General features: G+C 41.9%; 105 protein-coding genes, 4 tRNA genes, 1 other RNA gene and 1 riboswitch (1 of these 111 running past the window's edge). Of the genes, 13 read left to right on the top strand and 97 right to left on the bottom strand.

Annotation, left to right across the window (positions count from 1 at the left end; genetic code table 11):
• The 7 genes from nusA to gpr all read right to left on the bottom strand — a co-directional run.
• Nucleotides 1–237 carry the beginning of a transcription termination factor NusA gene (nusA, locus tag H8S07_RS05360; protein WP_118660474.1) on the bottom strand. 957 nt of this gene lie to the left of the window's left edge, so 237 of the gene's 1194 nt are visible here — the first part of the coding sequence; its start codon is at nt 235–237; the stop codon falls past the left edge of the window.
• An 18-nt stretch (nt 238–255) separates the two neighbouring features.
• The gene (locus H8S07_RS05355; protein WP_021860004.1) at nt 256–723 is read right to left on the bottom strand and encodes a ribosome maturation factor RimP; all 468 of its coding nucleotides are present in this window, start codon (nt 721–723) and stop codon (nt 256–258) included.
• 463 nt (nt 724–1186) lie between these two features.
• Nucleotides 1187–2068 (bottom strand): NAD(+) diphosphatase, encoded by an 882-nt coding sequence (nudC, locus tag H8S07_RS05350; protein WP_021860005.1) that lies wholly within the window; start codon nt 2066–2068, stop codon nt 1187–1189.
• 16 nt (nt 2069–2084) lie between these two features.
• Nucleotides 2085–4325: a DNA gyrase/topoisomerase IV subunit A gene (locus H8S07_RS05345; RefSeq protein ID WP_186855596.1), complete on the bottom strand. Its 2241-nt coding sequence runs from the start codon at nt 4323–4325 to the stop codon at nt 2085–2087.
• Between the two features lie 12 nt (nt 4326–4337).
• Nucleotides 4338–6260, bottom strand: a complete 1923-nt coding sequence (locus tag H8S07_RS05340) for a DNA gyrase/topoisomerase IV subunit B (protein ID WP_186855595.1) — start codon at nt 6258–6260, stop codon at nt 4338–4340.
• Between the two features lie 102 nt (nt 6261–6362).
• Nucleotides 6363–7517, bottom strand: coding sequence for a stage II sporulation protein P (gene spoIIP / locus H8S07_RS05335; RefSeq protein WP_243175969.1), 1155 nt, complete (start codon nt 7515–7517; stop codon nt 6363–6365).
• Between the two features lie 97 nt (nt 7518–7614).
• Nucleotides 7615–8535, bottom strand: a complete 921-nt coding sequence (gpr, locus tag H8S07_RS05330) for a GPR endopeptidase (RefSeq protein WP_186855594.1) — start codon at nt 8533–8535, stop codon at nt 7615–7617.
• 194 nt (nt 8536–8729) lie between these two features.
• Here gpr and rpsT point away from each other — a divergent pair, with 194 nt between their 5' ends.
• Nucleotides 8730–8993 carry a 30S ribosomal protein S20 gene (rpsT, locus tag H8S07_RS05325; RefSeq protein ID WP_021860010.1) on the top strand — a complete coding sequence of 88 codons (264 nt, stop codon included), beginning with the start codon at nt 8730–8732 and terminating at the stop codon, nt 8991–8993.
• Between the two features lie 122 nt (nt 8994–9115).
• On the opposite strand, the gene H8S07_RS05320 is transcribed toward rpsT, so the two are convergent.
• The 13 genes from H8S07_RS05320 to H8S07_RS05265 form a co-directional block, all read right to left on the bottom strand.
• Nucleotides 9116–9760 carry an orotate phosphoribosyltransferase gene (locus tag H8S07_RS05320; protein WP_186855593.1) on the bottom strand — a complete coding sequence of 215 codons (645 nt, stop codon included), beginning with the start codon at nt 9758–9760 and terminating at the stop codon, nt 9116–9118.
• Nucleotides 9761–9884: 124 nt separating this feature from the next.
• Nucleotides 9885–10904, bottom strand: a complete 1020-nt coding sequence (ilvC, locus tag H8S07_RS05315; protein ID WP_117537301.1) for a ketol-acid reductoisomerase — start codon at nt 10902–10904, stop codon at nt 9885–9887.
• Nucleotides 10905–10996: 92 nt separating this feature from the next.
• Nucleotides 10997–11527 (bottom strand): acetolactate synthase small subunit, encoded by a 531-nt coding sequence (gene ilvN, locus H8S07_RS05310; RefSeq protein WP_021860644.1) that lies wholly within the window; start codon nt 11525–11527, stop codon nt 10997–10999.
• Nucleotides 11528–11664: 137 nt separating this feature from the next.
• Nucleotides 11665–12546 (bottom strand): radical SAM protein, encoded by an 882-nt coding sequence (locus tag H8S07_RS05305; RefSeq protein WP_186855592.1) that lies wholly within the window; start codon nt 12544–12546, stop codon nt 11665–11667.
• Between the two features lie 50 nt (nt 12547–12596).
• On the bottom strand, nt 12597–13349 hold the full coding sequence (locus H8S07_RS05300) for an ABC transporter ATP-binding protein (protein ID WP_186855591.1): 753 nt from the start codon (nt 13347–13349) through the stop codon (nt 12597–12599).
• Nucleotides 13346–15358, bottom strand: coding sequence for an ABC transporter permease (locus H8S07_RS05295; RefSeq protein WP_186855590.1), 2013 nt, complete (start codon nt 15356–15358; stop codon nt 13346–13348). Before H8S07_RS05295 ends, H8S07_RS05300 begins: the two co-directional genes overlap by 4 nt.
• Nucleotides 15359–15445: 87 nt before the next feature.
• A complete protein-coding gene (locus tag H8S07_RS05290) occupies nt 15446–16750 on the bottom strand; it encodes a sensor histidine kinase (protein ID WP_186855589.1) in 1305 nt (434 codons plus the stop codon).
• Nucleotides 16740–17513, bottom strand: coding sequence for a LytR/AlgR family response regulator transcription factor (locus H8S07_RS05285; protein WP_186855588.1), 774 nt, complete (start codon nt 17511–17513; stop codon nt 16740–16742). The genes H8S07_RS05290 and H8S07_RS05285 overlap by 11 nt, the downstream gene beginning before the upstream one ends.
• Nucleotides 17514–17517: 4 nt before the next feature.
• Nucleotides 17518–18132 carry a coiled-coil domain-containing protein gene (locus H8S07_RS05280; RefSeq protein WP_243175968.1) on the bottom strand — a complete coding sequence of 205 codons (615 nt, stop codon included), beginning with the start codon at nt 18130–18132 and terminating at the stop codon, nt 17518–17520.
• On the bottom strand, nt 18126–18287 hold the full coding sequence (locus H8S07_RS14420) for a hypothetical protein (protein WP_243112116.1): 162 nt from the start codon (nt 18285–18287) through the stop codon (nt 18126–18128). The genes H8S07_RS05280 and H8S07_RS14420 overlap by 7 nt, the downstream gene beginning before the upstream one ends.
• 358 nt (nt 18288–18645) lie before the next feature.
• Complete coding sequence (locus tag H8S07_RS05275; protein ID WP_021860652.1) at nt 18646–20304, bottom strand: glycoside hydrolase family 43 protein; 1659 nt, start codon at nt 20302–20304, stop codon at nt 18646–18648.
• Entirely contained in the window at nt 20297–21664 is a 1368-nt protein-coding gene (locus tag H8S07_RS05270; protein ID WP_186855587.1) for an MFS transporter, read from the bottom strand. The genes H8S07_RS05275 and H8S07_RS05270 overlap by 8 nt, the downstream gene beginning before the upstream one ends.
• A 112-nt stretch (nt 21665–21776) precedes the next feature.
• Nucleotides 21777–22616, bottom strand: coding sequence for an AraC family transcriptional regulator (locus H8S07_RS05265; RefSeq protein WP_118519249.1), 840 nt, complete (start codon nt 22614–22616; stop codon nt 21777–21779).
• Nucleotides 22617–22742: 126 nt separating this feature from the next.
• Here H8S07_RS05265 and H8S07_RS14625 point away from each other — a divergent pair, with 126 nt between their 5' ends.
• The gene (locus H8S07_RS14625) at nt 22743–22877 is read left to right on the top strand and encodes a hypothetical protein (RefSeq protein ID WP_279287648.1); all 135 of its coding nucleotides are present in this window, start codon (nt 22743–22745) and stop codon (nt 22875–22877) included.
• Nucleotides 22878–23002: 125 nt separating this feature from the next.
• Here the strand turns inward: H8S07_RS14625 and H8S07_RS05255 are convergent, their stop codons facing one another.
• From H8S07_RS05255 to H8S07_RS05215, 9 genes are all read right to left on the bottom strand, one after another.
• Complete coding sequence (locus H8S07_RS05255; protein WP_117537308.1) at nt 23003–24013, bottom strand: GGGtGRT protein; 1011 nt, start codon at nt 24011–24013, stop codon at nt 23003–23005.
• A 55-nt stretch (nt 24014–24068) separates the two neighbouring features.
• The gene (locus tag H8S07_RS05250) at nt 24069–24761 is read right to left on the bottom strand and encodes an iron-sulfur cluster assembly scaffold protein (RefSeq protein ID WP_021860656.1); all 693 of its coding nucleotides are present in this window, start codon (nt 24759–24761) and stop codon (nt 24069–24071) included.
• Between the two features lie 154 nt (nt 24762–24915).
• Nucleotides 24916–26541, bottom strand: a complete 1626-nt coding sequence (locus H8S07_RS05245; protein WP_186855586.1) for a GNAT family N-acetyltransferase — start codon at nt 26539–26541, stop codon at nt 24916–24918.
• A 7-nt stretch (nt 26542–26548) separates the two neighbouring features.
• Nucleotides 26549–27796 carry a competence/damage-inducible protein A gene (locus tag H8S07_RS05240; RefSeq protein ID WP_186855585.1) on the bottom strand — a complete coding sequence of 416 codons (1248 nt, stop codon included), beginning with the start codon at nt 27794–27796 and terminating at the stop codon, nt 26549–26551.
• 1 nt (nt 27797) lies between these two features.
• Entirely contained in the window at nt 27798–28340 is a 543-nt protein-coding gene (pgsA, locus tag H8S07_RS05235) for a CDP-diacylglycerol--glycerol-3-phosphate 3-phosphatidyltransferase (RefSeq protein ID WP_021860659.1), read from the bottom strand.
• Nucleotides 28340–29662 carry a 30S ribosomal protein S12 methylthiotransferase RimO gene (rimO, locus tag H8S07_RS05230; RefSeq protein ID WP_186855584.1) on the bottom strand — a complete coding sequence of 441 codons (1323 nt, stop codon included), beginning with the start codon at nt 29660–29662 and terminating at the stop codon, nt 28340–28342. Before rimO ends, pgsA begins: the two co-directional genes overlap by 1 nt.
• 100 nt (nt 29663–29762) lie before the next feature.
• A complete protein-coding gene (gene rpoZ, locus H8S07_RS05225; protein ID WP_021860661.1) occupies nt 29763–30005 on the bottom strand; it encodes a DNA-directed RNA polymerase subunit omega in 243 nt (80 codons plus the stop codon).
• 3 nt (nt 30006–30008) lie between these two features.
• A complete protein-coding gene (gene gmk, locus H8S07_RS05220; protein ID WP_021860662.1) occupies nt 30009–30629 on the bottom strand; it encodes a guanylate kinase in 621 nt (206 codons plus the stop codon).
• A 19-nt stretch (nt 30630–30648) separates the two neighbouring features.
• The gene (locus H8S07_RS05215; RefSeq protein ID WP_118519244.1) at nt 30649–31530 is read right to left on the bottom strand and encodes a YicC/YloC family endoribonuclease; all 882 of its coding nucleotides are present in this window, start codon (nt 31528–31530) and stop codon (nt 30649–30651) included.
• Between the two features lie 144 nt (nt 31531–31674).
• Here H8S07_RS05215 and H8S07_RS05210 point away from each other — a divergent pair, with 144 nt between their 5' ends.
• Nucleotides 31675–33414, top strand: coding sequence for an Rqc2 family fibronectin-binding protein (locus tag H8S07_RS05210; protein ID WP_186855583.1), 1740 nt, complete (start codon nt 31675–31677; stop codon nt 33412–33414).
• Nucleotides 33415–33484: 70 nt separating this feature from the next.
• On the opposite strand, the gene H8S07_RS05205 is transcribed toward H8S07_RS05210, so the two are convergent.
• From H8S07_RS05205 to pheA, 3 genes are all read right to left on the bottom strand, one after another.
• Complete coding sequence (locus H8S07_RS05205; RefSeq protein WP_186855582.1) at nt 33485–34813, bottom strand: MATE family efflux transporter; 1329 nt, start codon at nt 34811–34813, stop codon at nt 33485–33487.
• 1 nt (nt 34814) lies between these two features.
• Nucleotides 34815–36104: an ATP-binding protein gene (locus H8S07_RS05200; RefSeq protein WP_186855581.1), complete on the bottom strand. Its 1290-nt coding sequence runs from the start codon at nt 36102–36104 to the stop codon at nt 34815–34817.
• Between the two features lie 86 nt (nt 36105–36190).
• Complete coding sequence (pheA, locus tag H8S07_RS05195) at nt 36191–37321, bottom strand: prephenate dehydratase (protein WP_021860667.1); 1131 nt, start codon at nt 37319–37321, stop codon at nt 36191–36193.
• A gap of 91 nt (nt 37322–37412) precedes the next feature.
• Here pheA and H8S07_RS14905 point away from each other — a divergent pair, with 91 nt between their 5' ends.
• From H8S07_RS14905 to H8S07_RS05180, 3 genes are all read left to right on the top strand, one after another.
• On the top strand, nt 37413–37796 hold the full coding sequence (locus tag H8S07_RS14905; protein WP_117537315.1) for a putative ABC transporter permease: 384 nt from the start codon (nt 37413–37415) through the stop codon (nt 37794–37796).
• Nucleotides 37797–37866: 70 nt separating this feature from the next.
• Complete coding sequence (gene pyrB / locus H8S07_RS05185) at nt 37867–38784, top strand: aspartate carbamoyltransferase (RefSeq protein ID WP_186855580.1); 918 nt, start codon at nt 37867–37869, stop codon at nt 38782–38784.
• Nucleotides 38785–38803: 19 nt separating this feature from the next.
• A complete protein-coding gene (locus H8S07_RS05180) occupies nt 38804–39247 on the top strand; it encodes an aspartate carbamoyltransferase regulatory subunit (protein WP_186855579.1) in 444 nt (147 codons plus the stop codon).
• 256 nt (nt 39248–39503) lie between these two features.
• On the opposite strand, the gene rnpB is transcribed toward H8S07_RS05180, so the two are convergent.
• From rnpB to H8S07_RS05130, 10 genes are all read right to left on the bottom strand, one after another.
• An RNA gene (gene rnpB, locus H8S07_RS05175) (RNase P RNA component class A) lies at nt 39504–39852 on the bottom strand.
• A gap of 75 nt (nt 39853–39927) precedes the next feature.
• On the bottom strand, nt 39928–40401 hold the full coding sequence (gene rnhA / locus H8S07_RS05170) for a ribonuclease HI (RefSeq protein WP_021860670.1): 474 nt from the start codon (nt 40399–40401) through the stop codon (nt 39928–39930).
• Between the two features lie 7 nt (nt 40402–40408).
• On the bottom strand, nt 40409–40879 hold the full coding sequence (locus tag H8S07_RS05165) for a MogA/MoaB family molybdenum cofactor biosynthesis protein (protein ID WP_021860671.1): 471 nt from the start codon (nt 40877–40879) through the stop codon (nt 40409–40411).
• A gap of 75 nt (nt 40880–40954) precedes the next feature.
• Nucleotides 40955–42427, bottom strand: a complete 1473-nt coding sequence (gene spoIVA, locus H8S07_RS05160; RefSeq protein WP_186855578.1) for a stage IV sporulation protein A — start codon at nt 42425–42427, stop codon at nt 40955–40957.
• Between the two features lie 83 nt (nt 42428–42510).
• Nucleotides 42511–42924, bottom strand: coding sequence for a hypothetical protein (locus H8S07_RS05155; RefSeq protein ID WP_021860673.1), 414 nt, complete (start codon nt 42922–42924; stop codon nt 42511–42513).
• Between the two features lie 86 nt (nt 42925–43010).
• Entirely contained in the window at nt 43011–43496 is a 486-nt protein-coding gene (locus H8S07_RS05150) for a sporulation initiation factor Spo0A C-terminal domain-containing protein (RefSeq protein WP_021860674.1), read from the bottom strand.
• 172 nt (nt 43497–43668) lie between these two features.
• Nucleotides 43669–44676 (bottom strand): NAD(P)H-dependent glycerol-3-phosphate dehydrogenase, encoded by a 1008-nt coding sequence (locus tag H8S07_RS05145; protein ID WP_021860675.1) that lies wholly within the window; start codon nt 44674–44676, stop codon nt 43669–43671.
• A 19-nt stretch (nt 44677–44695) separates the two neighbouring features.
• Nucleotides 44696–45340, bottom strand: a complete 645-nt coding sequence (gene plsY, locus H8S07_RS05140; RefSeq protein ID WP_021860676.1) for a glycerol-3-phosphate 1-O-acyltransferase PlsY — start codon at nt 45338–45340, stop codon at nt 44696–44698.
• Nucleotides 45341–45342: 2 nt separating this feature from the next.
• Nucleotides 45343–46671, bottom strand: coding sequence for a ribosome biogenesis GTPase Der (gene der / locus H8S07_RS05135; protein ID WP_186855577.1), 1329 nt, complete (start codon nt 46669–46671; stop codon nt 45343–45345).
• A 46-nt stretch (nt 46672–46717) separates the two neighbouring features.
• Nucleotides 46718–48037, bottom strand: coding sequence for a DUF512 domain-containing protein (locus H8S07_RS05130; RefSeq protein ID WP_118288559.1), 1320 nt, complete (start codon nt 48035–48037; stop codon nt 46718–46720).
• A gap of 166 nt (nt 48038–48203) precedes the next feature.
• Here H8S07_RS05130 and H8S07_RS05125 point away from each other — a divergent pair, with 166 nt between their 5' ends.
• Complete coding sequence (locus H8S07_RS05125) at nt 48204–49397, top strand: ribose-phosphate pyrophosphokinase (protein WP_021860679.1); 1194 nt, start codon at nt 48204–48206, stop codon at nt 49395–49397.
• 158 nt (nt 49398–49555) lie between these two features.
• Here H8S07_RS05125 and H8S07_RS05120 read toward each other — a convergent pair whose 3' ends face one another.
• The 13 genes from H8S07_RS05120 to H8S07_RS05060 form a co-directional block, all read right to left on the bottom strand.
• Entirely contained in the window at nt 49556–51046 is a 1491-nt protein-coding gene (locus H8S07_RS05120; RefSeq protein ID WP_117537321.1) for a polysaccharide deacetylase family protein, read from the bottom strand.
• 179 nt (nt 51047–51225) lie between these two features.
• Nucleotides 51226–52389 carry a phosphoglycerate dehydrogenase gene (locus H8S07_RS05115; protein ID WP_186855576.1) on the bottom strand — a complete coding sequence of 388 codons (1164 nt, stop codon included), beginning with the start codon at nt 52387–52389 and terminating at the stop codon, nt 51226–51228.
• A 1-nt stretch (nt 52390) separates the two neighbouring features.
• Nucleotides 52391–53473, bottom strand: coding sequence for a 3-phosphoserine/phosphohydroxythreonine transaminase (serC, locus tag H8S07_RS05110; RefSeq protein ID WP_021860683.1), 1083 nt, complete (start codon nt 53471–53473; stop codon nt 52391–52393).
• Between the two features lie 30 nt (nt 53474–53503).
• Nucleotides 53504–55180: a biosynthetic-type acetolactate synthase large subunit gene (ilvB, locus tag H8S07_RS05105; RefSeq protein WP_186855575.1), complete on the bottom strand. Its 1677-nt coding sequence runs from the start codon at nt 55178–55180 to the stop codon at nt 53504–53506.
• Nucleotides 55181–55226: 46 nt separating this feature from the next.
• Nucleotides 55227–56900, bottom strand: coding sequence for a dihydroxy-acid dehydratase (gene ilvD, locus H8S07_RS05100; RefSeq protein WP_021860685.1), 1674 nt, complete (start codon nt 56898–56900; stop codon nt 55227–55229).
• A 33-nt stretch (nt 56901–56933) separates the two neighbouring features.
• Nucleotides 56934–58019 (bottom strand): 3-isopropylmalate dehydrogenase, encoded by a 1086-nt coding sequence (leuB, locus tag H8S07_RS05095; RefSeq protein WP_021860686.1) that lies wholly within the window; start codon nt 58017–58019, stop codon nt 56934–56936.
• A 184-nt stretch (nt 58020–58203) separates the two neighbouring features.
• Nucleotides 58204–58614 carry a cytidine deaminase gene (gene cdd, locus H8S07_RS05090; RefSeq protein WP_117537324.1) on the bottom strand — a complete coding sequence of 137 codons (411 nt, stop codon included), beginning with the start codon at nt 58612–58614 and terminating at the stop codon, nt 58204–58206.
• A gap of 14 nt (nt 58615–58628) precedes the next feature.
• On the bottom strand, nt 58629–59417 hold the full coding sequence (udp, locus tag H8S07_RS05085; RefSeq protein WP_117537325.1) for a uridine phosphorylase: 789 nt from the start codon (nt 59415–59417) through the stop codon (nt 58629–58631).
• 139 nt (nt 59418–59556) lie between these two features.
• Nucleotides 59557–60294 (bottom strand): pyruvate formate-lyase-activating protein, encoded by a 738-nt coding sequence (pflA, locus tag H8S07_RS05080; RefSeq protein ID WP_021860689.1) that lies wholly within the window; start codon nt 60292–60294, stop codon nt 59557–59559.
• A 40-nt stretch (nt 60295–60334) separates the two neighbouring features.
• Nucleotides 60335–62587 carry a formate C-acetyltransferase gene (pflB, locus tag H8S07_RS05075; RefSeq protein WP_118660524.1) on the bottom strand — a complete coding sequence of 751 codons (2253 nt, stop codon included), beginning with the start codon at nt 62585–62587 and terminating at the stop codon, nt 60335–60337.
• A 297-nt stretch (nt 62588–62884) separates the two neighbouring features.
• Entirely contained in the window at nt 62885–63190 is a 306-nt protein-coding gene (gene yajC / locus H8S07_RS05070) for a preprotein translocase subunit YajC (protein WP_021860691.1), read from the bottom strand.
• A 91-nt stretch (nt 63191–63281) separates the two neighbouring features.
• Nucleotides 63282–64415 carry a tRNA guanosine(34) transglycosylase Tgt gene (gene tgt / locus H8S07_RS05065; RefSeq protein WP_117537419.1) on the bottom strand — a complete coding sequence of 378 codons (1134 nt, stop codon included), beginning with the start codon at nt 64413–64415 and terminating at the stop codon, nt 63282–63284.
• An 85-nt stretch (nt 64416–64500) separates the two neighbouring features.
• Nucleotides 64501–66192 carry a L,D-transpeptidase family protein gene (locus H8S07_RS05060; protein ID WP_021860693.1) on the bottom strand — a complete coding sequence of 564 codons (1692 nt, stop codon included), beginning with the start codon at nt 66190–66192 and terminating at the stop codon, nt 64501–64503.
• 214 nt (nt 66193–66406) lie between these two features.
• On the opposite strand from H8S07_RS05060, the gene aroC reads away from it, so the two are divergent.
• Nucleotides 66407–67519, top strand: coding sequence for a chorismate synthase (gene aroC, locus H8S07_RS05055; RefSeq protein ID WP_118660526.1), 1113 nt, complete (start codon nt 66407–66409; stop codon nt 67517–67519).
• Between the two features lie 38 nt (nt 67520–67557).
• Here the strand turns inward: aroC and H8S07_RS05050 are convergent, their stop codons facing one another.
• From H8S07_RS05050 to H8S07_RS05005, 10 genes are all read right to left on the bottom strand, one after another.
• On the bottom strand, nt 67558–69213 hold the full coding sequence (locus H8S07_RS05050) for a nucleoside kinase (RefSeq protein WP_186855574.1): 1656 nt from the start codon (nt 69211–69213) through the stop codon (nt 67558–67560).
• A 57-nt stretch (nt 69214–69270) separates the two neighbouring features.
• Nucleotides 69271–70071 (bottom strand): Nif3-like dinuclear metal center hexameric protein, encoded by an 801-nt coding sequence (locus H8S07_RS05045; RefSeq protein WP_021860696.1) that lies wholly within the window; start codon nt 70069–70071, stop codon nt 69271–69273.
• Between the two features lie 102 nt (nt 70072–70173).
• Nucleotides 70174–70887 (bottom strand): tRNA (adenine(22)-N(1))-methyltransferase, encoded by a 714-nt coding sequence (locus H8S07_RS05040; RefSeq protein WP_186855573.1) that lies wholly within the window; start codon nt 70885–70887, stop codon nt 70174–70176.
• Between the two features lie 13 nt (nt 70888–70900).
• Nucleotides 70901–72013, bottom strand: a complete 1113-nt coding sequence (gene rpoD, locus H8S07_RS05035) for an RNA polymerase sigma factor RpoD (RefSeq protein ID WP_021860698.1) — start codon at nt 72011–72013, stop codon at nt 70901–70903.
• Between the two features lie 38 nt (nt 72014–72051).
• The gene (gene dnaG / locus H8S07_RS05030) at nt 72052–73821 is read right to left on the bottom strand and encodes a DNA primase (protein ID WP_021860699.1); all 1770 of its coding nucleotides are present in this window, start codon (nt 73819–73821) and stop codon (nt 72052–72054) included.
• A 72-nt stretch (nt 73822–73893) separates the two neighbouring features.
• Nucleotides 73894–74901, bottom strand: a complete 1008-nt coding sequence (locus tag H8S07_RS05025) for a deoxyguanosinetriphosphate triphosphohydrolase (protein WP_186855572.1) — start codon at nt 74899–74901, stop codon at nt 73894–73896.
• A gap of 207 nt (nt 74902–75108) precedes the next feature.
• Nucleotides 75109–75193, bottom strand: a tRNA-Leu gene (locus H8S07_RS05020).
• Between the two features lie 133 nt (nt 75194–75326).
• Nucleotides 75327–75881 (bottom strand): DUF5662 family protein, encoded by a 555-nt coding sequence (locus tag H8S07_RS05015; protein WP_118288495.1) that lies wholly within the window; start codon nt 75879–75881, stop codon nt 75327–75329.
• A 101-nt stretch (nt 75882–75982) separates the two neighbouring features.
• Entirely contained in the window at nt 75983–77635 is a 1653-nt protein-coding gene (locus tag H8S07_RS05010) for an alpha-amylase family glycosyl hydrolase (protein ID WP_186855571.1), read from the bottom strand.
• Between the two features lie 29 nt (nt 77636–77664).
• Nucleotides 77665–78666, bottom strand: a complete 1002-nt coding sequence (locus H8S07_RS05005) for a sugar ABC transporter substrate-binding protein (RefSeq protein WP_021860703.1) — start codon at nt 78664–78666, stop codon at nt 77665–77667.
• 128 nt (nt 78667–78794) lie between these two features.
• Between H8S07_RS05005 and H8S07_RS05000 the strand changes: the two genes are divergently transcribed.
• Nucleotides 78795–79094 carry a DUF1292 domain-containing protein gene (locus tag H8S07_RS05000; protein WP_021860704.1) on the top strand — a complete coding sequence of 100 codons (300 nt, stop codon included), beginning with the start codon at nt 78795–78797 and terminating at the stop codon, nt 79092–79094.
• Here H8S07_RS05000 and H8S07_RS04995 read toward each other — a convergent pair.
• The 22 genes from H8S07_RS04995 to H8S07_RS04890 form a co-directional block, all read right to left on the bottom strand.
• Nucleotides 79089–80921 (bottom strand): ATP-dependent helicase, encoded by a 1833-nt coding sequence (locus H8S07_RS04995; RefSeq protein WP_186855570.1) that lies wholly within the window; start codon nt 80919–80921, stop codon nt 79089–79091. The two genes, H8S07_RS05000 and H8S07_RS04995, sit on opposite strands and share 6 nt — an antisense overlap.
• A gap of 8 nt (nt 80922–80929) precedes the next feature.
• On the bottom strand, nt 80930–82390 hold the full coding sequence (gene gltX / locus H8S07_RS04990; protein ID WP_021860706.1) for a glutamate--tRNA ligase: 1461 nt from the start codon (nt 82388–82390) through the stop codon (nt 80930–80932).
• A 23-nt stretch (nt 82391–82413) separates the two neighbouring features.
• The gene (locus H8S07_RS04985; RefSeq protein ID WP_021860707.1) at nt 82414–82899 is read right to left on the bottom strand and encodes a threonine/serine exporter family protein; all 486 of its coding nucleotides are present in this window, start codon (nt 82897–82899) and stop codon (nt 82414–82416) included.
• Nucleotides 82896–84125, bottom strand: a complete 1230-nt coding sequence (locus H8S07_RS04980) for a GNAT family N-acetyltransferase (RefSeq protein ID WP_021860708.1) — start codon at nt 84123–84125, stop codon at nt 82896–82898. Before H8S07_RS04980 ends, H8S07_RS04985 begins: the two co-directional genes overlap by 4 nt.
• A 54-nt stretch (nt 84126–84179) precedes the next feature.
• Nucleotides 84180–85325: an InlB B-repeat-containing protein gene (locus H8S07_RS04975; protein ID WP_118519222.1), complete on the bottom strand. Its 1146-nt coding sequence runs from the start codon at nt 85323–85325 to the stop codon at nt 84180–84182.
• Between the two features lie 130 nt (nt 85326–85455).
• Nucleotides 85456–86610 (bottom strand): glycine/sarcosine/betaine reductase complex component C subunit alpha, encoded by a 1155-nt coding sequence (grdD, locus tag H8S07_RS04970; RefSeq protein ID WP_021860710.1) that lies wholly within the window; start codon nt 86608–86610, stop codon nt 85456–85458.
• Nucleotides 86611–86624: 14 nt separating this feature from the next.
• Nucleotides 86625–88163: a glycine/sarcosine/betaine reductase complex component C subunit beta gene (grdC, locus tag H8S07_RS04965; RefSeq protein WP_021860711.1), complete on the bottom strand. Its 1539-nt coding sequence runs from the start codon at nt 88161–88163 to the stop codon at nt 86625–86627.
• Between the two features lie 133 nt (nt 88164–88296).
• Nucleotides 88297–88767: a glycine/sarcosine/betaine reductase complex selenoprotein A gene (gene grdA / locus H8S07_RS04960; RefSeq protein WP_117537328.1), complete on the bottom strand. Its 471-nt coding sequence runs from the start codon at nt 88765–88767 to the stop codon at nt 88297–88299.
• Nucleotides 88768–88844: 77 nt separating this feature from the next.
• Complete coding sequence (gene trxA / locus H8S07_RS04955; RefSeq protein WP_021860714.1) at nt 88845–89162, bottom strand: thioredoxin TrxA; 318 nt, start codon at nt 89160–89162, stop codon at nt 88845–88847.
• Between the two features lie 48 nt (nt 89163–89210).
• Nucleotides 89211–90155 carry a thioredoxin-disulfide reductase gene (trxB, locus tag H8S07_RS04950; protein WP_021860715.1) on the bottom strand — a complete coding sequence of 315 codons (945 nt, stop codon included), beginning with the start codon at nt 90153–90155 and terminating at the stop codon, nt 89211–89213.
• 40 nt (nt 90156–90195) lie between these two features.
• Nucleotides 90196–91506: a glycine reductase complex selenoprotein B gene (grdB, locus tag H8S07_RS04945; RefSeq protein ID WP_117537329.1), complete on the bottom strand. Its 1311-nt coding sequence runs from the start codon at nt 91504–91506 to the stop codon at nt 90196–90198.
• 20 nt (nt 91507–91526) lie between these two features.
• Nucleotides 91527–92807: a glycine/sarcosine/betaine reductase component B subunit gene (locus H8S07_RS04940; RefSeq protein WP_021860718.1), complete on the bottom strand. Its 1281-nt coding sequence runs from the start codon at nt 92805–92807 to the stop codon at nt 91527–91529.
• Between the two features lie 67 nt (nt 92808–92874).
• The gene (locus H8S07_RS04935) at nt 92875–93261 is read right to left on the bottom strand and encodes a GrdX family protein (protein WP_021860719.1); all 387 of its coding nucleotides are present in this window, start codon (nt 93259–93261) and stop codon (nt 92875–92877) included.
• Nucleotides 93262–93449: 188 nt separating this feature from the next.
• Nucleotides 93450–93562, bottom strand: a riboswitch (glycine riboswitch).
• Between the two features lie 263 nt (nt 93563–93825).
• Nucleotides 93826–95190, bottom strand: coding sequence for an alanine/glycine:cation symporter family protein (locus H8S07_RS04930; protein ID WP_118660542.1), 1365 nt, complete (start codon nt 95188–95190; stop codon nt 93826–93828).
• Between the two features lie 317 nt (nt 95191–95507).
• Nucleotides 95508–96941 (bottom strand): adenylosuccinate lyase, encoded by a 1434-nt coding sequence (gene purB, locus H8S07_RS04925; RefSeq protein WP_186855569.1) that lies wholly within the window; start codon nt 96939–96941, stop codon nt 95508–95510.
• Nucleotides 96942–96988: 47 nt separating this feature from the next.
• Nucleotides 96989–98416, bottom strand: coding sequence for an amidophosphoribosyltransferase (gene purF / locus H8S07_RS04920; RefSeq protein WP_186855568.1), 1428 nt, complete (start codon nt 98414–98416; stop codon nt 96989–96991).
• Nucleotides 98417–98497: 81 nt separating this feature from the next.
• Nucleotides 98498–99184: an amino acid ABC transporter ATP-binding protein gene (locus tag H8S07_RS04915; RefSeq protein WP_021860723.1), complete on the bottom strand. Its 687-nt coding sequence runs from the start codon at nt 99182–99184 to the stop codon at nt 98498–98500.
• 11 nt (nt 99185–99195) lie between these two features.
• A complete protein-coding gene (locus tag H8S07_RS04910) occupies nt 99196–99846 on the bottom strand; it encodes an amino acid ABC transporter permease (RefSeq protein ID WP_117537331.1) in 651 nt (216 codons plus the stop codon).
• Between the two features lie 75 nt (nt 99847–99921).
• Nucleotides 99922–100743, bottom strand: coding sequence for an amino acid ABC transporter substrate-binding protein (locus H8S07_RS04905; RefSeq protein ID WP_186855567.1), 822 nt, complete (start codon nt 100741–100743; stop codon nt 99922–99924).
• 113 nt (nt 100744–100856) lie between these two features.
• Nucleotides 100857–101627 carry a hypothetical protein gene (locus H8S07_RS04900; RefSeq protein ID WP_117537333.1) on the bottom strand — a complete coding sequence of 257 codons (771 nt, stop codon included), beginning with the start codon at nt 101625–101627 and terminating at the stop codon, nt 100857–100859.
• Nucleotides 101602–102885: a DUF5716 family protein gene (locus H8S07_RS04895; protein WP_186855566.1), complete on the bottom strand. Its 1284-nt coding sequence runs from the start codon at nt 102883–102885 to the stop codon at nt 101602–101604. The genes H8S07_RS04900 and H8S07_RS04895 overlap by 26 nt, the downstream gene beginning before the upstream one ends.
• An 18-nt stretch (nt 102886–102903) precedes the next feature.
• A complete protein-coding gene (locus H8S07_RS04890) occupies nt 102904–106194 on the bottom strand; it encodes a DUF5717 family protein (RefSeq protein WP_117537334.1) in 3291 nt (1096 codons plus the stop codon).
• Nucleotides 106195–106322: 128 nt separating this feature from the next.
• On the opposite strand from H8S07_RS04890, the gene H8S07_RS04885 reads away from it, so the two are divergent.
• Nucleotides 106323–107411 carry a pyridoxal phosphate-dependent aminotransferase gene (locus H8S07_RS04885; RefSeq protein WP_186855565.1) on the top strand — a complete coding sequence of 363 codons (1089 nt, stop codon included), beginning with the start codon at nt 106323–106325 and terminating at the stop codon, nt 107409–107411.
• 29 nt (nt 107412–107440) lie between these two features.
• Here H8S07_RS04885 and H8S07_RS04880 read toward each other — a convergent pair whose 3' ends face one another.
• The 3 genes from H8S07_RS04880 to H8S07_RS04870 form a co-directional block, all read right to left on the bottom strand.
• A complete protein-coding gene (locus H8S07_RS04880) occupies nt 107441–108451 on the bottom strand; it encodes a GNAT family N-acetyltransferase (protein WP_186855564.1) in 1011 nt (336 codons plus the stop codon).
• A gap of 85 nt (nt 108452–108536) precedes the next feature.
• The gene (gene ispF / locus H8S07_RS04875) at nt 108537–109085 is read right to left on the bottom strand and encodes a 2-C-methyl-D-erythritol 2,4-cyclodiphosphate synthase (protein ID WP_186855563.1); all 549 of its coding nucleotides are present in this window, start codon (nt 109083–109085) and stop codon (nt 108537–108539) included.
• A 30-nt stretch (nt 109086–109115) separates the two neighbouring features.
• Nucleotides 109116–109502 (bottom strand): hypothetical protein, encoded by a 387-nt coding sequence (locus H8S07_RS04870; RefSeq protein WP_021860732.1) that lies wholly within the window; start codon nt 109500–109502, stop codon nt 109116–109118.
• A 206-nt stretch (nt 109503–109708) separates the two neighbouring features.
• Between H8S07_RS04870 and H8S07_RS04865 the strand changes: the two genes are divergently transcribed.
• The 3 genes from H8S07_RS04865 to H8S07_RS04855 all read left to right on the top strand — a co-directional run bounded on the left by H8S07_RS04865 (nt 109709) and on the right by H8S07_RS04855 (nt 110025).
• A tRNA-Val gene (locus H8S07_RS04865) sits at nt 109709–109781 on the top strand.
• Nucleotides 109782–109804: 23 nt separating this feature from the next.
• Nucleotides 109805–109878: transfer RNA gene (locus tag H8S07_RS04860), tRNA-Met, on the top strand.
• A gap of 73 nt (nt 109879–109951) precedes the next feature.
• Nucleotides 109952–110025: transfer RNA gene (locus H8S07_RS04855), tRNA-Met, on the top strand.
• Between the two features lie 324 nt (nt 110026–110349).
• Here the strand turns inward: H8S07_RS04855 and H8S07_RS04850 are convergent.
• From H8S07_RS04850 to H8S07_RS04820, 7 genes are all read right to left on the bottom strand, one after another.
• Nucleotides 110350–110757 (bottom strand): hypothetical protein, encoded by a 408-nt coding sequence (locus H8S07_RS04850; protein WP_118660556.1) that lies wholly within the window; start codon nt 110755–110757, stop codon nt 110350–110352.
• A gap of 106 nt (nt 110758–110863) precedes the next feature.
• A complete protein-coding gene (locus tag H8S07_RS04845; protein WP_186855562.1) occupies nt 110864–112195 on the bottom strand; it encodes a hypothetical protein in 1332 nt (443 codons plus the stop codon).
• A 33-nt stretch (nt 112196–112228) separates the two neighbouring features.
• Nucleotides 112229–112480: an ankyrin repeat domain-containing protein gene (locus tag H8S07_RS04840; RefSeq protein ID WP_158580453.1), complete on the bottom strand. Its 252-nt coding sequence runs from the start codon at nt 112478–112480 to the stop codon at nt 112229–112231.
• Nucleotides 112481–112614: 134 nt separating this feature from the next.
• Nucleotides 112615–113142, bottom strand: a complete 528-nt coding sequence (locus H8S07_RS04835; RefSeq protein ID WP_186855561.1) for a hypothetical protein — start codon at nt 113140–113142, stop codon at nt 112615–112617.
• A 38-nt stretch (nt 113143–113180) separates the two neighbouring features.
• The gene (locus H8S07_RS04830) at nt 113181–113945 is read right to left on the bottom strand and encodes an ankyrin repeat domain-containing protein (protein ID WP_186855560.1); all 765 of its coding nucleotides are present in this window, start codon (nt 113943–113945) and stop codon (nt 113181–113183) included.
• Entirely contained in the window at nt 113923–114114 is a 192-nt protein-coding gene (locus tag H8S07_RS04825; protein ID WP_186855559.1) for a hypothetical protein, read from the bottom strand. The genes H8S07_RS04830 and H8S07_RS04825 overlap by 23 nt, the downstream gene beginning before the upstream one ends.
• Nucleotides 114115–114390: 276 nt before the next feature.
• Nucleotides 114391–115343, bottom strand: a 953-nt coding sequence (locus H8S07_RS04820) for a hypothetical protein (RefSeq protein WP_186855558.1), incomplete at its 5' end; no start/stop codon positions are given.

Here is a 115343-nt window from a genome sequence, read left to right as displayed (position 1 = left end):
ATCTTCCAGACTGATCTGTTCCAACGTATCTTCTACATCTTCCACAACTTCTTTCTCAGCATAGAGCTGGTAATCACAAGATTCACGATCCATGATCACTTTAATGTTATCAGCCTTGCCAAAATGACTCTTGCAGGCATTCAGCAGCGAATTTTCGATTGCATCTAACAGACTCTCTTTGCTGATATCCTTTTCTTTCTCTAAAATATTCAACGCTTCTAATAATTCTGTGTTCATGATTATCCTCCTCCTAAACTAAAAATCGAACGCCTGGCGAATCAGCGCTATCTCGCCTTTTTCAAATGTTTTCAATGTTTCATCATCAAGCTCAATTGTTACCGTGTCTGCATCGTATGCTTTCAGGATTCCGGTAAATTCTTTGCGCTTATCTATCATACGGTAAGTACGGATCTCAACTTCCTTATTCAGATTACGTTTGTAATCCTTCTCCTTCTTAAGCGGTCTTCCCAGTCCCGGAGAGCTGATCTCCATAATATAGCTGTCTTCAATATAATCTTTCTCATCCAGAATGTCTGACAGTCTGCGGCTTACTTTCTCACAGTCATCCACACTGATTCCGCCCGGTTTGTCAATGTAAGCACGTAAATACCAGTTGCTTCCTTCTTTCACGTATTCTACATCGACCAGTTCAAATCCATATTCTTCTACGATCGGTGTCAGATATTCTTCTGTCTTCTGTTCGTAAATTTCTCTTTTTGACAACGCTAAACTTCCTTTCTCTGATTTAAAGTAAGATACTGTAGCAACAAAGAAGAGTGAACTTTCGTCCACTCTTCTGTCATCGGGTTGCTTATGTTACTATGTGTCAGTATAACACTGTTTCCTTTTAAAATCAAGGAATTATTTATATTTTGCCTATTTTATATACATAATTTGCACGCATATGTTTTTTCTGTCTCAACTTTACTGTTTTTAGATTGTCCGGAAATCCGATAACTGTACTTCACATTATAAATCCAGAAAACTTCAGGATGATCATAGCTGAAGGCATCTACTGCATTTTATGCAATTTCTGAAATCTCTTCTTCCAAATGCATAAAATCTTCATCCTCTTCCAGATTCTCCCAGGCGCTGTTCGAATCTAATTGGAATTTGTCCAGCCGGTGATAATAACATCACAGCCAGAGCAATAATAAGTATTCCTGCAATTCATTTTTTCATTCTGCTATACTCTTCCTTCTTTAAATGCCATCATCATGTCATTTGTAAGGCTTAAATCTTCACGCTCTACCGGCATCTTCTCCCGGTCAAACCATTCTGCCATTGCCAGTTCTTCTCTGTCGAGATTAATTTCTTCCTCTCCATCCAGATCACAGAAAAATCCCATCAGCAGTGTATCGGAGAAAGACCATGGCTGACTTTTGTAATAACGAATATTTTTAACCTTCAGGCCTACTTCTTCCATGACTTCTCTTGATACGGTTTCCTCTATCGATTCTCCGATTTCGTTAAATCCTGCAAGCAGTGCATAATTTTTATAACTTCTGCCTGTGTATTTGGACATCAGGATTCTGTCTCCATGAGTCACACCGATGATCACAGCCGGGCAGATTTTGGGAAATTCCATCAATCCGCACTTCGGACATTTTAGCATTCTCTCTTTTCCATCTGCTTTCATACGCGTTCCGCAATAACCGCAGAAACGTCTCGTATCATACCAGCGCTGTAACTGCCATCCGGTAATCGCTGCAAACGCCTGATATTTTGGCTTTGCACTGCGGAAATATTCTACAGCCTTCCACACATATCCGGCTACTTGCAGGCGTTCCACACTCACAGATGTATTCACATCATCTACAACTTCCATCTTATCTGTCGTCTTATGATTCAGAAGATAGTACACTTTTTCATCAATCGTGAACAGATAAATAAGTTTCTCCCCGGCAGTCTCTGACGCTTTGCAGATCTCTGCGACTTTCGGAAATGCAATCTCTCCTTCTGTCACAAGCACTGCTCTTCCATCATAGTAAAGCACATAATCCTCTGCTTCCGGTTTCTGTGGTCTGTATGTATTATCATACTGATGTGGTGCAATTTCCTGTATCATTTGTCCATCCCCTTATTTATGCCCTTGTCTTTGTTCCTGTTCCGTCACGTTTTGCCATTTTCAGTCGATTTAATGTCACTTCTTTTTCTTTGTACATGACCTTTGTCTCGGTTCCTTCTTCAAACAGATAAACATGTTCCAGCTCGTCTTCTTTCCGGAGTTTGATTCCACGCACACCAATTGCACCTTTCTTCTTCTCCGAAACTTCATCTGCCGCAAAACGCAGAAAATATCCATCTTTTGTCTGTAAGACGACCTGCTGGTTATCGATGATCACCTGAATGCTTACTACTGCATCATCTGCCTGTAATTTCGTAGCTGCGATCGTACGCTTTGCCACCTGGAATTCCTGTCCGTCTACCTTTTTGATCATGCCCTGTTTCGTTGCAAATAATAATTTTGCATAACGGGTTTGTTCTGCATCACAGATATAAACAATTTCCTCTGCGGTGCTATCATAATTACTTACATTGTCGATTGGCAGACCTTTGTCACGGAATTTTCCGTGCGGCAGATCTAACACTTTGATCTGATGCATCTTACCTCCCGCTGTAAATACACACAGTTTTCCGGTATTCATCGCATGCAGGACATATTTATTCTCACTGTCCGCCGCTTCTTTATTTCTCTCATATGTTGCGGCATCTACCGTTCTGGCATAACCGAAACGATCCATCAGGAAGACAACTTCCTGTTCTTCGATCTTATTCTCTTCAAAGACAGCCTCTTCTGCATTTTCAATAACAGTCCGTCTCTTTCTGCCGAATTCTTTCTTGATCTGATCTAAATCTTCCATGATCACTGCTGCCATGGAATCATAATTATTCAGAATATCTTCGTATTTTGCAATATTTGCAAGCGTCGTCTCATGCTCTTTCATAAGCGCTGCGATTTCCAGACCAATCAGCTTATAGAGCCGCATCTCCAGAATGGCATTTGCCTGACGTTCTGTAAAACGGAGCATTGCCGCCATTTTTCTGGAAATATTAGATTTAAACTTAATATTTTCCGTAATTCCTTTTGTCAGACATGCTCTGGCGTCTTTTACAGACTGGCTCCCGCGCAGGATCTCAATGATCAGGTCAATGACGTCACACGCCTTGATAAGACCCTCCTGGATCTCTTTTTTATCCTGCTCTTTCGCAAGCAGGTTTTTATATTTTCTCGTTGTCAGCTCAAACTGAAAATCCACATGATGCTCAATGATCCTTTTGAGTCCCATCGTCTCCGGACGCCCATTTGCAACAGCAAGCATATTTACGCCAAAGGTATCTTCCAGACGTGTTTTCTTATATAACATGTTTGTCAGATTGGTTACATCTGCACCTTTTTTCAGTTCAATAACAATCCGGATTCCTTCCTTAGATGACTGATTGGAAATATCTACAATATCACTTGTCTTCTTTGTCTCTACAAGATTGCAGACATCGTTTAAGAATTTTCCAATTCCGGCTCCGATCATCGTATATGGAATCTCGGAAATGACAAGACGTTTCTTGCCACCCTTCATCTCTTCGACATCCACTTTTCCACGAAGTTTGATCTTACCGGTTCCACTTTCATAAATACTCACAAGATCGTCTTTATTTACAACGATTCCTCCTGTCGGAAAATCCGGTCCTTTGATATATTTCATCAGCTGTCTCGTACTGATATCATCATTTTTCATATATGCTTTGACAGCATCTACAACCTCGGCAAGATTGTGTGTCGGGATACTGGTTGCCATCCCGACCGCGATACCTTCCGCACCGTTTACAAGAAGGTTCGGGATACGGACCGGCAGAACTTCCGGCTCTTTCTCTGTCTCATCAAAATTCGGCACGAAATCAATGACATCTTTATCCAGGTCAGCCAGATACACTTCCTGCGTAATCTTCGCAAGCCTTGCTTCTGTATAACGCATGGCGGCCGCTCCGTCTCCTTCGATGGAGCCAAAATTTCCATGTCCGTCTACAAGTATCATTCCTTTTTTAAAATCCTGTGCCATCACGACAAGTGCATCATAAATCGAGCTGTCACCGTGCGGATGATATTTACCCATCGTATCCCCAACGATACGGGCGCATTTCCGGTATGGCTTGTCATAGCGGATACCCAGTTCGTGCATATCGTAAAGCGTACGTCTCTGTACCGGCTTTAATCCGTCACGTGCATCCGGCAGCGCTCTGGCAACAATAACACTCATCGCATAGTCAATATATGATTTTTTCATCACTTCCGAATACTCGGTTCTTATGATCTGTGAATCCTGCATCTTTCTTCTCCTTTATACGTCCAGTTCTGCCTCTGCAGCATTTTCATAAATAAATTCTCTTCGTGGCGGTACTTCCGTTCCCATCAACATCTCTGTCACTGCAGAAGCCATTCTCGCATCTTCAATCTCAACTCTTTTTAAAATACGGGTTTCCGGATTCAGTGTTGTCTCCCAGAGCTGCTCTGCATCCATCTCGCCCAGACCTTTGTACCGCTGCAATGTAAACGGACCTTCGTGTGTCTTCCGGTAACACTCCAGTGCTTTGTCATCGTACAGATATTCTTCTTCGCCTTTTTTCGGCATCGCTTTATAAAGTGGCGGCATCGCAATGTAGACATGTCCTTCATCGATCAGCTCTTTCATAAAACGATAGAACAATGTAAGAAGCAGTGTCGAAATGTGTGCACCATCCACGTCCGCATCTGCCATGATAATGATCTTATCATAACGGAGTTTGCTGATATCAAAATCATTTCCATAACCTTCCGAAAAGCCACAGCCGAATGCATTGATCATCGTCTTGATCTCCGCATTTGCAAGCACCTTGTCGATCGTTGCTTTTTCTACATTCAGGATCTTACCACGGATCGGCAGGATTGCCTGATACATACGGTCACGCGCTGTTTTTGCAGATCCTCCGGCGGAATCTCCCTCGACAATAAAAATCTCACATTTTGATGCATCACGGCTTTCACAGTTTGCAAGCTTTCCGTTGCTGTCAAAGGAATATTTCTGCTTTGTCAGAAGATTGGTCTTCGCTTTTTCTTCTGTCTTACGGATCTTTGCCGCTTTCTCTGCACAGCCGATCACTTTCTTAAGCGTTTCCAGATTACGATCAAAATAACGCACGATTTCATCGCCGGTCACCTTACTTGTCGCTTTTGCCGCATCCGGGTTATCCAGTTTTGTCTTCGTCTGTCCTTCAAAGCGGGGATCCGGATGTTTGATGGATACGATTGCAGTCATTCCATTTCGGATATCTGCTCCGGTAAAGTTCGCATCTTTATCTTTCAGAATTCCAAGTTCTCTTGCATATTGGTTGATCACGGTCGTAAATGTCGTTTTAAATCCGGTCAGATGCATTCCGCCTTCACTGTTGTAAATATTATTACAGAAGCCAAGAATGTTTTCATGGAACTCATTGACATACTGGAATGCCACTTCCACTTCAATTCCGTCCGCAGTTCCTTTAAAATAAACCGGCTCATGGATCTTCTCTTTCTTTCCATTCAGATCCTGGATAAATCCGATGATTCCTTCCGGTTCGTGGTAGGTGATCTTCTCTTTTTTTCCGTCTCTTAAATCTTCAAAAACGATCGTCAGCTCTGGATTCAGATATGCCGTTTCATGCATACGGCTTTTTACATCTTCAGCCTTGAATCTTGTTTTCTCAAAAATTGTTCCATCCGGCAGGAAATTTACTTTTGTTCCGGTTTTTCTTGTTTTTCCAAGTTTTGGAAGAAGACCATCTACCAGCTCTACGACCGGATTTCCCCTTTCATATCTGTCATGGTGGATATAGCCGTCACGGCTGATCTCCACATCCATATATACGGACAGTGCATTTACAACAGAAGAACCTACACCGTGCAGACCTCCGCTTGTCTTATATGCCGAGTCATCGAACTTACCACCGGCATGAAGCGTTGTATAGACAAGACGCTCTGCCGGCACACCTTTGGCATGCATATCGACCGGCACACCACGTCCATTATCTGCAATCGTGGCAGAACCGTCTTTTTCCAGTGTGACATGGATCTCGCTGCAGTATCCTGCCAGATGTTCATCTACCGCATTATCTACAATCTCATAAATCAGATGGTTCAGACCTTTTGTAGATACGCTTCCGATATACATTCCCGGTCTTTTTCTTACCGCTTCCAGACCTTCTAATACTGAAATACTCTCCGCATCATATGTGTTTTTCTTCGCCATTCCTTCTATATCCTCTCTCTTTTTTCCACATGTTTCCGTTTTTTCTATACTTTTCCATACTTTGTATATATTAGCATAAAATCCGGCACGAAGTAAATACTTTTATGGATCCACCACCGCATCTAAAAGGTCTGCGAGGACTTTCATCGATCTTTGCATTTCTTTTACCGTATTCGTCTGTGCACCTGCCTCGATCAGCAGATATTTGGGCATCAGATGCATATTATAGCGATAACTTTTCAGATAAATCCTTCTTGCGAAACCAGGGTATTTTTTTGTGGCAGCAAGCTGCATCTGCATGGAAAATGCAAGATTATCCTGTATGTATGGATTCTTAAGATAAGCAATATCTCCATTCTTCTTCGTCCGGCTTAGTCCATTAAAGAACATGATCTGTCCGGTTTTCTTTCCATCTATAGATGTCACCAGATGTGTGTTGTTTCCGACGCCGTCTCTGTGCAGATCGATCACAACTTCAATCGACGGATATTTTTTCAGGGTTTTCCTCACCTTTACTTCTGCAAGCTGGTATGCACGGCTACGATCCATTTTCCCGCCAATCAGATCATACACTCCTTCGTGGTGCATTGTCGGGATTCGGTAAGTATCATTTAACTCTTTCGTCAGAATATCTCCCATACCGACAATCGATGTTTTTTTATCTCCCGCTTTGGAATCTTTAAATGCCTCCTGGGAATGGGTATGATAAATTAGAATCTTCGGTTTGCTTCCATCTTTTCTGATCTTCATATTCTTTTTCAGAAGTTTTCCGGCATCCAGCTCCTTTGCATCCGTCTTTGTTGTCTGATCTACGGTATAAAAATGGCTGCGCAGATATGCATAATTTTTCAGCTTCTTTTCGGATATCTTTGCAGTCTGTGTTTTTTCTATTTTCTCTTTGTTGCTTTTTACAGTTCCGTCCTCCAGCACTTCATTTTCATCTTCTGCCTGTTTCTTTAAAATCAGACGGTAAGTATCTTCATCCTCAACCGCCAGCGTCTTTTCTTCTTCCCCATTTGCCATATATCCGATTGGAAATAATAGCTCCATCTGATTGATAAGCCATTTTTCAAAGGATTCTTTTCCTGTTTCTTCTATATACATAAATTCCGGCATATGCAGCTTCCAGGCACATTTTAAAATTTCCCGGTTCACATATTCTCTTCCTTGATATGGATACTTTGTTTTTCCGGCAAGCATAGTTCCTGCCCATGCAGCAGCAAGCAGGCATATTGCCATCAGGACCATTACTGCCATGCTTTTTCGCTGCCTCTTTCCGGAAGTTCTTCTGCACCAATTTTTCATCTCTTCTCTTTTCTCATATCTTTTCTTAACACTATATGATGTGCAATTTTTAAATATGTGCCTGTCCGGCGGCAAGAGCATTTAACGCTTCCGAGATTGTATAGCTTGTCCGCTCCATCGTTTCATCGATATCTTTCGGTGTGACAAACATCCCATACAGATACGGCGGAATCAGATGTTCTTTATTTTCTCTCATTCCTTCGTCCCGGCATTTTGCAACATATTCTTCGATAGAATCACCTACAATCGTCGCGGCATCAACAACAGTCGGGACACCAATGGCGATTACCGGAACCCCCACCGTCTCCTCTGTAATCGCGTTTCTGTGATTTCCAACGCCGGAGCCCGGCGCGATTCCGGTATCTGCAATCTGAATTGTCCGGTTCAGCCTTCTCACACTTCTTGCAGCAAGCGCATCGATCGCAATTACAAAATCCGGTTCTGTCTCTTCCACAATTCCCCGCACGATCTCTACTGTCTCCATCCCGGTCTGTCCCATGACACCCGGTACAACTGCACTTACGAGCCGGTCCGCCTCCCCGTCAAGTGCATATTTTCCATATTCCTTCACCAGATGTCTTGTAATATCCAGATGCTCAACAACAAGCGGTCCCAGTGCGTCTGGCGTGACGTTCCGGTTACCCAGTCCAATAATCAGAATACTCTGTCCATCTTCCTTCTCTGGCAGGCACCCCTCAAGTACTTCCATTAATTTCCCTGAAATCTCTCTGTGATAGCTCTCATCTGCTTCTGCCATTTTCGGTGCTTCCAACGTGATATAATTTCCTACTGGTTTTCCCATCACTGCAGCACCGTTTTCTGTCTCAATCCGTACTGTCGTCACACGCACTTCACACATGTCATCATAGGTTTCTTCCACAGCAACTCCAGGAATCTCAATCTGATCCGAGACAAATCGTTCTCTCTGCTCCAGCGCAAGATCCGTCCGCACATTATATCGATCCATCATTTTTGTTTCCGCCTTTCTTCTACATTTTTTCACCTGTATTTCCTAGTTTTTACAAATAATTGATAAATATGTATTGACAGAAAAGCTTTCGTGACATAAAATAAGTTCGTATGTTTCGTTAGAACGTCCGTGTCCGGATCTAACGAACTGGAAAATCGACAACAGATCGAAATATTTAATCGGAGGTGGACAGATTGGCTAACATCAAATCTGCAAAGAAAAGAATTTTAGTAAACGAAACAAAGGCTGCTAGAAATAAAGCAATCAAATCTAAAGTTAAAACTTATGTAAAGAAAGTTGAGACTGCAGTAGCAAAGAAAGATGCTGAAACAGCTAAAGCTGCTTTAAAAGATGCCATTGTTGAAATCAACAAAGCTGGAAGCAAAGGTGTTTATCACAAAAATACATGCTCCAGAAAGATTTCCCGTTTAACAAAAGCTGTTAACGGAATTGCTTAATTATAGAATGACATATTAAAAAAACAGCCATACCGTCATGTGGCTGTTTTTTTGTTGCTGTTTTCTCCGTCAGGAACTGTCAGCGACAGTTCCGCCGAGATTGTTTTTAATGAATATAACTTCTATTCTAACTTAGAATATCCAAAGCTGTTCACGAGCGCTTCTACCCTCTCGCCCTTCTGGCACATTGGACAATTCAGCGAATCATAAGCATGATATGCCGGTACGTCTGCACTTGTGAAGATTGTCTTAATCTCCATTCCAGCAACCTTTGTAACAGCACTGAAGATCGAACATACTCCACATACAGTTCCACCATAATAAAGAACAGACTCAATGGCACGCATGATTGTCTTTCCGGTTGTAACAGATGCAGCAAGGATCAATACCTGTTGATTTCTAATCATACGTAGTTTGTTATCACGGAACATGATCTGTCCCTGCATATTGTACTCCGGTGTGATCACAGAAATATTATTTCCCGCACTCAGAGACATCTGGCTCGAATCCGCAAGATGCTCTGCCATAAATGTTCCGATCACTTCTGTCTCATCCAGACATACAATCGTATCGATCGTTGCATTCGTCATATATGCATTGGCTAATTCCTTCGCTGTCTCTTTTGCATTGTTATGGCGAGTCTTGACTGTTGACATATCGATATATGTATTCAGATGCGAGTTACTCGTCGCAAAATGTCCTTTCATAATTTTAATACGTGCTTTTGGATTTCTGGTGGATCTTAAGTCTTCTAATCTGCTATCCATGATGCTCACCACTCCTTTCTAAATCTATATCCAGATTACCACGAAAAAAGGACGGCGTAAAGATGAACTTTACACCGTCCGTTATTTCTTTTACAGTCAGATTTTAAACGCTTCGACTTACTAATTAATTGTTGATCAGTTTGTCTTCTCCGTTCCAGCTGTACAGTTTTCTGATCTCTTCTCCGACTTTCTCTGATGGATGCTCGGAAGCAAGTTTTCTCATTGCTTTGAAGTGTACCTGACGTCCTGCTGGTGACATATCTACTAAGAATTCTTTTGCAAATGTTCCGTCCTGGATGTCTGTCAGGATCTGTTTCATAGCTTTCTTTGTATCTTCTGTGATGATCTTCGGTCCTGTAATGTAATCACCATACTCAGCTGTGTTAGAGATAGAATATCTCATTCCTGCGAAACCGCTCTGGTAGATCAGGTCTACGATCAGTTTCATCTCGTGAATACACTCGAAGTAAGCATTTCTCGGATCATATCCAGCTTCGCAAAGTGTCTCGAAACCAGCCTGCATAAGTGCACAAACACCACCGCAAAGTACTGCCTGCTCACCAAAGAGGTCTGTCTCTGTCTCTGTTCTGTATGTAGTCTCAAGAAGACCAGCTCTTGCCCCACCAATTGCAAGACCATAAGCAAGTGCACGATCCCATGCTTTTCCTGTAGCATCCTGCTCTACAGCGATCAGACAAGGAGTTCCTTTACCAGCCTGATACTCACTTCTTACAGTATGTCCCGGTGCTTTTGGTGCGATCATTGTTACATCGACATTCTTCGGTGGTTTGATACATCCAAAGTGAATGTTGAAACCATGAGCGAACATTAACATGTTACCTTCCTCAAGGTTTGGCTCGATGTCTTTTTTGTACATATCAGCCTGTAACTCATCGTTGATCAGGATCATGATGATATCAGCCTGTTTTGCTGCTTCTGCTGCTGTGTATACTTTGAATCCCTGAGCTTCAGCTTTTGCCCATGATTTACTTCCTTCATAAAGTCCTACGATAACATCACATCCTGACTCTTTTAAGTTCAGTGCATGTGCATGTCCCTGGCTACCATAACCAATGATAGCGATCTTCTGTCCGTCTAATACAGATAAATTACAATCTTCCTGATAAAAAATTCTTGCTGCCATTTTAGCATTCCTCCTAAATAATATAATAAATTTTTATTGTGTTATAAATATATCGTTAAACGAAAGTATCTTTCGTTTAATACCATAAAGTATCACTCCTGTGTGAGTGTCTCTACATTGCCGTCCTGATCGATGAGTGTTACATCTTTCATACCACGGTTCAGACCTGTAATTCCGGTTCTTGCAAGTTCCAGAATATCATACCCTCCCAGAAGATTTAAGAAAGCATCCAGCTTGGACTGTGTACCGGTAAGCTCAACCATCAGGGAATCCTTCTCCACATCAACGATCTTCGCACGGAAAATATCGGCTACTGAGATGATCTCTGAACGCTCCGACTTGTTTGCCTTTACCTTAACCATAATCAGTTCACGGTAAACGGAATCTGACGGCTCCAAAACCTTAATCTCAATAATGTCTTCCAGCTTTCTGACCTGCTTTTCAATCTGGGATAAAATCAGTTCATCACCACTTGATACGATTGTTATCCTTGTAAACCTTGGATCAGCGGTAACGCCTGCTGTAATGCTGTCAATACTGTATCCCCTTCTACTGAACAATCCTGAAATCCGACTTAAAACTCCTGGATTGTTGTCAACTAATAATGAAAAAACTCTCTGCATGACTGCACCTCTCTTTCGTTATATTTAAAAAACAGAGTGCGTTCTGTTTTTATATAATAGCAATACCTGTCACTTTTGTCAAGCGTATACGAATATCTTTTTGTTTTCTTTTTTATTTCTCTCTTATTTACCTGCTCCTACGACCACGATTCCGAAATATAAGCGATTACTTCTTCCTTTTTCTCCTGCCTGATAATCTCATCCACAATCTTTTTTATCATCTTTTCTTTGTCTTTTTTTAAGTTCCCGCGCACACGGAATTCAATAAAATCATGAAACCCGTCATAAGCAAGATCCATTGGTTCCAACTCTTCCAGCAACAGCTTTTCTTCTTTCAGATTCTCCAATTCTGTTGCCGGTTTGAAATTGCCGTTCCGAATCTCCTGATATAACGGTGCATCTGTATGTAAAAACATAGAGAAATTAATCACTCTTTCCGGCTTTGTCTCATTTAAGAATGCCGCTAATGCCCTGGCATTTTCCATGCCTTTTCCATGTCCTGCAACTCCTGTCATAATATGTGCGTCAAATACAATACCTGCGTCCTGTATTCTTGCAATTGCCTTTCCCGCCTGAGAAATCGTATGATCTTTTTTCATAAAAGCAAGCACCTCTTCCAGACCACTCTCAATGCCCAGATACAGATGCTCCACTCCCAAACTATGTAATTGTTCCAACTCTTCCGGTGACTTTGCAAGGATTCCTGTAACGGTTGCATCCATGCGTACAGATGGCCCTTCCGGAAAATATTTTCTGACAAGCTTAAGGATCTCTGCCAGTTCTTCCGTCGGGAGATCAAATGCATTGCCATCGCCTAAAAATACGGCTTTGGGCTTTCCTCCGGCTTCTTTCACACGGATCAGATCATGTTCTACCTGGGCAAGTGGAAGTTTACGGAATTTTAAATGTTTGAATAATGTGCAAAACCTGCACCGGTTATAAGAACATCCTACCATCACCGGCAGCATATAAGATGAACGCTCCATCGGTGCGCGGCAGATCTGACCTTCGTATTCCATATGCATCCCTCTCTTTCTTTTGTGGATGCATTCTATTATATCATGTTTTTCTATAAATCTGCCATCTTTCCGAGAATCCTGAAATAAAATCTTTCCTGTTCTTTAACTCTTTTCATTTCTTCCAGGATCTTTCCATCTTTCAAAAGGAGAATCCTGTCACAGTAGCTTGCCATTTTCGGATCATGTGTCACCATAATAATCGTTTTTTTATACTCCGTATGAATCCGGTTTAATGTGTCAATAACAAGTTGTCCGGAATGGGAATCGAGATTTCCCGTCGGCTCATCTGCCAGTATCAGTTCCGGATCGTTGGTCAGTGCCCTGCAGATTGCCACTCTCTGACGTTCTCCACCGGATAATTCATATGGATTTTTCTGAAGCAGTTTTCCAATTTCAAATTGTTCTGCCAGATTTTTTGCTTTTTTTTGCATCTCTTTCACCGGACTTTTCTTCAGAATCATTGGGAGCATAATATTTTCTTCCACAGACAGGCTGTCCATCAAATAAAAGTCCTGAAATACAAATCCGATCTTCTGATTCCTTATTTCTGCCAGTTTGTCACCATATAGAGAATCCGTATCTTCTCCCGCAAACTGTATTTTTCCATTTGTCGGCTTATCAATCATACCCAGATTTTTTAAAAGTGTTGTTTTTCCACAACCGGATTTTCCCATAATTCCGACAAATTCACCCTGCTCTGCCTGAAACGAAATTCCTTTTAACACTTTTACATCTTCTTCACTTTCTTTCCATGTCGATTTTTTGTAATTCTTTATAAGATTTTCTACTTTTATAACGCTCATCTTCTATTTTCTTCCTCCACTCTCTTTGCAACCCATTTTTTTAATAGTTCAAGCATGACTTCTGTAAGCAATATATATCCTGCTGACAGACAGCCCCAGTAAATCCATACTTCTTTTCCATGCACAACTCCAAGATAAGATTCCCGTATTTTCTCCATCTCTACATAACCGGCAGAGAGCAATAACACAGCAGCCGTCGTAATTTCCGGAAGAAGTTTTACTTCCCAGGCAAGCGTTCTTTTCTTCATTTTCTTAGTAATTCCCATACAGGACAGAAACTCATAACGTTTCCTGTAATCCGGCAGTTCAGATGCCGTCTTTACAAATAACGCAAAGTTTCCACTTACAAGCAATGCAAGAAAAAAGAACGCTTTATTTGATAATTGAAAGAGCAGGCTTTTTTCCAGCTCTGTTACAAACGTTGCAGTTACATAAAGTGTTTTCTGTACTTCATCTGTCAGTCCATAGTCCTGATTTCCATATTTATTTACATATTTCTGTAATTCTTTCGTTCCCTGTTTTTCTGTACGATCCGGAAATGAAAATAAATATAACAGATCCGGTTCTTCTTTTTCTTTTTTTAATTTCTCATGCCATTTATTAAAATAATTTTCAGAAAATACTACAACATTCTCTGCCTCTACACCGATCCTGTATTTTCCGAACCAGTTTCCTGCTTCGATTCTTTTCATTCTGTACAGATGATCCCAGTCTTTACTTGCAATCGGATGATTGGACTCCGGACTGACATATTCATCTTTTTCCTTATCAAAGCTGCCAGGCATCAGCCATGTGTATCCTTTGCGTCCATAATCCATCGCTCCCATGGTTACTTTTTTCCCATTGTAGGTTTTGTATTCATTTTGAATATATACAATTTCTTTATTCTTAAGATGAACCTGTTTTCCGGATAACTGCTCATATGTTTTCTCTGAAATTCCAACCAATTCAACACTATATCCACTCACCCGGATCATTGGAAATTTTTTTACACTTCCTTTGTATTCCTTTACACACTGATTTACAAAGTTTTGATTTTCTCCTGTATCTTTTCCCATCCATACTGCATCGTACGGAAAATATTTTTCCTGCCCTGAAATTGGAAGAATCTCTGCAATCTGTACACCGCAATAACCAACCGCTGCAAACTGTACGGTAAATATCATTAAGAAAAACAACATATTACTTTGATATCGGCTGTACAATCCATTTAATCCGAGAAGATGTTTCAGATAAAATTTTCTTCTTTTATGTAGTATCTCCAGCAAGATCCCTCCACCAAATAAAACTACAAAAAATGTTCCAAAAATCAAAAATAAATGAGAATACAGATATCCATAATTCAATGAATATCTGGCATAGATCCAATATCCTGCCGCTATAAGCAAAACTCCTGCTACTGTAAATACCAGCCACTTTCTGCTCTGTGGTTTTTTCTCTTTCTTCTTTCCATCATTCATCAGATCCTGCAGTCCATGATTATCTGCCCACACAAGCAGGGAAAATGCTACCGCAAGGAATACTGCCACACTTAATTTACATGTATCCATGTAGACAGAGACTGTAATCGGAACACGACGTATATATTCCGGGAAAAAATAATGCCATGCTTTCAAAACACCTCCAAGCATAAGCCGTCCTGCAAACATTCCGGCAAATAAAGTTCCCAGGCAGCCTGAAAAATACTCAAAAAGAATCATTCCATACATTTTACGCCGCTTCATTCCAAGTACATAAAACAACTGATACTCTCTGAGTCTTAACCGCATAAATTTCTGCATAGAATATGTCATAATCGCCACACTGAAAATGCAGACCAGAATACATGCAAGCATAATATCCTGTATCGTTCCAAAATCTGCAGATGCATCCTTCATAATTACTTTCGATACAGAATACAAGCCTAAAAACACAAAAAATTCTGCGACTCCTATAATATTCCCTGTAAAATAGACAAAATAATTTTTCCAACTGCTTTTGAAATTTTTTAAAATAATCTGATATAACAAAAACCCACCTCCATCAGTTACTTATCCTTTTCTAAGAATAAGCACACTGACAGAAGTGGGCAATACCCTCGCCATAAACGGTATTTTTCAGGACATGAAAAAGGAAACCTGTACTTCGAATCTGTCCTTTGTGACCAGATATCTGATTGTTCCTTCATATTTTTCAACAATGCGTTCTACACTTATAAGACCGTAGCCATGGAATTTTTGATTCTCTTTCTGGGAAATCCATCTTTTTCCTTCCCTCACCGGCTGTTTTTCCATACTGTTAGCAATGTTTATAAAAAGCATATTTCCCGGATTCTGTATTTCTGTTTTTATCCATTTTTCTCCTTTTTCAACTTTTTCACTTGCTTCCAGCGCATTATCCAGCAGATTGCCAAATAAAATACAGATTTCATTTTCTTCCAATACGAATTTTTCAAGTGAACAGGCGGTTATCTTCCATACAATTTTCTTTTTTTCTGCCATATGCATCTTCAGATTCAGCAGAAGATCCAGTGGCTGACAAGTCGTCCATGGATAGAACTTCACAGATTCATACTCCGGTGTAATCTTATCCAGATAACTCCGAAGTTCTTTCCAGTCCTGCCTCTTCTCATATTCTTTTAATAAGAGCAGATGATTTTTCATATCATGATTGATTCTCCGGTTCTCTTCCAGTGCTTCTTTCAGATTTGCATAATTATTTTCCATCATCGTATTTTGAAATTCAATCATCTGATTCTCTCTTTGCAGGCTTTCATAGCGGAAAATAAATTTACTGAACTGCCATAACAGCCAGATCAGCAGGAGCGCTATTACATTTGCAGTCACAATATTCTGAAAATACCATTTGGTTCCTTCACCCATCAACATCAACTGATAGATCAGAATTACAATATGTAAACCTGCTCCAAATGTTACAATCAGTCCTTTATATTCCTCTGCGATTCTCTTTATGGTTTTCTTTTTGCAAATAAAACAGACATAACCAAGAAATATTACACCCGCGATCAGGCAGCTTACTGTTTTTGGCAGCATGTCCAATTTCCACATCTTGGATGGATTCTGGCTTGTTCCCTGCATCAGAACTGCCCATGATGCAATAAATACTTCCAAAAAACTTAAACCACCATAGCAAACAGCAGGTACTCCAAATGCAAATGTGTACGCCTCTGTGCCAAGTGCAACACAGATAAAACCGCACAGTGTGAGTAAGAACACTGTCAGATACATTCCAATCGGATACTCTTTACCTGCCACAAGTAAAACCACAGTTCCCACACTTCCGGCATATATAAATCTGTCTGCTTTTCTTCCTGCCGTTGTTGGCATTCCCTGTTTCATCAAATATGCAGACATTAGTGCCTCCAGAACTGCAAGTATAATAATAATGCTTCTATATCCCATGATATCTTTTCTTCCTCTCCCAGTACTGTCTGACACATTCTTTTAATTCCATCAGATGCCTTCTTGCAATTCTTACTCTCACACCGCCGGAAAGTTCAAGTTCCATTCCGTGTATCTGTATGACTTTCTCTATATTGACAAGGCAGCTACGGTCTGCATATACAAAATCTCTGTGCTGTAATTCCTCCCACAACGTTTTCATATTGATCTGTTCTCTGTAAACCTTATCCTGTGTGTAATACTCTACATATTTCTTTCCTTTTGCTTTCTGAATATAAAGAATATCTCCATATCGGATTTTCTGCATACCTTCTATCGTTTCAAGCACGCGGTATGAGTCTTCTTCCTCTCTCCGCTGCTGCAATATATTTCTTAAAACTTCTGGTATCCGAACTTTCATCTCTTCTTTCAGAATATACTGATATGCATCCAAACGGTAACTTTCAATCGCAAACTCTTCATGTGATGTAATAAAAATGAGGGGAATTGCTTCCCCCTTTTCCTGTGCATGTTTCTTGTTCAGCCACTTTCCGAGTTCAATTCCATTCATCGTATCCATCTCGATATCAGAAAATACGGCAAGATATTTTTCATCCTTTTTCACAGATTCCAGAAATTCTTCTGCCATACAAAACAACCGCACATTAATCTTATCTGTCATATTCTTTTGTTTCAGCGTCTCTGTTACATATCTTCCGATAACCTTTAACATCTGCACTTCATCATCTATGACTGCTATACTTTTCTTTTCTGTTTTTCTCATAAATTTATCTGTTGCCTTCTAATTCTGCCAGCTTTCTTCGAAGCAATTCCACCTCATTTCTGGCTTCATCCAGCTGCCCTTTCGTTTCATCCAGCCGTCCTTTCGTTTCATCCAGCTGTCCTTTCGTTTCATCCAGCTGTCCTTTCGTTTCATCCAGCTGTCCTTTCGTTTCATCCAGCTGTCCTTTCGTTTCATCCAGCTCATCCTTCGTTTCATCTAATTCCTTCTGCATGTCATCAATCATTAACTGCACTGTATTACGATCCATCTCCAGTAATTCCTTTGAAAACATAGCCATCACCTCTTCTATATTCCGGCACATATCATAGATCTGACTGTACAGATCTTTAAAATCCGGATACTTCTCAATGATTGCGATGATCTCTTCCGGTCTATCCATACATAGGAATGCAAGCCACGCTTCCAGACGATTCGCAATCTTTATTTCTCCATTTTTATTGTGCTGAATCTTCTGAAAAATGTCAAGCGGAACAAATAAATATTTTTGAAGCAGGTTCATTTCCAGACCAGTATCTGACTCCTGCTCAAACCGATGTATATATGTATCTGGAAAGTGTTTAAATTCTTCCAGATGCACTACCATATCCATGATCAGCAAACTATTTTCATCTGCAAGTCTTCAAGAAATTCCTTCCTTCTTTCTTCTCTCCAGCTATAAAACATATCCTTCAACTGTTTGTCCTTCTCAATATCCTTCATTACTTCTTCCCGTGAACGGATCACCGGAAAATACTGACGTAATTTGTTTGTCATGGCAAACACTCCTCTTCCTGATGCAGTCATAAAACTTTCCTGCATTTTTCATCGTTACTTTTTACATCTTGTTACAAACTAATTTTTTACTAAAAATCAAATTAAGTATTTAAACAAATATTACATATCAAAGGCAAACTGACGTCGTAACATCTTCACATGACACTCAGCAATCGTTTCCCTCTAAAATTAAAGTTTCTGGATTTTGCTCCAAACCGGAGCATTTAAATATTCGTATTTTCTAATACAAATAGAATCTCTTTAGAACTATAAGATATAACTTGTGTTTACTTTACCAGAAAAGCCCACAAAACACAAGTTGTATTTTGCAGGCTTTCTCTCCTAAAATTATTTTCATTTATTTTTCTTCCGGTGCCGGCACTCCTTTTTCTTCATCTGCCTCATAAGAGAAGAAATCAAAATCGGCATAATGCTTATGCAATACACGGTCTGCACATGTAAGACCTACAAATGTTCCTGTGAACTCACCATATTTACAATACTCATCAGAGAACTTCGTTGTGTCAAATGTCCTTCCGATTCTTGTATAATTCTCACCGTCATAACTCCACTCGAACCAAAGCTCTCTTCCCTCAATCCGAAGTCTCAGATAAATCGGAACATCCTCCACTGCAATTCTCGTATCCAGATATTCTGTCTTTTCTCCATTTTCAAGCTGGATGATCGACAGTGCACTTCCACCCAGTGTCTGACTGTAATATTTACGCAGATTAATATAATTCATATTATCGTAATAAATGATCAGTCCGGCACTGTGCTGGTATACTTCCGGCTTGTATTCCATCTTTGTTGTAACCGTTGCATAGACACTGGTCAGTTTTCTTGCAAGGATACTGACCTTATTCAGCGATGTTCTGGACTCCTGTCCGCGGATTCTCACATAACCCGGACGGGCTTTTACATCAGCAAAACTCTGTGGCATAATACGTGGTGCATAATACCAGTTTCCAAGCTCCTCACCGTCAAAATCATCAAAATCCGGAATCTGTGGAACCGGATATTCCGGCAGTTTGCTTTCTTCTACATATTCTTTCGCCAGATTATCTCCATCCGCCATGCGAAGCCATCCGTCTTCGGTCCACTCCATTTTCTGTATTGCCGTCTCTCTTCCAAGCGTGCAGCGAAGCTCCGGTGCAAACGGTCTGGAACAGAGATGTACCAGATAAACCTCGCCAAGAGAAGTTTCTACATAACTTCCGTGACCGGATTTCTGCAGAACGCTGTCCGGATTGAAATATTTCGGTTTCAGATGATCCGGATCATGTCTTTCATTCGACTCGCCCGGAACACTTGTTACGATCGGATTCTTCGGATCCCCTTCATATGGTCCCCATACATTTTTGGATCTTCCCATCGTCACGCAGTGATTGTATCCGGTTCCGCCTTCCGCACACATAATATAATAATAACCATTTCTCTTTGTAAGATGCGGTGCTTCGATACATCCTCTGTCTGTACCGCCGCGCCAGATTCGTTTTGGATATCCGACTACTGCCTTTTCTTTCGGAGAATACTCAACCAGACAGATCACACCCGGTTTTTCATATCCTTCTCTTGTCTCCCATTCCAGAGAAACAATCCATTTTCTTCCGTCATCGTCGTGAAGAATAGAAGCATCAAATCCTGCGGAATGTAAATAAACCGGCTCACTCCACGGTCCACGAATGTCTTTTGCTGTTACAAGATAATTGTCTACATCAAAATATCTTGCATTCATGGAATTCATCACACCATATACGACATAGAACAGATCTTCCTCTTCACAGTAAGTAAGGCACGGCGCCCAGATTCCTTTTGCTGATGGAAGTTTTTTCAGATCTACCTGTTCATCTGTCAGCACATGTGTATACAGCTCCCAGTTTTTCATATCCTTTGAATGATAAATCGGGATTCCCGGCATCCACTCAAACGTGGATACCGCAATATAATAATCGTCTCCTTTTCTGCAAATACAAGGATCCGGATTAAAACCTTTGAAAATCGGATTCTTAATCATTGTCCGCGACACCTCTTCCTTCTTTTAAGTCTGTTACGATTCCATCGTATTCTTTATCCAGTTTGTAGAAGCACATGATCACTACGATCAATACTGCTGATAACACCGGAATGTAGATAAATAACGCATTGATCGCTGTCAGTGCAGATGCACTCTGTGCTACCACTTTTTCTGCATATCCTCCAAGTGCCAAAATCCATCCGAGCATAGCGGATCCAAGACCATTTCCGACTTTGAATCCAAAGCTTGAAGCACTGTTGATCAGTCCTTCTGTACGATATCCGGTCTTCCACTCTCCATATTCGATCGTATCCGATACAATCGCAAACATGCAGGAAGAAATTCCGGCATTACCGACACCTTTTAATCCAGATGCGATCATGATTCCGATATAACTTGTTCCGACAAATGCAAACATTGCAAATCCGAGTCCATAGATGATTGCTCCGAGAATCAGCATATTTCTCTTACCGATCTTCTTAATGATAAATGCGGTAAAGAACATTGCCACGATCTGTACGATACTTGCTACAAGATTCATCGGTCCGACCAGATTTGGATTTTTCAGTACAACTTTTGCATAATAAACAGCAGCTCCGCCGTTCAGAGAATAAATGATGAAAATAAATACCAGTGTCAGTGTGATCATGATCCAGTATTTATTCTGGAATAGTAAGCGAATTCCTTTGAAGAACGGGATCTTCTCCTGCTTTGTATGTTCAGAAGGTTTTACTCTCTCTTTCGTTCCTGTAAATGTAATTAAAAATATGATAACTGCAAGTACTCCGAACACTGCAAATGCTTTCGTCCATGCAGATGCGTTATTTCCAAATGCCTGTACAAGCGGAAGTGTCAGGTTTGTGATGATCAGCGTTCCGGTTGTTGCAAGGATCATACGGAAAATACTTAAAACAGATCTCTCGTACTGATCCTGTGTGATCAGAGCATTCAGGGTTGCATATGGTACATTGATCGCTGTATAGATCACAGACGATACTAAGTTATATGTAATGAAAATGTATGCGATCTTCGCTGTCTGCCCCAGTCCTGACGGTACACTGAATAAGAGGATTCCGGCAATTGCAAACGGAATTGCCATCCGTAAAATCCACGGTCTGCATTTACCCATTTTGGATTTGGTGCGGTCTACGATCACTCCCATAATCAGATCCGTAACACCGTCAAAAATACGTGAAACGAGCATGATCGTTCCTACGATACCGGCACTGATATGCACATAATCTGTGTAGTAAAACAGCAGAAATGCTGACATTGCGGAATAAATGATGTTACATCCCAGGTCTCCGCATCCATAGGAAAATCTTTCCCAGAAACTGATTTTCGTCGTTTTTTGTTCCATTTTTTCTCTCCTTCTTATGTATGCTTTTCTTTCTATCTGCATTTATCATAACAGGCATTTTTCATCTTTAGAACAAACAAAAGCGACCTAAAAATAGGACGATTCCGACTTTTTATTTTTCTTTCTCTCTCGATTTCTTTCTTGCCTCTTTGGGAGTACATCCATAATTTTCTTTGAATGTACGCATGGCAACACGGTAATTGGTACATCCGTGTGCTTCGAAAATCTCTCCGATAGAAGCATCTGTTGCAAGTAATTCTTCATGCACCTTGACAATCCGGATCGCATACAGATATTCCATCAGTGTCATACCAATCTGCTTCTTGAAAAATCTTGCCAGATAATCTTCACTGTATCCAAAATGTGCGGCAATCTCCGGGACAAGACATTTTTCTCTGTGATGCTCTTTTAAGTAGACCATGATCTCATTTACACGTTCCAGATTTTTCTGATTACGGTCTGCTTCTTTTCTTACAATTTTTTTAGAGTAAGAATGAGCCAGCGTGTACAGAAGTTCATACAGCAAACTGTTAAAACGCAGCAGATAAGCCTCCGGACGGATATCGTAGACAATATGCATATCTTCAAAGATTTTCTTCATCTTCTGAAGTCTTGTCTTATCAATCTCATTTTCCGGATGCATATCCACTTCAAACTGATACAATTCAATATCCGGAATGTACTTAGTAAGCATCTCTTTCGGGATCTGTAATACAAGAGCCCTGTTCTTCCCACTCAATACGGAATGCATCACCCTGGAATTAATAATATTAAATTCTCCTGCCTGCAGCACATTTTTCTGGTTCTCGGTCGTCACGGTAATACTTCCTTCCAGCATATACACCAGCTCCAGACTGTCATGCCAGTGCGGTGCGACATAACTTCCTTCATCTACCGATAAATAAAACCGTACTTCCACATCCGGGTTACGCGATACAATTTCGTGACGCATAATTTCAATCCTTTCCATTTTTGTAAAGTATAACACATACTGCGTAAAAACAAAAAGAAGATATTCTATGTTATATGAATCATCAGCCGCATGAATTAGCTGCTTTAATACTTTATGAAATATAATATGAAAAATCAAGAAAAAATATATGAATATGCTATAAAAGAAATGGTTGGTCAAAGCATTAAAGATGTTACAGAATCTGTTTATACAGTTCGAGATCTCGAATGGCTAAGAAACGACATGGAGAAGTTAGAATAAAGCGGCTGATTTGTGATACTAATCTCATGATACTAATATGATACTAGTACGATACTAATCAACCGCTTTTTCTTACTTTTTATTCAATTCTATTAAATCTAAAACCCTTGTAAAACAGGCGTTTCTTAGAATTTACCTGCCTTTGCAGCTTCCTCGATGGAAACGGCTACAGCTACAGTCATACCAACCATCGGGTTGTTACCTGCACCAATCAGTCCCATCATCTCAACGTGAGCCGGTACAGATGAAGATCCAGCGAACTGTGCATCAGAGTGCATACGTCCAAGTGTATCTGTCATACCGTAAGAAGCCGGTCCTGCTGCCATGTTGTCCGGGTGAAGTGTACGTCCTGTACCACCACCGGAAGCAACTGAGAAATATTTCTTACCCTGCTCGATACATTCTTTTTTGTATGTACCTGCAACCGGATGCTGGAAACGTGTCGGGTTTGTAGAGTTACCTGTGATAGATACATCTACACCTTCTTTGTGCATGATTGCAACACCCTCACGAACATCGTTGGCACCATAGCAGTTAACTTTAGAACGAAGTCCTTCAGAGTAAGCGATTCTCTGTACTTCTTTCAGTTCTCCTGTATAATAATCATACTCTGTCTGTACATATGTGAATCCGTTAATTCTGGAAATGATCTTTGCAGCATCTTTTCCAAGTCCGTTCAAGATAACACGAAGAGGTTTCTTACGAACTTTGTTTGCTTTCTCAGCGATACCGATTGCTCCTTCAGCAGCTGCGAATGATTCGTGACCTGCCAGGAATGCGAAACAATCTGTATCTTCTTCCAGAAGCATCTTTCCTAAGTTACCGTGTCCAAGACCTACTTTACGCTGATCAGCTACAGATCCCGGAATACAAAATGCCTGAAGTCCTTCTCCGATTGCTGCAGCTGCGTCTGCTGCTGTCTTACATCCTTTTTTAATTGCGATTGCTGCACCTACTGTGTATGCCCAGCATGCATTCTCGAAACAGATTGGCTGAATACCTTTTACCTGATTGTATACATCAAGTCCGGCATCCTTTGTGATTTTCTCTGCTTCTTCGATAGAAGCAATGCCATAGCTGTTTAATACTTCATTGATTTTATCAATTCTTCTCTCATATGATTCAAATAAAGCCATTTAATTGTCCTCCTGAAAATTTTACCTGATATGTAATACCTGTACGCTATCGCGATTATTCTTTACGTGGGTCGATGATCTTAACTGCATCTTCAACACGTCCGTACTGTCCTTTTGCTTTCTCCCATGCATCATTCGGTGTGTCACCTGCTTTGATGAAGTCTGTCATTTTACCAAGGTTTACAAACTGATATCCGATGATTTCATCGTGGTCATCTAAAGCGATACCTGTAACATATCCTTCAGCCATCTCAAGATAACGAGGACCTTTTGCTAATGTACCATACATAGTTCCAACCTGAGAACGAAGTCCCTTACCAAGGTCTTCCAGTCCTGCACCGATCGGAAGTCCGTCTTCAGAGAATGCACTCTGTGTTCTTCCGTATACGATCTGAAGGAATAACTCTCTCATTGCTGTATTAATCGCATCACAGACAAGGTCTGTATTCAATGCTTCCAAAATAGTCTTTCCCGGAAGGATCTCAGATGCCATAGCAGCAGAATGTGTCATACCTGAACATCCAACTGTCTCAACAAGGGCTTCCTGGATAATTCCTTCTTTAACATTCAGTGTCAGTTTGCAGGTTCCCTGCTGTGGAGCACACCATCCAATACCGTGTGTCAGACCTGAAATATCTTTAACTTCTTTTGCCTTTACCCATTTTGCCTCTTCCGGAATCGGAGCTGGTCCGTGATTTGCACCCTGAGCTACCGGACACATCATCTCTACTTCATGTGAATAAATCATTATAAAACTCCTTTCAACTATGTGTGTGTTTTCTCTTGTAGGCATTGTTATATGTTTAACGCCGTACTTGATTTTATTTTCTCATAAATTCTTTTACTCGTCAATTGTCACTTTTTATCAAATTCCGGCGCTTTCTGCGCCTTTTCTCTGCATTTTACCTGTCAAGTCCCTTCCAGAACGCTGTATCTGCAACGGAACTCTTAATTTCGTCGAATGTATACGGTGCTGTCACCCATGCATATTTTGTACTCTGCTTACCGGATGAAGCGCTTCCCATATTGAATCCGATCTCGATTCCGTCTTTGCTCACAAAAAAATTTGGAACATAAGCTCCTGTTTTGTCATTGCCTTCCAGTGCCTTTTTCATCTCAGCCGTAGTAAGGTCGGTAAGAAAACTGCTGTCACCGGTCTCTTTCTGCATGATCTTTGCCCAGTTTTCTACAAATGTGTCATCCAGCTTTACAATATCTCTGACTTCGTAAATTTTCCCGTCACGAAGACGGATATTTACAGTACGAAGATCTGTCTGATACTCGCTGTATTCACCTCTGGCACTTGTATCTTCAAATACAACACTGATAAACTCATTCGTTGCATAGGTCACTTTGCATTTTACATAACTGATCAGTGCCGGTGTGTTTGCTTCGATTACTTTCTGCTTGATCTTCTCATCCGGATGTGTATAAATCTCATCCACGGTAGACATTGCACAGTTTTTTATTGTTTTATTAATTTTATCTGCATTCTTTCCTTTCAGACCACTGATCTGTGGATAAGCAACATTAAAATCAATGATTGTAGAAGTCTTTTCCGAATCACGGAAGCTGTATGTCTCATTTTTCACCTTGTAAGAAAGATTATCTGCCTTATAGGCTTCTATCTTATCAACGCCTGACACACTGCTTTCGTCTGTCTTGTTCTGGCTGTCTGAACCACTGTTTCCATTATTCTCATCATTATCGTATATATCATCCGAATCATCCCAGCTGTCACCGTCATCCTCATACGGCTGATCTTCTGTGATTCCTACGTCATCTTTTGCTTTATAATAGATAAAACTTCCAAATAAAAATGCGCCGCCGACCGCTACGATCAAAAGTATGATAGCCGCAACAACTCCAACGATGACCGGTACTGCAGATCTCCGCTGTGGCATCTGTACCTGATGACTGTATGTTCCTGCTGGTCCCTGCCCGTTTTCTTCCGGTCCCGGGCCATAACTATAAGAGCCGCTTGAAGAACTGCCTGCACCGTAACCATAAGCATTCTGTCCCGGATTTCCGGTGCCGTAATGATAACTATACTGCCCGTATGCACTCTGCACCAGCTCCGCTTCCATCGGTACAAAACGGATTCCATCCTTTTCCTGTTCTTCTGTCACCTTGTGCATTCCAAGATGTTCATATGTCTCTACAGCCTGTGGCGCAGCATTTACTGTAATCTTAAAAGTATGCACTTCTCTTGCCGCAAATGCAACAGCTGCCAGATAAAGCATACGTCCGATACCGTGTCTTTGAAATGCCTTTCGTACAAAGAACAGACTGATGTGCCCGCTGTTTGTAACTGCGATCATTCCACAAATCTGCACACCTTCAAACGCACCAAATATAGTCACTTCCTGCCGTTCAAACATCTCGCGGAAAGAGTCATAGCTGATAAATTCATGGAAACGCCCGACGCCTTCATCAGTATATGCCGATGCAACATCTTCTGCAAATACTTCTGCCGCCAGATGCAGTGCCGGCAAAAGTTCCTGTATCTGTATTTTTCTGATATTCATTTCGGATTTAACTCCTTTCTTTTACCAGTTCCTCCCGCAGGAATGTCAGAGCACGCACAACGGCATAATCTCTGTTTTTCGCACGATTTCCGGTAAAATGAAATTCTTTTACTTCTGTATGTCCCTTTACATAGCATCCAATATAAACCAGTCCGACCGGTTTCTCTTTGGTTCCGCCCCCAGGCCCTGCAATACCGGTCACCGCCAGTGCGGCATCTGCTCCGGCTGCTTTTGCTGCACCTTCTGCCATCTCTCTGGCAGTCTGTTCGCTTACTGCGCCGTATGCTTCCAGTGTCTCTTCTTTTACACCAAGCAGTTTGCTCTTTGCACGATTGGCATAAGTAATATAGCCTTCTTCATACACTTCCGATGCGCCTGCAACATTCATGATCCGTCCTGCGAGCAGACCAGCCGTACAGGACTCTGCGGTCGTCACTGTCATCTTCTTCCCTTTCAGGAGTTCCACAACTGCATCTTCCAGCGTCACATCTTCTTCGGTTGTGTAGATTTTATCTCCGAATCTGTGGAACAGCTCATCCATCATCGGCTTCATTAAAGCATCTGCCTCTTCTTCACTCTTTGCTCTGGCTGTCACACGGAGATGTACTTCTCCTGTCTTTGCATAAGGCGCAAGTGTCGGATTGGTCTGTGTCTCCAGAAGATCCGTAATAACCGTCTCCACTCTGCTTTCTCCCATAGAGCAGATCTTCACCATTTTAGAATAAATACCTTCCGGTTGTAAGCCATTCAGATATGGAGCAATCTTTGACTCAAACATTGGTTTCAGTTCATTAGGAGGACCTGGAAGCAAAATCGCTGTCTTGTCGTTTTCTTCCAGTATCAGTCCGGGAGCCGTTCCATTGTCATTATCAACAACAACCGCGCCTTCCGGAACCATTGCCTGTTTCCAGTTATTTGCTGTAATATTGCGGTTGTGTACCCGTGCAAAATAATCTTCGATTCGGGCTCTTGTACGTGCATCTTCGTACAGTTCTTTTCCAAATACTTTTGCTGTCACTTCTTTTGTCAGGTCATCCTTTGTAGGACCAAGTCCACCGCCAAGAATCACAATATCACTTCTTGACAGTGCCAGATGAAGCGCATCCTCCAGTCTCTTCTCATTGTCCCCGACAACACTCTGGTGATAGCAGGAAAGGCCCAGACCTGCACACTTTTCAGACAGATATGCTGCATTTGTATTTACGATATTTCCAAGCAGAATCTCTGTTCCGACAGAGATAAATTCAACTGTCACTTTACATTCCTCCCTGCGTAAGAACCTCAACATTTTTCGCAATATAATCAATTAAAGAAACAATGGTCAGAATCAGTGCTGCCCACATCAGGACTGTTCCGATCACATCAAATACCCCGCCCAGATCCATGATCATCACGATCACCATAAACATCTGTGAAACGGTCTTAAACTTTCCCCAGTAACTTGCCGCAATGACAATGCCATTGTCAGAAGCTACCAGACGGAATCCGCTGATAATAAATTCTCTTGCGATAATAACGATTACAAACCATGCCGTCAACTTGCCAAGCGGAATGAGACAGATCATTGCAGAACATACAAGCAACTTATCTGCAAGAGGATCCATGAATTTTCCAAAGTTTGTAACCAGACCTCTTGCTCTAGCAATCTTACCATCCAGCATATCTGTAAGACTTGCCACACAGAAAATAACAAGCGCGATCCATTTATTGGCTGCACCGCCTGCGTCCGTCAACATAAAAAAAACAAAGAAAGGTACCATGATAATTCGTAATACTGTCAGCTTATTTGGTAAATTCATTACAACAACTCTCCCATCAAATCATATTCTACTGCACCGGTCACTTTCACTCTTGCGAAATCTCCCGACATCAGTTCTTCATCTGTATTAATAAAAATCAATCCGTCAACGCCCGGCGCATCTTTGTAAGTACGTCCGACATATGCATTCTCATCTGCAACTTTTCCCTCGATCATGACAAGCACTTCTTCACCGATCATATCTTCTGCCTGTGCAAATGCAATCTCCTGCTGCAACTCCATGATCTCAGCCTGTCTGTCTTCTTTGACTTCTTCCGGTATCTGATCCGGCATCTCTGCCGCCGGTGTGTCTTCCTCCGGCGAATATGTGAATACGCCGAGCCGGTCAAATTCCATCTCGTCTACAAACGCTTTCAGCTCTTCGTGCTGCTCTTCTGTTTCTCCCGGGAAACCAGTGATCAGTGTTGTGCGAAGTGTGATGTCCGGAATTTCCCGTTTTAATTTTCCAATGATTTCTTCTAACTGTGCTTTGGAAGTTCTTCTTCCCATGCGCTTTAAGATTTCATCGTTAGCATGCTGAATCGGCAGGTCCAGATAATGACAGAGCTTCTTTTCTTCTTTCATAACCTGGATGAGATTATCATCAATCTCTTCGGGATAACAGTACAGAATACGGATCCAGCGAATTCCATCTACCTTGCACAATTCACGTAAAAGCTTATGCAGAGATTTTTCTCCGTAAATGTCTTTTCCATATAACGTTGTCTCCTGTGCCACAAGGATCAGTTCTTTTACGCCCTGTTCAGCCAGATCTTTTGCTTCCTGTATCAGCCGCTCCATCGGAACACTGCGGTAATTTCCACGAAGCTTCGGAATGATACAGTAAGTACAGTGCTTATCACAGCCTTCTGCAATCTTCATATAAGCATAATGTCCACCGGTTGTCACCAGACGCTTTGTATCGACAAGCGGAAGTGCATTCACATTTTCAAGTTCCACATGTCCGACACCCGCCAGTGCTTCTTCCACTGCTTCTACAATCTTATCATAGGCTGTTGTTCCAAGAACCGCATCAACTTCCGGAATCTCATCAATGATCTCCTGACGATATCTCTGTGCCAGGCATCCGGTTACGATCAGTGCTTTCAGACGCCCTTCCGTCTTATATTCTGCCATCTCCAGAATCGTCTGTATACTCTCTTCTTTTGCATCGTGCACAAAACAGCATGTGTTGATCACAATGATATCTGCCTGTGTCTCATCATCTACAATCTGATATCCTTTTGCATCCAGGAGGCCCAGCATAACCTCAGAATCTACCAGATTCTTATCACAGCCCAGTGAGATAAATAATATATTCATTCTTACGTCTCCTCTTACTCTTTTATCAGAATTTATCCTTCTATCAGAAGAAAGGCAGATACCATCTGGCATCTGCCTTACATACATTACCTGTCAGACTCTATTCTTCCTCGTCTTCTGCTGCAATTGTAATCTTCGCCTGATTCAGCTCGTCAATTGCGATAGAAAGTGGCTTCTCTCCCGGCTTTGTATCTACTAACGGCATAGAACCATCGATGATCTCTCTGGCTCTTTTTGCTGTTGCCATAACGATAGAGTATCGGCTGTTGACAACCTTTGTCTCGCCTTCCTCGACGTCTTTGTTTACCACTTTCATTAAATCTGTGTAAGATGGGTGTAACATACACTATTCTCCTTTCAACTCTTCTTTCATATGTTCAATAAATGTGTGATTTCTGAAACTTCTTCTATGCTCTCCCTGAATGATCTCATGCATCTGCTGCACGCATTCCTGAAGATCGTCATTGATGATCAGATAATCGTATGCATCCATGCCTTCCGCTTCCTGTGCGGCTCTGCTTAAACGACTCTCGATCACATCCTGTGTCTCTGTGCCACGTCCTTCCAGACGTCTGCGAAGCTCTGCTGCACTCGGCGGAGTTACGAACAGTAATAATGTCTCCGGGAACTTTTCTTTCACTTTTAATGCACCCTGGATTTCTATCTCAAGAATCACATCTTTCCCTGCTTCTAACTGTTCTTCCACGTATGCACGCGGTGTACCATAGTAATTCTCCACGTATTTAGCATACTCTATCAGTTCATCTTTCGCAATCATTTTTTCAAATTCTTCGATCTCATGGAAGAAATATTCCCGTCCGTCTACCTCTCCAGGTCTCGGAGTTCTCGTCGTTGCTGATACAGATAAAGCATAATTATCATACTGCTTCAGCAGTTCTTTCATTAAAGTTCCTTTACCGGAGCCGGAAAATCCGGAAACAACAATGAGTATTCCTCTCTCTTTCATTTGCTCTTCCTCACACTTCTTATTCGATATTCTGAATCTGTTCTCTGACTTTTTCAATCTCTGTCTTCAATTCGATTCCGATATTGGAAATCTCCAGATCATTCGCCTTTGACAGGATTGTATTCGCTTCCCTGTTCATCTCCTGCGCAATGAAATCCAGCTTACGTCCGATTCCACTGTCTTCTGATTCCAGAGTCTCTTTCATATGTACAACATGACTTCTCAAGCGTACCACTTCTTCATCGGTACAAATCTTATCTGCGAAGATCACAACTTCTGCTGCGATCCTGCTCTCCTCAATCTGTGTATCTTCGAGAAGTTCTTTTACTTTATTTTCCAACTTCTCACGATACTCCGCAATAATCTTCGGGGAACGCTCTTCAATCTGTTCAACCAGTGTCAGCAGATGATCCAGTTTTTCGATCAGATCTTTCTTAAGATTCTCTCCCTCCAGCGTTCTCGTCTCAACAAACTGCTTCACAGCACCGTCCAGTGCCTTCTTAAGTCCCTTCCACAGTTCCTCTTCGTCAACAGCCTGCTCTTCCATCGTAATGACTTCCGGATAACGTGAAAGCGCAGATACACGGATGTCATTCTCCAGTGAGAATTTCTCTTCCATCTGTTTAAAATAAGACAGATACTCAGTTGCCAGTGCCTCATTATATTTCAATACAACCTGTCCCTCTGAAGAATCCTCATAATTGATAAATATATCGACTTTTCCTCTGTGCACACTTTTTTTTAAATGATTACGGATAGATGTCTCGAAAAAATTTAATTTCTTCGGCATACGGATATTGGCATCCAGATATCGATGGTTCACGCTTTTCATCTCAACTGTAAATTTACGTTCTCCGTCGGTCACCTCACAACGTCCGAATCCCGTCATACTCTTTATCATAATAGAAACCTCGTTCCTGTTTTATTAACGCTCTACATATTACAGACCGTTTTCCATCGTCCATTATAAGCCATTTGGAAAACAGAGTCAACTATGATATACTATACAAATGAGCCTGAAATCAGACAGAAAGGAGCTATTTTTATGGCATTTGACGGAACAACTGTTGCAGCAGTTACAAAAGAACTTACCGAGCAGCTCTCCGGCGGGCGGATTGCCAAGATCGCACAGCCGGAAACCGATGAGCTACTCTTTACAATAAAGACACCACAAGGGCAAAAGCGCCTATATATCTCAGCCAGTGCATCTTTACCGCTTATTTATCTGACAAATGTGAATAAGCCAAGTCCGATGAATGCGCCGAATTTCTGCATGCTTCTGCGCAAACATATCGGAAACGGACGCATTACCAGGATCACACAGCCGGGACTGGAACGGATTATACAGATCCAGATCGAGCATCTGGACGATTTAGGTGATCTCTGCCAGAAGACACTGGTTGTTGAGATTATGGGCAAACATAGCAATATTATTTTCTGCGATGCAGACGGACGGATCATCGACAGTATCAAGCACATCTCCGCACAGATGAGTTCTGTACGTGAAGTATTGCCGGGCAGACCGTATTTTATTCCGGATACAATGGGTAAAAAAAACCCTCTGACGGTAGATGCTGATACTTTTATTTTCACATTAAAAGAAAAACCATGCCCGCTGGGCAAAGCGATCTATACAAGTTTCACAGGTATCAGCCCGGTAATCGCAGAAGACATCTGCTTTCTTGCCGGCATGGATTCCGGTATAACGCCAAAAGAATACGAAGACGATCTTCTGTTCCATCTGTATCGTCAGTTTTCTTATTATATAGAAGATGTAAAAGCAGGGAATTTTCACCCGGTCATCTACACAGATGGTGAGACGCCAAAAGAATTTTCTGCACTTCTGTTATCACATTTTGATACTTTTACAAAGCAGGAATACGATTCGATCAGCGAAGTACTCCATATTTACTATGCAACGAAGAACACGCTGACAAGAATCCGACAGAAAAGTGCAGACCTGCGTCACGTTGTCCAGACTGCATTAGAACGTGCACGTAAGAAATACGACCTGCAGAAAAAGCAGTTAAAAGATACTGAAAACCGGGAAAAATACAAAGTTTACGGAGAACTGATCAATACCTATGGATACAATCTTGCACCGGGTACAAAAGAACTGACAGCACTTAACTATTACACCGGCAAAGAGATCACTATTCCGCTTGATCCGGTCAAAACACCACAGGAGAATTCCCAGAAGTATTTTGCACGTTATAATAAGCAGAAACGTACTTTTGAAGCACTGTCAAAACTTCTCACAGAAACTGGTGACGATATCCACTATCTGGAATCGATTAGCAACGCTCTGGATATTGCCCGAAGCGAAGCAGATCTGGCACAAATTAAGGAAGAACTGATCGAAAGCGGTTATGTCCGCCGAAAATATACGAAAAAGAAAGTGAAATTAAAAAACAAACCAATGCACTATATCTCTTCCGATGGTTATCACATCTACGTCGGCAAAAACAATCTGCAGAACGATGAACTGACCTTCTCTTTCGCAAATGGCGGTGACTGGTGGTTCCACGCAAAAGGTGCTCCGGGTTCCCATGTCATCGTCAAAACGAATGGGGATGAACTTCCGGATCGTACTTTTGAAGAAGCCGGAAGACTTGCTGCATACTATTCCAAGAGCCGTGGCAGCGATAAAGTTGAGATTGATTATGTAGAGAAAAAACATGTAAAAAAACCAAATGGGGCCAGACCGGGATTTGTAGTTTATTACACCAACTACTCTCTCATGATCGACTCTGATATCAGCAATATAAAAGCCGTGCAGGATTAATCCCCGCACGACTTTTTCTGTCATATCTCCCATAATGTTTTCTATATTATCCCGTCCTGTGTGAAAAAACTCATATCTTCTTTTTCTTCATATATAAAACTCCCGTTATATCAGCAAGAAACCATCCGATTATAATTGCCCACCAGATCATCCGCACTCCCAGTAATGGTGCCAGTGTATACGCAAGCAACACCCGTGTTCCAAGAGAAATCACAGTCAGCACAACCGACATTTCCGGTTTCCCAGTTCCACGGTAATAAGCATACAGAAGAAACAGAAGTCCGATTCCACAGTAAAATGCGCCTTCAATCCGCAAATACTGTACACCAATCTGCAATACTTTCACTTCGGTTGCTTTCACAAAGATCAGCATCAGCGGTCTTGCAAACAAAAAGATCAGCACAGATACAATTCCACAGAAGATAAGAGATGTTTTCACTGCTGCCCGCACGCCTTCTTTCACTCGTTTTTCATCTTTTGCGCCATAATTCTGCGATGTAAAGATAGAGAACGAATTACTGAACTCCTGTGCCGGCATGTAGGCAAAGGAATCAATCTTCACTGCCGCTGCATAAGCTGCCATTACCGCAGTTCCAAAACTGTTGATCAGTCCCTGGATCATCAGGATACCGAAATTCATCACCGACTGCTGCACACTTGCGGCTAGCGAAAACCGTACCACTTCCGGCAGTACTTCTTTTGAACATGCCTCCTTCAATGAAATGCCATTTCCTATGAAGCGTAGCTCCGGCTCCTTCTTCCAAAGATAGTAGCCGATTCCGACTCCCGATATGATCTGCGCAATCACGGTCGCCCACGCAGCTCCTCCAACTCCCATTTTCCATTTCACAACAAGCAAAAGATCAAGAATAATATTCAGCATAGATGCGATTGCCAGAAAGAGAAGCGGCGTTACCGAATTTCCAACTGCTCTCAGCAAATACGCAAAAAAATTATACAAAAATACAAAGAAGATTCCCCAGAAGATCACCCATACATATTTTTTCATATATGTATAGATATCTTCCGGTATCCGCATCAGCTTAAGAATCAGGTCCATTCCTGCAAATACAGCAATATTTAAAATCACAGAAATGATTCCGATAAAGAGAAAAGATGCAAGGATCGATTCCTGCATCTTTCTTTTATCTCCTTTTCCATAGTAAAAGGAAAAAACGCTGCCGCTCCCCATACACAGTCCGATCAAGACAGATGTCAGAAATGTCATAAGCGTATATGCCGCCCCGACTGCCGCCAGCGCTCCCGCTCCCAGAAATTGTCCGACTACCCATGTATCCGCAATGTTGTAACATTGTTGCAGAAGATTTCCGACAATCATCGGTCCTGCAAATACAAGCATCGTTCTTTGTACATTTCCATGTGTCAGATCTTTTTGCATGTTATCTTGTCCCCAGGAGATAGTCAATAAACTGCTGTGCTGTTCGTCCGGATAAGCCGCCGTGGCTTAATTCCCACTTATTTGCTTCCAGAAGCAGTTCATCTTCCGGCATATCTATGCCATTCTTTTCTGCAAGAGCAAGTACGATCTCCTGAAATTCCTTCTTCGCCGGTTTTCCAAAGTAAATCGTAACGCCAAAACGGGCAACCAACGATAATTTTTCCTGCACGGTATCATTTGTATGAAGCTCTTCGTCTCTGTCTTCTTTGTCCTTGAATGTTTCACGGATCAGATGTCTGCGGTTCGATGTTGCATAGATCAGAATATTATCCGGTTTCTTCTCCAGACCGCCTTCAATGACCGCTTTCAGATATTTGTACTCAATTTCAAATTCTTCAAAAGAAAGATCATCCATGTAAATGATAAATTTATAATTCCGGTTTTTGATCTGTGCGATCACGTCATTCAGATCCTGGAACTGATGCTTGTACACTTCGATCATACGCAGTCCCTGATCATAATACTGATTCAGGATTGCCTTGATGGATGTGGATTTACCGGTTCCTGCATCTCCGAATAACAAACAGTTATTTGCACGTTTTCCTTCTACGAATGCCTTCGTATTATCAATCAGCTTCTTCTTTGCGATCTCATATCCAACCAGATCATCCAGGTGTACATGTGCAATCTTGGTGATCGGCACGATCTGTGCACTCTCATCTGTATGCTCAATCCGGAATGCTTTGTGAAGTCCCAGTTTTCCAACGCCGAATTCCTTATAAAATCCTGTTATTTTCTCTTTGAAATCCTGTGCGTCTTCTGCTTCTGCGAGGCTCTTTGCCAGATCACAGATACGGTCACGGATACGCTTGTTAAATACATTACCGTGACTGCTGTCTCCTACATATTCTTTGATCATGGATATGCAATCCACGCCAAATGCCTCTTCCATCTTTCTAAAATCATAATCAAATAATTCTTTGAATATCTCAAAATCATGCAGCGCAACCTGGTTCAGACTTCCATCGATTGCTCCTGTAATCTCACAGGAAGTACTGTATGCATTTTCATGGCTTGCCAGAAGGTATGTAAGATATGTATGCCACAGATTTCCTTCAAATCCATGACTCGCTGACAGTTCTAAAAGGTCATTCATCTGCTCAAACAGCAGACTTTTCATATCTTCTGTATTATAATAATCGTTATCATAGTTTTCCATCAGGAACGTCATATCCGTCAGGATCTGACCGTCTTCCATATGTTTGTAAAGCATTAATTCTTTTGTTCTCATCTTCTTGCTCCTTGCTTATCTCCTGTCACTTACACTTTTATTCGCTCTTACTATCCTGTACATTGCAGAAATTATATATACTGAAACTAATAATTTCCAAGGATCCTCATATTACGGCTTTCCTCTCTCAGTCCGCGGATTGCATTTTTCACAGCCGGATCTGCCATATTTCCTTCAAAATCAATAAAGAAACGATACTCCCAGTTTTTTCCCTCAATCGGGCGGGATTCAATCCGTGTCATATTCAGATCATTGTAAATGAAATGCGACAGCAGTCTGTACAGCGAACCGCTCTCATGTGGCAGTTCCAGGCAGATGCTGATCTTCTGTGCGTGCTTTAAAAATACTTTCTGGTTTGTAACCACAATAAAGCGTGTACAGTTTGTCTGATCATCATTGATATTCTCTTCTAATATTTCTAATCCGTGTACCTCTGCCGCATAAGCACTGCATACAGCTGCCTGTGCCTGATCTTTGTCATCCCGTATCTTACGCGCCGCAATCGCTGTATTCGCCACACTGATCTGCTGCCAGTCGCTGTGGTCATCCAAAAAATGTGATGCCTGCATCAACGCAACGCCTTTGGAATACACACGTTCAATATCTGTAAGTTTTGCTCCCGGAACTCCGGACAGTGTATGAATGATCGGAATGATTGTCTCACCTACGATATAATTTTCAAACTCAACAAGCAGATCGTACATCTCATCTACGGAGCCGGCTGTTGAATTCTCAATTGGCAGCACGGCATAATCTGCTGCCCCATCTTCGATCGCTTCCATTGCTTCACGGAATGTCCGCACATAAAAACTATTGCAATTTTCACCAAAATAATCTTTTGTAGCTGCCTGACTGTATGCACCTTCTGTTCCCGGAAATACGATTCTTGCATTTTTCGCATCCAGGGATTCCATCTCAATAAACGGAAGTCTCCCAAGTGCTCCTGCCTTTACAAGCTGCTGGTACTGTAATTTACGGCTCATGGACATTAACTGCTCATACAATTCACGTACACCTTTTTTATTAAATTCAGAAGAAGCTTTCTCTGACACTGCCTGTAATTTATTCTTCTCTCTCTGGCGGTCCAGAACCTTCTTCCCATTCTTGATCTTATACTCGCCGACCTGTGCACATACTTTCATACGTTCTTCGTACAGGCGGACCATCTGATCATCTATCTCATCTAACTGCAATCTCAATTCTTCTAATGATGCCATCGTCTGTTCTCCTCGCTTTTTTACATAAACCGTCAATTATTATAATACATTTTGCGTATAAAATCTACATTTCCTCCTTATACTATCTTCCATGAAGCGAAAATTTCTCCAATGCGGAATGTTCGGCTGGTGTATCGAAATTCTCTATACCGGTCTTCGTTCCCTGAAAAAAGACAACCACACATTAACCGGACACACTTCCATCTGGATGTTCCCCATCTACGGAATGGCATGCCTGTTCTCTCCTATCTGCCGACGGATCCAGCATTTTCCTGCCTTTGTACGTGGGTGCTTTTACACCGTCTGTATTTTCTTTACAGAATATACGACCGGAAGCCTCCTCAGGCACTTCCATGCATGTCCGTGGAATTACAGCCATGCACGCTTCCAGATCCGCGGACTAATCCGGCTGGACTATGCACCATTATGGTTTTTCACCGGATTATTCTTTGAAAAAATTCTCTGCAGACATTGAAAAACCTTTTTATTTATTATATGATGTATGAAAGATTTTCAATAGATTTGAAAATAACAGGAGGTTTTTTATGAGACATTTGATTAGTCCACTGGATTTTTCTGTGGGAGAACTTGATAAACTGATGGATTTGGCGAACGATATTGAAGCCACCCCGGAGAAATACGCACATGCCTGTGCAGGCAAGACACTGGCAACTTTATTTTATGAACCTAGTACACGTACCCGTTTAAGTCATGAAGCAGCGATGTATAATCTTGGCGGTAATGTTCTAGGTTTTTCTTCTGCTAATTCAAGCTCTGCCACAAAAGGCGAAAGCGTTTCCGATACACTCCGCATGATATCTTGCTATGCAGATATCTGTGCAATGCGCCATCCAAAAGAAGGTGCCGCAACTGTTGCATGCAAACATTCCGGTATCCCGGTTATCAATGCCGGGGACGGCGGACACCAGCATCCGACCCAGACTTTAGCTGATCTTCTTACAATCCGTTCTTTAAAAGGACATCTGGATAATATGACGATCGGTCTCTGCGGCGATCTGAAATTCGGACGTACTGTACACTCTCTGATCCATGCATTAGTAAGATATCCAGGTATCCGTTTTGTACTTATTTCCCCGGAAGAATTAAAACTTCCAGGCTACATCCGTTCCGATGTATTGGATAAGAAGAATATCCCTTACGAGGAAGTAGAACGTCTGGAAGATGCACTTCCAAAACTGGATCTTCTCTACATGACACGTGTACAGAAAGAACGTTTCTTCAACGAAGAAGATTATGTACGCATGAAAGACTTTTATATTCTGGATGCCGCTAAGATGAAGCTTGCCCCGGAAGATATGTATGTCCTTCATCCTCTTCCAAGAGTAAATGAAATCTCCGTAGAAGTAGATGATGATCCGAGAGCCGCTTATTTCAAACAGGCACAGTACGGTGTTTATATCCGTATGGCTCTGATCCTTACATTGTTAGAGATTGAAGTATAAGAAGGGAGCATACATAATCATGTTAAATAATACATTAAGTGTTGGAAAAATCGAAGAAGGTTTTGTTCTGGATCATATTCAGGCAGGACGAAGCATGGATATTTATAAATATCTGCACCTGGACAAACTGGACTGTTGTGTCGCTATTATCAAAAATGCGAAAAGCAGTAAGATGGGCAAGAAAGATATTATGAAGATCGAGTGTCCGATCGACTTTATGGATCTGGATATTCTCGGATTCATCGATCATAATATTACAGTAAATATTATTAAAGACTCACAAATCGTAGACAAGAAAGCACTTCATCTTCCGAAGAAGATCACAAATGTGATCCGCTGTAAAAATCCGCGCTGCATTACTTCTATCGAGCAGGGACTGGATCATGTCTTCGTACTGACTGATCCAGAAAAAGAAGTATACCGCTGTCTCTACTGCGAAGAGAAATATCACGGACGCGGTTAATTTAACACAAGTAAAGCTGACATTAATAGCTTATTTGAATCATTCTGGCACAGCGACGAAACACGCTTTGCGAGTTTTGTTCGCTGATTAGCGGTTGTCAATGCTATCATCAAGCATGACGCGTTTTCCTCGTCGCCATAACATAAAAAGCAGCTCATATCGAGCTGCTTTTTATTATGATGACAAACTAAAATCCAAATCAGCTTGGAACGGATAGCATCATCTATAATACATTTTTCAAATCGTTTCATAAATATATGCAAGCAAAACGATAAGCCGAGTTATGTCGTTGGGTAATCATCTTTCTAGACCTGCCGTTACCGGCAGGTTCAAGCGACCTACCTAAGACGTGACGGGCCGCCACATCGTCTTTATCCGGTCTTGCTTCGGATGGGGTTTACATCTGCCTTCGCTGTTACCAGAGAAGCGGTAGTCTCTTAAACTGCCATTCCACCCTTACCTGCATGCACAGGCGGTATATTTCTGTTGCACTTGCCTTGGAGTCACCTCCACCGGACGTTATCCGGCATCCTGCCCTGTGAAGCCCGGACTTTCCTCGCCTGTCCCCTTTCGGTCCTGACAGCCGCGATTACCTGTCTTACTTGCAATTTAATAAATATAACACATATCTTTCAGAACTGCAATATCAATTTTTCTTTGTTTTACTTACACTTCTATATCTACTGGATCGTATCATCAATCAGGTCATTTCCATCTGCCGCAGTTGTGGCAAGTGTGTCGCACCGTTCATTCTGCGGGTGTCCGTCATGTCCCTTCACCCAGATAAATGTAACCTGGTGAGGTTCTTTTGCTTTCAACAGACGTTTCCAGAGATCTGCATTCTTCACCGGCTCATTCTTGCCGCGCTTCCATCCCTTCTTCAGCCAGCTGTCAATCCAATGCTGGTTAAAAGCATCTACAACATACTTGGAATCCGAATATAATTCCACCTCGCACGGTCTGTTTAACGCTTCCAGTGCCACGATCACTGCCATTAATTCCATCCGGTTATTCGTTGTCTTTTTATATCCCTGTGACAGTTCTTTCGTATGCAGTGTTCCTTTCGGATCTACATACTCAAGCACTGCTCCATATCCTCCCGGTCCGTCCGGGTTTCCCCTCGCCGCACCGTCTGTATATATCTTTACCTGCATATGATTCCTAATTCTCTTTCTGACCTAATTCTGCTGCATGAACGATTTCTGGAAGAATATATTCCAGAGACTCTTTGGCTGCACCTGCTTTTCCCGGAAGGTTCACGATCAGTGTATTACCTCTGAATCCGGCAACACCACGGTTTAACATAGAACGTTTTGTCAGATGCATCAAGTGCATACGGATTGCTTCCGGAATCCCCGGTACTGGTCTGTCAAGAATCTCTGTTGTTGCTTCCGGTGTAACATCTCCCGCTGCGCATCCGGCTCCGCCTGTTGTCAAGATAATGTCTGCCATATTACCATCTGCCATTCTCTGCATAACTGTAGATAATACCTTCTTATCTACAGGAAGTGCTTTTGCAAAGATCACATGCTGTCCTGCTTCTTCCACAATCTTGCGGATAACCTTTCCGCCTTTATCTTCTTCCTGTTCTTTATATACCTGCGTATTTGCAGTTAAAATTGCTACTTTCATATCGTACCTCCATAAAACCTCTTTCTGTTGTCCATATAGTAGAATTTTAACGCTTTTGATACAAGAATGCAATCCTTAAATTATAATACAGACCATTCCGCCATTGCTGTCATTTACGATCTTCTTCATTGTATCCTGTAGTTTTTCCTGACTCTTTTCGTTGATCGCCGCCATTTTCCCGCGCATGCCGTCCATTACGAGCTCTTCTACTGATTTTCCGAAAATATTTGTCTCCCAGATGCCTTCTTTTTCTTCAGACTGCTCTTTCAGATATTTCAGAAGATCCTGTGCCTGCTGCTCATTTCCAACGATCGGCGCGATCTCCGTCTCCACATTGGCTCGGATCAGATGGATCGATGGCGCCTGCGTGTGGATCTTTACACCGAATTTATTTCCCTGCCGGATCAGTTCCGGCTCATCCAGTTCGATTTCTTCTTTCCTTGGACTCACCATGCCATACCCACGCATCCGTACAGACGCAAGCGCATCCCGGATTCCTTCATATTCTTCTTTCAGCTTCGTAAGCTTTCGCATTGCATCGATCAGTTCATACTGACCACGGATCGGTGTTCCTGTAAGAGACGTCATCCACTCATAATAATAACTCTCGCCAACGTCGATCTGTATTTGTATGCGGCCTGTGTCTGTCTCAATATTCCGTATATGTACACGATCTATGTAACTGCTGTCCCATTCCGGCACTTTTCCTGCCACGTCCTGTATCCGACCGTACATATCAAGAATTTTTCGGACATAGCTGATTACTTCTTTCCGGATCTCATGATCCGCCGGCAACATCTCCACCCATTTCGGGACAAAAAATTCGATTTCTGAAACTGGAAATTCATAGAGAACTGTCTCCATGATTTTTGTAATATCCTCCGGTTTTAACTTTTCACAGTTCACAGTCAGCGCACGGACACCATAAGTTTCTTCCAGCCACTCGGCTGTTTCCTGCGCCTCTTTTGCATATGGTTTCTTTGAATTTACCAATACAACAAACGGCTTGCCAATGTTCTGTAATTCCATGATCGTCTTTCGTTCTGCTTCCAGATATGCCTCTCTATCTATTTCTGTGATTGTTCCATCTGTTGTTACTACAATCCCGATCGTCGCATGCTCATGGATCACTTTTCTTGTGCCCACTTCCGCTGCATGTGTAAACGGGATCTCTTCTTCAAACCAGGGAGTCTTCACCATCCGTTGTGCATTTTCTTCCAGATGCCCCGTTGCCCCGTTTACCATATAGCCTACACAGTCGATCAGCCGGAGTTTCAGGTTCAGGTCTTCCTGCAAATGAATGACTGCCGCTTCCTTTGGAACGAATTTCGGTTCGGTTGTCATAATTGTTTTTCCGGAACCGGACTGTGGCAATTCATCTCTTGTCCGTGCCTTTGCATGCTCATCCTCCATATAAGGCAGCACCAGCACATCCATAAATCTCTTGATAAATGTAGATTTTCCGGTCCGCACAGGTCCGACCACACCTATATAGATTTCTCCGTTCGTTCTTGCTTTTATATCCTCGTACATCTGAAACGTGTCCATATGAATACCCCCTTGTTATGCTGATAACAGTTTATGCCGCCAACACATCCGTTTAGAACACGTTTCTCTTTGTTTTTTTGTTTTCACAGTCCCTGATAAACAAGCTGGCTGTGTTGTTTTAATGCAAGATCGCAGATCCCGATCCATCCTTCCATCTCTTCTATAACTTCCCGTCTTGTCACCGGTACTTCCCGGTAACAGATATCCGAATCTTCCTGTATCGTCAGGCAGAAATTTTCCGGCGACGCAAGAAACAATGCCTTCCACGGTCGTATGATCTCCAGTATCCGCTCTACTTCCATTTCCGTGATTACAGCGAATCCCTCGTCCGGGAATCCTTCCAGCTCGATCTGGTCATTCCAGCTTGTATGAATCCATCTCATACTATCCTGAATATACCGCATCAGGTGATCCGATACAAAAATATACTCTTGTTCCGACGGAATCAATAATTCTTCTTTCATTCCCCTTACTATAAATTGATGTGCTAAAGCCATAAATTTACTCCCCCATCTGTTTTTGTTTTAAACATAGCACATTCATTTCCTGAAAGTATTCGTTTTTTCCACCTGTTTATCGACCTTTATCGACCTTGCACGGATGACTCCTGCACTTTTCTTGCCAGTGTATGAATGACGGTTCCGTTTGTCGGCCGTCCTGTCTTATACTCGATCATCCCACTGCCAAAGTCATCCAGTCTCTGTAAATTTCCTCTCGTCCAGACTTTTTCAATTGTTGTCCTTATATTCCTCTCTACATTTGCTGCATTCGTGCTGTATTTTTCCGCCACAGCCGGATACAGTTCTTTTGTAATGCTGATCTGTCGTTTTTGTTTCTGGATAAAATAAAAGATCCCCTCTTCCAGATAAATCGTGCCACAGGCACTGGATGGGAATCCTAATCCTTGTAATTCTTTTCTGATACTCTGTCTGTAATCTTCCCGGATAATAAAGCCATTTTCTTTGTCCGTTCTTATTTGAAAGTTTCCTTCCAGGAAGCAATTTCTTTCTCCGTACTGCAGTTCCAGTTTCAGGTTTACATTGATACTTTTTCCTCTACTCTCGTCCATAAGTTCCCCTATGATACTTCAGCCAGCCGTTTTCAACCACTGCTATTAACTTAACTCTATTATATCGGTATTTTTCTCTGTTTTCTACAGAGTATTTACATATATTGTTGCGAAGAGCCACTTGACACATACAATCAAGTGGCTCTTCGCAACAAATGTCATATTTATATTTTTACCATTTTAATGTCATATGTTCTGTTTTGCTGTCACGTAGCATCAGTTCATCTACTGCTTCTCTCGGATCTTTTCCTTCAAACAGCACTTCATTCACTTTATTAACGATTGGAAGTGCCACATCGTATTTCTTTCCAAGCTTTGCAGCAGCTTTCGCTGAGTATACACCTTCAACTACCATCTTCACTTCATCCATCGCTTCCTGCATGGACATTCCCTGGCCCATCAGATAGCCCGCCTTACGGTTACGGCTGTGTACACTGGCACAGGTTACGATCAGATCACCGATTCCGGTAAGGCCTGTAAAACTCTCGATACTTCCGCCCATTTTTACACCAAGCCGGGCAATCTCAGCAATTCCTCTTGTAATAAGCGCAGCTTTTGTATTATCGCCATAGCCAAGTCCATCTGCAATACCTGCAGCCAGAGCGATTACATTTTTCAGAGAACCTCCCAGCTCCATACCCAGCATATCCGGACTGATATACACACGGAATACTTTATTCATAAACTTATCCTGCAGATAAGCGGCTGTCTCTTCTGTCTTTGCCCCGATTACGACTGCTGTCGGAAGTCCGCGTCCAACTTCTTCTGCATGACTCGGTCCGGATAAAACTGCCACATCCGCCTGCGGGATTTCTTCCTCGATCTGCTGTGACAGCGTCATCAGCGTATCTTCCTCAATACCCTTTGCAACATCGACAATAATCTGTCCATCTGCAACATACGGTTTCATACTCCGTGCCGTGCTTCTTGTAAATTTAGACGGAACCGCAAGAACAAGAAAATCTTTTCCTTTGATCGCAGACTCCATATCGGAAGTAAAGATCATATCCTCCGGAATCTTAACACCCGGAAGTTTTGATTCATGTTCTCTCTTTTCCGAAAGCATCTGCACTTCCTCTTCACTGATCGACCATACTGTCACTTCATGTCCGTTGGAATGAAGCAAAAGTGCCAGTGCAGTTCCCCAACTTCCGGCTCCCATAATACCTACTTTTACCATAATACCTCCTCCTAACATTTTATTTATTTTTACCGACACTGAGTTTGTTCTCTGTACCGGCTAACAGACGTTTGATATTTTCTTTGTGCTTGTAAAATGCAGACAGCATCAGAAGTGCAGCGATAATATACATTTCCATTAAATGCGCACCCTGCATTCCAAATCCGCCCATCTTCCCATATACAATAATCTCTATCAGATAAATGATAACAACTGCCAGTGATCCGAGTGATACATATCTGGTCACTCCTACGATCAAAACGAAAGACACAAGACAGATCAGTACCATCCATACATTTGTTGTACTGACAAGAAGACCTGCCGTAGCCGCAATTCCCTTGCCTCCTTTAAAATGCATGTAAAACGGATAGTTGTGTCCAAGCACCGCACCCATTCCTGCATACATAGAAAGAAGCGGAAGAATGTCTCCATAATTTTTCGCAAACAGAAGATGCACGACCACTACTGCGAATACACATTTGAAGCAGTCACCTAAAAATGTCACCGCTCCTGCTTTCCAGCCCATTGTGCGGAGTGCATTCGTTGTTCCTGCGTTGCCGCTTCCCTGTTTGCGGATATCTACATGATGTGCCTTTCCATAGAGATAACCGGTCTGGAACAGTCCAAATATATAGCCGATCACCAAACATACGATACGTTCCATAACTAACGGTCTTTCTCCTTTCGCTCACGAATAAAAAACTTCAGTGAAGTTCCCTTAAAGCCAAAAGCTTCCCTGATCTTATTCTCCAGATATCTGGTATATGAAAAATGCATTAGCTCTTTGTCATTTACAAAGATGACAAAACTCGGCGGTTTAACCGCAACCTGCGTAATATAGTAAAGCTTCAGACGTTTTCCTTTGTCTGACGGTGGCTGCTGCATGGCAACCGCCTCTGACATAATCTCATTCAGGACACCTGTAGCAACACGAAGTGTCTGATTCTCGATCACCATGTCGATCATATCGAATAATTTCGGAAGTCTCTGCCCCGTCTTTGCAGACACATACATAATCTCTGCATAAGGCATAAATGAAAGAATTCTTCGAACTTCATTCTCATACTCACGCATTGTCTTATCATTCTTCTCAATTGCATCCCATTTGTTCACAACAATAATGATGCCTTTTCCTCTCTCATGTGCGATCCCGGCAATCTTCGCATCCTGTTCTGTCACGCCTTCTTCTGCATCGATCACGATCAGCACCACATCTGCACGTTCCACCGCAGTTACTGTACGGATAATACTGTAACGTTCCAGTTCTTCTTTGATCTTATTCTTGCGGCGGAGTCCTGCTGTATCGATAAATACATATTCTTTTCCATTATGCATAATGTTCGTATCAATTGCATCTCTTGTTGTACCGGCAATATCTGATACGATTACACGGTCTTCTCCGACCAGCTTGTTGATGATCGAAGACTTTCCAACATTCGGCTTGCCGACGATTGCCACGCGTGGACGTTCATCCTCTTCCTCTTCCCCGGTATGTTTCGGAAAATACTTGATCACAGCATCTAACATATCGCCGATCCCGAGACGTGAAGATGCAGAAATCGGATGTGGATCACCGATTCCCAGATTATAAAACTCATATACATCTGCCATGAATTTCTGAAAACTGTCCACTTTATTGACAACAAGCACGACCGGTTTGCCGGAACGTCTGAGCATATCTGCTACTTTCGAATCGGCATCCACCAGTCCCTGTCTTACATCTGTAATGAAAACGATCACATCCGCAGTATCAATTGCGATCTGCGCCTGCTCTCTCATCTGTGAAATAATAATATCCTTGCTCTCTGGTTCAATACCACCGGTATCGATTAATGTAAAGTCTCTGTCAAGCCAGCTGGTGTCTGCATAAATACGATCTCTTGTTACTCCCGGAGTATCTTTTACAATCGATATCTTCTCGCCTGCCAGCACATTGAAAAGCGTTGACTTTCCTACATTCGGCCTTCCTACGATAGCCACTACTGGTTTACTCATCTTTTATCTCCTATACTTTATATCTTTATGAATCTTTTGTTATCTGTTATTCTTTTTCGTGTTTCAAAACGGCTTCTATAAAATCTCGCCCGCTTGATTTTACAATATCTGTCTTTACTTGTAAAGCCTCTTCTACCTGATCTCTTGTCAGATCGTCCAGAAAATCCTGCTCCTGTATACGCACCATATTACATGGAAGAAGCAGACATGTTCCAAGCGGCTGATCCGTAAGCTGGCTGATCAGATCTCTTCCGGTAATCAACCCTGACACGGTAATCTTCTCTCCAAAGAAATCATTGCGTATACCATAGACATGGATCTTTGTCTTTGTGTATTTCTTTTCAATCGCCGATGCCATCCTACAAATCAATGGATACGCCAGCACTCCTGTCGCAATTGACACTTCACGTTCTGTGTCATCCCCCTCCAGCCCGGCATATTCTTCTGCAAATTCATTCTGTAAAAGCCGCATCATGCCAACACCGTTCTCCAGTTGCAGATAACCATCATAGCGTTCCTCTTCCGGCATCTCTTCTTCAGCGAGAATATACCATTCATCTCCGGCATGAATGAAATGATAACCATATTCATCATATGCCTTTTTCTGCCATTTATGGATAATGGACAGCACTTCTTTCGCATCTTCCTTCGTGAATGATTCCAGCGGATACAGTCCTTCTCTGTATTTCGTAAGCCCAACCGGTACAACCGACACGCTCTGAAGACACGGAAGATACTTCATCATGTCACGTATGCTCCTCTCCAGCTCCTCGCCATCGTTCACACCTTTACATAATACGATCTGACCGTTCATCGTAATTCCACCTTCATACAGCCGGTCGATCTTCTTAAGTGCTTCACCTGCAAACCGGTTATGCAGCATCTTACAGCGAAGTTCTGGGTTCGTCGTATGAAAGGATATATTGATCGGCTCCAGATGATACCGTATGATACGGTCCACATCATCATCACTCATATTCGTCAGGGTGATATAATTCCCCTGTAAAAAAGACAGTCTAGAATCATCATCTTTAAAATATAATGTCTCGCGCATCCCCTTCGGCATCTGATCAATAAAGCAAAACATACATTTATTCCTGCAGGAACGATATTCATCCATCAGTCCCTGTCCAAATTCAATTCCCAGATCATCCTCGTAATCTTTCTCAATCTCCAGTTCCCACTGTTCTCCCGTCGACTTTTCAATGAGCACCGTCAGAAAGTCATCATTTACCAGAAAGTGATAGTCAAAAACATCCCCAATCTCCTGTCCGTTGATCGAAATCAGCCTGTCTCCTTTTTCAATTTCCAGTTCTTCTGCGATACTTCCCGGAAGAACTTTATCAACAATGTGTACATGTTTCATATATACGCCCTGTTTCCTTTCTCTTTAACTATATTATTATAACTTACATAGACAGAATTGACAAGAAGAGGAAAAATAGTCATTTGGAAAGATTGACCTGTTCCTATAAATAGTGGTATAAATAAATAAGAGCTATAAGCGAAAAAATATACTTAAGGAGATTATTATGCCAAACATAAAATTAATGGAATCCTCTTTACCGGTGGCACCGTTAAAGATTGCCGCACATGCAAGTTGTATTGATCTCGGAAAGAAAGTAAATGATTATATTGTTTCTTTTCGCCAGAACACACTGACAGAGAATCACACTTCTCCTTTATTCCGTGCGTACAGTACCGACAACTATCTGATTGACTGTGACTGTCCACGTTTCGGCACTGGTGAATCCAAGGGACTTCTTGGTGAATCCATCCGTGGAAAAGATCTTTTTGTAATGGTTGACGTCTGCAACTACAGTTTAACCTATACTGTAAGTGGTCATTTGAACCATATGTCACCGGATGATCATTATCAGGATCTGAAACGAATCATTTCTGCTGCAAACGGAAAAGCACACCGTGTGAATGTAATCATGCCATTTCTGTATGAGAGCAGACAGCATAAACGTACCAAACGAGAATCTCTGGACTGTGCACTCGCACTTCAGGAACTGATCGATATGGGTGTCAGCAATATCATCACTTTCGATGCTCATGATCCACGTGTACAGAATTCAATTCCATTACACGGATTTGACAGTTTCAACCCACCGTATCAGTTTATGAAAGCACTGCTCCGCGCTGAACCGGATCTGATTGTAGACAAAGATCATCTGATGATCGTAAGCCCGGATGAAGGTGCAATGCATCGTGCCGTTTATTTTTCAAACGTACTTGGTGTAGATATGGGAATGTTCTACAAACGCCGTGATTATTCTACCATCGTAAATGGGAAAAACCCGATCGTTGCCCACGAATTTCTCGGTACAGATATCAAGGGCAAGAACATTATCATCATTGATGATATGATTTCTTCCGGTGAGAGTATGTTAGACGTTGCAAAACAGATCAAAGAGCGTGGCGCCCGCCGTGTATTTGTCTGCACAACTTTCGGCTTATTTACAGAAGGCTTTGAAAAGTTTGATGAATATTATGAAGCAGGGTATATCGACCGCGTAATTACAACAAACCTTACTTATCTTCCACCGACTGCACTTGAGAAGCCTTATTTCGTAGTTGCCGATATGAGTAAATTCATTGCGCTGATCATCGATTCTCTGAATCATGATATCACAATGAGTTCCGTACTCGTTCCGACAGATAAGATTCACAAACTGCTCGACAGACATAACACTGATCTTGCTGCCAGACATATTATTTAATTCTTACATAGATTATAAAATGATGATAACAATTCTTCCAAATTATTATAATACCTGGGAGAATCTGTTATCGGCAATTTATACTAATACAACAACAGCAAAAAAAGAAAGGTGACTTGCATACTCTGCGAATCATCTTTCCTTTTTATTTATAACTTCTATTCTTCTGATTCCTGATTTTCTTTTGCTCTGCTTAGTGTCTTTGCCGTAAAGTCACAATACTTCTCACCATTCTCCAGCTTCTGACCTTTGGCTTCTGCCATCTCAGAAATTGTCACAAGTTGATAGCCCTCTTTTTCCAGTTTCGGGATCAGTTTCAATGCAGCATCCACACTTTCTGTATGAATATCATGCATCAGGACGATATCACCATCCCCTACATTGTTCATAACCGTTTCAATCGTCTTCTGCGCATTTCTTGTCTTCCAGTCTAAAGTATCAATATTCCACAGGATCATCGGCATCTTAACCTTCTCATGCATAACACCACCGATTGCTCCATATGGAGGTCGAAGCACAGTTGCTCCTCTTCCGACTATTCCTTTTATCAGATCATTGGTCTTATCTACCTGATCCTTCAGGCCCTTGGCATCCTGTTTTGAAAGATTCGCATGATTATAAGAATGATTTCCCAACTCACAACCAATCTCTTTCATCTTCTTCAATGCATCTTTATGAATAGAAACATTCTGTCCGACCATAAAGAATGTTGCATGTGCGTTGTACTTCTCCAATGCCTTCAACAGCTCCAGCGTTCTTGGTCCCGGGCCATCATCAAATGTAAGCGCTACCATAGGTTTCTTCGGATCAACTTTTCCCGCTTTTTTAGAAATCAGATTACCTTTTTTGTCAAATTTGCAGACAGACAGACCAATATTCACTTCGCCGGTTACCATCTTTCCATCATTTTCAAAATAATATGTATTCTTTCCAATCTTCTGCCAGCCGGTTACTGCTCCTCCGGACTTCGTCATATAATACTTATCCGAGCCATTCTTCTGCCAGCCGGTCTGCATGATTCCTTTTTTATTGAAATGATATGTTGTACTCTTAATTGTATGCCAGCCAGTCGCCATCTTGCCATTCTCATCAAAATAATAAGTATCACCACGGGATACAACAAAATCAGATTTGACATAAGTACCATCGTAACGTTTAAATTTATTCTTCTCCCACCGTCCGACTTTATTCTTTACACGGACTTTTCCGTCCTTGACTGTAAGCTGTATTTTCTTACTCCAGTCATCATCCAGCTTCTTCTGTAAGGACTCACTCAGCTTAATTGTTGCTTTATAACTTCCCTCTGTCTTCGGATCAACTTTACAGATAATCTTATAGCCTTTTCCCTTTTTCAGATCTCTGATAAAATCCTTTGATGTATATTTGCTTTTCTTGTCCAACGTAGGTCCATCATCCTTCTCAACTTTTACCTTCGCCTTCAATGTTGGAACATCTTCTCCCTGCAATATTGCAACATTCTCAAATTGCAGTGTCAGTACAGCTTTTTTACGAAGAACTCCGGCTATCATATATGCAAGAATTAATACGATACATACTGCGACAATTGTAATCAGACAGCGCATCTGCCGATCCCTTTTTCGTCTCTGCTCATGTTGCTTAATTCCATATTGATGCCTTGTGCCACTCATTCGTATTCCCCCTCATTCCATAATCTTTTTCAACACTTATTCAGTATACTCTTCTTCGACATAATTCGCAATGAAAGTAATATTACTTTTTTATTAAGAATCCTTTAAGATTGTTACAAAAATCCCCTTGAATTCCAATTACTGAAAATCAAGGGGATTGCATCATCTGTCCTATAATTTTAAGCCAGAATACGAACCCGGAGTACCTCTCCTACCGCTTTTAATTCTTCTACAACACCTGCCGGCACCGGTGAATCAATGTCGATCATTGTATATGCATATTTACCTTTACTCTTATTTGTAAGATCTGCAATATTCATATTATCTTTTGCCAAAATCGTTGTAAACTGGCCGATCATATTCGGTACATTGTGGTGCAGAAGCAATAATCTCGTATTCTCTCCACGAATGCCCATATCACAGTCCGGATAATTGACAGAATTTTTTATATTTCCATTTTCCAGATAATCTTTCAGCTGTTTTGCTGCCATTACTGCACAATTGTCTTCTGCTTCTTCTGTAGATGCTCCCAGATGCGGGATAACAATTGCACCTTTTACTCCTGTCACTGTAGGTGTCGGGAAATCTGTCACGTAATGTTTCACATGTCCGGATACAAGTGCATCTACCATTGCTTCTTCATCTACAAGAATATTTCTTGCAAAATTCAGTATTACTACTCCGTCTTTCATCAGACTAATCGCATGCTTATCGATCATTCCTTTTGTGCTGTCCAGTGCCGGAACATGAATCGTAATATAATCACAGTCACTGTATAACTCATCCACTGTTTTAGCATGATGGATACTTCTGGAAAGTCTCCATGCAGAATCAACAGACACATACGGATCATATCCATACACATCCATGCCAAGGTGTGTCGCTGCATTGGCAACCAGAACTCCGATTGCTCCAAGACCGATCACTCCAAGTTTCTTTCCTTCCAGCTCACAGCCTGCAAATGCTTTCTTCGCCTTTTCTGCGTCTTTGGCAATATTGCCGTCTTCTTCATTTTCCTGTACCCAGCCAATACCGCCAATGATATCTCTGGATGCGAGCAGCATGCCTGCCAGCACCAGTTCTTTAACTCCGTTTGCGTTTGCACCCGGTGTATTAAATACAACAATACCTTCTTCTGCGCATCGCTCCAATGGAATGTTATTCACGCCGGCTCCGGCTCTTGCCACTGCTTTCAGATCTTTTGAAAATTCCATCTCATGCATAACAGCGCTTCTGACCAGAATCGCATCTGCTTCTTTCGCCTCGTTTACAGGTGTATATTCTTCTGTCAACTGATCCAGCCCCACCTGAGAGATTGGATTCAGGCAATGATATTTATACATACTACAGATTCTCCTCTTCAAATTTCTTCATAAATGCAACTAATGCTTCTACGCCTTCAATCGGCATTGCATTGTATATACTTGCACGCATACCTCCGACTGTACGATGTCCTTTCAGATTCTCCAGTCCTGCAGCTTTTGCTTCTTTTACAAATTTCGCATCCAGTTCTTCATCTCCTGTAACAAAAGGAACATTCATCAGAGAACGATCTTCTTTTACAACTGTTCCTTTGAACAGTTTACTCTGATCCAGATAATCATACAGGATCTTTGCTTTCTTTTCATTACGCTCTTTCATGGCAGCCAGACCGCCCTGTTTTTTCAGCCATTTAAATACTTTTCCGCAAATATAAATGCCATAAGCCGGTGGTGTGTTATACAGAGATTTTGCATCTGCCTGTGTCTTGTAAGTCAGCATTGTCGGTGTACCCGGCAGTACATCTTCTGTGATCAGATCTTCACGGATGATCACAATCACTACTCCTGCAGGTCCGATGTTCTTCTGGACACCGCCATAGATCACACCATATTTGCTTACATCTACCGGTTCGGACAGGAAGCAGGAAGATACATCTGCTATCAGCGTCTTGCCCTTTGTATTCGGTAATGTTTTGTATTTTGTTCCATAAATCGTATTATTTTCACAAATATATACATAGTCTGCATCTTCAGAAACCGGGAGATCACTGCAATCTGGGATATAAGAAAATGTTTTATCAGCAGAAGATGCGATACGGTTTACTTTTCCGTATTTTTCTGCTTCTGCTGCGGCTTTTTTTGCCCACTGTCCGGTAATAATATAATCTGCCACTCTGTTCTTCATCAGGTTCATCGGGATCATGGCAAACTGCTGTGATGCACCACCCTGTAAAAAGAGCACTTTATAGTTATCCGGAATGTTCATCAGTTCTCTAATATCCGCTTCTGCAGTGTCAATAATTTCTTGGAACGACTGCGAACGATGACTCATTTCCATTACCGACATGCCGGTTCCATTGTAATCCAACATCTCGTCTGCTGCTTCTTTTAATACCTCTTCCGGCAAAACTGCCGGTCCTGCTGAAAAATTGTACACTCTTTTCATAGTCGTTCCTCCATCTAGCTAATTTATATGTTATTTTGTTTCCAGATCGGTCTCGTCAAAAGCTTCGCTGATCGCAGCTCCAGGTGCTACCATCGGCCATACTTTATCATCCTGATCGATCTGACAGTCTATCACAACAGGTTTCCCTGATGCTAACGCTTCTTTGAACGCCTCTTTAAATTCCGCCTGTGTTGTTACGCGAACACCTTTGGCACCCATTGCTTCTGCCAGTTTTACAAAATCTACTGCATCATTCAGTACAGTTGCTGAATAACGCTGTCCATAAAACAGATTCTGCCACTGGCGTACCATACCAAGTACATGGTTGTTGATAACAACCTGAATCACCGGAATGTTATGTCGGGTTGCTGTCGCAATCTCATTCATATTCATACGGAAACATCCGTCTCCTGCAATGTTGACAACAGTCTTATCCGGTCTTCCGGTCTTAGCTCCAAGAGCAGCTCCAAGTCCATATCCCATCGTTCCAAGTCCGCCGGATGTCAGCAGTGTTCTTGGCTTCGTATATTTGTAATACTGTGCTGCCCACATCTGATGCTGTCCAACTTCTGTGGAAATGATTGCTTCACCATTTGTCTGGCGGTAAATCTCCTCTACAATGAACGGACCTGTAAGCGCTTCCGGATGATAAGTCAGTGGATATTTTTCTTTGTAATCCATAATTTTCTTCATCCATTCCGGATGGCTCTGCTGCTCTAATTTTGCATTTATTTTTTCAAGAATTACTTTGATATCTCCAACTACACCTTCTGTGATCAGCACGTTTTTGTTCATCTCTGCTGCGTCTACATCAAACTGTAAGATTTTTGCATTCTTTGCAAATTTCTTTGCATTTCCTGTTACACGGTCACTGAATCTTGCACCCACTACGATCAAAAGATCACACTCGCTGACTCCGTAGTTGGATGCTTTTGTTCCATGCATTCCAAGCATTCCTGTATATGCCGGATCGTTTCCTGGAAATGCACCTTTTCCCATAAGGGAATCCGTTACTGGCGCATCTACTTTCTTCGCAAATGTATATAATTCTTCACTTGCTTCGGAAAGGACAGCTCCTCCCCCTACAAATATGTACGGTTTCTTAGATTTTTTAATTAATTCCAATGCTTCCGCTAGTTCTTCTTCTGAAATCTTATCAGATGGTTCTACCGGTTTGATCTCCTCTTTTATATGTTCTGTCTTATTTGCTGTAACATCTTTCGGAATATCAATAAGGACCGGTCCCGGTCTTCCGGATTTGGCGATCACGAACGCTTTACGGATCGTGTCAGCCAGATTGGCCACATCTTTTACAATATAATTATGCTTTGTGATCGGCATTGTAATACCGGTAATGTCAATTTCCTGAAAACTGTCTTTTCCAAGAAGTGACACTCCTACATTACAGGTGATCGCTACTACCGGAATAGAATCCATGTATGCGGTAGCGATTCCCGTCACAAGATTCGTAGCACCCGGTCCGCTGGTGGCGAAACATACACCAACTTTACCGGTTGCTCTTGCATATCCATCCGCTGCATGTGCTGCGCCCTGTTCGTGGGAAGTCAGGATATGAGTAATCTCATCACTGTGTTTATATAATTCATCATAGACATTTAAAATTGCGCCTCCCGGATATCCGAAAACAGTATCTACGCCCTGCTCTTTCAGACATTCGATGACGATCTCTGATCCTGTCAACTGCATACCTATCTTTCTCCTGTTCTGTAACCTTACTCTCTTATGTCTTGTCTTATGACTGTTTTGGAACTTCCAGAATAGCTCCTCTGTTTCCGGATGTTACCATAGAAGCATATCTTGCCAGATAACCGGTTGTAACTTTCGGCTCTCTCGGTGTCCATGCTGCTTTTCTCTTAGCCAGTTCTTCATCAGATACATCCAGTTCCAGTTTCAGATTCGGAATATCAATCTTAATAATATCTCCTTCTTCAACTAACGCAATCGGTCCGCCAACTGCGGCTTCTGGTGAAACATGTCCGATGGATGCTCCTCTGGATGCTCCACTGAAACGTCCGTCTGTAATTAAGGCAACACTGGAGCCAAGTCCCATTCCTGCGATTGCAGAAGTCGGGTTCAGCATCTCACGCATACCCGGTCCACCTTTCGGTCCTTCATAGCGGATTACAACTACATCACCTTTTACAATCTTGCCACCCTTGATTGCTGCGATTGCGTCTTCTTCGCATTCAAATACTCTTGCCGGTCCTTCATGTACCAGCATCTCATCTACAACTGCGGAGCGTTTTACAACACTTCCGTCCGGTGCAAGATTACCTTTCAATACTGCAAGTCCGCCTGTTGGTGTATATGGATTGTCGATCGGACGGATAACTTCCGGATTTTTGTTGACTGCTTCTTTAATATTTTCTCCGACGGTTTTACCTGTAACCGTCATACACTCTGTATGCAGTAAGCCTTTTTTATTCAGCTCGTTCATAACTGCATATACACCGCCGGCTTCATTCAGGTCTTCCATGTAAGTCGGGCCTGCCGGTGCCAGATGGCAGAGGTTCGGTGTCTTCTCGCTAATGCCATTTGCAAAATCGATTTCAAAATCCATACCGATCTCATGAGCGATTGCCGGCAGATGCAGCATACTGTTTGTAGAACATCCCAGTGCCATATCTACAGTCAATGCATTTAAGATTGCTTCTTTTGTCATAATATCTCTTGGGCGGATATTCTTCTCAAGCATCTCCATAACTTTCATACCTGCATGTTTTGCAAGGCGGATTCTCTCAGAATATACGGCCGGGATCGTTCCGTTACCGCGGAGTCCCATTCCAAGCACTTCTGTCAGACAATTCATGCTGTTCGCTGTATACATTCCGGAACAGGATCCACATGTCGGACATACTTTATTTTCAAATTCACACAGATCTTCATCTGTCATTGTTCCTGCTGCATTGGCTCCAACCGCCTCAAACATGCTGGACAAACTTCTCTTTTGTCCTTTTACATGACCTGCAAGCATAGGACCGCCACTTACAAATACTGTCGGCACATTAATTCTTGCCGCTGCCATCAGAAGTCCCGGTACATTCTTATCGCAGTTCGGCACCATAACCAGTGCATCAAACTGATGTGCCATTGCCATTGCTTCCGTAGAATCTGCGATCAGATCTCTTGTTACAAGGGAATATTTCATTCCGATATGTCCCATTGCAATTCCGTCACACACAGCGATTGCCGGAAATACAATCGGTGTTCCACCTGCCATGGAAACTCCCTGTTTTACCGCATTAACGATTTTGTCCAGATTCATATGTCCCGGCACAATCTCATTATATGAACTTACGATTCCGACCAGTGGTCTTTCCATCTCTTCCTGTGTAAGACCAAGTGCATTAAATAATGAACGATGCGGTGCCTGCTGTTTTCCTTTTGTTACTGTATCACTTCTCATGTTTCTTTCCCTCCTGTAACCTTATTGACATTCCTATTCGATATATCCTGCGATCAGGTCTCCCATTTTCTCAGTTCCAACCTGTGTCTTTCCTTCTGACATGATATCAATCGTACGATATCCTTCTTTTAATACTTTTTCAACCGCATTCTCAATTGCATCTGCTTCTTTATCCAGATCGAAGCTGAATCTTAACATCATTGCCGCAGATAAAATTGTTGCGATCGGGTTTGCGATTCCTTTTCCTGCAATATCCGGCGCAGAACCGCCGCTTGGCTCGTACAGGCCAAATTTGGTTTCATTAAGGCTCGCACTTGCCAGCATTCCGATGGAACCGGTTACCATACTTGCTTCATCAGATAAAATATCTCCAAACATGTTCTCTGTAAGAACTACATCAAACTGTTTCGGATCTCTGACAAGCTGCATTGCACAGTTGTCAACGAGCATATGTTCCAGTGTCACTTCCGGATAATCCTTCGCAACTTCTTCTACAACTTTTCTCCACAATCTGGAAGAATCAAGTACGTTTGCTTTGTCTACACTTGTTACCTTCTTTCTGCGCTTCATAGCAATGTCAAAACCACGCTTTGCAATTCTGCGGATCTCATTTTCATTATATGTAAGTGAATCGTGCGCAGTTATCACGCCGTCTTCTTCTATGGTCTTTCTCTCACCGAAATAGAGACCTCCTGTCAGTTCACGCATGATCATCAGATCAAATCCGCCTTCTGTAATTTCTTCTTTTAATGGGCATGCGCCTTTCAGTTCATCATAAAGAATCGCCGGTCTTAAGTTAGCAAATAAATTCAGTTCTTTACGAATCTTTAAAAGTCCTGCTTCCGGTCTCTTGGACGGCTCTAACTGATACCAAGGTGAAGTCTTTGCATCTCCTCCGATGGATCCCATCAGCACTGCATCACTTGCTTTTGCTTGTGCAACTGTCTCACTCGTAAGTGGTACTCCGTGTACATCAATAGAAGCTCCACCCATCAGAAGCTGTGTGTAATTGCATGTATGTCCGTAAACATCTGCAACTTTGTCGAGAACCTTCATTGCTTCTGTTACAATCTCCGGTCCGATTCCATCCCCTTTGATCACACCAATATTTAAATTCATAATCGCTCTTCCTTCCTATGTAAATATATCTTTCAACGCACTCACGTATCTATAAGAACCTGCCACCGGCAAAATCTTTCGAATATTATATCACTTAAAACAGAGTGCGCTCTGTTAATATAAATAATATACATCCTATAATATCTTATTTCCTTACAGCTTTCAAGACTTTAATACGCTAAAATTACAAATTATCTGCGCCGAAACCAAGTGGCAATAATTCTTTCAGGCTGTAAGTTACATATTCATCCTGACTTTTTGCCAGAATAATCTCTAATTTATCAGGATCTGCGAACTCCTGCATCACCTGTCTGCACACTCCGCATGGCGGGCAATAAGTATGCATACCTTTTGTATCTTCATTCACTATACAGATCTTTGTAAAATGTCGTTCTCCTTCACTGACCGCTTTAAAAAATGCCGTTCTCTCCGCACAGTTGCTTGGCGTATATGCAGCATTTTCAATATTACATCCGGTGTAGATTTTTCCACTCTCTGTAAGAAGCGCCGCACCGACTTTAAATCCCGAATACGGTACATAGGCATATTCAAGCGCAGAAAAAGCTTCTCTGATCAGTTGTTGTATACTGTCCATCTGTCGCTCCTTCCTTATATTTTCTGTTTTTTCCGATCTTCTCTTATCAGGCTACGGATTGCCTCAACCGCAGTTTTTATTGGAAGTTCCGTATCATGAACTACCGGATTGTCCAGACCTTCTTTTGCGCGTTCCTGGTTTGCCATCACCAAAAGCACGGTTCCTATCCGCACGCGAAGATAACTTCCTACTATATACAATGCAGCAGATTCCATCTCAGACGCAAGGCAACCCATTCTCTTCCATGCTTCCCATTTGTTCAGCAGCTCATAGCTTACCGGTTTGCTCTCCGGTGTATGCTGTCCGTAAAAGGAATCTTTACTTTCCACTACCCCGGCATGATAGGGAACGCACATCTCCTTCGCCGCTCCGATTAATGCATTCACAACTTCTATATCTGCTACAGCAGGATATTCTATCGGCGCATATTCTTTACTTGTTCCTTCCATGCGGACTGCTCCGGTTGCAATAACCAGATCTCCGCTTTTTACAGAAAGATCAATTCCTCCGCTTGTACCGACACGGATGAATGTATCTGCTCCTGCCTTTACTAATTCCTCCAGAGCAATTGCCGCCGAAGGACCTCCAATTCCGGTAGATGTGACACTGACCTTTACTCCGTTCAGTGTTCCGGTATAAGTTACAAACTCCCGGCTGTCTGCAACCAGTTTTGCATCATCCAGATGTTCTGCAATCTTCTTACAGCGTTTTGGATCTCCCGGAAGAATAACATACTTTCCAACTTCACCGGGTGCGACCTGTATATGATACTGTCTGTTTGGATCTTCCGAATAATTCACCATATCCCAATCCTCCCTTATCATTTTTCTTCTTATTATATCATGTTTTCCCGGATAGCTCCATAGCTGCCATTTGTCACAGCATTTTCCTCATCACAAAAAAAGAATGTGCCTTGGCACATTCCAGTATTTTCATATACTTTTATAAATATGATGCAGTCTTCAGAATCTCATTCGCATTCTGAATTCTTTCCTGCGTCGGAGGTTCGATGCCTTCCAGTCCGTAAGGGATACCAAGTTCTTTCCACTTGTATACTCCCAACGTATGATATGGAAGCACTTCCACACGTTCTACGTGATCAAGTTTCTCTATGAAATCATGCAGTTTCCATAAATAGTCGTCCCTGTCACTTCTTTCCGGCACCAGTACATGACGAATCCACATAGATTTACCTGTATCCGACAGGTATTTTGCCATATCAAGAATGTTGTCATTCTTCTGTCCGGTCAGAAGCACATGCTGCTCCTCATCCATATGCTTAATATCTAACATTACAAGATCTGTTACTTCCATCAGCTTTTCAAATTTAGAAAAGAATGGTTCTTCTCTTGTAAATGGATTACCACAGGTATCTAGAGTTGTGTGAACTCCTTTTTCTTTCGCTTTTGTAAACAGCTCCAGCAGAAAATCAATCTGCAGGAGTGGTTCTCCTCCACTGACGGTAATACCGCCCTTACTTCCCCAGTAAGAGCGGTATCTCAATGCTTTTTCAAGCAGTTCATCTGCTGTGTAAGGCGTTCCTGCCTGCATATTCCAAGTGTCCGGATTGTGACAGAACTGACAGCGCATTGCGCATCCAGATAAAAAGATCACATACCGTACACCCGGTCCGTCAACGGAGCCAAAACTTTCCAGAGAATGGATATATCCTTTCGTCATTGTTTTGCTCCTTTAATACTTTTCAAATCAAATGTTCAAACTACATCTGTTCGTGGCATGTTCTTGCGATTACGTCTAACTGCTGCTCACGTGTCAGGTCAATGAACTTAACAGCGTATCCGGATACACGGATTGTAAAGTTTGCGTATTCCGGTTTCTCCGGATGTTCCATAGCATCACGCAGTTTTTCTACACCAAATACATTGACATTCAGATGATGTGCTCCGCGGTCAAAGTATCCATCCATAACATGTACAAGGTTTTCTTTTCTCTCATCATCGCTGTGTCCAAGTGCGCTCGGGCTGATTGTCTGTGTATTGGAAATACCATCCAGTGCCAGCTCATATGGAAGTTTAGCTACGGAGTTCAGTGAAGCTAACAGACCGCTCTTCTCTGCGCCGTATGACGGGTTAGCGCCTGGTGATAACGGCTCGCCACCTTTTCTTCCATCCGGAAGAGATCCTGTCGCTTTACCATATACAACGTTAGAAGTAATTGTAAGGATAGATGTCGTTGGTACAGAATTTCTGTAAGTGTGGCATTTGTTCAGCTTGTGCATAAATGTCTTCAGAAGCCAGATTGCCATGTCATCTGCACGGTCATCATCGTTACCATATCTTGGGAAGTCTCCCTCGATCTCAAAGTCAGTTGTAATTCCGTCTTCGTCACGGATTGGTTTAACCTTTGCATATTTGATAGCGCAAAGGGAATCTACTACATGAGAGAATCCTGCAATACCAGTTGCGAAAGAACGTTTTACATCTGTATCGATCAGTGCCATCTGTGCTGACTCATAATAATATTTGTCATGCATATAGTGGATCATGTTCAGTGTATCAACATACAGCTTGCTTAACCACTCCATCATCTCGTCATATCTTTCCATCACCTCATCGAAGTCAAGATATTCCGATGTGATTGGTCGGTAAGCAGGTCCTACCTGAACTTTGTTCTTCTCATCAATACCACCGTTGATTGCGTATAACAGACACTTAGCAAGGTTTGCACGTGCTCCGAAGAACTGCATCTCTTTACCTGTCTCTGTTGCCGATACGCAGCAGCAGATTGAATAGTCATCGCCCCATACCGGACGCATAACATCATCGTTCTCATACTGGATTGAGCTTGTCTCTACGGAAATCAAAGCTGCAAACTTCTTAAAGTTCTCTGGCAGTCTTGAAGAATATAATACTGTAAGGTTTGGCTCCGGTGACGGTCCCATGTTCTTCAATGTGTGCAGGAAGCGATAATCATTCTTTGTTACCATAGAACGTCCATCCTGTCCAAGGCCAGCTACTTCCAGTGTTGCCCATGTCGGATCTCCTGAGAACAGCTCGTTGTAAGATGGGATTCTTGCAAATTTAACCATACGGAACTTCATTACCATATGGTCGATCAGTTCCTGAGCTTCTTTCTCCGTCAGTTTTCCGGCTTTTAAGTCTCTTTCAATATAAATATCAAGGAATGTAGAAATACGTCCGACACTCATTGCAGCTCCGTTCTGAGTCTTGATTGCTGCAAGGTATCCGAAATACAGCCACTGTGCTGCTTCTTTTGCATCTTTTGCCGGCTCTGAAATATCAAATCCGTAAGCAGCAGCCATTTCCTTCATCTCTTTCAACGCTTTGATCTGATCTGCAAGCTCTTCACGGAGACGGAAATCTGTTCCTTTCATACCATGTCTTGCATAACGCTCAAAATCATACTGTTTCTTTTCAATAAGAAAATCGACACCATACAATGCAACACGACGGTAATCACCTACGATACGTCCTCTTCCGTAAGTATCCGGAAGACCTGTGATGATCTTGTTATGTCTTGCTTTTTTCATCTCCGGTGTATAGATATCAAATACTCCCTGGTTGTGTGTTTTATGATATTTTGTGAAAATCTCATGCAGCTTTTCGCTTGGCTGATATCCGTAAGTTGTACATGCCTGCTCAGCCATCTTAATACCACCATATGGCATAAACGCTCTCTTAAGCGGTTTGTCTGTCTGAAGACCAACTACTTTTTCAAGATCCTTTGTTTCCTCACTGATGTATCCCGGTCCATAAGCTGTAAGTCCGGATACAACTTCTGTCTCCATATCAAGGACTCCGCCTTTGGCACGTTCTTCTTTCTGCAGTTCCTGAAGCTTTTCCCATAATGTGTTGGTTGCTTCTGTAGGACCTTCCAGGAAGGACTCATCTCCCTCATATGGTGTGTAGTTTTCCTGAATAAAATCTCTTACGTCTATGGAATGTCTCCAGTTCTCTCCGGAGAAGCCTTCCCACTGTTCACGCTGTGTCATCGCACATACTCCTTTCATCCTTCGTTTTCTGTTTTTCGTTGCAAAGTATATCATCTTGTGAATAAAATAGCAAGCATATTTTTGATAATCGTTCTCATTACAACGCTTGTACATGATTTTGTGCAATTTTGCCTGTTTTTGCGCCTTATATTGTATTTTCGCACGTACAAAACTGGTCTTTTTTATATAGTTTTTCTATATCTATATAGGTGCATGCAATATGCTAACATCAAGAATATATAAAAAAGGACGCCCTCTACGGACATCCCTTTCTGATATCTTCTTCAATTATATCTCTTATTCAGCAGATGCCTTCTCGACCTGTGCAATTGCTGCTTTCTGCATCGGGATACGGCAATTCTTGTTGTTACCGAATTCCACGATCAGATCATCATCACTGATGTCGATGATCACACCGTAAAAACCGCTTGATGTGAGTACTGTATCTCCAACTTCCATCTCTGCGATCATAGCCTGTACTCTCTTCTGTTCTTTCTTCTGTGGTCTGATGAATAAAAACCAGAATCCACCAAAGATCAATGCATATATTAAAACTAAAACAATCCCGTTTACCGGTGAACTCTGTGCTGCTAATGTAAACATATTTCTTCCTCCTAATATTTTTAAACACTATTGCTATCATACACAATAATGCAGGCTCTAGCAAGCTATTTCCCACAATTTCATAGAAATTTTACGAATTATTCCCCGAAACTGCGTCCAGTTTCCATTTCTTATATTCCTTATATCTTCCCGCTTCTATAGCATCCCGTATTTCTTCCATCATCGTATTATAGAAATACAGATTGTGAAGCACGCAGAGCCGCATGCCGAGCATCTCTTTTGCTTTCAGCAAATGTCTGATATACGCTCTGGAATAGGAACGGCATGCCGGACACTGGCATCCTTCCTCGATCGGCTTATCATCCAGTTCAAATCTGGCATTAAAAAGATTCAGTTTTCCATGATTCGTATAGACATGTCCATGTCTTCCGTTACGGCTTGGATATACACAGTCAAAGAAGTCTACTCCACGGTCAACCGCCTCCAGAATGTTTGCCGGTGTGCCGACTCCCATCAGATACGTCGGTTTGTTCTCAGGCAGATGCGGTACAACCGCATCCAGAATCCGGTACATCTCTTCATGTGTTTCTCCGACCGCAAGTCCGCCGATCGCATAACCATCCAGATCAAGTTGTGCAATCTCCTGTGCATGGCGGATACGGATATCTTCATAGACGCCACCCTGGTTAATTCCAAAAAGCATCTGCTGCTTATTGATCGTATCCGGAAGACTGTTCAGACGGTTCATCTCTGCCTTACAGCGTTTCAGCCATCTGGTTGTCCGGTCAACCGATTTTTCCATATAATCTCTTTTTGCAATACTCGACGGACATTCATCAAATGCCATTGCTATTGTAGACGCAAGATTAGACTGAATCTGCATACTTTCCTCCGGTCCCATAAAAATCTTGTGCCCGTCTATATGGGAGTTGAAATAAACTCCTTCTTCTTTGATTCTTCTGAGTCCTGCCAGAGAAAAAACCTGAAACCCGCCGGAATCTGTAAGGATTGGCTTATCCCAGGTCATAAATTTATGAAGACCGCCCAGCTTTTTCACAACTTCATCTCCCGGACGCACATGGAGATGATACGTATTTGAAAGTTCCACCTGCGTCTTGATCTGCTGGAGGTCATCTGTGGAAACTGCGCCCTTGATCGCGGCCGCCGTTCCCACATTCATAAATACAGGTGTCTCTATAACACCATGCACTGTATGCAATCTTCCTCTTTTGGCAAGACCATCTTTTTTAATTAATTCATACATGATCTTATCCTCATTGCTTTCTGTGATTTTCATCATTTACTGCTTATTATCTCTTTATTCCTTAATTGCTGCCAGCAGCACTTTTCTAATTATGACATACAACCGGCACATCTTTGTATACCAGTTCATACATCTTCGGTGCAACTGATGGCGGTAAATTGACACAACCATGGGAACCGTGTGATTTATAACGGCTTCCTCCGAAAGTCGGCTGCCATGAAGCATCATGAAATCCAATTCCTCCATTGAAAGGCATCCAGTATTTAACCGGCGTCTCATAGGAATAAGTACCATCCGGTCTTCTCTCACCACGAAGTGTTGCATTCTTTGTTTTATATGTCAGAGAATACACGCCCGGAGGTGTTGCATTGCCTTTGTTCGGATTACCGGTTACAACATCTGTGCTGAGCACAACTTTACCCTTCTTAATAAAGTATGCTCTCTGATTCGTTAAGTCTACCTCTGCATAAGTATCTCCCATATCCATCGTATCATGGGATGCTGCTTTACTTAAATATTTCGGTTCACGGGTGACTGTCTCACCTTTTTTGATATTCTTTGTCAGCTCTTTGTATTCGCTGTCCTGCGCTATGCACCAGCCATAATCTCCGCCATCCACTTTGACTGTGTTTCCGGTTGCGGTTTTGAAAGTGCGTGTCTTTCCTCTGGTATTATATTTGGACGCAAGACTCTGAATATACTTCTTCACCGCATCTTTGTCAAACTTCACTTTCATCTTCTTGTTTACTTTCACCCATTGTGAAATAACAGAAGAATCTACGACTTCTGTCTTCGGACTGAAATCATATGTAACCTTTGCTCCGAGATAACTGTTCATCTTCTCAGCCGCATCTTTGACTTCCTGTGAGTCTTTTGTATAATCCGGCTTAATATAGCATCCCTCTTTTGTAAGATCCAGTTCTGACTGGAATCCGTCTAATGCTTCCTTAATTGCTTCATTGAACGCATCTTCATCAATCTCTGTGCCGATAACTTCCGGTTCAATCTCAAATCGGGTATCCATGAATTTCGGATATGCATTTTTTGATTTAGTCTGGTTCTTCTTATCCATACAATTCAGACCACTGACCTCATCTGCCAGTGCTTCTTTGTCGTATTTTACACCAACTGAAGCCTCAATCTGCGGATGATTCCAAAGTGATATGATCCACAGGAAATTGTTCTGCTGTTTTATACATTTCGCAAGTTCATCAGACTGCACATACTCCAGGGAAATGTCAGATCCGTCAATCTCTTCTGTACTTCCGTCAGATTCTTTCAATGTAAGTACATAATCTCCGACATCTTTCTTTAACTTGCTCTCCACCTGGCTTACACTCTTAAGCGCAACATCGTTGCCATTGATCTTCGTATAGAACATAAAATGGCTTCCAAAATAAAGTGCAATTCCAATATAAACTACAGCGAGGATCCCCACGATAGTTCCGATCACTTTTCCTGCTTTTTTCTTACGTCTGCGTTTCTTGTATGCTTTTGATGCCTCTTTTACTGCGTCCGACTCTACCTCGCCTTCTTCACCCTCAAAGTCCTCAAAGTCCTCATAATCCGGTTTTTCATCATAACCTGCCGCATGAGTTTTCTTTGCTTTTCTGTGGCTGATTTCTTCATAATCATCTTCATCAAATTCTTCGAATCCATCTTCATCGAAATCATCTTCATCTATTGAATCACGGATCTCAGACTTATGAAGATCACCATATAATTCCCGCATTGTTTCTTCGATAATCTCATCGGCTCTTTTGTCATTCTTACTCATAAGCGCTTACTCCTTTTTTATTCACATGTCCCATTATAATATGCATATCCATAAAAGTACAGACTAAATTTTAAGGAAAATATGAAGAATTTTTGAATATCCGCCCTTATTCATCCGTTGCGCTTTTCTCCTGCTTCCTATATAATAAGTTGTATCGTTTTACATACCGAACAATTTCAAAGACTACATATTATAGAAGAAATGGAGAACAACTATGGCAGGTTCAACTTTAGGAAATTTATTTACAATCACAACCTGGGGCGAGTCACACGGTGCCGCAATCGGGGTTGTTATAGACGGATGTCCTGCGGGACTTTCTTTAGATGAAGAAGATATTCAAATCTATCTCGACCGCAGAAAACCGGGACAGAGCCGCTTTACAACTGCAAGAAAAGAGTCCGATAAAGCACGTATTTTATCTGGCGTTTTTGAAGGTCATACAACCGGAACGCCAATTTCCATCATGGTCGAGAATACAGACCAGCGTTCCAGAGATTATGGCAAGATCAAAGACTGCTATCGTCCGGGACATGCAGATTACACTTTTGATGCCAAGTACGGTTTTCGCGACTACCGTGGCGGCGGACGTTCTTCCGGTCGCGAAACGATCGGACGTGTTGCAGCCGGAGCAATCGCCGCAAAGATATTAAGACAACTCGGTATCACCATTACAGCTTATACCCGTTCCATCGGAGATATTGTCATTCCGGAAAATGAATATCATTACGATCAGATTACAGAAAATGCACTCTATATGCCAAATAACGATTACGCAGCCAGGGCTTCTGACTACCTTGCTGAATGTATCAGAAAGCAGGACTCCTCAGGCGGCATGATCGAATGTGCGATCACCGGTGTACCTGCCGGTATCGGAGAGCCCGTATTTCATAAACTGGACGCTGCACTTTGCAGTGCGGTTATGTCCATCGGTGCAGTCAAAGGTGTGGAGATTGGCGACGGTTTCCAGGCTGCTGCCGCACTTGGAAGTAACAACAACGATTCTTTCCGTCTTGACGCTGGTAAGCTTACCAAAGCAACAAATCACTCTGGCGGTACACTCGGAGGTATGAGCGACGGCAGTCCGATCATACTGCGGGCGGCAGTCAAGCCAACGCCATCTATCTCCCAGCCACAGGATACCGTCATGAGAACAGACTGTCAGGAGCTTACAGATACTACAATTGAGATTACCGGGCGCCACGATCCTGTCATTGTTCCCCGCGCTGTCGTTGTCGTAGAAGCAATGACGGCTGTCACAGTACTGGATCTGCTCATGCGCAACATGAGTTCCCGACTGGACAGCCTCATCAAATTCTATCGTTCTTAAATTATCACAGCAATTATCTCAAATCATATGGTCAAGAATTAAATTTGAAAACATCCACCTCCAATGAATTCCCGCAGTAGGGAGTTCGTTGGAACGTTTTCACTTCCGATTCCCACAAAATAATCCAGGAATTTTAACAATCGTTTTGCTTCTACATATTCCGGTGCTTTTCTGTCCACTCCGAACAGAAGTGCTTCCACATATGGTTTCAATACAGCAAGTTCATAAATCAACGCCGAATTGAACATCACATCCGCTTCTTCCTGATATGGGAAAATATTCTTCTCTTCCCCTTTTCTTACAGATGGCCACATATTGATTGTCCGCGCAACCGAAGCGCCTCTTGTTCTTGCATCCCGGACAATTCTCCGGAGCAGACGTCCGTCTGTTGTCGGAATCCGGTTATGCTCATCAATATTCAGCTGTGTCAGTGCACTGATATAGATCTTGAATTTATTTTCATCCGGAAGACTCTGCGTCAGTTTCGGATTCAGGCAGTGGATTCCTTCGATGACGAGAACATCATTTTTTCCCAGCTTCTTCACGTCCGGTCCGTATTCCTTATGTCCGGTCACAAAATTAAACCTTGGAAGAACAACTTCCTTTCCTGCAAGCAGATCTCCCAGTTGTCTGTTAAATAACTCCACATCTACTGCTTCCAGACATTCAAAATCAAAATCTCCATTCTCGTCCACCGGATTCTCTTCCCGTTCTACAAAATAATTATCTACCGCGATCGGATGCGGCACCAGACCACAGGCACGAAGCTGTACTGACAGTCGATGGGAAAATGTTGTCTTTCCGGATGATGACGGACCGGCGATCAGGATAAATTTTAATTCCGATCTGGCAGCGATCGTTGCAGCTATTTCCGCAATTTTTTTCTCCTGTAATGCTTCCTGGACGAGTACTGTCTCCCGCACATCACCTTTGGTAATCCTGTCATTCAGTGCACCAACAGTCTCAATCCCCTGCATATCACCCCAACTTGTGGATTCTTTTAATACATGGAATAATTTGTTCTGCGGCTCAAATGGCGGAACAATTTCCGGTTCCTTCTGTTCCGGCATCTGGAGCACAAATCCGTCATCATAAAGATACAATTTAAAGTATTTTAAATACCCGGTGCTCGGAACCATATATCCATAATAATAGTCTTCAAATTCATTAATGCTGTAGATATTTACTTTGGAAACCCTGCGGTACGCAAACAACTTCTCCTTATCATGCATACCGTATCTGGCAAATGTCGCAATCGCATCATCGGTATTTACAGATTTCTTATTGATTGGAAGATCTGCCTCTACCATCTGATGCATCCGTGCTTCTACCTGATCCAGGAACTGCTGATCCAGTACAACATTGCCTTCAATTGTACAATAATATCCCTTACTGACGGAATAGTGGATCCGGACTTTATCAACATTCTCGTGTTCTGCCACATCATAAATTGCTTTGACAAGCAAAAGGCTCATGCTTCTTTTGTATGTTTTGTGCCCACTGTCACATGCTGTTGTCTCAAAATTAAGTGTACAGTCTCTGTTTACTTTCTTGTGAAGTTCCTGTAATTTACCATCAACCGTGACAAGTACGATATCATGGGAATATTCTTTCTGATATTCTTTTGCGATCTCCAGATAGGTTGTTCCGGCTTCATACTGTCTGATCTCGTCATGGATTTTTACCTGATACATTTCACATCATCCTTTCTTTGCATCTGTCCGAAAATGTCTGTGCAATATCTGCCATTCCTATACCACCGTAAACGGATGATGGATGGCAGCACTTATAACCGCTGTCTGCGGAAACGCTTCCTGCAGATAATTCTTCATATCTTCTATAAAAATGTGTTCCACACCATAATGTCCTGCATCAATGATTGCAAGTTCCTGTGCAACTGCATCAATCCCCTCGTGATGACCGATATCTCCGGTAATCAACACATCCGCTTTTTTTGCCAGCGACTGTGTGATCACGCTTTTTCCGGAACCCGGACAGAGAGCGATCCGCGATACCTGTTGAGCAAGATCACCAAATACTTTCACTTGCGGAACCCCATATGCTTTCTTTACTTTATCACAGCATTCTTTTAAAGTTACCGGTTTCTGCCAGCTGCCAATCTCACCAATGCCTTCCGGATACTCCTCACCTGTTTCCGGCTGTATGCGCATTCCGGTAACATCCAGTACTTCTGTATCATTGAGCCCCAGAAGATTGCCTGCAAGCTCAGCCATCCTGCATACATCGTAATTTGTATGCATTGCATAATAAGAAATATCATTACCGAGCAGCTGTAACAGACGTCTGCCAATAAAATCCCGGTTGTTGATCTGTTTCATACCGCCAAAAATCAACGGATGATGTGTTACAAGCATATCTGCTTTCTGACAGATCACATCCTCCACCACTTCATCTGTCGCATCCAGCGCAACGTAGATTTTACGGACTTCTTTATCGTCTCTTCCGGCAAGAAGTCCGACATTATCCCAGGAGAGCGCCGCATCCTTTGGATATACATTTTCTATTTTTTCCATGATCTCTTTACAGAGCATACTATTCACCTCTGTTTCCTGTATTCCCGTTTCCGGGTTGCTCATTTATTTTCTATTATAATATGCTGTTAATCAGATATCTCCGGCTATAATACTTGCAGATTATTCTGCATTATGCACATCCGTGATTCGTTCCAGTGCTTCTTTTGTTCTTAGCATCTCTTCTGCAAGCTCTGCTTTCCTCACCTGAATACTTGTACTGTCTGCCTGTTTATTTAACTGCTTCAAAATCTTCTCCTGGATCGCACATTCCCGCAACAGGAAATCCCTTAGCACCGGATGCTTTTTTTCAAGTAATTTCTTTCCATAATAGTATTCATACTCTTCATAGGTTTCCGACTCTCCATGCTCCACTTTGAGAATCGGATAGTATTTGCCATCTTCTTCCACCATATCCTCATCGACGATCAAAAAATGTTCCTGCGTAAGATACCGTCGTACTTTGTCAATCTCTGACTGTGGCTGTAAAATACAGGTTTTCATCTGATTGATCACATCTTTACCCTCTTCCAGAATATGGATCACAAGTCCACCACCCATTCCAGCGGTGATAAGCGTATCTGTTTCTCCCGGAACAAGTGCCTGTGTACCATCCGATAATCTTGTCTCAATCCGATCCGACAGTCCCTGTTCTTCAATATGTATTCTCGCCCGCTCAAGCGGTCCTTTATTAATATCCATAGCGATTACCCGTGATGCGATCTTCTCCTGTATCAGATAAATCGGGATATAGCCATGGTCAGTTCCAACATCTGCAACAGAGGCGCCCTCTGTCACAAGAGCTGCAACTGCGTACAGTCTTTTTGATAGTTCCATAGGCGCCTCTTTCTTAGTCTAAATAATCTCTTAATTTTCTGCTGCGGCTCGGATGACGAAGCTTACGAAGTGCTTTTGCTTCAATCTGTCTGATACGCTCACGCGTAACGTCAAATTCCTTACCAACTTCTTCCAGTGTACGTGCACGTCCGTCATTCATACCAAAACGCAGTCGCAATACTTTCTGTTCTCTCTCTGTCAGCGTGTCCAGTACTTCGTCAAGCTGTTCTTTCAGAAGAGTCTGTGCTGCTGCCTCTGCCGGCACCGGTACATTATCATCCTGAATAAAGTCACCAAGATGACTGTCCTCCTCTTCACCGATCGGAGTTTCCAGTGACACCGGTTCCTGGGAAATCTTAAGGATCTCACGCACTCTGTCTACCGGCATGTCCAGCTCAGCAGCGATCTCTTCCGGCGTAGGTTCACGTCCTAAATCCTGCAATAACTGTCTGGAAACACGGATCAATTTGTTGATCGTCTCTACCATATGCACTGGAATACGGATCGTTCTTGCCTGATCGGCAATTGCTCTTGTAATCGCCTGACGGATCCACCATGTTGCATACGTACTAAACTTAAATCCTTTATGATAATCGAATTTCTCTACTGCTTTGATCAGACCTAAGTTACCTTCCTGAATAAGGTCAAGAAACAACATGCCTCGTCCAACATATCTCTTTGCAATGCTGACAACAAGTCTAAGGTTCGCTTCTGCCAGTCTCTTCTTGGCGCTCTCATCGCCTTCTGCCATACGTTTTGCAAGATCTACTTCTTCTTCCGCTGTCAGAAGCGGAACTTTACCGATCTCTTTCAGATACATTCTGACCGGATCTTCAATGCTGACTCCATCCGGAACAGACAGGTCAATCTTCTCAACATCTACTTCATCCTCGTCTGAGATTACAATATCCGAATCATCAATATCGTCATCATCGGAGCTGATACGAAGCACATCGATATTCTGTCCTTCCAGATATTCAAATACTTTCTCCATCTGTTCAGAATCCAGATCGATATCATGGAAGAAGTCATTGATTTCCTGAATCTCAAGAATCCCTTTTTTCTTCTTTCCAAGCTTCACCAGTTCTTTTAATCTCTCTTCAAATTTTGCCATGTGTTCGTCCATGTAATGCCATCCTCTCATTGCTTGTTTATATTTTATCCCTAATTAATGGAAATATGCAGTTTCTCAAGGTCCTGCAGCTGACGTTTTGCTTCCATCAGACGCTGCAGTCCTGCAATATCTGTCGGCGCAAGATTCCTTGCTGCCTCTTCAATGCTGTGGTTCTTCACACGGATGATTGTTTCTTTCAATGCTTTCTCCTGCTCCCCAAGAGTTGTCAGTTCCTTGATTTTCGTGTGGAACAGACTCGCAACTTCGCGATGTTCTTCCTCATCCGTAAAATGATTCATGATCTGTGCCGGATTCACCTGCTGTTTCTCATATTGTTCATACAATATAGAAGCAACTGTCCGATATATATCGCCGGTAAAATCTTCCGGTGAAATGTATTTACAGATCTGTGAAAATATATTCTCATCTTCGATCAGCCACGTCAGAAGCACCTTCTGGGACGTAATATTCCCATCTTCTTTCTTCTCTTTTCGTGTCTGTTTCGGTCTGGAAACCGGCTTTGCCAGTCCCTGCTGTACGGCAGTCTTCACAACTAATTTGCGAAGCTCTTCATATCCCACGTGATATGCCTGCGCAACAGCTTCTATGTAATTATTGCGCTCAATCTCTTCTTCAAACTCTCCAAGCCGTCTTGCAACTTCCCGCATAAAATCAGTCTTTCCTTCCGGTGAATGCATATCATAATCCCGCTCCAGAACTTCCAGGCTGAACATGAATCCATTCCTTGCTCTGCCAATCCGTTCTTCAAAAGCTTCCGCTCCGAGATTCTTGATAAATTCATCCGGATCTTTGTAAGGTTCCATACGGATAATCTTTGCCGTAATCCCTACATCCTTAAGAATCGGGATTGCACGCAGTGCTGCTTTCGTCCCTGCCTCATCACTGTCGTAAGTCAGATATACTTCCTTCACGTAACGCTTGATCAGTGAAGCATGTCCCGGTGTCAATGCAGTTCCTAAAGATGCGACCGCATTGGTAAATCCTGCCTGATGCAACGAAATCACATCCATATACCCTTCGCACAGAAGAAAATATGGCTTTCTTGTGCTTCTTGCACGGTTCAATCCGTACAAGTTCCTGCTCTTGTCAAAAATCAGTGTCTCCGGAGAGTTCAGATATTTTGGTTTCGCATCTCCCATCACGCGACCGCCAAATCCAATCACACGGCTGTTCACATCCATGATTGGGAACATCACACGGTTCCAGAACTTGTCATGCGCACCATGCCGCTCATCAATACTGATCAAACCAGCCTTCGCAATCATCTCGTCCTTATATCCTCTTTCTTTCAGGTAACGGTACAAATCGTCGCTATACTTATTGGAATATCCCAGCCCAAAAGCCTTAATCGTATCATCCGACAGTTCCCGCCTCTTTAAATAAGAAAGTCCGGCTTCTCCTTTTGAACTCTTAAGCTGTACATAAAAATACTGTGCTGCGATCTTATTGATCTCAAGCAGAATTGCCTTCAGATCAGCTCTCTCCTTCGCCTGTGCAGAATATTCCGTTTGCGGAAGTTCTACCCCGGCCTTGTCAGCCAGATATTTCAGTGCTTCCTGAAAAGTATAATTTTCATACTCCATCAAAAATGTAAATACATTCCCACCTGCACCACAGCCAAAGCAATAATACATCTGCTTCCCGCGGCTTACTGAAAATGATGGAGACTTCTCATTGTGAAAAGGACACAGACCGAAATAAGAGCTGCCCTTTTTTTGTAATTTCACATAGCTGGAAATCACATCCACAATGTCATTGCGGGATCTGACTTCCTCTATAATCTCATCAGAATAATACATATACTCCGCCCTTTTTCTTTGTCTTAAAAATACCCTCATGCTAAATATTCAACAAAGAACTTTGATTTCCTTTTAATATTTCCAAGATTCTGGGATAAAATATTCCTGAAACTTCTTTACGGCATAGTTATCCGTCATTCCGGCAATATAATCACACACGATCATTTCTTCCGGCTCACCTCGTTCTTCCAGAATGGTCAGAAATTCTTCCGGCATTGCCTCCAGATGTTCCATATAATACTGATACAGACTGGTGATCATATGAATGGCTTTTCCTTCCTCACCTTTTGCATCCTGATTTGTATAAACACGTTCAAACAAAAATTCTCTGAGTCCGCTCATCGCATCCTGGATCTCCGGTGACATCACGATCTTATCACGATCCATACTGGATATGATCACATCATGCACCATCGTATTCAGCCTTTCTCTTGTCGTCATTCCGAGAATATCCGTATAACACTTCGGAATATCTTCTATCCTCAGGATTCCTCCACGGATCGCATCATCAATATCGTGATTGACGTACGCAATTTTATCCGACAATCTCACGATCTGTCCTTCCAGCGTATGCGGATTTCCACTAGTCTTATGATTTTCAATTCCATCAACTACTTCCCAGGTCAGATTCAGTCCCTGTCCCTGTTTTTCCAGATATTCTACTACACGCACACTCTGTATATTATGACTGAATCCAGATGGACTGACACTGGCAAGCGCACGTTCCCCTGCGTGTCCGAACGGTGTATGCCCCAGATCATGTCCCAATGCGATTGCCTCCACCAGATCTTCGTTCAGTCTCAACGCTTTCGCGATTGTTCTTGCATTCTGCGATACTTCCAATGTATGTGTAAGTCTTGTCCGGTAATGATCCCCCTTCGGATAAAGAAAGACCTGCGTCTTCTGTTTTAACCTGCGGAATGCTTTACAATGTAAGATTCGGTCTCTGTCTCTTTGAAATACCGGTCTGAGATCACACTGTGGTTCCGGTCTTTTTCTTCCCCGTGATGCAATACTTTTCGTTGCATAAGAACTTAAATATTCTAATTCACGCTCTTCGAGCTGCTCTCTGATCGTCATAACAGTACCCTCCTTGACTCTTCCCGCATATTTACAACAACATATTTCAATGCTATATTACTTTTATTATAAAAAATTAGATTTTGTCCGTCAATGAACAGCAACTCTAAATTAAGGCGGGAATCACAGGAACCATTAAAACAATCCTATTCAAAAAAAGAGCGGGAACCCTTGAAAAAATCAAGGATTCCCACCACAAATAAAAAATGCGGAAGATGGGACTTGAACCCACACAAGCGCAATGCTTACAAGATCCTTAGTCTTGCTCGTCTGCCAGTTCCGACACTTCCGCATAGGACGTTGAGCTTATTTTTTATCTCTCTCGCTCTGTCCGTAGATTATAATACTATAACCCAACCCAAATGTCAACATATTTTTTAAACTTTTTTAATTTTTTTAAATCTTTTTTCAATCGTGACATTTTCCTATATCATATGCTGGCGTTTCAATTCTCTGACCTGCTCTCTTACATACTTGAATGTTGCACGCTCACCTTTTTCTGCCAACATCTTCAAAAGCTTATGTATAAGTGCCGCTGTCTCCGGATGGATCATCTTGCCAAGCTTCGCCGCACCTTTCTCATAATACTGAAGCGGCTCTTTGTCTGTATACTTATCACCCAGATAAGTTTTGGATGCTGCGATCCGGTCCATAAACATCTCATACACATACTTTACCGGCATCTTCTGTCCTACAATCCCCTCTCCCGGAACTATACTGTAATCAATCCAGTATTCATAATGATGCTTATTACGACCTTTGTGATGCAGCCACGCTGTAGAATATCCGGTTGCTTCACGTTCTGCATTATTCGGGCTTCTTGTTCCCTGATAATACTTACAGCCGACCAGAAATTCTGTCGGAGAATATTTGGACAGATCATGAAGCAGCCCTTGCTTGTATAATCCAACTTTAAAACAATGTTTCATAACCAATAGTTTGTGGTGATTGATCGTTTGCAGATGTTTTAACGCCTTCATACTTATATCTCCATTCCTCTTCATTTATTCTTTGTCATTTCTTTCACATACTTTATTATGCACTTTTTTTCAATAACTTTCAAGAGAGTATCCCTGTTTTCTTATTTTGCAACCAGGACAACTATTGTTCTTTCTTCAATTTCGATAGATTTCTGTCCACCCAAACAGATCATTTCAGCTTTTATACCGTCTTTTGTGGAAGCGGCAAGATACCATTTTTTATTTTTCGGAAGAGATGGCAGAGCAAATGTATGACGGATCCAGTGCATATTATAAGCGACATAGCAGTCCTCTGCTTCAAGCGATGTTCCACTGTAATATACGCCCAGCTGTCTACTTGCGACTTCCTTCTCTATTCTCCATGCATATTCTCCGTGGTAGGATACATCCGGAACTCCGCATCTAGTCGTATCTGTTCCGCTCATCTCCTGCGCCGGATGAAATACTTTATAACGTTTGCGGAATGCGATCAGATCCCGCACGAAATCATGCAGTTCCTGATGCGTCGTCAGTTTTTTCCAGTTCACCCAGCCTGTTGAATTGTCCTGACAATAGACATTGTTATTTCCTTTCTGTGAATTGCCAAACTCATCCCCCGCCAGCAGACACGGTGTCCCCTGTGCCAGAAATACAAGAAACAGCGCATTATACAGCTGTCCTCTCCTTAAGCTTACAACCGCTTTCTTCCTTGATGGGCCTTCTGCTCCGCAGTTCCAGCTGTAATTATAATCCGGTCCATCCTGGTTATTTTCTCCATTCGCTTCATTGTGTTTTCCTTCATAGGATACAAGATCCATAAGCGTGAATCCATTATGTGCCGCAATATAATTGAAGCTTCCTTCTTTCTCCGACAGGTGACGTAGCCAGTAAGTCACTGCTTCCACCATACCCTCGTCTCCTTTTAAGAAACGGCGCATCACATTCTGAAATTCCGTATGATGAACCATCAGCTTGCAGTCCTGTAAATACGGATCTTCATACGCTGCTCTGGTTGATACTGCTGCCGGATTCAGGATATATCCGTCTATATGATATTCCTGCCTGTAATAGCGCAGGCAGTCCAGCACCTGATAGATCGGCGTCTCCGGACAAAAGGGCATTTCCAGCACGACTTCAATCTCCGCTGCATGACATGCTTTCACCATGTTTTTCAACGAACGCACACCGTCAGATATAGCAGAATAGCTGTTCTTCGGTGCAAAGAAATACCCCGGTCCATATCCCCAGTAATTTGGCTTTCTTTTTCCTTCCAGAAATGAATAAACCGGCATACACTGAATCTGGTTGATCCCCAGGTCTTTCAGATACGGAAGCTTTTCTATGACGCCTTCAAAGGTTCCTCTGTGTGCAACCTTTGAATAACTATCCTGTGTAAATCCACGCACGTGAAGGCTGTACGCAATAACATCCTTATATGCATAAGCCGGATATCTGTCATCCTCCCAGTCATATTCTGGGATCAGGACCTGACTCTTATTCTCTTTTGTAAATGCTTTTGTGTACGGATCAGTCACAACTTCTTCATCCATCAGATACTCATAGGCATATGCACCTGACTGGATATCCGTCACCTTTACTGTATATACCGCACCTTCACTTTGCCGCATCGGATATCTGGCACATGGTTCTTTTTCCCCTGCATGATACAGGAGAAGGCAACATGCCTTCCCCTTCTTCGCTGCAACGGAAAAACTGACTCCATCTTCCTGTACCGTAAGCCCCATCGGTAACTGCTGCCCTTGTGTATTCTTCATTCTTTGTGTCCTTTTTCCCTTTCTGTACTCTATTGCCAACCATCTGTGCCGTACATATCTACATTATCTTTATTGATCATAAAGACTTCTTCATAGACTTCCTTCTCATAATCGTTTCCATCCAGAATATTGTCTGCTGTCTCTGCAGCTTTCTTTCCTATGTTAATCGGTGACTGTGCTGCTGTCCCTACAATCTGGTTCTCTCTTTTCTTTAATTCTTTCTTAATATCCGGTGAACCATCCACACCGTAAATCAGTACTTTATCATTACCGACAACATTCACTGCTGTCTTTGCCGCAACCGCAAGCTGGTCATTGCCGCACATGATCGCAGTCAGATTCGGGTATTTCTTCAACATCTTCTCTGCTGCCTTCAATGCTTTGTTAAATTTTCCTTTTGTATCTGCTCTGTCTACTACTTCAAACCCTTTTTCTGCTTTGGAGATCGCCTCTTCAAATCCGGTGATACGTTCATTCATGGAATTCTGTGTCGGGCATTCCAGAATTGCAACGGTTCCTCCGTCCGGACTCTTTTTGATTAGATCTTCTCCGCAGATATATCCTGCATTCTTATTATCAGAGCCTACGTAGGCATCCACATAGGACATCTCTTTTACCTGCGTATCTACATTAATGATCTTCACACCGGCATCCTTAAGTTTCTTAAGAGATGGTGTGATCTTCTCCCAGTCTACCGGGCTTAAAATAATGGCATTGATACCATCCTTTATCATCTCATCAATCTGCTTTGCCTGTTTGTCCGCATTCCCGCCTGGATCTTTTGTGATCAGAGTAGAATCATCTGCTTCCACAACTTCTCTCGTCGCACTTTCCAATGTAATAAAATACGGGTTCTCCATATCGATCACGGAAAATCCGATTAAGTACTTTTCCTGATCTGCATTTTCGTCTGTATCTTCTTCGGCTGTTGCATTATCTTCCGGTGTTCCTACATCTTTTTTGCATGCAGTCATTCCTAACATGCAGACTAACAGGACTGCCAGAAGCAGTGATATTTTTTTTCTTAACATGCTGTTTTCCTCCTTATGTACACGCAGATTTATTTTACAACATTTTTCTTAATTTGGCTACTACATCCTTGCTTTTTGCCTGTTCCTTTGATAGAGTTAAGTTATCTTAGAAAAAGGAGAATTATATTATGAGTGAACAGAATATGAACACAGATGAAGAGCAGATCACAGTAACTCTTACAATGGAAGACGATGAAGAGATTGACTGCGCAGTTTTAACTACATATTCAGCAAACGGAAGAGAGTATATTGCGCTGCTTCCTCTGAATGAAGAAGGTGAGAGTGAAGACGGTGATGTTTATCTCTACCGCTACGAAGAAGTAGACGGCGAGCCGACACTTGGCAATATCGAAGACGATGACGAATACGACATCGCTGCCGATGCATTTGACGAGTGGATGGATGAGCAGGAATTTGAAGAATTATAAGAAGAGCTCTTTTACAAAACGGGAAGGACTGCAGTCTTTTCCGTTTTTTTCTTTTACATAACTGATGACAAGCTGGCGTTTTGCCCGTGTCATCGCCACATAGAACAAGCGCCTCTCCTCTTCCGTCTCATCCTGCATGACAGCCCGCCTGTATGGCATGCTGCCCTCATTTGCGCCAAGGATAAATACGGTATCATATTCCAATCCTTTCGCCCCGTGCATTGTCAGCATACAAATGCCTTCTTTTTGCGTTTTTCTGCTGTTTTCCCATAAATTTTCTTCATATTGCTCAATGTGCGCAAACCACTCTGGAATTGTCGCATACGCTTTTGCTCTCTCCTGAATCTCATCGAGCACCTCAAACAGTTCTTCTGTACACAGTCTGCGGTAAGCGGCATATTCTTTCAGAAATGCATCGTAACCGACTCTTTTTCGTATATACTGGATCGCTGCATACGGACTTTTTCCTGCAATCATCTTCATATCCCATTCCAGTTGATCAATGCGATCCTGCATCCATTTTTTATTCTGGTAATATTTCCTCAGGCTTTCATAATCTGCCCTGTCACTGCGCATGCTGTCCCGGCTGATGTAGCGGTTCGGGCGGTTTGCAATCCTTAAAAGGTCTTTCCTTGTGACAATTCCTTCTGCCAGGTGCAGATAGCTTTTGATATCCTGTCCGATAAAATGTTCATATATATTATATAAATGTTCTTTCATCTGAAACGGTATCTGATGTTCCATCAATGTTTCCGCCATCACTCTTGCCTCAGCAGCAGTGCGGTATAAAACCGCAATTTCTTCATACTGTATCCCACTTTTTAAAGTTTCCCTTATCCGGTCCAGAATATACCTGCTTTCTTCAAACGGATCTCTCACTTCCTGTACATGAACTGTCAGATCTGCTTTCTGTTCTGCCTTGATTTTCTTCAAAAAGCGATTTTTATTATTTGTGATCACACGCAGCGCTCCATTCACAATATGTGCTGTTGAACGGTAATTCACATCCAGCAGGATTTGCTTTGCCTGCGGATAATCTTTCATAAACTGCTGCATAATTCCCGGACTCGCTCCGCGGAATCCGTAAATAGACTGGTCATCATCCCCCACTACAAACAGATTGGCGTTTTCGCCCGCCAGCATCCGCAGGACATCATACTGTACCCGGTTAATATCCTGAAATTCATCCACCAGAATATACGGGAAACGTTTTTGCCATTTTGCCAGTATATCCGGTCTGCTCTCAAACAGGAGGCTGCACTCCAGCAGCATATCTTCAAAATCCAGCTTATGAAGACGCTTCTTTTCCTTCTCATAAGCAGTATAAATATCCCGAAAACGATTTTCGCCATATTGCTTTGCTTCATATGTTTCTATATTGTAGCGGTGATTCTTCACATTCCCAATCTCCTCCGACAGATTCTTAAGAAAATCTTCTTCCCGGAGCAACTCTTCATCCTCACCCCAGTCCGTCTTCGAAACGATCCCTGTAAGCAGATTTTTTCGTTCTTCTTCTGTCAGAAGATTCGCGGAAGTAAGTCTGTAAGCCCACTTTAAAATCCCGTAATAAACACCGTGAAATGTTCCAAATGTCACCGCTGACGCCTGCTGTTTCATAACTTTGGCAAACCGCTGTTTCATTGACTTTGCCGCATACTTTGTAAAGGTAAGGACCAGAATTTCTTCTGGTCTTACCTTATAATTCATGATCAGATATTCAATTCTTTTTGCAATGGTAAGAGTTTTCCCTGAACCGGGACCGGCAAGAACCATACAAGGTCCTTCCTTATGGGCGACCGCCTCTTTCTGAGCATGATTTAATTGCATATATACCTCTATTTGCTTAATAATTCAATACCTTTTTTAATTCTGGCTACAGATTCTTCTTTGCCAAGAATCTCCATAATCTCTGTAGCACCGCCAGGTGTGCTCTGTTTTCCGGATACCGCAGTACGAATCGGCCACATAACGAAACCAGTCTTGACACCTTTTTCATCAACATATTTCTTCAGAAGAGCAAATAAAGCATCATTGCTGAAATCATACTGCTCTTCCAGGAGCGGAAGTACTTCTTTTAATACTTCCAGAGAATTTTCTTCGTTTGTTTTCATCTTCTTATGACAGTACATTGCTGTGTCATATTCCGGAAGTTCTTCAAAGAAATCAATCTGATCCTTGATATCCGGGAAAATCTCAATTCTTGTCTTTACTAATCCGGCAATCTTCTTCAGATCATAATCTTTTGTAATAACTTCCTGAATATACGGTTTTGCCATTTCAAAGAATTTGTCTTCGTCCATGGCTTTCAGATATTCTCCGTTCATCCATTTTAATTTCACAATATCAAATACAGCCGGAGACTTGCTCATATGACGGTAGTCAAATGCTTTCACAAGTTCTTCCAGTGAGAAAATCTCCCGATTATCAGATGGGCACCATCCAAGAAGTGCAACATAATTTACAACTGCTTCTTTCACAAATCCCTGATCGATCAGATCTTCATAAGAAGAATGTCCGCATCTCTTACTCAGTTTCTTATGTGTCTCGTCTGTGATCAGCGGACAGTGCACATAAGTCGGAATCTCCCATCCAAATGCTTCATAGATCTTGTTGTACTTCGGTGCAGAAGATAAATATTCATTTCCACGTACAACGTGTGTAATTCCCATCAGATGGTCATCAATAACATTCGCAAAATTGTAAGTCGGATATCCGTCAGATTTGATAAGGATCAGATCCTCCAGCTCATTATTCGGAACCGTAATATCTCCATAAATGTCATCTTTGAAAGTTGTTGTTCCTTCTGTCGGCATATTAAAACGGATAACGTAAGGCTTACCTGCATCCAGATTTGCCTGTACTTCTTCTTTGCTCAGTCCCAGACAGTGTTTATCATAGACAACAATCTCTGCACTTCCCTCTCCGTCTACTTTGCTTTTCAGTGATTCCAGACGTTCCTTATCGCAGAAACAATAATAAGCATCTCCCTGCTCAATCAGCTGTTTGGCATATTTCAGATACAGTCCGGATTTGTTTCTCTCGCTCTGTACATATGGTCCAACTCCACCATCTTTGTCCGGGCCTTCATCATGAACGAGTCCTGTCTCTTCCAGTGTATGGTAGATGATCTCCAGCGCTCCGTCAACGAAACGCTCCTGGTCTGTATCTTCAATACGGAGAATAAAATCTCCATCCTCATGTTTTGCAATCAGATACGCATACAATGCTGTTCTTAAATTTCCGACATGCATTCTCCCTGTCGGACTTGGGGCAAACCTTGTTCTTACTTTACTCATGATTCTTATCTCCTAACTATATATTAATTTAAAATATTTTTCTTTTTTCTGTGATATTTCAGCTGCTTCCAGTAGCCTTTCTGGAACACATCTCTCGGAATGGATAATACAATGGCAATTCCAAGGACTATTCCAAACGAAACCTTGACTGCTTCCAGGCCTTTTGATGCTGCCATTCCCAACTGATTCATAACCAGATAATAAGTTGTATAATAAATCCCGGCACCCGGCACCATCGGAATCACTCCGGATACAAGGAATATCGTGATTGGGCATTTCATCCGCACGGTCAGCATACGTGATAATAATACCACTACCAGTGTACCACAAAAAGAAGCAATTGCAGCCGAAAGTCCTGCATATTCTTCCAGTATCAAATACACACACCAGCCTGCTGCACCTGTAATTCCACATCCGATGTAAAAATGTCTCGGTACACTAAATAATACTGCAAACGCAACCGCTCCTGCAAATGCACAGACTCCATTGGCAATCAGTTCTACTATCATCCGACAATTCCTCCTAACGTGTGATAAATGCTAAGAGTCAGTCCGACGCCGATCGCAATATACACAAATACTAATAATGTATCAATCATTCTGACTGTTCCCGACAGAAAATCACTGTCTGCAATCTCGCGGATTGAATTGACAAATGCCATTCCCGGAACCAAAGGCATAAGCGCACCAATGATCATACCATTTAACTGCACCGGTGCAAGCCATGGCACCTCTCTCGCTGCAAGCGCCAGCCCGGTAATGATCACGCCACCTGCAATATTACTGATAATCTTAGACATATGATATCTTCTCGCCAGCAGTACCCAGCAATAGAGGATACAGCCAATAAAGAACGCAACAACGCTTTCTCTCGCCGTCGCTCCAAGAAGATATCCAAGACATCCACTTGCAAATCCGGCACCTATGATCTGTACACCCGGATGTATCGGCTCAATTTTGTCGATCTCTTTTAATCGTTTCTGCGCCTCTTCCAGTGACATCCTCCCGGCTGATATCGCTCTGGAAAGCGAATTTACTTCCGCAACAATCCCCAGATGTGTTCCCGATAAAGGTACATTCTTCACCTTTGTGTACACTTCCTCTTCTCCGCTCTTCGCCGTAACAAAGATGGCATGACTCAGAGTAAATATATCTACCTGATCAATATGAAAACGGTTGCATATCCGCGTCATCGTCTCTTCTACACGGAAGATCTCGCCACCATTCTTCAAAAGGATCCTTCCTGCTTCCAGTGCCACATCCACGACTTTTTTTATATCAATCTCTGCTTCCAGCCGCTTCTTAAAATATACCATATCTGTAAGCGGAATACCATCATCATAAACAGGTTCTTTGTATTTTTTCAGAAAATATCCTGCTAAAATATGAGAATTAGAAAATCCACATTTTTCAAAAAAGCCAAGCAGTTTTCTGCAATTTCCGATTCCCACATACAATTCGTCACACCGGTCACTGTAATGCTCACAAATATAATGAACCATATATTTACCGTAGCCACATCCACGCGCTTCTTCCATGGTTACAATGCTCAAAATCTCGCACTTCCGGTTTTTCCGGAATCTGACAGCACAGATCGTTTTGATCACTCCGTCTTCCTTTAACAGAAACAGATCCATTGTATCCAGTTTTTTTTCCAAAGCTTCTTCGTTCGGATCCGCAAACTGTAATAAATCAAGATATTGGATTTTGTTGTCTTTTACTTGTTGAATTCTCATGCGTAGCTCCTATGTACCTAATCCAACACATTATATCACCACATTTTCCAAATATCAACCTCGCGGTGTTGCAACAATTTCTCCAGTTGTTCTGTACAATACACCTTCTTCACTGTAATAATAAGGATTTCCGGACGCTGCTTCTATATAAAGAAGATTTGGAAGTCTGTCAAAAATTCCGTCTGCGATATAATGAATGTTCGCCGGAATATATACTTCCATGATCCGATCTTCCACTCCATCAAATGCACTTGCCGCAATCCCTGTGCATGAAGCAGATGTTGGAAGCACAAGAAATCCGTCTCTCAGCATCGTATCTGCATTGGTACATGCTGTTACGTAACCATTTGCATCACATACAAATCCATCAAATTCTTTCCAGCCGGCATACAAACGGATATTTTTCACATCTATTACTCCTGAAAATGGCTTTGTACATCCTACATCTTCATACCATCCGGTAAATACTTTTCCAGGTCTTGTCGGTACTTCAAAATCCTTTTCTGAAAATGTCTTTTCTGCAAAAGAATACTCACGAATTGCCGGAATACCACCGTTAGCATCAAGTGTCACACTCCATGGAACTTCCGTCTCCAGCTTTTTCTTTGTATCTTCTGCCACCGAAGAATCCGAAAGAGCCGTCTTCACAGATTCTTTGACAGTTGCCGCCTTTGTCTCATTTTCAGATTCGCTAACTGTTGCTGCATACGATCTCTTCACAGACTTTTTCATAGCAGGCTTTGAAACTCTGGTTGCTGATCTCGCAACTGATGATCTCGCAACTGGTGCTTTTGCAGCGGTCGATTTTGCAACTGATGCTTTTGTTTTAAGTGCTGATTTTACATCTGTCTTTCCAGACACTGTCATTCCCATAGCTGCTTTTCTATGTTCAGACATATCTTTAAAATTAACTTTCGCTCCTGCTGTTCCTGCAAATAGGTTCGCTCCTGCTGTTCCTGCAAATAGGTTCGCTCCTGCCGGTCCTGTATGTGTTTCTTCTATCACCGCCTGGTGCATGGCGGCCCCATCCGGCAATCCTTCTCCTTTTCCCTTCCAGGTTGTCACGCCCAGATATAAGAGTGCCAGACTTACCAGAACAAATATTCCGGTCACAGTATTTCTTGTTGTCATCTTACTGCGGAATGCACATATTCCTTCCACTTCCAATCCCTGATTTAATTTCTTTAATACGAGTTCCATAATGCCACCAGCCTTTCCGGTTCTTTCTCTTATAAGTTCATTATAAATTGACTCACAAATAAAAGAAAGTGGCGTCTTGACACATTGTCAAAACGCCACCCGGTCAGACTATGACTTTTTTATCATCAGACTAATTAATATATCCGGCTTTCTTTAATTCTTCTTCAGCTTTTGCAAGATTTGCATCCGATACACGGATGATCGGTCCGGTACATCCCATTCCGCTCTCTGCATAAATATTGAGTTTCCACAGGACTTTAACTGCATCCTCAAGATCCATAACTTCGATTCCTGCGATCTGGCTTGTAACGATCTCCTTCGGTGGCTCTTTTACATCTTCTTCAGCCGCTGCCGGTTTGTTCGCTGCCTTTCTTGCCTCAAGAATCGCTTTTAATCCAGCTTTGTTTGCTGCTGCAAACTCTGCTTTTGCGATTTCAAATACTTTGCTTCTTACAAGCTGTGCTGCATAGCGGATAGCTCCTGCGATAAGCGGTGCTCCACTTGCTCTTGATACGATCATGACTAACTGGTCATATCCTTCTCCGATTCCAGGTCCATATCCGTAACCTGTTGCCTCATAGCTTCCTCCCGTTGTGTATGAAGACAGCATCTTAATCAGGATATTTCCTGTAAGGGAATCTGTTACCATGATATCCGGAGTTCCCTGCAGTACGTCATTTCCTCTCATGACACATCCACCGTCTGCTCTTGCTGACTCTGCAAATGTAATGTCATATCCGTTTTCTTTTAATTCTTTTAATGCTTTTTCTGTCTGGCGTGCACCGTCTACATTCAGGATTCCAACTGTAGGATTTACTTTTCCACATGCTTTTGCTGCAATGATTCCGTAAATCGTATTCTTGATCATTCCTTCGATACGGTCTGCACTAGATGTTCCGGTTGTATTTGCCACGAACATTTCTTTTCCCTTGGATGGTGTGATCGCACGTCCGACTGTGGATACTCCGATCGGGAATGGGAAATGCATGGTAACTGCTCCGTCTACTTCCTTGTTTGCCAGCATTTCTTCCATCTTTTTGTGGCCTTCCTCATCATCTGCCACTTTGACGGTTGTAACGCCTTCTGCTTCCAGAGATCCAATGTAATAAACATCAATCCCTTCTTTTGCAGCCATGAGCGCTGCTTCCATCGCATTCTCTTCGCCATGCTCAGATCCCATTCCTGTAAGCGCGATCTTCGGTCTTTTACCAAAGCTTCCTGTTTCCAGTCCCTGCGCCATCTCAAGGAAGGTCTCTGCGATCATTTTTTCAATTTTATCTGCCATTATAATGTACCCCCTTATTCTGCCATCAGGGTCGCTGCAAAATCTTTCATTGCTTTTGCGATTAAGCCTTTTACTTCTTCCTCTGATACTCCGGATGCTGCTTCTTCTTCAGCTGCTGTATTTCCGTGAATTACGAAAGATACTCCATCGAATAAGTTTGTCATACGTCCAAGGAACAGACTTCCTTTTCCGATGATCATGGCATTTTTGATCTTTCCTTCTAAGATATCTTCACGTGCAAATCCTACAAATGGTACTCCTGACGGGATATGTCCCTGTGTCGGTGCCCATCCGGTCAGTCCGTGATCTTTTGTAAATGCTGCCAGCTCTTTTCTGTCAAGCTCGCCTCTCTTTACTGCCAGAGCAGCGATCATCTTATAGTTTGCAAGCGGTACATCTCCTGCTCCTGCCGGTTTTGTGATATCCGGGTTCTGCATCTCCGGTGAGAATTTATCGATATCTGTAATCTTCATTCCTGCTCTGTCAAGCGGATCAGCTACCAGGCTTCCGATTACGTTCTGCGGTGCAGATCCAGTTCCTACTGTGTGGCGTCCTAACATGTTCAGATCGATCTCCGGGTTTACTCCGTCGTTCTCTGCGATGATCACACAGAATCCGCCCAGGCAGTCCTCTAAGATCGGAAGTTCTTTTTTCACATGGTCTTTTCCGTTCATTCCTAATTTAGCTGTACATCCACCTGCTGTAACAGCTACGCATTTGTATGCTCCGGATTTAACGAGTGCTGCTGCTTCGATCAGTGCGTGTGTCGGTGCTGCACAGAATCCTCTTGCGTCAGATCCTGTAGCGTTAGACAGTCCGGCAATCTCAGCTGCTGCTTTAGCGAAGTTTCCTCCACCTCTCTGGTTCATATCTCCACATGCTTCCTCAGCACAATCGATAACATACTCTACGTCAGATTTTTCGATTCCTGCATTTTTAACTCCGTAAAGCAGTGCTAAAACACTAGATGCTTTACTCATTAAGTTTTCATGCATAACGTGAGAAGATAAGTTTACATCGATATCATGAGCTGGTTTTACACATCCAACTAATTTGTCTTCGAAGTAAAGAGGCTCTGCGTGATCGTCTTTAATCAGTGCTTCGATCTCATCGATCTCTACACCTTCATGTAACAGAGCTACAATATCTTCAGTGATAACCGGGTCAGCTGCAAATGCATCTTTGTGTGCTGCTACGAATGCTTTCTCCAGTCTTACTACTTCAAACATATCACAAGCCTGAACTAAAAGAAGGAACTCTTCTTCCGGCATGATCTCACCATATTTTCCATAACGCTCTGCGCCTTCCATCTTCTTGTCGAAGTATGGGAACTCAATCTCAGCTAACTGATCCGGATGAGCATTTCCGATGTATGTCTGGTTCGGCCAGTAAGCTACAACATCCTCATAAGAACGTAAGTGCTTCGGTACCTCTTTCAGATACTCTGATTCCGGGTTAACGATTCTTTCTGTTGTCTGAGTTGTTCCATTATATAAAACCATATCTGGAGTGTGTGCTAATACATAGCTTGCTCCCTTAATTACACTGTTCATTGGTTTTCCACCTTTCCTTTTACGTAAACTTTTACTTTGTCGTATACAATCAAGACAAAAAGAGGGCTCCCCTTATGCGGGGATCGCACCGGGTTCGCCCTCTAAACACAACATGATCTTTAACAAAAAATGATTAGTTTTCTGCTGCCTGCTCTCTGATAGCATTCATCTCATCTACGATGTCGTCTACGTCAAGAACCATTTCCATCATGCTTACCTGTTCATCATAAACTGCTTCGTCAAATTCCTTTTTGATCTCTGGCTCACATACGTGATAAGTCGTAAGTCCAAGCTGGACTCCTGTCAATGGACCTGCGAAAGTAGGATCGCCTAACATTACAGTCTCAGCTGCAAGACCTGCAGCTTCGCCTTCTGCTGCACCAAGAACTACTACTAAGTTCTCTGCACCATACTCCTCTGCGAACTCTTTTACTCTCTTCTGGTTTTCCAGATCCATTGCGCCTGCGCTTGTTCAGACGAAACATTCCGTTGATGAGAAAATTACTTCAGCACCAGCTGTTTTTACGCATTCTGCGATAGCCGGTCCCGGAATTCCATCACGGTCTCCGATAATTATTGCTTTTTTGCCTTCTAAAATAGCCATAATTACTCTTTCTCCTTTCTTGTATTGTATACTAACAACTTGATCAAATATCTATGATTATAGAAACAACATCCAGATTAGATGTATTTCTTAATCAACTCTTCGATAGACTCTGGTGTACAATCATCTTTTACCAGCTCTTCTACTTTCTCTCCGTCTTTGTAAATTGCCATAACCGGCAGACCTAAGATTTTCTGAGAGATTGCAAGACGACGTGCCTTTGTTGTATTCAGGCATGTGAATTTCATCTTGTCACCATATGTATCTGCATATTCATGTACTTTTGGCATCAGAGCCTGGCATGGAACACATCCATCACCGAAAAAGTCTACAAATACATATCCTTCTGCTTTTAATACTTCTTCTTCAAATGTTTTCTTATCTACTTCTAACATTGCTTATCTCTCCTTATTAAATACAAAATTTGACGAATTAAAAAGGTTTTAGAAATAATCTGACATACTTCTCTCAACCTGAACGGCTGCGATTGCTCCATCAGCTGCTGCAGTTACTACCTGCCTCAGGCTCTTCACACGAACATCACCTGCTGCATATACACCCGGGATGTTTGTATGCATGTCTGCATCTGTCTTGATGTATCCACGCTCATCCATGTCGATAATTCCTTCAAACGGTTTTGTATTCGGTACTGTTCCGATAAATCCGAACACACCAAACATTCCGTCTTCTTCATCTGCTTCCACTGTTGTAACTTCACCAGTTTTCACATTTTTCACTTTCATCCACTGGAGAATATCATCTCCACCGACTTCTTCTACAACTGTATCCCACATAAAGTGCAGTTTTGGGTTCTTGAAAGCCTTTTCCTGAATGGATTTTGCAGCACGAAGTTCGTCACGTCTGTGAATGATTGTAACTTTTCTTGCAAATTTTGTCAGATACATAGCTTCTTCTACTGCGGAGTCTCCTCCACCAACTACGTATACCTCGAAATCCTCAAAGAAGTTTGCATCGCATGTTGCACAGTAAGAAACACCTTTTCCTGTGAACTCTGCTTCCCCTTTGCATCCGATTGGTCTTGCATGAGCTCCTGTAGCGAGGATGACATGTCTTGCTTTGTATTCTGCTTTTGAGCTCTTTAACACTTTTACATCTCCCTCAAGAGATACTTCTGTAATTGTGTCAGATACACGCTCAGCTCCGAATTTAGCTGCCTGTTCTGTCATTCTTGCGATCAGGGACGGTCCGGACTCACCTTCTACGATCTGTCCCGGATAGTTCTCGATCTCATCTGTGATTGCAATCTGTCCTCCGTCCTGTCCTTTTTCAAGAATCAGTACAGAAAGACGACTTCTTCCTGCATACAGTCCTGCCGCTAATCCGGCAGGTCCTGCACCAAGAACGATAACATCATAAATCTTATCCATGTCTGTTACGTCTCCTTTTCATTAATAGTATTCTCATACTCTACTCGAAAATAGTCTGTCCGTCAACCTCTGTTGTAAGAGCTTTCAGAGCTTTCTCTACGATCTTACGACGAAGTTCTTTTTCCTCATCTTTATCCAGTGCCGGATTTCCAAGTGGATGAGGGATTGCGATAGCCGGAACGATTCTGTTAGCACCAACTGTCATGGAAATTGGTGTTACTGTACAGATATGTACTACCGGAATTCCTGCTCTCTCAATTTCTTTTACCATCGTTGCACCGCAACGTGTACAGGTACCTCAAGTAGATGTGAGGATTACTGCATCTACCCCATCAGCTACCAGTTTCTTAGAGAATTCATCAGCAAATGCTTTTGCAGATGCAACAGCAGTACCATTTCCTGTTGTAGTATAGAATAAGTGATGTAACTCACCGATAATTCCTTCTTTTTCCATATCACGAAGAACATCAACCGGAAGTACACGGTCAGCGTCTTCATTTGCGTATACTGGATCGTATCCACCATGAGCTGTCTCATATGTGTCTTCTGTCAGATCCGTAACACCTGTAATATCATACTCACCATAGTGGGAAGCACTTGAACTTTCGATGTGATCCGGATTTCCCTTCGGAACGATACCACCGGAAGTAACTAATGCGATCTTAGCATGTGCAAGGTCTTTTACAGCCGGATTCGGATCAACTCTGTCGAAGTCTGGCATTGGGAACTCTGTCTCGAAAGGTTTTCCAGCCAGTTTCTTAATGAGCATCTTAACAGCTCTCTGAGATCCTCTTTCTTTTTCAAAGAAGTTTACACGAATACCGTTCGGCATATATCCTTCTTCTGCAGAAGAACCGATTTTCTCACCTTTTCCAAGTTTAACAGCCAGAGGAGCCATCTTCTTAACAGCGTCTCTCATACCTGCTGCACTGTTCTTTGTAGAGACCATGTATACCTGGTTTTTAAACATATCAGCACCTGGGTTCTCTACATACATACCAGTCAGGGAAGGAATACCAAGTTCTTCCTGAACTGCTGCTGCGATAGTACCGCAGGCAACTCCGTAACGTCCAGCGTTGAAAGCCGGTCCTGCAATAAAGATGTCCGGAGCCTGTTCTTTAACCATCTCAAGAATCTCTGCTTTTGCTTTTTCAAGATTCTCGTTGAAATAAGAGTCACCACATACGATTGTTGCAATGATCTCTGCTTCATCTTTAAAATTCTGTGTTAATGCCATACCTGGTCCAACAACTTCGCCAACACGCAGTTCAACCGGGTAATCTGCTTTTTCTTCTCCACCAATCTGTGCAAAGAACTGATTGATGTAATGAACAACTTTTAATTTAGCCATTATTCTATATCCTCCATTCCTTATCTTGCACTCAGTTTATTGAAACCAGTTTCGTTTGTTGCGCCTGTCAGAACCTGAAGCTCAACTTCAAGAGATCCGTCCTCGCGCAGTGTCTCTTCACTTGCACCAGCAATCTTTGTTACATAGTCAAGAGTTCCAATTACTTTGTCAAGTTTCGGCAGGATAACTACCTGGTTTGCATTTCCGCCTGTTACTACTGCATCAGCAGCCTGATCAGCATCAGCAAGTGACTGAGATTTTCCATCACGTCCGGCATACTCGTCTGTGATGATTACAGTCTTAACGCCTTCTGCTTCAATCTTCTTACAATTCATGATAAGGTCTGTATCCGGGTTACCGAATCCTTCCTGAGATACAATAACTCCATCCAGGTCTAACATCTTGCAAAGTTTTGCTGTCCAGTCAGAAGAACGCTGTTTATCAGCAAGATATACGTTCTCGTTTGTGATAATCTGGCAAACAAAGTTTAATGTTTTTCCGTGCTGTTCAAATAAGTCATGTACAACCGGGTTGTTCAGATGAACATATGTAGGGTTCTTATCACATGCAGATACACAGTTACCGGAAACAATTGCTCCGTCCATGATCTCTGTAGGGCTTAAAATTGTAGGAACGATTTTCTTAGCATCTACACCATATACATATGTGTCATGAAGAAGTCCCTGGCTCTGAAGCATCTGTACATATGCAACTCTCGGCAGGTCCGGATATTTTTCCATTCCTTCTTTGATTGTGCATGTCTCGTAAACTTTTGTCTCATCCGGTGTCAGATCACGTGCTAACTCACCAATGTAAGTTGCAACTCTGAATCCAGCGAAACGAACTGCTTTTTCGTATTCATGCTGTTTGATATTGTCAATTGGCTCACATACCATAACCAGGTTTAATGTCTTGGAGAATGGTGTGTAATCTGCTCCAGGACCTGTCATATCAATGATACCTTCCTGGAATCCCACGATCTTACCAGCTGTAACAACAGCCATTCCTTTTAATGCGTAAGTCTTTCCTTCTCCAACTGTGTCTACTTTAGAGATAACTCCCGGGAAGATTCCTCCTCTTCCTTCAACTTTAACTCTAGGTTCGATAACATCTTTAACAGGTGTGATTCTTACAGACTCACCCGGTTTTGCAATGTCAAATGATACGCTCTTAATCTTTTCGTCCTCAAGAGCTACTGCCTTAACGGCTTCTTCGGATACATAAAGGATTCCGTCTTCAATCTTTGACTCAGATGCAAACTGAATATCCTTGATGTAAATGTGTCCCATTTCTAATCTCACTTTAAGTTCCCTCCTTAAAAAAATTATATTGTTTAAGCTGCAACGCTCGACAACCTCACTCAATGACTTACCAGGCATCTGCTGATGCCAGGCCGCTTTCCAGCAGAGTCCAGTCAATCAACTGAAAATCTTCCAGTACGCTTTCTCCATATCGTCCAGTCTTATCTTGGAATTTATGGCATGCATCGATTGCATTTTCTATAATCGTAAGCGACCTTCTGTCCACTTCCTCCTTTCCAGCTGAAATCAAAACCGATTTGTATGGTGTCTCATTTGGCTTCACGCTTCCGGATAACGGATGCGTCAGAAGTAAATGTCCGTCATGTATTCTGTCTCTGACTTCCCGGAGAAGTCCTTCATAAGTAGTTTCCAGATATATTACTTCGTGTGTCTTCTCAAGCTTATCGAAGACCAGTGGATTATTGGTCAAGACTATATATTTCCCCCTGTTCATCCTGAACCGTATCCTCCTTTCCGGCCTGTTGCCTCGGCAATCGATAAATACAATAAAAGTCATCGGTATTCCAAATAAAAAAGGACGTCCAGATATACAATTATATCTACGGCGTCCTTCCTGTCTTTTGCCCTGATAAATTGAAATCATCGATAAGCTTTATCACACAGCACAAGATTCAGAATGTGGTACATTTTCCAGTCCTTTTGCCTGAAAGTTTCACCTTTTTGCATACCCACCATGTATGTCCGGCTTGCCTCTTCGGCGGCTGATCCGTTCAACTCTCTCTTGGAAAACATCATCCCACGAATATTCTTTTCATAGAAAATCATTACACAATTTTCATAGACATTTTTTATATTATTTATTGCCTATGTCTATAATAACTTATTGTAACTTTTTTTGCAACCCATTATACTAATTAATATTATTTTGGTGAGTATGCACAATTTTCATTCCTAATTTTTGTTATATTTATTAGTTGATTTTATAATATTTATTAAAAGCGTCTATAAAAAACGACATTTATGATTGTCCTGCATTTCATCCACTTATAGATAATATCTATTTATTCTTTTTAAAGTTCTGATAGTAATCATCATGCAACTTCTTAATCGTACCGCTCAGAACAATCAGACCGATAAAGTTCGGAATTACCATCATGGAGTTGAAGCAGTCTGCCATATTCCATACGAGATCTACCTGTGCAAGTGATCCAAGCACTACGCACACAGCAACTAATACGGAATATACTTTTACAGCTTTTGGTCCAAACAGATACTTAATATTTGCCTGTCCAAAGAAATACCAGCCAATAATTGTTGAAAATGCGAAGAAGAACATACAAATCGCGATAAAGATATCTCCGCCTTTTCCATACAATGTAGAGAATGCATACTGGCTTAACTCTGCACCTGTCTTACCACTTGGAATAGACTTCGTTGTAATAATTACAAATGCTGTCAGGTTTAGTACGATAAACGTATCGATAAATACACCGATCATTGCAACAAATCCCTGCTCGACCGGATGATCTACTTTTGCAACTGCATGCGCATGTGGGGTAGAACCCATACCAGCCTCATTAGAGAACAATCCTCTTGCAACACCTTTTGTAAGCGCAAGTTTTAATGTCGCACCCACAGCACCACCGGATACTGCTGACGGATTAAATGCTCCAACGACAATTGCCTGGAATGCATATGGAATATTCTTATAATTATAAATAATAACAATCAGCGCACCAAGAATATAGAAAGCTGCCATGATCGGTACGATCGTCTCTGTTACTTTTGCGATACGCTGCATACCACCTACGAATACAAATAACGCGATCAGTGCAACTACAACACCAACTGCTGCCTGTGGCACACCAAATGCTGTATGGAAGGCTGCTGCGATGGAATTGGACTGTACTGCATTACCCATAAATCCAAGCGCCAGGATGATCAATACTGCAAAAATTCCGGCAAGTACTTTTCCAAACGTTCCTTTAAATGCTGCACGGATATAATATACAGGTCCTCCTGTGATCTCTCCGTCAGATCCTACCTGCTTATACTTCTGTGCAAGTACAGCCTCGCCAAAGATCGTTGCCATTCCCAGGAATGCTGCAATCCACATCCAAAAAATAGCTCCCGGTCCTCCGATTGCAAGAGCGGTCGCCGCTCCGGCGATATTACCGGTTCCTACCTGAGCTGCAATTGCTGTTGCCAGTGCCTGGAATGATGACATTCCATCTTTGTCAGCATTGCCTTTTTTACTGAACAGGCCGCCAAAAGTCCGGCGCATTCCTTCTCCAAATCCACGTACTTGAATAAAACCAAGCTTAAATGTGAACCAGATTCCACCTCCGAGAAGTGCGATGATCAACACATAATCAGACAGATAGTGCTGAATTGTCAGAACAAGATCGTTTAATGTTTTCATTGTTACATCCCCCTTTTCTTTGTATAGATTTTCCGTATATTTATACGAACTTATTCATTACACCTATCATAACACTTATCTATATACAGCGCAATATGTACAAAACCTTCTATATTTTCTTTGTGTATTTTATACATTGTGTGCAATCGCGCTTATTATTTTACATACAAAAAACGGCGTAAACTCGTTCGCTTACACCGTTTTTTTGTCAAGTTATTTTCATCATTAAAGATTTTTTCGTCACAATTACTATTGCACGTTTGTAACTTCTATCTATTCGTTTCATCTATAGATATTCTTTATATATTCCATATATTTTACACGTTAATTTCCGCTGTCATTCCAAGAATTTCTTTATTCTCTTCAAGCATTGGGCGTACAACATTGTTCAGATAATTGTCTACCTGAACCGGTGCGCGTCCAACATATTTGGACGGATCCATTGTCTTCTTCAGTTCATCAACACTCAGATTGAATGCCGGATCTGCTGCAATCAGTTCCAGAAGATTATTGTCCAGCCCTTTTTCTTTTACATTGCGTCCTGCTTCCATAGAAAGCTCACGGATTCTTTCATGTAACTCCTGACGGTCACCGCCTGCTTTTACAGCATCCATCATAATATTCTCTGTTGCCATAAATGGAAGCTCTGACATCAGACGTTTCTCGATTACTTTCGGATATACAACCAGTCCATCTACAACATTCAGGCAGAGATCCAGAATACCATCAATTGCAAGGAATCCTTCCGGCACACTCAGACGTTTATTTGCGGAATCATCCAGCGTTCTCTCAAACCACTGCGTTGCAGATGTGATTGCCGGATTCAGCGCATCTACTATCACATATCTGGATAAAGATGCAATTCTCTCGCTTCTCATCGGATTACGCTTGTAAGCCATTGCGGATGATCCGATCTGTGTCTTTTCAAATGGTTCTTCTACTTCTTTTAAGTGCTGAAGCAGACGGATGTCATTGCTGAATTTGTGTGCACTCGCAGCAATTCCTGCCAGTACATTAATTACTCTTGTATCTACTTTTCTGGAGTAAGTCTGTCCTGAAACCGGATAACATGCCTCAAATCCCATCTTCTGTGCGATCATTGGATCGATCTTATCAATCGTCTCCTGATCTCCATCAAACAGTTCCTGGAAACTTGCCTGTGTACCGGTAGTCCCCTTTGAGCCAAGCATCTTCAAGCTTCCTTTTACATACTCCAGATCTTCCAAGTCCATCATAAATTCCTGCATCCACAAAGTTGCACGTTTTCCAACCGTTGTCGGCTGCGCCGGCTGGAAATGTGTAAATGCAAGCGTCGGCATATTCTTATGCTCATCCGCAAATTTGGCAAGTTCTGCAATTACATTTACCAGTTTTTTCTTCACAATATCCAGTGCCTCGGACATCAGGATAATATCTGTATTATCTCCTACATAACAGGATGTTGCTCCAAGATGAATAATTCCTTTTGCCTTCGGACACTGTTTTCCATATGCATATACATGAGACATTACGTCATGACGCACTACCTTTTCACGTTCCTTTGCGACATCATAATTAATGTCTTCTGCATGCGCTTTTAATTCATCAATCTGTTCCTGGGTAATTGGAAGTCCCAGCTCTTTCTCTGTCTCTGCAAGTGCAATCCACAGTTTTCTCCATGTGCGGAACTTCTTGTCCGGCGAAAAAATATACTGCATCTCTTTGCTGGCATATCTTTCTGAAAGTGGGCTCTGATATCTGTCGTTTGTCATCGTTTTTTTCTCCTTATTCTGAATTATATTTAAATAATTTATATCTTCTACTCAAAGGCAAGGGATACATCTCTGCCCGGCACTTTCATCGGATAATTGCCTGTAAAACAGGCATCACAGTAACTTAAATCCCCAACCATATCTTTCAACTTCTCAACTTCCATATATCCAAGAGAATCGGCTCCGATCATCTCCCGGATCTGTTCTGTCGTATGCGAATGTGCAATGAGCTGATCATCTGACGGAACATCTGTACCGAAATAACATGGATGCAAAAACGGCGGCGAGCTGATTCTTACATGCACTTCTTTTGCCCCTGCTTTCTTCAACATCTTAATAATATTCGCACTTGTTGTTCCGCGAACAATCGAATCATCTACCATAACAATTCTCTTGCCTTTTACAACTTCTTCAATTACATTCAGCTTGATCTTTACACTACTCTCTCTCTGGCTCTGTTTCGGCTTAATAAATGTTCTTCCGACATAGCTGTTCTTATGAAATGCCATTCCATAAGGGATTCCTGACTGTTCAGAATAGCCTTTTGCAGCCACCAGACCGGAATCCGGCACACCAACAACCAGATCTGCCTCTACCGGATAGGACTCTGCCAGTGCCTTTCCGGCAAGGATACGTGCATGATAAACATTCACATTATCAATCGTACTGTCCATACGCGCGAAATAAATATATTCAAAAATACATCTTGCCTGCTTCTCAGGCGAAATTGCCATAGACTTATCAGAAGTAATACCATTCTTCGTAATTGTTATGATCTCTCCCGGCTCCACATCACGTACAAACTCTGCATCTACAGCAGCAATTGCACAACTCTCTGATGCAAGAAAATATGTATTGTCTCTCTTACCGATACACAGTGGTTTCAATCCAAATGGATCTCTCGCTCCAATCAGTTTACGCGGTGAACTCACGACCAGCGCATAGGCACCTTTGATCTTCTTCATCGCATTTTTTACTGCATCTTCTGCGCAGGAAACATTCAGTCTTTCACGCGCAATATGATAAGCGATCACTTCCGAATCAATCGTCGTCTGGAAAATAGCTCCGGTATACTCCAGTTCTCTTCTCAGCTCGATCGCATTCGTTAGATTACCGTTATGCGCAATTACCAGTGTACCTTTGACATATTTCAGTACAAGCGGCATTGCATTCTCTGCTCTCGTTCCTCCGGCTGTTGAATACCTGACATGTCCAACGCCCAGATTACCGTGCAGTGTCTGTAACGCTTCTTCATCAAACACTTCATTTACAAGTCCCAGTCCCTTTTTTGAATGCACTTTGCGTTCACCATATGTATCTGTCACAGCAATACCGCAACTTTCCTGTCCTCTGTGCTGTAACGCAAAAAGCCCATAATATACAGATGGGGCAACATCGCCTCCGTCCATATCATAGGCTCCAAACACTCCGCATTCCTCGCTCAAACCTGTTGTCATTTTTTCCAATTCACCCATGAATGCAAGACTCCTTATTCGTTTTCAATTTACTCCATTACTCGATTAGTATAATACAAGGTCTGCCGAAAATCAATACATTTAATTTTCGGCAAACTTTCCTAAGAACTCTTTCATACGCTCGTTGTCCGAACCAAATACTTCTTCCGGCGTTCCCTGGAGTGCAATCACACCGCCGTCCATAAATATGATATGGTTGGATACATTCTTTGCAAAATTCATCTCATGTGTAACAATCACCATCGTCATATGCTCTGCCGCAAGGTCTTTGATAACCTTCAATATCTCACCTGTCAGCTCTGGATCAAGTGCTGATGTAGGTTCATCAAAGAAGAGAATATCCGGTTTCATTGCAAGTGCTCTTGCGATAGATACACGCTGCTGCTGTCCTCCCGACAGCTGGAAAGGATATGCGTTTTCCTTATCAGCAAGTCCCATCTTTTTAAGAAGTTCCCGTGCCTCTTTGTATACTTCTTCTTTGTTTCTTTTCTGCACACGAAGTGGCGCATCCACAATATTTTTCAGAACTGAAAAATGAGGGAACAAATTAAAGTTCTGGAAAACAAGACCGAATGTACCATTATAATGGATCTCGCCGGAATCCGGTGTCTCCAGTCCCGTTGCACAACGCAGCAGTGTGGATTTTCCCGAACCGGACGGTCCAATAATACCAAACACTTCTCCTTCTTCTACTTTCATGGAAATGTCTTTTAGAACTTCCACTTCTCCGAAACTTTTTTTCATATGATTAATTTCCAATAAGCTCATGACATCTCCTCCTATCTATAATAATTCAGTTTCTTTTCCAGAAGCTCAAGCAAAAATGCCACAATCAGGTTAAATACATAATAGAAAATTCCCGCAAATACATATGGAAGCATCGTCGTCTGTGATGCAGCCAGTGCTTTAGAGATTGTAAACATCTCCATAATTCCGATTGTAAATGCAAGGGATGTGTCCTTCACAAGTGTAATCGTCTCATTCGTAATAGATGGAAGGATGATCTTGATTACCTGCGGAAGAATAATGCGCATAAATGTCTGTGCCTTGCTGTATCCTAATATCTGTGCAGCTTCATACTGTCCTTTCGGCATGGATTCAATGCCACCTCTGTAGATTTCGGCAAAATATGCCGCATAGTTTAACACAAATCCGATTGCTACTGCACTGTTCTTCCAGCTTGGACTGTTTGTGATGCCGAATATATAATATGGGCCGAAATAAATTACCATAAGCTGTAACATGAGCGGCGTTCCACGCATGATCGATATGTATGCCTTAAAAATAGTACGGATAACTACATTTTTTGCCATACGTCCAAACGAAACCAGAAGCCCAAGCGGTAATGAAAACAACAGTGTCACTGCAAAAAGCATTAATGTGACTACCATTCCTTCCCCCAGCTTCGATAACATAATTGATACTGTCATAGGAATGTCTCCTCTCCTAGAAAAATGGGCCGTCTGTAAAGACAGCCCCTTTTGATTATTTTATAATTATTTTAATTATTTACCAATGATCGTAATATCTTTCTTAAACCACTTTTGGGAAATCTTAGCCATCGTTCCGTCTTTTGCCATCTCTTCCAATGTGCTCTCTACCTGATCACGGACTGCTTTATTTCCTTTGGCAAATCCTACTCCGTATTCCTCTGCTGCAATCTCATAATCCAAGATTGTGAAATCAGCTTTTCTCTTCTCAATCTGGTAAGCAGCTACAACTGTATCCATAGCAACTGCATCTGCGGATCCGGATTCCAGATTCATAAGTCCTGTATTATAATCTGCTACAACTTCCAGATTGCCAAAAGTTGAAGACAGATCTGCCTTTTCTTTTAACGCAGCCTGTGCAGAAGAATCTGTCTGAACGTCTACGACTTTTCCTTCCAGATCTTTTTCGGATTTGATACCAGAATCTTTTCTGACTACAAATACCTGTTCATTGTTAAGATATGGTTTGGACCATGTATACTTATCTTCTCTTCCATCCATGGTAAATCCGTTCCAGATACAGTCAATTCCACCGGATTTTAATTCTGCATCTTTCGAATCCCATGCGATTGGTTTTGCGACATACTTCCATCCCTGTCTCTTGCACACTTCCTGTGCCAGTTCCAGATCGAATCCTGTATATTCGCCATCGTCACCAACAAATCCCATCGGTGGGAAATCCTGGTCAAATCCTACGGTAAATTTGTCACCGGACTTCTTCTCGGTATATTCTTTCTTACTATTTTTGTCAGAGCTATTATCCTTGCTTCCACAGCCTACGAACACTGTCATTGCAAGTAACGTCACTGCAAGCACCATTGCCAGTCTTTTTTTCATAACTTCATCCTCCTGTATTCATGGTATGTCTGCTTTGCACACTGCGTTGTTTTATCAATTCATCAATTGATTGCTTTACCACGCTAAATTGCTCTGTTATAGTATCATATTCTTTATTTCTTGTCAATCCCACGATATCGGCGTTTTCGGTATTCAATTTCTTTTCCTTCTTCTCCAATCTCAATATCGGCACGGATATCCGCTCTTTTTTCTTTTAATTCCGCATCAATACCAAGATATCTGGAATTGCCTGACAACATCTTTGTATACTCTTCCTCCGGAAGCGCATGATAGTTGCAGTAAAGATACGCTTTTAACACATCTTCGTTCTCCTGCAGTTTGTAAGATTCTTCATACGCCTGTGCCGCTTCCTCATACAAAAAAAGTCTGCCGTATGCACTTCCCAGACAACCATACACTTTTGCATAAAACGGCTTTCCTACCGAATCATCCCGCTTACCATCAATGATCGTCCGGTAAACAAGAATCGCATCTGCATATTCTCCGTTTTTCATCAGGCTGTCCGCTTTCAGCTTGAATCTCTCCACTTCTCTCTGGTCCTGCAGCTTTTCCAGAATACTCTGTATCTTTATAATCTCCGAAGATGCATACATTGTTGACTGCTGCAATATCTTAAGAATAAAATCTTCTTCCGTGCAATGGTTATCCAGCTCTTCCTGCAGCGCATCTGCAAGTTCATACATCTGCAGCTCCGTCCTGATCCACTCACACAGCTGTCTGTTGATCAGTGTATAGTCGATCAGATAGAGATTATTACAGATGAAATAACACAGCTCCTCTAATGTATAGATCCTGATATGGCCTCTGGCAATCACATATGGTTGTCTGGCATGTTTTTTATGACATAGAATTAAACTGCCCATTGATTCCTCCTAAATGTATAACCTTTTCCACCTGAAAATCCGAAGCTTCAAAAAATTCTCCAAAGCCGACATCCTTGAATGTCATCTTACAGGTTCTTTCATCCAGAAACATCACTTCGATCCGCAGGCGGAGCGAATAATCTCTCCGCTCTTTCAGACCATCCAGAGATACTTTTTCTACCTGGAGTTCATCTCCGGCAAGAGTCTCCACATGAATCTCAATATCAGATGTATCTTCCAGGATTACCTCCCATTGTCCATCTGCTTCATACCAGTGTGTTCCCCAAGCAACGACCGGATACCATCCTTCTTTGCCACCAATGCGCATACGCAGACTGATCTGTTCTGTCATGCGTGTGTCATCCAGATATACCGGTCCTTCATTATAATTGCGATATTTTCGCATGGAAGTGTAGCAGGCACCTTTACTGTACAGATTATCACCCACGAATGCACGTCTTCCATTGCAGAGCACTTTCAATGAATTCGGATACCATTTATTTTCAAATGCCGCCCCAGTCAGGTACACAGACGATACGACCTTTTTCTCAAACACATTCTGGATAAACAGACGAAAACTTTCATCCGCGCTCTTCGCTTTTTCCCTATTCAGCACAGGGTAAATCGCTTCCATCTCCTGGATCTGCGCACTTGCGACTTCATCTACCGTCACAAACATATCACGGTTCTGACCATTTGCCACATTCATCCTCCGGAGCATATACGCTCTGATCGTCTGTCCATCGCAGAAAAACATCGCTGATTCATACTGCCACAGCTCTTTTGGCTGATAAAACATATAGTGGCAGAATCCTTCTTTGTAATCCTGCACGTAAATATTCTCCTTGTCTACGCCAAGATGCCTGCCGATTCCTTTGAGCATCTTAGACATATCAATATTCGTATATGGCGTAGAAAATGTAATAAACCGGATATCTTCAAAATCCTCCAGTGTAAGTCCTACGAATTTTGCCAGAAGCCAGACTGCATCGTGGACTTTACTTCCAATCCGCACTTTCTTACGCTGCACTGCCTTGCCGAACAGATCTGACACCACGCAGGACGGATTCTTCTGTTCCAGCAGTTCTGCTTCCTTTCCATATACCCATTGTTCTTTTATATAACCTAATTTCAGAGGGATCAGCGACTGTCCCTGTGCACACTCAAACGTCTGCGGTTCATCGCTTTTCTCATCGTAATAACTGATCTGACAGGTATTTTCATTCAGATCATAGCCAATAATACTGCCTCTTCTCACGTTATTTCTTCCTCTCTGTTATTCATACATCCTAAAAAGACTGTCTGCCATCTTCTCTTCCTCTTCAAAATCCATGATCGCTTTTCTCTGGTTCGCAGGGGACATAGAAAGCATTGCATTCAGTTTTCCGTATTTGCCGGTCTTCACTGTATGCGCATTCGTCAGCACTTTCTTCTCCGTTGTTGTGATTTCATTTCCAATCGTATCCTGGAAATAATAATGCAGTTCTTCATCTTCATACAACACGAACTGTTTTACATAAATATTCTCATATGCCGGGAGCAGATTCTCTGTCTTATATCCAAGTGTCTCTTTCCCACCTTTGCGGATCTTGTAAAACAGCTTCACCTTATGTCCCGGCTCCGCACGGTATGCCAGCATAGTACGATCATACAACTGAAGCTCTGTCAGCCACTGCGCCCGGTACTTCATATAGAACGGAAAGATCAGCTGCTTTTCCGTCAGTCTCCGAAGTTCTCTGTGCAGAACTTCTTCCAGTTCATCCGGATATTTTCTGCCGGCATAGTACTTAAGTAGCGCAATCTTGCAGATATCCGGCAGCGTTTCCTTCTTCTCACACTCGTTAGCAATGATCTCAAAAACACTGGATTTCGTATCTCTGCCATTTATTACATACTCTCTTGACGCATACGTCAGGTATGCCTGTTTCAGCCGAAAATATACATTATCAGACAGATAATAATCTTCAAAAATAGCTTCCTCATCAAACATATCTTCTGAAAATAACATCTGCGTAATGATCCGTTCACTGATCTTGCCGGATGCAACCTGATATTCCCGCAGCACTTTCCAGAGCCGCTTCATATCTGCAGTTGCACCACAGTAATAATTTGCCAGATAAGTCAGCGTTGCTTTGTCATACTGATGTCTGCGGAACATCTCAAAACACAGATACGTCAGGAAATCATCTTCTTCGTAATTCTCTTCCCGGATTCTTCTGCTGCAAATGCAGAACACATCTTTATCTTCAAAATAGCTTAAGCCTTTAACATAAATATTTTCAAAAGTCGGAGTCTCTTTCTCCTCGCTGTCTTTCCATTTGCCGACAGATGCACCATATTTCTTGCAGATTTCCAGAAATCTCGGTTCATAGAACAGACGCTTTGTCTCATATGGAATAGAATCCGTATAATAACGTCCCTCTATCGACTCCCAGATGATCCTTGCTTCTTTGTCATACAGATAGACAATCACCGGCTCATCTTCGGTATATGGGACACGCTGTCTGATTTCTCCATTCTTCTCAATGACAAGCACACAGTTCATATGTGGCACTTTCGTTGAGATCGAATATGCGTAGCAGACATCGCGCATTGCTTCCATATGCTCGGAATCCATATCTTCAGTACAGAAATGCTTATATAAAATACGAAGATATTCTGTGATATGTCGCTTTCTGAGCTGATCCATCGCAAATGTCTTCATCTGCTCTTTGTATCCTTCATACAGTTCTTCACTGTCTGCTTCATAAGTCAGAAGATTAGCGTAAAGAAATGCAGCCTTCTCGTATCCGAGTGTATTTCCATGCATAAAATACAGGAAAACAGACTTCGGAAGCGGTCCGTTTACACTGGATGGATCCAAAGTATTCATATAATACTCATATAACTGGGCAATCTTAAGCTCGGAATCTACTGCTTCCTGATACCAGTGAAAATATTTTTTCTGATTCTTATTTCCCTTGATCAGAAGAATACAGATCGTATTGAGTATCATCGGATCTTTATAAACCTTATAAATCCGCTCTAAAATGCGGAATAACAAATCACTGTAGGACTTATGCTGACTTGCAAAATTCGCCACATATAATGCCAGTTCCTTCGTCATCAGCCGATATTTGGTTGCAAAATTCAACACCTGTAATTCAAATTTGCCAAGCTTTTTCAGAAGTGTCGGCTTCGCCTGATAGCACAAATAAGCTTCCAGATAGAACATAACACCATGTGTTTCAAACTCAAACTGCTGTTCCAGCACTTCCAATCTCTTGTATGGATTCTTGTATCTTCCGTCTATCTGTAAAATCATATAGAGAAGCAGCCAGGAATCCTGATGGCGCATATAGGTCTTGCCAATCTCATCCAGTACACGCTCCATATGGCTGTCATTCTCACGAATCAGCGCCGTCAGGAACAGGTAATAACAGTTTGTGATCGGATCCTTTCCGATTGCGAAACGGTTATAGTTATAATTCTCCAAAATCCATTTTGCTTCTTCAAACTTCTTACCAATAATATAAACATGTGCCTGCAGAAGCTGGTAAATCTCACTCATCGGCTTAATTCTGCGGATAGCGGCAACATTTTCAATCGCATTCTCCACCCATGTATCCAGCTCGATACGTCCTGCCATATAACCGATATATTCTTTTAAAGACTGCGCATATAACAGTTCCGGTACATAATGTTCCTCATCATATTCCTGATTCTGTAATACTTCAATCTCGTAGGACAATGCCTCATACGGAGTAATGAACCGGATCGTTCCATAGTTTCTTCCGCCATGCAAATATTCCGGACGTACCAGATATTCCATCTCATAACTGTTTCCGACAAAATCTTCTGTTGTCAGATCCGGCTTGGTAACACGTAAAAACGCTCCTTCTGTCTCAATATGGATCGGCATGAAGCCCCATGTGTTCTTTACGATCGTAATCGTTCCTTTATTCGGTTCTTTGATATCTTCAAAGAGCATTCCTTCTCCCTGCAGCGTCAGGAAAATACATTCTTTCTGCTTAATACCGACAAGGAACTCTTCCATTGCCTGTTCGCCGAGCGACCATTTTCGCATATTATCATAGAGATAAAACGTCCGCTCATTCTCATATTTGACAATCTCGTAAAATTCTCTGGAGCGGAACAGTCTTCCTGCTTCCGAGAAATCCTTGATCGCAAGCTTCCTGAAATCATCTGTACTCTGTACTTTACCATAAGTTGTCATAACATATGGCTTTTCGATGATCGCTGTAAAAGCAAGCTCATATTCACCTCCGGAACATACGACCGTGATCTTACCGCGTTCTACATGTCCCGGTTTTAATCCCTTTCCATCATAAGTAAATTCAATTCTGGATGTGACTCCGTCAAATCCCTGATCTTTAAAATGGATACGAAAAGAAGACGGATATAATATTCCCCGTATCTTTCTGTCATTATTACTTTTTATTAAGAAACTCCCTCTATATACTTCTCCCTCGCCGATAATCATGACCAGATTCGTCTCTTCGAACACAACTTCCGGCTGTTCTACGCTGAAGTCTCCTTTAGAAAATCTTTGTATCTTATTTTTCAAGACTTACACCTGCATCTTTCGTTGCTTTTTGTAAAAAACATACTATAATGAATTATAGCATTGTTTGTTTGGTAATTGCAATGCTGTAAGAATAAAATCTAAGGATAACCCCGGAAAGGAACATAGATATGGATAAAAAACCTGAATTTCACGGAAGCGATCTGGAGCAGATCGAAGCCTATTATCATATTCCGAAAGAAGAAATCGTCTCTTTCGGTGCAAATGTAAACCCGCTTGGATTGTCCGAGCAGTTAAAGAAAGATCTGGCTTCGCATCTGGATGTGATCACACGTTACCCGGACCGTGATTATAGATCTCTGAAAAAAGCAATCAGCAAATACACCGGTGTATCTGCCGATCATATTGTTATAGGAAACGGATCGACAGAGCTGATCTCGCTTCTTATTTCCACACGCACCCCGAAAAGGGCACTGGTACTTGGACCTACTTATTCTGAATATGCCAGAGAATTATCTTTAAATGGTGGTTCCATGGATTTTTATAATCTAAAAAAGGAACAGGATTTCCAATTAGATATCGATGACTTTATAACGACGTTAAAAACAGACTATCAGCTTGCGATCATCTGCAATCCGAATAACCCGACTTCTTCTGCGCTCACAACAAGTGAGATGGAACGTATCCTCGCAGCTTGCCGGGAATACGGAATCTTTGTTATGATCGATGAAACTTATGTAGAATTTGCACCGGATATTGAAGCAGTCAGCGCAGTCAGTCTTATTCCAAAATACGATAATTTCATGATCATCCGCGGCGTCTCCAAATTCTATGCCGCCCCGGGGCTTCGTTTCGGATATGGTATGACAAGCAATGAGGCTTTCTTAAAAGATCTGCTTCTCTACCAGAATCCATGGAGTCTGAACAGCATTGCCGCATATGCCGGTGAGCGCATGTTTTCCGATACTGATTATTATAAGAAAACCCGCGAACTGATCTGTTCCGAACGCACATACATGTTTGATGAACTCAAGAATAATCTGAACTTCAAACCATACAAAGCCTATGCGAACTTTATTCTTGTTGAGATTTTAAAAGAAGGAGTTACTTCCTTTGATGTATTTGAAAAAGCAATCAAAAACCGGCTCATGATCCGGGATTGCTCCTCTTTTGAATCATTAGCCGGTGAATTTTTCCGTTTCTGTATCATGAATCCTGCCGATAACCGACGTCTTCTTGATGTATTAAATCAGATTTAAGTACTTTTCTTTCATTTTCCGGTTAAGCATTATACAACTTCATTTAAGTATATTTTAGAAAGAGGAATGATTTTTTTCATTTCCTCTTTCATTCTTTCGGTCATATGGACTCCGTCCTCTTCACAAAGTTCTTCCACTGTCTTTGCACCAAATACAAAGCTTGTAAGTGCCGCAATCGGGATCTCCCCTTCGGAATTTTCCAGTTTGCCATCCATCAGCATTGCCCCGGAAATCTCTGTTCCGGTGAGCACCAGTGTGCGGTTATTCTCTTCAATAGCAGAATCGGTTACTGTAAAACATACGCATAACAGTTCCTGCAATCTGAGCGACATCAACATCCGGCGTACATCAACAATCCTTGTCATAATCTTCGGGGTCTCATCTTCATCCTCATCCGGGAACCAGATCCTGCAATCCTCAATCCCCGTTTCATTCTGAAACAGCATCAGTTTTCCACCGTCACTGTCACATTCCCGCATTAACCTTAGGTAGTATGCGCCGTCACGTTTCACATATACATCTTTATCTGCCGCAAGCTTTTCATTTGCCCACTCGGCAAGTGTATCGCAATCTTCTTCCTTAAGCGGGCGAATACAAATGCCTGCCGCTTCTTTCTTCGCCGCATCTGCTAAATTATATACTCTGCGTTCCTGTTCATAAACCGTCCGGAAATCATGTGGTGTATAGATTGCTTCTGCTGCCGGCATCAGGAATGTAAAATTCTCTCCTGATACATACATATCCTGAAGTGCCCGCCTTAACAGCGCCGCCATAAACCCACGTCCGCGATACTCCTTTCTTGTCGCTACTGCAACGATGTAATGCGCCTGTTTTTCCACACCATTTACCATTAATGTATATGGATTCAGGTGCAGCATTGCGCAGATCTCACCATCTTCTTCCACTACATATATATCATTATCTCTCGTTTTTTCCGAAAAATAATAATCCACAAATCCTTTGCTGTCCTCCGTAAATACTTTCTCATACAATGGACGCACTTTGTTATGCTCTTCCTGACTTAACTTACGAATCTCCATTCTTCTTCCAGTCCTTTATATTTCATATAATGATATAGTAATTTCCCAACTCAACTATAATACCTGCATCTTGTCCTGCCCGCCTTTACTTTCCCACATTCGGGCAGCCACCACATCCTGCGCAGCCGCCGGTCTGCGGACCGACCTGGTAACTGTAATTGGCAATCGTATCCAGTGATGCGATAGCCTGTGAGGAGATTCCTTCACCTGTTCCGGTAAATCCAAGCCCTTCTTCTGTAGTTGCTTTAATATTTACCTGATCTACATCAATGTGAAGTGCTTCTGCCACATTTTTACGCATCTGCTCAATATGAGATGCCATCTTCGGTCTCTGCGCAATAATGGTTGCATCAATGTTACCGATGACATATAATTTCTCGTCGATCAGCTTTCCAACATGTTTCAGAAGTTCAATACTGGACGCTCCTTTATATGCCGGATCTGTATCCGGGAAATGTTTTCCGATATCACCAAGAGCTGCCGCTCCCAGAAGTGCATCCATAATCGCATGCAGCAGCACATCCGCATCCGAATGTCCCAGAAGCCCCTTCTCATAAGGGATCTCTACTCCTCCAAGAATCAGTTTGCGGTTCTCTGTCAGTTTATGAACATCATATCCCATTCCAACTCTCATACTGTTATTTCCTTTCCCAGAATATATTTCTTATTCTGTAACATTATTGTGATCTGTATTCTCTTCCTGTTTTTTGGCTTCACTGTGATCTGCTCCCACCGGTTCATCACTCTTCTGTGTATCTGTATTGCCTAACAGCTTATCCCGGTTCAGTTTACCGTCTTCATCCACATCGCTCTCTAATAATTCCTCGCAGTCCAGCTCTTCTCCGTCATTTTCCACATACTCATGCTTCACTGCCATCACGACTGCCTTCGCACACCATACGATTCCAAGTACAGCAAATGCCACACCCAGCACCAGATAAAGCGTTGCATTCTCCGGCCTGTTTGTCATCGTCTTCTTTATCAGATCAATTCCCAGATATCCAAGATATCCCCCTACAATAATTCGAAAAAATACGCGACCTTTTGTCATTTCATGTCCTCCTGCCTGTGTTTTATTAATGTCTGCCGATTTTATAACTTCTATAAAACTTCTTATAATTCGCACAAATCGGCTGTTTTTCGCACATCTGAGCATATTATATCACATACTTACAATTTTTTGCAAAAAAAGTGTTGACATTTCCTCACTTTTGATTGTATAATAACGAAGTCGGTTTGAGAGAGCCGGGTAAATATGGGATCATAGCTCAGCTGGGAGAGCATCTGCCTTACAAGCAGAGGGTCATAGGTTCGAGCCCTATTGGTCCCATACTTATAAAAATATTTCTTTATGGCGGGATAGCTCAGTTGGCTAGAGCACACGGTTCATACCCGTGGTGTCGCTGGTTCAAATCCAGTTCCCGCTACTTTAAAAAGACTTGTTCTTGCAAGTCTTTTTACATCCGTAATATTAACAGTACTTACGGGCAATATTTTCATGGCGGGATAGCTCAGTTGGCTAGAGCACACGGTTCATACCCGTGGTGTCGCTGGTTCAAATCCAGTTCCCGCTACTTTAAAAAGACTTGCAATTGCAAGTCTTTTTTCAATTCATATCCGGAATATATTCCATTTATTTGTGTTTTTATTCTAGTTTATTTTACTAAAATATTTCAAAATTACCTACACATATCAAAATATCTACGCAAAACAAACTTCTAAGTTCTACCCTGCCCCCGAACTTCTGTATTCAATTGTCTCTTCTTCTCAAAAAATGAATTTCTCGCCCGAACACGGGCATTTTTGACTGTATAGTAATCCTTTCTTTACAGCTTTTTGTAACTTTCTTTTCAGCTCATTTTTTCACAGCTCTTCACTGCCTTCTTTACAGCTCGTTTTTACACACCATAATATAAAAATTGTTTTTCATCCGGTTTGAACTTATACTTGTCAGTCATCTCTTTCTTATCTCCCATTTTCATCTTACAGGTGTGTTGTACAATCCATTTCCCGTGTTCCTGCACATAATTAATATCCCACTTCGCAACTGTAGATGTTCCATCCGGAAAATGATAATATTCCATTACTGCATTCATATCCGGAACATTGCCCACTTCATCTTTTAACGACATCTGCAACTTCAAAAAATATTTATCAATATCCGGTTCCCATTTTATCCTGACTTGGTTTTTATCTGAAACCACCGTTACTTTCTGCTGCTTTCCTTCTTTATACACTTTCACTTTTAAATTATCATACGATGAAATCTTTTTTCCGTTTACACGTATCGTCACCTGACAGTTCATCTAATCCGGTGCTCCCGCGAAGAAAATCATACTCCCAAACACCAGCAGGATTGCCACAACGCTCCAGACTTTTCTTCTGCACATATCATCCACTCCCCTTGTAAATTTATTTCTCCAGTTCCATAATATCCATTATCCGCATATTCTCCCCGCTTTCATCATCCACGTACACAACATACAGCTTGTCTCCATATGTCTGGAAATCATAACGGATAATCTCGTCACCTTTACCGGTCTTGTAACCCTTTATCTTCTTCGTCCAGAGCGGCGTATCCTGACCGGTTTTGTAATAGCTCACCTTTCCATCCTTGAATGTTGCATAAGCATCTGCTGACATGAAAACAGCCTGCTCTTTTTCAAGCTCATACTTCGCTGTAATCTTCTGCTTCTCCATATCATAGTAAATCAGTTCACCACCACTGTATCTTGCCGCTTCATAACCTGCTCCTGTGTAATGTTCCATGCCACCCAAACGGTAATCTTCCAGTTGAAGCATAAGCATATTTCCGGATACTTTCATATCTACCGGTTTGTATTTTTCGGACTGATACAACTCTTCATTTTTTCCGTCGGCATTTGTTTTATAAATACGGAAATCCTTTGATTCATTACGAAAATCCCATGCATACAAGGTATCTTTATAGGATGCCAGTAATTTTCCATCTTGTAAATCCGTATCCAGTTGATGTACTCGTTCTCCTGTTTTCTTATTTACCATAACCGTAGCCAAAAAATCTCCCGCAGACGTATCCTTAAGCAGTAACCGATAACCTACTTCTCCGTCTTTTGTCTTTTCCCGCTTACAGCTGCCTGCATGATAAAGCTCCATATCCGGTGTCGTAATCTTTGTATGTTCTATCCAGTGCTTATCCCAATCTATAAATGCGCCTTTGCCTGTCTGTATTTTTAGTTCACCTAAATCCACCGTTTTTCGGACATTCTCTGCATCCACTACATATAACATCTTCTGATATGAATCATCTTCCCCTGTACTGCAAATAATATAAATATATTTTTTACCGAGAAATGCCTTTTCAATCCTTCCATCCGCATCCATTTTCCGCTCAGCAACCAGCTTGCCATCCGCATCATACTGGCGCAGCGCATCCCAAGAATTCACATAAATATATTTGCCATTTGTATAAGTTCCTGCATCTTCCAGCGCCGACTGAAGTTTTCCACTTTTCGGATCTACAGTTCTTAATTTCTTATCCGAATAATCATAATAATATGTCTTATCACCCAGCATTGCCAACATTCTCGCATCACCGGTTCTCGCATTATGAAGAACCCTGCTGACATTATAATTTCCTTTTGCTTTCTCCAAATAATAACTGATCGGATTTGTCCGCATCCAGAACAGGTAATAACCAGCCAGATAAATAATCACCAACAGACAGACCAACACGATCCATAAACTCTTTCTCTTCTTTTTCATAACCGTTCTCCTTTGTGTTCACAAAAAACACTCCTACTTCAAAAAATCAACATCCGAAAAAAACTGATTTTCCTTCGCAATGTCATATGCCGTGTTGCCATCACCGTCCTTCTTGTTCACATCCGCTCCGTGCTTCACCAGATACTTTGCAATATCTTCGCTTGTGCACTCTGCCGCCGCATGCAGAACGGTATGTTTTACTGCTGATTCGTCCTCATCACCTGCAGACTCGGCATCATCATCCAGCGAAATCTCCTGATTCACATCTACGCCGATTTTTATCATAATCCCACATATGCAGTAACAAACAATAGCTCTCTTTTGTGACATATAATTTCAAAGTTTTAGAAACAGCAGGAAAATTCTGTTTCACGTATTCAGAAATAGTCCTGCTGTCTCATTTGCATTATACTAATACACTAAAACACGTCCAGGCCCAGTTTCACTTTAAGTGTTGTAAACCATCCATATGCATTCCACTTATCATATTTGATAGTAGCTTTTGATTCTATTAACTGATTTGATTTATTGGTCCATTTGATGATAATAGGTATTTCCGTTTTTTCTTCCGCACCGCTTTCCGCTTCTATAAAATCATATACTTTTTCCCCTTTTAATATATTTTTTTCTGCTGGCGTTTCTAAATCATCAGCTATATACATTTTTGTAGTTGCTTTATCAAATGAACCATATTCTTTTGTTAAAACTGTAATCTCTTTTGGCATATGATTTTCTTTTGGAATTATGTAGCCTCGCACAAATCCTAATGAATCTGGAATTAAATATATTTTCCACGCTTTATCATCACTCACTGATTCTGCATAATCATTTTTCATAACCGCAGAATTTAAATAAATAGGAAAAATATTAAAAAATATAATTAAAATCAAATAGAATATAAATATTATTCCAACTATTATACATATCCATTTCTTTTTTACTTTCATTACTTCATTCAACCTCCTTTGTGTTCACCCCAAACACCCTACTTCAAAAAATCAACATCTGAAAAAAACTGATTTTTCTTCGCAATGTCATATGCCGTATTCCCATCACCGTCCTTCTTGTTCACATCCGCTCCGTGCTTCACCAGATACTTTGCAATATCTTCGCTTGTGCACTCTGCCGCCGCATGCAGAACGGTATGTTTTACTGCTGATTCGTCCTCATCACCTGCAGACTCGGCATCACCAACCGGCGAAATCTCCTGATTCACATCCACGCCGCTTTTTATCAGCTTCTTCACCATATTGTAATCGCCAAGATTCACCGCACATTCCAGTGCTTTCGCAGCCGATTCGTCACTTGCGTCCAGTGTTTCCACCATAAATTTTCTTGCTAAATCTCTATCGACACTTTCATAGATTCCTTCATAAATATCGTCAAGCTTCTTAGAATCCGGATCTTTCTTATAAATCTCATATGCGAGTTCCGTGTTAAAATAAGCCAAATCCTCCCAACCGGAAAATGCTTTCTCCCCATCTTCCTTATAATGGACATCATAGGAAATCTTCTTATCCAGCAACGCCTGTAATGTCTGCGGATTGCAGACGCCGTATCCAAGCGAACATTCCGAATCTTTTGGTTTGTATCCTTCTGCAAGAAGCATTTTCACAGATTTCTGATTGCCCCACTTACACACCTGCACCCAGGAATCATTCTCTTCGGTCGCTTCTTTGCTTACCTGCCATGTAACCCCCATCTCTTTCAGCGCCTGCACAGCCGGTTTATTCGCATGGATCAACGCCATAGTAAATGGTGTACACTCGCCATCTCCCTTCTTTCACGCCCTGTAAATTCGATGTCTCGATCGATTCCCGCAATTTCCACTCCGGACTTTTCATCGAAGTCCGCATACAGCCGGTCAGCAATAACGCCGGAACCATTACTGCTACTATTCCTTTTCTTCTCTTTTGCATATCTTTCCCCACTTTGCATAAAATTGTCTTATATATATAATAACGTTTGTTGCTCTTGTTTTGTTACAGAAAAGCTTAAAAAATCCGAAAGAATTTCTTAATTTGGGTTGGAACAGAGGAATTCTTAGATATATATCCTCTTACATTTATAGTAATAAACAAAATATCTTTTTTATCACATAATATTTAACCTTTTAGAAACAGCAGGAAAATTCTGTTTCATCCCTCCAGAAATTACCCTGCTGTTTCACTTTAACTATCGTACAATTCTGTAAATCAAATATCTATAGCATCTAATAGCTTCATATCTCCATTTTGCTGCCGCACGAACACAAAGACAACATTTCCACAGGTCTGTACCGTATATTCTTCATTCCGCTTATATCCGTTCACTTTACTTTCCCTGATGCATTTATCATCTTTAACCTGATACCGTTTTACAGTTCCTTTGCAAAATGTCGAATAATAGTTATCTGATACTGCAAGCACCTGCTCTTTGTCTTTGATTACTTTATGTGAAATCTTTCCCGTTGATAAATCAATCCAGGCAAATCCACTGCCTTCAAATTCTGCTAAAGAACCTGATCGATTCACGCCCCGCCCATCATCTCCATAAGATATAAATCTCACAAGGGCAGTATTTTTCTTTACATCTACAGACACGATGCTGTACTTGTCCGTGATACTATTTGCATAATCTTTCCATTTGTTTTCTCCGGATATTTTCAGCAAGTCATCACGTACATATAAATCTTTACCATCATAACTAACTACCATATTCTCTGTGAATACAAGCCGTTTTTCATGTTTGTCTACAAATGCAACTTCAGCGATTTTGCCAGTTATTTTCAACGCTTTCTCTTTGTCCATCCATTGCACTTTGCTGTCTGACCGATTAATAAGAAGCCATAAATCCGGTAATTCCACTGCCCGATATTCTTCTAACCTCTTATTTCCATCTGCCGAATAGTCTGTTGTCTGATCTAAAACTTCCGAAGACATTTCACCCGGTCTTGTAACATCGTCCAGATCAAAGCTATACACATACCGTATCCCTTTTAAATCTTTCACATAACAATACAGATTCTTCTGTCCTGTATAAAGCCATATTTCCGATATTCCCTGACTGATTTTCCTTTTCTGAATTAGTTTCCCTTCTTTTTCATATTGCAGCACTCCGTCGGCTACTGCACAATATATATATTTATCAGACAACAGACTATTCGGCA

The organism is Dorea hominis (genome assembly GCF_014287705.1).
GTDB lineage: Bacteria > Bacillota > Clostridia > Lachnospirales > Lachnospiraceae > Dorea_D > Dorea_D hominis.
The sequence above is the reverse complement of the archived record's forward strand: the minus strand, read 5'-3'. Positions and strand labels throughout refer to the sequence as shown.

Bases quoted from the DNA above. Each gene is read 5' to 3' on its own strand.
- nudC (WP_021860005.1), bottom strand. From the start codon at position 2,068: ATGATACAGGAAATTGCACCACATCAGTATGATAATACATACAGACCA.
- H8S07_RS05345 (WP_186855596.1), bottom strand. From the start codon at position 4,325: ATGCAGGATTCACAGATCATAAGAACCGAGTATTCGGAAGTGATGAAA.
- H8S07_RS05340 (WP_186855595.1), bottom strand. From the start codon at position 6,260: ATGGCGAAGAAAAACACATATGATGCGGAGAGTATTTCAGTATTAGAA.
- spoIIP (WP_243175969.1), bottom strand. From the start codon at position 7,517: ATGGCAGTAATGGTCCTGATGGCAATATGCCTGCTTGCTGCTGCATGG.
- gpr (WP_186855594.1), bottom strand. From the start codon at position 8,535: ATGATGGATCGATATAATGTGCGGACGGATCTTGCGCTGGAGCAGAGA.
- H8S07_RS05320 (WP_186855593.1), bottom strand. From the start codon at position 9,760: ATGGATAGCAGATTAGAAGACTTAAGATCCACCAGAAATCCAAAAGCA.
- ilvC (WP_117537301.1), bottom strand. From the start codon at position 10,904: ATGGCAGCAAGAATTTTTTATCAGGAAGATTGTAATTTATCTGTATTA.
- ilvN (WP_021860644.1), bottom strand. From the start codon at position 11,527: ATGCAGAGAGTTTTTTCATTATTAGTTGACAACAATCCAGGAGTTTTA.
- H8S07_RS05305 (WP_186855592.1), bottom strand. From the start codon at position 12,546: ATGGAATACGAAGGTCAGATCTGCCGCGCACCGATGGAGCGTTCATCT.
- H8S07_RS05300 (WP_186855591.1), bottom strand. From the start codon at position 13,349: ATGAGCGTTATAAAAGTAGAAAATCTTATAAAGAATTACAAAAAATCG.
- H8S07_RS05290 (WP_186855589.1), bottom strand. From the start codon at position 16,750: ATGGGATATAGAAGCATTATTATTATACTTGCAGTTCTGGAGGCACTA.
- H8S07_RS05285 (WP_186855588.1), bottom strand. From the start codon at position 17,513: ATGAGAAAAACAGAAAAGAAAAGTATAGCAGTCATAGATGATGAAGTG.
- H8S07_RS14420 (WP_243112116.1), bottom strand. From the start codon at position 18,287: ATGACAAACAAATTACGTCAGTATTTTCCGGTGATCCGTTCACGGGAA.
- H8S07_RS05275 (WP_021860652.1), bottom strand. From the start codon at position 20,304: ATGATTAAGAATCCGATTTTCAAAGGTTTTAATCCGGATCCTTGTATT.
- H8S07_RS05270 (WP_186855587.1), bottom strand. From the start codon at position 21,664: ATGGAACAAAAAACGACGAAAATCAGTTTCTGGGAAAGATTTTCCTAT.
- H8S07_RS05265 (WP_118519249.1), bottom strand. From the start codon at position 22,616: ATGCGTCACGAAATTGTATCGCGTAACCCGGATGTGGAAGTACGGTTT.
- H8S07_RS14625 (WP_279287648.1), top strand. From the start codon at position 22,743: ATGAAAAATCAAGAAAAAATATATGAATATGCTATAAAAGAAATGGTT.
- H8S07_RS05255 (WP_117537308.1), bottom strand. From the start codon at position 24,013: ATGGCTTTATTTGAATCATATGAGAGAAGAATTGATAAAATCAATGAA.
- H8S07_RS05250 (WP_021860656.1), bottom strand. From the start codon at position 24,761: ATGATTTATTCACATGAAGTAGAGATGATGTGTCCGGTAGCTCAGGGT.
- H8S07_RS05245 (WP_186855586.1), bottom strand. From the start codon at position 26,541: ATGAATATCAGAAAAATACAGATACAGGAACTTTTGCCGGCACTGCAT.
- pgsA (WP_021860659.1), bottom strand. From the start codon at position 28,340: ATGAATTTACCAAATAAGCTGACAGTATTACGAATTATCATGGTACCT.
- rimO (WP_186855584.1), bottom strand. From the start codon at position 29,662: ATGAATATATTATTTATCTCACTGGGCTGTGATAAGAATCTGGTAGAT.
- rpoZ (WP_021860661.1), bottom strand. From the start codon at position 30,005: ATGTTACACCCATCTTACACAGATTTAATGAAAGTGGTAAACAAAGAC.
- gmk (WP_021860662.1), bottom strand. From the start codon at position 30,629: ATGAAAGAGAGAGGAATACTCATTGTTGTTTCCGGATTTTCCGGCTCC.
- H8S07_RS05215 (WP_118519244.1), bottom strand. From the start codon at position 31,530: ATGATAAAGAGTATGACGGGATTCGGACGTTGTGAGGTGACCGACGGA.
- H8S07_RS05210 (WP_186855583.1), top strand. From the start codon at position 31,675: ATGGCATTTGACGGAACAACTGTTGCAGCAGTTACAAAAGAACTTACC.
- H8S07_RS05205 (WP_186855582.1), bottom strand. From the start codon at position 34,813: ATGCAAAAAGATCTGACACATGGAAATGTACAAAGAACGATGCTTGTA.
- H8S07_RS05200 (WP_186855581.1), bottom strand. From the start codon at position 36,104: ATGAGAACAAAAGAATTAATGCTTTACAAACATATGGAAGACGGTCAG.
- pheA (WP_021860667.1), bottom strand. From the start codon at position 37,321: ATGGCATCATTAGAAGAATTGAGATTGCAGTTAGATGAGATAGATGAT.
- H8S07_RS14905 (WP_117537315.1), top strand. From the start codon at position 37,413: ATGAAGCGAAAATTTCTCCAATGCGGAATGTTCGGCTGGTGTATCGAA.
- pyrB (WP_186855580.1), top strand. From the start codon at position 37,867: ATGAGACATTTGATTAGTCCACTGGATTTTTCTGTGGGAGAACTTGAT.
- H8S07_RS05180 (WP_186855579.1), top strand. From the start codon at position 38,804: ATGTTAAATAATACATTAAGTGTTGGAAAAATCGAAGAAGGTTTTGTT.
- rnhA (WP_021860670.1), bottom strand. From the start codon at position 40,401: ATGCAGGTAAAGATATATACAGACGGTGCGGCGAGGGGAAACCCGGAC.
- H8S07_RS05165 (WP_021860671.1), bottom strand. From the start codon at position 40,879: ATGAAAGTAGCAATTTTAACTGCAAATACGCAGGTATATAAAGAACAG.
- spoIVA (WP_186855578.1), bottom strand. From the start codon at position 42,427: ATGGACACGTTTCAGATGTACGAGGATATAAAAGCAAGAACGAACGGA.
- H8S07_RS05155 (WP_021860673.1), bottom strand. From the start codon at position 42,924: ATGGCTTTAGCACATCAATTTATAGTAAGGGGAATGAAAGAAGAATTA.
- H8S07_RS05150 (WP_021860674.1), bottom strand. From the start codon at position 43,496: ATGGACGAGAGTAGAGGAAAAAGTATCAATGTAAACCTGAAACTGGAA.
- H8S07_RS05145 (WP_021860675.1), bottom strand. From the start codon at position 44,676: ATGGTAAAAGTAGGTATTATGGGAGCCGGAAGTTGGGGAACTGCACTG.
- plsY (WP_021860676.1), bottom strand. From the start codon at position 45,340: ATGGAACGTATCGTATGTTTGGTGATCGGCTATATATTTGGACTGTTC.
- der (WP_186855577.1), bottom strand. From the start codon at position 46,671: ATGAGTAAACCAGTAGTGGCTATCGTAGGAAGGCCGAATGTAGGAAAG.
- H8S07_RS05130 (WP_118288559.1), bottom strand. From the start codon at position 48,037: ATGAAACATGTACACATTGTTGATAAAGTTCTTCCGGGAAGTATCGCA.
- H8S07_RS05125 (WP_021860679.1), top strand. From the start codon at position 48,204: ATGCCAAACATAAAATTAATGGAATCCTCTTTACCGGTGGCACCGTTA.
- H8S07_RS05120 (WP_117537321.1), bottom strand. From the start codon at position 51,046: ATGAGTGGCACAAGGCATCAATATGGAATTAAGCAACATGAGCAGAGA.
- H8S07_RS05115 (WP_186855576.1), bottom strand. From the start codon at position 52,389: ATGTATAAATATCATTGCCTGAATCCAATCTCTCAGGTGGGGCTGGAT.
- serC (WP_021860683.1), bottom strand. From the start codon at position 53,473: ATGAAAAGAGTGTACAATTTTTCAGCAGGACCGGCAGTTTTGCCGGAA.
- ilvB (WP_186855575.1), bottom strand. From the start codon at position 55,180: ATGCAGTTGACAGGATCAGAGATCGTCATCGAATGTCTGAAAGAGCAG.
- ilvD (WP_021860685.1), bottom strand. From the start codon at position 56,900: ATGAGAAGTGATACAGTAACAAAAGGAAAACAGCAGGCACCGCATCGT.
- leuB (WP_021860686.1), bottom strand. From the start codon at position 58,019: ATGAATTTAAATATTGGTGTGATCAAAGGGGATGGAATCGGACCGGAG.
- cdd (WP_117537324.1), bottom strand. From the start codon at position 58,614: ATGGACAGTATACAACAACTGATCAGAGAAGCTTTTTCTGCGCTTGAA.
- udp (WP_117537325.1), bottom strand. From the start codon at position 59,417: ATGGTGAATTATTCGGAAGATCCAAACAGACAGTATCATATACAGGTC.
- pflA (WP_021860689.1), bottom strand. From the start codon at position 60,294: ATGACGAAAGGATATATCCATTCTCTGGAAAGTTTTGGCTCCGTTGAC.
- pflB (WP_118660524.1), bottom strand. From the start codon at position 62,587: ATGACACAGCGTGAACAGTGGGAAGGCTTCTCCGGAGAGAACTGGAGA.
- yajC (WP_021860691.1), bottom strand. From the start codon at position 63,190: ATGTTTACATTAGCAGCACAGAGTTCACCGGTAAACGGGATTGTTTTA.
- tgt (WP_117537419.1), bottom strand. From the start codon at position 64,415: ATGTATGAATTAATTAAAAAAGATGGTCTTGCCAAAAGAGGAAGATTG.
- H8S07_RS05060 (WP_021860693.1), bottom strand. From the start codon at position 66,192: ATGAGTAAGAATGACAAAAGAGCCGATGAGATTATCGAAGAAACAATG.
- aroC (WP_118660526.1), top strand. From the start codon at position 66,407: ATGGCAGGTTCAACTTTAGGAAATTTATTTACAATCACAACCTGGGGC.
- H8S07_RS05050 (WP_186855574.1), bottom strand. From the start codon at position 69,213: ATGTATCAGGTAAAAATCCATGACGAGATCAGACAGTATGAAGCCGGA.
- H8S07_RS05045 (WP_021860696.1), bottom strand. From the start codon at position 70,071: ATGCTCTGTAAAGAGATCATGGAAAAAATAGAAAATGTATATCCAAAG.
- H8S07_RS05040 (WP_186855573.1), bottom strand. From the start codon at position 70,887: ATGGAACTATCAAAAAGACTGTACGCAGTTGCAGCTCTTGTGACAGAG.
- rpoD (WP_021860698.1), bottom strand. From the start codon at position 72,013: ATGGACGAACACATGGCAAAATTTGAAGAGAGATTAAAAGAACTGGTG.
- dnaG (WP_021860699.1), bottom strand. From the start codon at position 73,821: ATGTATTATTCTGATGAGATTATAGAGGAAGTCAGATCCCGCAATGAC.
- H8S07_RS05025 (WP_186855572.1), bottom strand. From the start codon at position 74,901: ATGACGATCAGAGAGCAGCTCGAAGAGCGTGAATTAGAATATTTAAGT.
- H8S07_RS05015 (WP_118288495.1), bottom strand. From the start codon at position 75,881: ATGAAGGCGTTAAAACATCTGCAAACGATCAATCACCACAAACTATTG.
- H8S07_RS05010 (WP_186855571.1), bottom strand. From the start codon at position 77,635: ATGAAGAATACACAAGGGCAGCAGTTACCGATGGGGCTTACGGTACAG.
- H8S07_RS05005 (WP_021860703.1), bottom strand. From the start codon at position 78,666: ATGTTAAGAAAAAAAATATCACTGCTTCTGGCAGTCCTGTTAGTCTGC.
- H8S07_RS05000 (WP_021860704.1), top strand. From the start codon at position 78,795: ATGAGTGAACAGAATATGAACACAGATGAAGAGCAGATCACAGTAACT.
- H8S07_RS04995 (WP_186855570.1), bottom strand. From the start codon at position 80,921: ATGCAATTAAATCATGCTCAGAAAGAGGCGGTCGCCCATAAGGAAGGA.
- gltX (WP_021860706.1), bottom strand. From the start codon at position 82,390: ATGAGTAAAGTAAGAACAAGGTTTGCCCCAAGTCCGACAGGGAGAATG.
- H8S07_RS04985 (WP_021860707.1), bottom strand. From the start codon at position 82,899: ATGATAGTAGAACTGATTGCCAATGGAGTCTGTGCATTTGCAGGAGCG.
- H8S07_RS04980 (WP_021860708.1), bottom strand. From the start codon at position 84,125: ATGAGAATTCAACAAGTAAAAGACAACAAAATCCAATATCTTGATTTA.
- H8S07_RS04975 (WP_118519222.1), bottom strand. From the start codon at position 85,325: ATGGAACTCGTATTAAAGAAATTAAATCAGGGATTGGAAGTGGAAGGA.
- grdD (WP_021860710.1), bottom strand. From the start codon at position 86,610: ATGGCAGATAAAATTGAAAAAATGATCGCAGAGACCTTCCTTGAGATG.
- grdC (WP_021860711.1), bottom strand. From the start codon at position 88,163: ATGAACAGTGTAATTAAGGGAGCAAGCTATGTATTAGCACACACTCCA.
- trxA (WP_021860714.1), bottom strand. From the start codon at position 89,162: ATGTTAGAAGTAGATAAGAAAACATTTGAAGAAGAAGTATTAAAAGCA.
- trxB (WP_021860715.1), bottom strand. From the start codon at position 90,155: ATGGATAAGATTTATGATGTTATCGTTCTTGGTGCAGGACCTGCCGGA.
- H8S07_RS04935 (WP_021860719.1), bottom strand. From the start codon at position 93,261: ATGAACAGGGGGAAATATATAGTCTTGACCAATAATCCACTGGTCTTC.
- H8S07_RS04930 (WP_118660542.1), bottom strand. From the start codon at position 95,190: ATGAAAACATTAAACGATCTTGTTCTGACAATTCAGCACTATCTGTCT.
- purB (WP_186855569.1), bottom strand. From the start codon at position 96,941: ATGACAAACGACAGATATCAGAGCCCACTTTCAGAAAGATATGCCAGC.
- purF (WP_186855568.1), bottom strand. From the start codon at position 98,416: ATGGGTGAATTGGAAAAAATGACAACAGGTTTGAGCGAGGAATGCGGA.
- H8S07_RS04915 (WP_021860723.1), bottom strand. From the start codon at position 99,184: ATGAGCTTATTGGAAATTAATCATATGAAAAAAAGTTTCGGAGAAGTG.
- H8S07_RS04910 (WP_117537331.1), bottom strand. From the start codon at position 99,846: ATGACAGTATCAATTATGTTATCGAAGCTGGGGGAAGGAATGGTAGTC.
- H8S07_RS04905 (WP_186855567.1), bottom strand. From the start codon at position 100,743: ATGAAAAAAAGACTGGCAATGGTGCTTGCAGTGACGTTACTTGCAATG.
- H8S07_RS04900 (WP_117537333.1), bottom strand. From the start codon at position 101,627: ATGGGCAGTTTAATTCTATGTCATAAAAAACATGCCAGACAACCATAT.
- H8S07_RS04885 (WP_186855565.1), top strand. From the start codon at position 106,323: ATGGATAAAAAACCTGAATTTCACGGAAGCGATCTGGAGCAGATCGAA.
- H8S07_RS04880 (WP_186855564.1), bottom strand. From the start codon at position 108,451: ATGGAGATTCGTAAGTTAAGTCAGGAAGAGCATAACAAAGTGCGTCCA.
- ispF (WP_186855563.1), bottom strand. From the start codon at position 109,085: ATGAGAGTTGGAATGGGATATGATGTTCATAAACTGACAGAGAACCGC.
- H8S07_RS04870 (WP_021860732.1), bottom strand. From the start codon at position 109,502: ATGACAAAAGGTCGCGTATTTTTTCGAATTATTGTAGGGGGATATCTT.
- H8S07_RS04850 (WP_118660556.1), bottom strand. From the start codon at position 110,757: ATGAACTGTCAGGTGACGATACGTGTAAACGGAAAAAAGATTTCATCG.
- H8S07_RS04845 (WP_186855562.1), bottom strand. From the start codon at position 112,195: ATGAAAAAGAAGAGAAAGAGTTTATGGATCGTGTTGGTCTGTCTGTTG.
- H8S07_RS04840 (WP_158580453.1), bottom strand. From the start codon at position 112,480: ATGATAAAAATCGGCGTAGATGTGAATCAGGAGATTTCGCTGGATGAT.
- H8S07_RS04835 (WP_186855561.1), bottom strand. From the start codon at position 113,142: ATGAAAGTAAAAAAGAAATGGATATGTATAATAGTTGGAATAATATTT.
- H8S07_RS04830 (WP_186855560.1), bottom strand. From the start codon at position 113,945: ATGGCGTTGATCCATGCGAATAAACCGGCTGTGCAGGCGCTGAAAGAG.
- H8S07_RS04825 (WP_186855559.1), bottom strand. From the start codon at position 114,114: ATGCAAAAGAGAAGAAAAGGAATAGTAGCAGTAATGGTTCCGGCGTTA.